This window comes from Paenactinomyces guangxiensis, assembly GCF_016055185.1.
In the GTDB taxonomy this organism is placed as follows: domain Bacteria; phylum Bacillota; class Bacilli; order Thermoactinomycetales; family Thermoactinomycetaceae; genus Paenactinomyces; species Paenactinomyces guangxiensis.
The window spans coordinates 1-115,343 of sequence record NZ_JAECVR010000004.1; the positions used below are offsets into that span (position 1 = coordinate 1).

Below are 115,343 nucleotides of genomic sequence, written 5' to 3' on the forward strand. Positions count from 1 at the left end.
GTCCACCCCCTATGAATGATGGATATTCACTTTTCAAAGAACGAGTTTTAACTGGAAATGGATTGTTTTTGAGGATTTAAACTTACTATACGAGGAGGGTATAAGATGTGGGGTTGAATGCTTTTTAAGAGACTGTTCAATCCGGGTTTTCTTTTTAATGAGGGATGATAAATGACGATCTTTCCATAACCGGATTGTTTTGCTAACTTTTTGCACTGCTCCAACCTGTCTTTATCTATAATGGTCATAGACGAGAGGCTGTTGGAAGGACGAAATTCCCCGATCACGTAGCCGATCTGTTCCAGATAGTTTCCCGCAAATTCGAGAAACAGCCCTTTATATATATCAGAAGATCTCTGCTCATATGAAGCATATTCACTTGACCACTGTCCCTCTTTGATAACCCAGGCCCGGCGTTTGAGCCAGGAAAACCACGATTGATTGGACCTTTCGGAAGTGAATGGGTCATTCCATTCAAACAGCAACTCACGATCCTGTAAGCCGTTAATAAGGGCAAACCAGGGCAAATTGCCGGCAGGTTTATGGAAATTTTTCCAGTCCCCTCGTTTAGTCTTAAACTCTTGAAAATAGCTCATCGGCTTTTCAATGCTTAAACGAATTTCCTCTTCCAATAAACGATCTTGAGGGAGCAACCACCGGCATAGTTCAACCAGTTTTTCCGGCTTGTATCTCATCCATATATCCCTCCCCGGACGTGTGATCTTTCCCAATTGCAGAAATCCGAACAAGTGTTCTATAATGATTATATGGGAACAATTGTTTTAAAGCAAGTTATTTTTTGTCCTTTGCAAACAAGAGAGATCATTTTCAACCAACAAGGAGAGTTTAAGATGATTCAGGTTCGCTTTTCCCATTTGGACTATAATGTGGCAGACTTGCAGAAAGCCATGCGATTTTACGATCCGCTGATGGCTTATCTTGGTTTTCAAAAAGAGACTTGCCAACCCACCTGGTGTTTATACGGAAATCAAAGGTTTAAACTTTGTCTGGTTGAGTGTGAGGATATCTATAAATGGGAGGGTTTTCACCGAAAGCGTCCCGGACTTAATCATCTGGCATTTCAAGTGGAGAAAAAGGAGGAAGTAAATCAAGTGCATTCCTTTTTATTACAAAAAAACATTCCGATTCTCTATGGGGGGCCGGGACAATTTCATAATGAAACAGAATATTATGCGGTCTTTTTTGAAGATCCTTTTCGGCTGAAGCTGGAAGTGGTATACAGCCCCGGATATTTATAATCTCTTTAAGTTTTTGATCGGGTTCACTAATAAATCTAAATATGATAAGTATAACAAGATGGGGTCATTGCAATCTTTCTTATTTATTTGGCATGTAGTTTTGCGGGGGACTGGTTGCAGGATCACACAATGGAGCGAAATGGTTGAAACCTGCTCATGATACATAACATCTGGCTATAAGAAGGTGAAGCAAATGGGTAAATGGGTTTATCATCAAGGGGTGCCTGCAGTCTCTACTTTCTCGATCGTCGCTCATGATGCGGTAACCGGTGAATTGGGTATAGCCGTGCAATCAAAATTTCTCGCGGTTGGATCAGCCGTCCCGTGGGCAGCGGCCGATGCCGGGGCGATTGCTACACAATCCTGGGCCAATACCGGCTACGGTCCCCGTGGCCTTGAAATGCTAAGGGATGGTAAAGATCCTGACGAGGTGCTGCAAACTCTGCTGAAGGATGACCCCGGACGTGAACTGCGCCAGGTCGGAATCGTCGATCACCAGGGGCGAAGTGCCACATTTACCGGTTCAGAGTGTTTACCATGGGCGGGGGGAATTGCCGGTCCCGGCTTTGCCTGTCAGGGAAATATTCTGGCCGGTGCAGAAGTGGTTCAGGAAATGGCGAGAGTTTTCCAGGAAACAAGCGGGAACTTGCCGGAACGGCTCGTTGCGTCACTGGCAGCAGGGCAGAAGGCAGGCGGTGACCGCCGGGGCATGCAATCGGCTGCACTTTATGTAGTAAAGCCGGATGGAGGCTATGGCGGGTTTAATGATCGTTATATTGATCTCCGGGTGGATGACCATTCTCAGCCCATCGAAGAGTTGGAACGATTATTAAAGTTGCACCGCCTCTATTTTGAACGGTCAACCCCGGAAGATCTGCTGCCTTTAGAGGATGATTTGCTTGCCGAAGTGAGAAGTTTGCTTCACCAGGCTGGTTATAAACCAGGTGACACTCCGGGATATGATAAGCAAACCAAAGAAGCCCTGAAAGAATATTTCCTAACAGAAAACTTCGATGAACGTTGGACAGAGGAGCCTGTGATTGACCGCCGGGTGCTGGAATATATGAGAAATCGATAACGACAAACGAAGAAAGCGGGTTCCTGCGGCTTATGCAGTAAGAACCCGCTTTTTCGAAACATAGGATAGTCATTCATTTCCGGAAGTCCGCTTAAAAATACCCTAGCCATTGAGCCCCGAGTACCACTGCGCCCAATATCCACACATAAACTGCAAACCCCTTGAGTGAACCTCTTTGCAAAATGGAGATCATCCATTTGACAGCAATGTATCCGAGTACTGCGGACAGGAGGGTTCCAAGCAACAATGCGCTGAGGGGAAGCATTTCCGCCCCCCCGTCTAGTAGCTTTTTTCCCTGATATACCACTGCTCCGGCAATGGATGGAATCGAAAGCAAAAAGGAAAAGTAGGCCGCAGCCGCTTTGTCGATTTTACGGAAGAGGGCAGCAGCAATCGTAAGACCGGAGCGGGAGAGTGCGGGCATGATGGCAGCCCCCTGGAAGACCCCGATGAGGAAGGCGTCACTGTAACGGATTTGATCAACCGTTTTATAACCCTGATGTTTTATGGTGTCTGATGCCCACAAAACCACACCCGTCACTAAAAATTCCCATCCGATGGTCACGCCTGTTTGCGAGATCTCTTCAAAGTAATCTTTAAAGGTTAAACCGATGATTACGGTTGGGATGGTACCAACAAGGACCAATAAGCTGATCCGGCTCCACGGCTTGCGGATCATATGCAGGATTTCCCGCCAGTAAACAGTTAAGACAGCCAATAATGTCCCGAAATGGAGCATCGTGTCCAGAAACAGACCGGCTTCATCCAGACCGAACAAATGGCGACCCAAATAAAGATGGCCTGTACTGCTAATCGGTAAAAATTCAGTTAAACCCTGAATGATACCAAGAATAGCCGCTTCAATCCAACTCATCAACATTCACCCTCTGCGTCATATTTACGTTGACGAGAGCAGTTTGCCGATCTCTCCGATGACATGAGTTAATGGGACTGTTTCATCGTAGATACCGTGGATCAACCTGTTTGTGTTGATGATGACACTGCTGGGAACAGAGTTAAGACCATAAGCATCGTAAGTTTCCCTGCCTTTGTCCCGTAAGACCGGAAACCGGTAACCCGTCTGCTTTATCATTTCAAACACCCGGTCCGGTTCTGCTTCTCTCCCTGTCACATTGACAGTGAGAAAAACGAGTCCCGGATGTTGCAGTGACCGGTAAAGCAAATCTTTCTTTGGCAACATCTCCCGGCAGGAAGGGCACCAGGTAACCCAAAATTCAAGCCAAATGATCTTGCCGCGGTAGTCGGCCAGGGAGTGAGTTTTTCCCTGCAAATCTGTTAAATGAAAGTCAGGAGCTTTCCATTCGGACACATGGCTGACCTCCTTTAAGAATGTTAAGTTAAGCGAATGAAGATAAGTCCGGCAAACAGCAAAATCAAGCAGATTGTTTGTACCAGAGAAAGCCGCTCCCGGAAAATGATAATCGATAACACCGCAACAACCAAACTATTGGTGGCGAAGATAGGAGCAACAATACTGGCCGGTCCGTCTTCAAGGGCAATGGCATAAATCTGCATCCCGGCAAAAGAGAATATTCCCGATCCCAGTCCCCAGGCAATCCCCGTTTTAATTTTCTCTGTTCGGCGCGATTCTTTTTTGCGGAAAATTTCTGCCGTAAACCAGACAAGCCCAAAGAGATAACTGATAAACAAAACAGTTGCATTAGGCAATTGCATTTCTTCAGTAACTTTTAATCCCCCGTTGCGGAAGAAAAAGAGAAAAGTAGCCGTAAGTACAAGCACATACCAGTGATATCCGCGAATGCGCAAACTTTCATTGGGATCGATGGGAAGCAGGGAAACGGCAATCACCAGGAGGATCACACCAATCGTTTCAAATAAGGATAAACGTTCACCATATAACCACATCGACAAACCGACAGTGAGCACAATATTGCTGTTGACCAATGGAGAGGTCAAACTGGCCGGCCCAATCTCCAACGCTTTCATAAATAAGAGATTTCCGGCTGCCGAGCCAAAGCCGATAATCAATCCGGCAAGAAGGATCGCCATGTTAAAACGGGCGACATCGGTCTGGTACATCCACCAGAGAAAGCCCAGAGTTCCGGAAAGGTAAAGGCCCCATAGCAGATGGTCAGTCGATCCCTTCCTGGCAGAGCTGGCTTTCATCATAAACCCTGCCAGGCCGAAGGTAAGGGAGCTGAGCAAAGCTAAGAAAAACCACATGTGTTATGTCGACCCTTTCTACGTTGTAAGGTACAGTGGTAACTTAGATATCATACCGCTAGCATCTGACCTCGTCCACAGGGATCATTTATATGTTTATGTGAAAAGAGACAAATTATTTGTTTTCAGCCAAGTCCTTTTCCTTCAGAAATTTGACACTGTCCCTGAAAACCGGTCATGCTAAAATAAGAAAAAAGAGGGATCTCCTGATGGGGGAAAGTACTTATGCAACAAAATACAGATTCCATCGAATCATTAAAAGAAGAAACCAGGCAGCTGGTGGGGCATCAATTGCCGAAAGAAACTTTTTATGACTTTACCCATCCCAATAACCGCATGCTGGTGGCTGTTACCAGTTTGCGCGCAGGATACGCGGATGTTGCTTATAAACTGTTTCAAACGATTGCGGAAGAAGGACCGAAAGAAAATGCCAATCACCATTTTGCCTACGTGCGAAGCCTGATTGAAATGGCCGAAATGGATGCACAGGCAGGGCGGTTTTCTCAGGCTGAGACATTGATGGAACAGGCGCTGGAGGCCTATCCTGAATCGATGGGGTATATGATGAGCCGTGTCCATTTGGAAGTTTATCTGGCTTATTACAAGTTTTACGCAGGTAAAAAAGAAGAGGCAATGAAGCAGATTGAGTCGATCTGCAAGCGGGAACAACAAAAATTTGAGGCATTGCCTGAACATGACGCCAAAAGCCTGATCGGGCCCGGTCTTTGTTATGCCATCCATCAATATGCTCTCTTTTACGCTGTTGATGGTGCATGGATACAAGCGGTGAACAAAATGAAAGAAATGCTTCCATATGCACCGGCCATTGACCCTGCGGCTGTTCAGGAAGCGGAACGTTTGCTTGCCGGGGAAAAAGCGGAGGAGGCATTTAACCGCTATACTGAAGCCATTTGCTACAATGACGCGTAATTAAATTAATCTTGCAGATGAGGGGGCGTTTCTGATGAACCCATCCGTACAAACGACAACCACCATGGCCCTGAAAGATTGGGCTGTTACCGTGGAAGCCCTGGGAGCGGGCAAACAGATCATCTTGATGCGAAAGGGCGGCATTCGTGAGGAAACCCGCCATTTTGAAGTGCAAAGCGACCAGTTTTTCCTGTATCCTGCTTATGAGCACCAGAAAGAGGAGCTGCTAAAGCCGGATCACCGGGGGGAGATTGCCAAAACGCTGGAAGACTGGTCCCCGGAGCAGACAACCGTTCCCATTAAATATTATGCCCGGTTATATGAAGATGTGGAAGTAATGGATGAGGAAGCTTTGCATCGCCTGTACCCACACCATATCTGGACCAATCACTTTGCCACCGAAAGGCTGAAATGGAAGAAAAAACTGCCGCTTCATTTGCTGATTGTTCGTGTCTACAAATTGAATCAGCCTGTGGAAGTGAAAATTCGTGATGAATATACAGGTTGCAAGTCGTGGTTGAGGCTGCCGGAGGATGTAACCCGTCTGCCAGCCCAACCGGTACTCAGTGAGGCAGAATTTACGGCTGAAGTGCAAAAGATAAAGGCCCTGGTAGGCTGAACTGAAGAGGATAAAAAGGAAGCGGACTTCGCTCTGGCAGCCCGCTTCCTTGTTTTAATTTGAGTTGCCGACTTGCTGTTCAATTTCCAGCATGATCTCATCCAAAGTCATCTCATCTTCTATGTACAGTTTCATCAGTTCCAGGAAGTAAGTGTTTTTCTCTTTTGGTACTTGAAGAGCTTCCATCAGGTCATTAAAAGGATCAAAATGACGTGAAATAAGGTGAATGCTTCTGGATTGGAACATGATTTCCAATTTCTGTGTTTTTTCATAAATGTCTTTTAGCATCTTAAGAATGATGAAAACCAGTTGTTTTTTTTGTTGATCCATTTATAATTCCCTTTCTATAAGCTGATAAGTCAATCTTTGTTTCATGGATATTATAGCAAAGTATTTATATTTTCTACATATATATTATATATAAATTTATTTTAAATAAAATTAAAATGAGCTCTGTTCAAGGAACGGTTTGCTGTGTGATTGGACCGGGAAAAAATAAATAATTATGTATAGGAATCAAATCGGTAAAAAGGAGCGGAGCCTGTGAAAGCAATTTTGGTTACTGAACCGGGGGGAGCAGAAAAGCTTTATATGGGCGAGTACCCCAAACCATCGTGTCAGCCCGGCGAGATATTGGTAAAAGTGAAAGCGACTGCTCTTAACCGGGCTGATATTTTACAGCGGGAAGGAAAGTATCCTCCGCCACCGGGTGCCAGTCCGGTGATGGGACTGGAGATTGCCGGGGTAGTTGAAGAAGTAGGAGAACAGTTTACAGGAGTTTGGCATCCGGGTGACCGGGTTTTTGGATTGTTGCCGGGAGGAGGGTATGCTGAGTATGCGGTGATACCGGGTGAAATGGCGATACCCGTCCCGGACTCCTTTACGTTTGCACAAGCGGCCGCCATTCCTGAGGTGTTTTTGACTGCTTATCAAGCATTATTCTGGGTAGGAAAGCTGCAAAAAGGAGAAACAGTCCTTATTCATGCGGGGGCAAGCGGTGTGGGTACAGCGGCGATTCAGCTGGCAAAAGCAGTGGGGGCCAACCCGATCGTTACCGTGGGATCTGATGAAAAAAGAGAGGCATGCCAAAAGTTAGGGGCCAGTTTTGCATTTAACTATAAAGAGGGGCCGTTTACGGAGAAAGTGAAAAACGCGACAAACGGAGCGGGGGTTGATCTTATTCTCGACTTTGTCGGGGCTCCTTACTGGGATTCAAACCTGGCACTTCTCAAAGTCGATGGACGCTTCGTTCTGATCAGTACCCTGGGAGGGAGCCGGGTTGAATCTGTTTCACTTGGTCAAATACTGGCCAAACGGCTGCAAATAACAGGAACTACTTTACGCTCCCGGCCGCTGGATTATAAAATCCGCTTGACGAAAGAGTTTTCTTCCTTTGCTCTTCCCCGTTTCAAAAACGGAGAACTGCACCCGGTAATCGATCAAATTTTTTCATGGACAGAAGTGCAAAAAGCGCATCGCTATATGGAGTGGAATCAAAACATCGGAAAAATTATTCTGACCATCGAGTAATGCCGGATATATAAAGTTATTTTTTTGATGTAGAATTTTTGTATGTTTCCCTTCAAACAGGACAAGATAACCTTGAAATTTTTTGTCATTGAAGGAGGATTACAAAAATGGATGGAACAATGATTCAACAAGCACTGCGGGAGTATCAGCGGGGAGTGGGACACCTGGCTGAACAGTTGCCCGATGTGGTTCGCGAATATAACCGGTTTACGGACGCCTGTTTTGCAGAAGGTGAACTGTCCAAAAAAATAAAGCATTTGATCGGCCTTTCCCTCGGAGTTTATACCAATGATGAATACTGTATCATTTTCCATACGAAAGGGGCGGTTGATCACGGGGCAAGTGACCGTGAAGTGCTAGAGGCAGCCGCGGTTTGCGGTGCGTTTGGCGGCGGTTCCGCCATGTCACAAGCGGTCACTCTTGTTCAGGAGGCGCTGACGGAGTTTCGGGGGCAAACGCATTGAATCCGGCAAATGCGTTCGATACATTAGAAACATAGCACAAAAACTCCAATGATGAGAGGTTGAGAGCGAATGGAAACAAAGGAAGCGTTAAGATCCCGCCGTTCTGTAAAAGTTTATGATCCAACCCGTGAAGTGACTGACAAACAGCTGGCCGAATTGTTTGAGTTGACCACGTTAGCGCCATCCGCGTGGAACTTCCAGCATTATCAATTCATTGCTGTCAGAAGTCCTGAACAGAAGAAAAAACTTCGTGAGGCAGCGCTGAATCAGGAAAAAGTTGAACAAGCTTCAGTCACCCTTGTTGTCTGCGGGGATCTCCATGCCTACAAACGGGCCGACAGGGTAGCTCAGGACTTTGCAGATAAAGGGTTCTACGGACCGAATGGCCAGGAAAAAGTAGAAAAACAAGCAAAAATGATGGCTGAAACTTATCAAAACAATCCGCAACTGGCCCGCGATGAAGCGATTCGAAGTGCCTCTCTGGCGGCGATGAGCTTAATGATCGCCGCCAGGGATATGGGATTAGCCACCTGCCCCATGATCGGCTTTGATGCCGATACCGTTCGCAAAGTTGTACAATTGCCTGAACACCTGTTCCCTGTAATGCTGGTTTCCCTTGGATATCAGGGGGCGGAACCGCTCCCCCGCAATGATCGGCTGCCGCTTTCCGAAGTGGTCCACATCGACAGCTTTGGTCAGCCGTTTCAATCCAATCCGTAGGCCTTACTACAATATAAAGAATAACCTTTTGCCCGGCACCTGATTTGCCGGCTTTTTCAATGATAAAATATAAACGTCTACTTGAAGGATATTAAGAATTATGATTAGAATAATTTAAGAGATATTTTCGATTTAGAAAAAATTTATAAGGGTGGATGATTGTTAGTGTCGCGAACAAAATATGTGCAAACGTGGGATCTGAATACCATTTATGAGGGTGGGAGCCATTCATCTGTACTGAAAGAAGAGTTAGAGAATGCGGAGGGACAAATGCCTCTGCTCAAAAAGAAAATCTCTGCTCTGGATCAGGAAATAAGACCTGGCTGGTTAGACCGCTGGCATGAGACGCTGGAAGAATTACAACATTTAAGTAACCGGTTACATGAAGCTGCATCTTTTATCAGCTGCTTATTTTCACAAGACATGAAAGATGAAAAAGCACAGGCGCTCCGGGCAAGAATATCCCAAATAGAGGCTTCCTATAATTCGGTGATGACTATTTTGGAGAGCAAAATCTCTCAAATACCGCCTGCATCCTGGGAGGCGTTGATAGAAGACCCACGGATCCAGTCCATATCCTTTACACTTCAGGAAAGACGCCAGCGGGCAATGGAAAAGCTGCCGCCGGAACAGGAAGAACTGGCAAACGACTTGAGTGTGGACGGATATGTTGCCTGGGGGCACATGTACAATAACATTGTAGGGCGGATGCAGATTCCATTTGAGGAAAAAGGAAAAGTAACCCATCTGTCAGTGGGGCAAGCGGCCAATAAAATCAATCATCCTGACCGGGCCGTTCGCCGGCAGGTGTTTGAAAAATGGGAAGAGGCATGGAAAAAAGAAGCAGATTTGATTGCAGCCACACTTAACCATCTGGCGGGTTATCGGCTCCAGCTCTATAAGCACCGCAACTGGGATAACCCTTTAAAAGAACCGCTTAACGATAACCGGATGAGTGAAGAGACACTTCAGGCGATGTGGCAAGCGATCGAAAAAGAAAAACACCGCCTGGTGCCATTCATTGAACGGAAAGCAAAACTGCTGAATGTGGATAAACTGAGCTACTATGATGTCCATGCCCCGTTACCGGGAAATAATCAAGCAGTTACATATGACGAAGCTGCCGACTTTATCGTTGAACAATTCGCCAAATTTAATCCGGATATGGCAGCATTTGCCCGCCAAGCCTTTGAAATGCGCTGGATTGAGGCTGAAGACCGCCCCAACAAACGACCCGGCGGTTTCTGCACCAGTTTCCCCGTGAGCCAGCAAACCCGTATTTTTATGACGTACAGCGGCACTGCCTCAAATGTATCCACGTTGGCACATGAACTGGGACACGCTTATCATCAGCATGTGATGAAAGATCTGCCCGCTTTTGCCCAAATGTATGCGATGAATGTAGCAGAAACGGCTTCCACTTTTGCCGAATTGATTGTGAGCGATGCAGCCATTAAGCAGACGGCTACAAAAGAAGAAAAAATCATCCTGCTTGAAGAAAAATTGCAAAGTGCAATCAGCTTCTTCATGGATATCCACTCCCGCTTCCTGTTTGAGACGCGTTTTTATGAAAAGCGGAAACAAGGCCCCCTCAGCGCCAATGAGTTGTGCCAATTGATGGTGGAAGCGCAAAAAGAAGGATATGCCGAGTCACTGGCCGAATACCATCCCCATTTCTGGGCATCCAAATTACACTTTTATAATACACAGGTGCCTTTCTATAACTTCTCCTATACGTTCGGTTTCCTCTTCAGCACCGGCATCTATGACCGGGCTCTGGCAGAAGGCCCGGCGTTTGCGAAAAAATATGTAGACCTGCTCCGCGATACAGCAAGTATGACCGTAGAAGACCTGGCCTTCCGTCACCTGGGTGTCGACTTGACAAAGCCGGACTTCTGGGAAAACGCAGTAAGGCTGGCCCTCTCAGATGTAGACGAGTTTTTGTCCCTGACAGAATAAAAGTGAATCGAAAATGTTGGCCCAAGAAATTTTCTTGGGCTTTTTTCATAAACGGATTGGCTCCGGATCGGATGAATACATAAACAGTCAGAATAATGGCTGAAAAAAGTGTCAACCTTCAGTTGAATTTCTTAGGAAACTGCAAGGTGACTCATATGAGAAAGTTTTCATCCATCTGTATGTTTAAATGAGATTAGGAGTTTATCTCTCTTATAAAACGGATAAAAAAAAATAGTAGGTCTAAATAAAAATACAATGGTTAAAAGGTATAAGTGGAAAAACAATATTGACATCCTACCTTGGCGGGGGGTAACATGATGGGGGAATCGAATAACCGCCTTAGACGCCATTCACTATTCGCTGAATCCAGATGGAGCGGGGGGAACGAATCTATTGGGGTGAATCCTGTATAAACGGGCAGGGTGATCTCTTCTATTGATCCAAATTCGTCAGTTAACCTCGTAAGCGTTCGTTTAGAAGAGTGGTGGTTATTGTAGTGGCATGGGCCAGCAGAGCAACCACTCTGGTGGTTTTTTTATGCCTAAAAAATGATATTATCAACCCTGTTCAGGGTAATTAGGGAGTTTTTGCAATGCTGAATCGAGATCAAGCCAGATATCTCTTTTCAAGAGAGATTGCCCCTTTTATTATTCCGAAGGAACAGGTGGTAGTCGCTGATCCCGAGTGGTCGTTGGAGCGTGCACTTATTGTTTTAACGCGAAAGGGAACCAATTCCGTTCCAGTGGTTAACCATGCAGGCCAGGTGGAAGGGCTCATCAGCAAAACAGGTATTCTCGATTTCATGTTGCAGTTCAGCAAAGGCAATGATATTGATTTAACAGGGCTTGGCAAACATAAAGTAAAGGAAGCGATGAATAAAAATCATTCCGGAATCCTGGCTAACTCCATTTTTTCATTTGCTTTTGAAGTGCTTGTAAATTGTTCCTACATTCCTATCATTAATTTAAAAGGGCAATTTGTGGGGATATTGACCCGCAAGGTGATGATGGAAAAAGTGATTGAGTACTTTAAGGAAGAGTATTTGCAAACCATGGAAAATCGGTCATAAAAACCGGAGAGTATCGTCCGGGTGGATGTAAAAAAAACAATGCCCCCATTGTTATTCAAATAAAATGAAGACAATGGGGGCTTCAGTTTTTCGGTGGATCATAAAAAAAATCAGTTCTCTTGAAAGAAGAAACACAATAGAAAAAGAATAAGGATTGAGTGTGGTTCAGAAAAGTAAGATTTCAGCGGGGGGACGAATACATAATGTCACAAATAAAAAGATAACCTTAAGAATCCCGGAAATTTGGGGCCTTTGTTATTCTTCATGCAGATCATTAAGCAGCTCCAGATTGGAACATTGTTGGAAGAACTCCACAAGTTCATCCCAATACAGGATATCACACTGTTTTCCGGCGGTCCGGGCAGCCAATTTCGCATATTGAAGCCAGCCGAATAATGTAAACGGCATGAGCGGAAGGTCGAAATCTTCATGGTAAGATACAGATATCATGGGCTTTAATTCCAGATATACGTTTTGGTAAATCGTGGTTTCCAACAGCTTGGGCAACATGGGAGCTGCTTTTATAAGCGGGCGTTGCCCCTTCCAGATCGTTAGGACTTTCTTTTTTAAGAAGCTGTTTACATACCGCTCCCGATCCTTTTCACCTAACTTTAGACCGAACTTGGAAAGTTCTTCGGAGATATATGGAGCTTCTGAATGAAAAGAAGAATATGAGTGCGAAGTGCTTCCGTGCATTTCCTTTGACTGCAAATGATCCATTAATCCGATTGGAGAACTCTGTGTTTTAGAAATAATAGTACGGGCCCCGGATAGTGAATAGATATTTTTTTTCATTAGTTACGCCTCCTACAAGATACGCCGTCTGCATCTCGACAAGGCTGCATGATCTGCTGGGGATAATTGCTGAAAAGGAATGTTTCGGTGTTTTTCTCTTTCGTCTCTGTGGTATGCAGATGCGAGGACTAAAACCCAGGTGAGCATTTTTTACATTTATATCTGAGAATTTTTTAAAACCTTTATATGAATATTCTGCCTTAAAAATCGAATTTAAGCAAGTGAATATTGGCATTTTCCCCCGTAAAATCCCGGTGAAAAATAAGGAAATTTTGTGAACAGACTGGCGAAAATAAACGAAAGAAATAAAGGGAACATATATTCTGTGGTTAATAATGAAAAAGTTGAAACTTGTAAATTTTTGTATGATAGCTTTAAAAAACAAGCTAAAAAGTGGGGATCTTACAGTTAAATAAATCAGGTGTCCGGTTTGCTCAAAAAGTTACCGATTTTTGTCATGAATGGTTTGGAAAAAAGGCGATTACTGAACGACCCATGGTTATTTCCCGGAAAATATTCGAATGAGATGAAAAATTGTCGAGCTGATCAGTAAAAAGCAGAACCCTCTCAGCAACCCGAACATTAATTTTTTGTTTGTGTGTCATTTCAATGTAATACTGTTCGTGCCCCGGCATTGTAACCTCTTTGGCCTTGATTTTTACTTACTCGCCTCTGTTTTGGAGAGCGGTTGAATACTGGCAGGAAAAATCGGTTTGCAAAGTGATTAATAAGACACAAAATTCAATATTAATGATAGTATCAAAAATGGGATTGTCCATTTTACCGGATTGTCCATTTTACCGGATTGTCACAATTACCGGCTTTCACATGAAAACATTTGGGGGGCGTGAGCGGTGAAAAAGCTCTTTATGATCGGTGTGGCCTGTTTACTCATCGCAGGATTAACCTCTGGCAGTTTTGCTGAAAATGTGAAGGAAACGGCTTATATCGATGTTGCAGCGGCGTCGCTGTGGACCGAGCCGGGTCTTGTCCGTCCGGTTGATGAACCTTCTGCGACCAATCCTGTGGGTTTGTGGAAATGGACCCGTTCAATGTCAGTCGATGAGAAGAGATGGCTGGTTGGCAAACTGGAAACACAGGCTTTGCTGGGCAACAAGGTAACGGTTACGGAACGCCGGGGGGATTGGGTGAAAGTGGTTGTTCACGGACAGGGAACGCCGCGCGATGAACGTGGCTATCCCGGGTGGATGCCAGCCGGACAGCTCACCTATAACAAACAATTTGCGGCAAAGGAGCATGACCCGTTTGTTCAGGTAACGAAGCCGACCGCTATGTTGTACAGTACCCCGGATCTGGCTGAAGAGATGATGGAAGTCAGTTATAATACGAGATTGCCGCTGCTGGGTGAAACAGATGATGCTTATCGTCTTTTTTTGCCTGACGGGTCCGGGGCATGGCTGAAGAAAAGGGACGGGGTAAAGGAGAGGTCACCGGGGGATATCCCGGTGCCGACAGGTGAGCAGCTCGTGGAGACGGCAAGACTTTTTCAAGGTTTGCCTTATTTATGGGCGGGTACAAGCGGATTTGGTTATGACTGTTCAGGTTTTACCTTTACCGTTTATCAATCGCACGGAATCTCGATCCCGAGGGATGCGGCACCCCAGTCACAAGCGGGAACACCGGTCGCCAAAGATCAATTGCCAGGGGATTTAGTTTTCTTTGCATCTAAAAATGGCAAGGGTCCCGTACACCATGTGGGAATCTATGCCGGAAGCGGGATGATGGTTCACTCTCCCAACTCGGGCAAGTCAGTTGAAATCATTCCTCTGGACTCGCCCGCTTATAAAAAGGAATACGCCGGAGCGCGCCGTTATCTGCCGCAAACAGGTCCATAAAAAGAGGTTAACGCGGCGGAGCGCCTGTCAACCGGTGATGCAAAAAAGCCTGATGTTCATCATGTGATTGCATCAGGTCTGTTTTTATTCTTTAACGACAGATCAGAAGACAAAATTGATCTACAGTCATTTTTAGCATTCCACCTTGTTTTTATTTCCTGCATTCTGATATTGTTACCGAAGGGGGAATACTTTGAACCTGTTGTGAACTGTATGGAGACTTTGAGGTGTAAAACGGGGATGAAAATACTTGAGATTTTTGGGAAATTATTGCTCCTTTTTCTTTTGATTCAATTGCTTGGATTGCCGGGTGTGTTATTTTTGGACTCTCCCAACACTCTGCTCTTTTTGCAAACCTTTGCCCTCATTGGTGCCTCCTTGCTTATGTTTGTTCTTTTTGAGCGAAAAAGAGGCTGGCATCTGGGGGTAAGACAGGAACAGGAAGGGCTCCGGTTTTTGCAAGGGACCGGTTTGGGAGTTGGCTGTATGCTTCTGGTCTTTCTTTTGATTTTTTTATTCGGTGGAGTACAAGTGGTTGGAGTCAATGGGTCTGGGGGGGCCTGGAAATCGGTTTTAACCTCATTGGCCTTATTTATCATGGTGGGAATTTCAGAGGAAATCCTGGCACGGGGGTATACACAGGGACTGGTCTCCTATCTTTTTTCACCAGCGGCAGCCTGGATCGTATCTTCCGCTTTCTTTGCCCTTTTACACGGGAGTAATCCCGGAGTCTGGGATGAACCCCTGCCCATGATCAATATTTTTCTTGCCGGGTTATTGCTTGCCGTATACCGGGATGTGTCAGGAGGGTTGTGGGGGCCGATTGGCTTTCATTTTACCTGGAACTTTTTTCAGGGGTCCGTATTTGGATTTGCGGTATCCGGGTTAGATATCACTTCTCTCATACAACTGAAAGCAACGGGAAATACAACGGTTTCCGGGGGTTCTTTTGGAGCCGAGGGAAGCATCTTTGCAACAATTGTTTTGCTGGCGGTAACTTTCTGGATTTGGCGATTCGGCCAAACGAAGCGGAAACAGATATAAGCATACACCCTGGCCAGATGTATGCTTACTTTAATCCTGTTTACTCTTATGGTTCCGTTTGGATAGAGGGGCGGGAGCGTGTTTATCGTTATAAACGTACCAGCCGTTTCCGATTTCCTTGTACTTGGAGCGATTTTTCTTGTGCATAGGGCAAAATTCACACCGCCCGCCCGGCCGGCGTTGATAGCATTCAATACAACGGATCGGTTTCATTTATCTGGCCTTTGCCAGCAGGTCACAAAAAGCTTTTGCATAGGCGGGGAGATCCGGAGGGCGGCGGCTGGAGACGAGATTGCCATCGACAACGACAGGTTCGTCCACCCAGATGGCTCCCGCGTTTTCCATGTCGTCGCGAATGCCGGGGGTAGAGGTGACCCGTTTGCCATGTAAAATCTTGGCCGAGATTAAGACCCAGCCCGCATGGCAGATCTGACCGATCACTTTTCCGGATGTATGGGCATGGCGAACGGCTTCCAGCACTTCCTGGCAGCGCCTTAATTTATCGGGTGCCCAGCCGCCGGGGATCAGTATTCCGTCATATTCCTCCGGTTTTATTTGTCTGAAGTCCAGATCCGTTTTTACAGGTACCCCGTATTTTCCTTTATATTCTCCGGTTTCAGGGCCGGCAAGATGCACTTCTGCTCCTTCCTCGTGCAAACGTAACACAGGGTACCATAATTCGAGATCTTCAAATTCGGCTTCTACAAAGCAAAGGACTTTTTTGCCAGCAAGTCGCATAAGTATTCCTCCTTGAATAACCGCCATGGACTGTAAAAGACTACTTTTTTTTGTCATTTTTTTGTGCTAATATTGTTAAATTGAGATAAGTATAATATTTGCAGTGCCTTGGGAATGGCTTTCTTCCGGCAATTTACGTGAAAGGAATAAGGTGAAGTCATGGAATTTACGGGGAGTGTAGGGAAATAATACAAACATCTGAACAAACGTCACTTGATATAGGTATAAGTGTAAAGTAAAATAGAATGAGAATCACATGATAATCAATCTAAATAAAAAATGGTCATGTGAGGCTCAGGAACATCCTATCACGTTCTGTTTTGCCTTGCAAATGCAAGGTTAACTTCTGCGTATTTCCGATGATGGCGATCCTCATCTTCGGTTTGGAGATAAATGACGCAAAATAAGATGGAGGAATGTAGACATGTCGACACAACCGAAATTATCGATAAAGGATTTGCATGTTTCGATCGATGAGAAAGAAATCCTCAAAGGGGTCAATCTGGAGGTAAACGGCGGGGAGATTCATGCGATCATGGGTCCGAACGGGACTGGTAAGAGTACTCTCGCTTCTGCCTTGATGGGACATCCGAGATATGATGTTACCGGCGGCCAGGTTACCCTGGACGGGGAAGATGTTTTAGAGATGGAAGTAGATGAAAGAGCGCGTGCCGGTCTGTTCCTGGCCATGCAATATCCGAGTGAAGTGAGCGGAGTGACTAACTCCGATTTCTTGCGCAGTGCGATTAATGCCAAACGCGGCGAAGGCAATGAAATCTCTCTGATGAAATTTATCCGTGAGATGGATAAAAAGATGGAACTGCTGGAGATGGACGAAAAATTTGCTACCCGTTATCTGAATGAAGGATTCTCCGGCGGGGAGAAGAAACGAAACGAAATATTGCAAATGATGATGCTCAAACCCCGCATCGCTATTTTGGATGAAGTTGACTCCGGTCTTGACATCGATGCGCTCAAAGTGGTGGCCAAAGGTGTCAACTCGATGCGCAGTCCGGAAATGGGCGTACTGATTATTACACACTACCAGCGCCTGTTAAACTACATTAAACCTGATTTTGTCCATGTCTTTATGCAAGGTCGAATTGTAAAATCGGGCGGTCCTGAGCTGGCAGAACGTTTGGAAGCGGAAGGTTACGATTGGGTAAAAGAAGAGTTGGGCATTGAAGACGAAACCGTAGGCCAAAAGGCTTAAGGGTGGTGTCCGATATGAGTGTAGAAACCCAATTGCTATTTGATCCGAGTATTGTGTCTCAACTCTCCCAAAAACAACAAGAACCGGGATGGATGCTTCAATCCCGTCTGGAAGCTTTACAAAATGCCGCCCAACTTCCTTTGCCAAATGTTCAAAAGACAAATATCAATCGCTGGAACTTTACTAACTTTAAACCATTGCTTGAAGAAGCTCCCGTGGAAAACCTCAACCAAATTCCCGAGGAAATTCGTGAATTTATCTTTACCGATCAGGGTGCCAATGTGCTGGTGCAAAAAAATTCCAGTATCATCTATCGCCAGGCAGCAGGCCAGCTGACCCGGGATGGGGTCATTTTCACTGATTTGGCGACCGCAGCCCGTGAACATGAGGAGTTATTCAAAAAATATTTTATGACAGCAGGGGTAAAAAAAGACGAGCATAAGTTGACAGCGCTCCATGCTGCCCTGTTCAGCGGCGGTCTGTTCCTCTATGTTCCCAGGAATGTCGAACTGGAACTTCCCCTGCAGAGCCTGTTCTGGGTATCAGGGGCAGAAGCAGGCATTTTGCCTCATGTCCTGATCGTAGCGGAAGAAAGCAGCCGGGTCGACTTTATTGCGAACTATGTATCTCTGCATCAGGACCAGGTGGCACTGAATAACAGTGTGATTGAAGTGTTTGTGGGTCCGAATGCCCATGTGCGCGTTGCAACCGTCAATAATTTGGGTGACTCTGCTGTTGATGTTACCTATCGCCGTTCCATCGTCGACAGGGATGGCCGTTTGGAGTGGATTGTTGCTGATTTGAGCGATGGGCGAATTATTTCGGACAACACCAATCATCTGCAAGGAATCGGCGGAAACGTCAATATAAAAACAGTTGCTGTCGGTGCAGGTGAAATGCGGTCCAATATCACCTCCTCCGTCTTACATGAGCAACCACATACCCTGAGTGATATTCAGGCTCGTTCGGTCATGAAAGATAAGGCATCAAGCATTTTGAACAGCATTACCAAAATCGAAAAAGGTGCAAGCAAATCTGATGGCCAACAATCCGGAAAAGTATTGATGCTTCATCCGGAAGCACGTGGGGATGCGAACCCCATTCTCTTAATCGATGAGAATGATGTGGTAGCCGGCCATGCAGCCAGTGTAGGAAGGATTGATCCTCTGCAACTGTACTATCTCATGTCACGCGGGATCACAAGGGCACAAGCGGAAAAATTAATCATCTTTGGTTTCCTGGATGCAGTGGTATCTGAGATCCCGTCTGAATCCCTGCAACAGAGCATCCACCGCTTGATTGAAAGGAAATTTCAATCATGAACCGTTACTGGAAGGACTTCCCGATTCTTGATCAGGAGGTAAATGGCCATCCCCTGGTCTATCTGGATAGTGCAGCCACTTCGCAAAAGCCGTTTCAAGTTATTGAAGCGGTGGAAGCATACTATAAAGGGTATAACTCCAATGTACATCGCGGTGTGCACACATTGGGAACCAAAGCCACCGATGCTTATGAGGGTTCAAGAGAAAAAGTGCGCCGTTTCATTCATGCCCATTCAGCTAAAGAGATTATTTTTACCCGTGGAACTACTACTTCGATCAATCTGGTGGCACAAAGTTACGCCTTACCGCGTCTTGGCAAGGGGGATGAGATTGTTCTTACTCCCGCCGAACATCATGCCAACTTAATTCCATGGCAACAAGTGGCAAAAGCAACGGGGGCCACTTTGAAATATTTACCGCTTCAAGAGGATGGCAGCCTTGACCTGGAACAAGTAAAAAAGATAATCACTCCACAGACTAAGCTTGTCGCCATTCAACATGTTTCCAATGTCCTTGGTACTGTGCATCCGATTAAAGAGATTGCTGAGATCGTTCACCGGCAGGGCGGTGTGATTGTTGTGGACGGAGCACAGAGCGCACCGCACCTCAAAGTGGACGTGCGTGATCTAAATGTTGATTTCTACGCTTTCTCAGGGCATAAAATGTGTGGCCCTACGGGGATCGGAGTGTTATACGGCAAGGAAGAGTTGCTGGAAGCGATGGAACCGGTCGAATTTGGCGGAGAGATGATTGACCATGTAGATCTGTATGAGGCTACCTGGAAGGAGTTGCCATGGAAGTTTGAGGGTGGAACTCCGATCATAGCCGGTGCCATTGGGCTTGGGGCGGCCATCGATTACCTGGAATCGGTCGGAATGGATTCCATTGAGGAGCATGATCGTAAACTGACACGCTATGCGTTTGAGAAATTGAGCAAAATCGAAGGGGTCACTATCTACGGGCCCAAAGAAAATCGTATCGGTGCTGTTACTTTTAATCTCAACGATGTCCATCCCCACGATGTAGCAACTGTGTTAGATGCGGAAGGAATTGCTGTTCGGGCCGGCCATCATTGCTGCCAACCGCTCATGAGATGGCTGAAGGTGACGGCAACCGCACGTGCAAGTTTCTATCTATACAATGATGAAGCAGACATTGACCGGCTGGTTAAAGGTTTACAAAAGACGAAGGAGTATTTCGGACATGTCTTTAGATGACTTATACCGGCGTGTCATTATGGATCACTATCAGCGGCCCCGGAACAAAGGGCGGCTTGAAGAAGGAGCCGTCACTGTGGATCTGAATAATCCGACCTGCGGTGACCGCATCTCCTTACAAATGCGCGTCGAAGATGATAAAATTGAAGAAGCTAAATTTTTGGGGGAAGGCTGTTCGATCAGTTTGGCCTCCGCTTCTATGATGACTGAAGCAGTGAAGGGATTAACTGTCGAGCAAGCGCTTGAACTTGTTGATCTTTTTTCGAGAATGATGCAGGGGGAAGAGATTGACCCGGACAAATTCCCGCTTGAAGATATTGAGGCGCTGACGGGTGTGGCCAAGTTTCCGGCACGGATCAAGTGTGCCACTCTTGCATGGAAAGCGCTGGAAAAAGGGGTTAAACAGCCTAAACATTAATCTGAGAAGGAGGAGTTACCGTGGCGAAACAAGTGCCCGAAATCTCCGATTACAAGTACGGATTTCATGATAAAGATGTTTCGGTTTTCCGCTCCAAACGCGGTTTGAGCCGGGAAGTGGTAGAGGAGATTTCCCGTATGAAAGGTGAGCCGGACTGGATGCTGGAATTCCGGTTAAAATCGCTTGAGCAATTCTATAAAATGCCAATGCCCAATTCCCTCAACAGCAAATGGTTCTCTATTTTGCCGGGGAAATTGGATGATCTCAACTTTGACGATATCACTTACTATGTAAAACCCTCCGAACGCCAGGGGAAAACATGGGAAGAAGTGCCGGAAGAGATTAAGCGAACCTTTGACAAACTGGGGATCCCGGAAGCTGAGCAAAAATTCCTGGCCGGGGTATCTGCCCAGTACGAATCAGAAGTGGTTTACCACAATATGCAAAAAGAACTGGAAGAGCAAGGCGTTATCTTCTGCGATACTGACACTGCCGTACGCGAGTACCCCGAACTGTTGAAGGAATACTTCGGCACCGTCGTACCACCTTCAGACAACAAATTTGCCGCTCTCAACAGTGCGGTATGGAGCGGCGGAAGCTTTATCTATGTCCCTAAAGGGGTAAAATGTGAGGTACCGCTGCAAGCTTACTTCCGCATCAACTCCGAAAACATGGGGCAATTTGAGCGCACCTTGATCATCGCTGATGAAGGAAGCTTCGTACACTATGTAGAAGGATGTACGGCTCCGATCTACAGCACCGATTCCCTGCATAGTGCAGTGGTGGAAATTATCGTCAAAGACAACGCCCGCTGCCGTTATACTACCATTCAGAACTGGGCACCCAATATCTACAACCTGGTAACCAAGCGTGCTGTTGCCGAATCGGGTGCACATATGGAATGGGTGGATGGCAACATCGGAAGTAAGTTGACGATGAAATATCCGGCTGTTGTGATGAAAGGGGAAGGCGCCAAAGCAGACGTTCTCTCGATCGCTGTCGCCGGTAAGGATCAACACCAGGATGCCGGTGCCAAAGTAACGGCTCTTGCGCCGAACTGTACTGCTACCATCATTTCAAAATCGATCAGCAAACAGGGCGGTAAGGTTACCTATCGCGGTTTGACCAGCTTTGGCCGCAACTCACAAGGATCAAAAGCCAATGTGAAGTGTGACACTTTGATCCTCGACGATCAGTCCACTTCCGATACCATCCCCTACAATGAAATTAAAAATGACAACATCATGCTGGAACATGAAGCGACGGTCTCCAAAGTCAGTGAAGACCAACTCTTCTACCTGATGAGCCGCGGCCTCACCGAAAATGAAGCTACACAGATGATTATCATGGGCTTCATCGAGCCGTTCACCAAAGAATTGCCAATGGAATATGCCGTAGAAATGAACCGCCTGATCAAGTTTGAAATGGAAGGTTCCATCGGTTAATTTGCTTTTATCATCAACCCTGTCGTGCCCTGACGTGACAGGGTTGATTTGTTGTTTACATACGCTCTAAAACAGGATGCCTGAGGGGGAATGGAGATTGAGATGGATCGGCAAGTACTTTTATTTTATTTTTTTGGCTCTTCTCGCTATCGCCTTTTTGCTTATCATCGGGCCACGCTTTATTTAAAATAGATTGGGAGGTAAAGGCAAATGGGACAAGAAAATGAAATCATTCTCCAATCAAATCGGATTATCTTGCGCAGGACCACTCTACAGGATTTGGACTTTGTACTGGAAACAGAGCACCATGAAGAAAACAGGCTTTTTATCACTCCCTGGACAGAGGATCAGCATCGGGAACTGCTCTCAGACAGGGATAAGAGACATCTGATCATCGAGACAGTAACAGACCGGAAAAAGGCGGGTTATGTGATGATCGGCGGAGTTACAGATGTGAATCGCAGTATAGAAATTATACGTATTGTCATAAGAGAAAAAGGAAAAGGGCTTGGAAAAGAAACACTCAGATTGATCAAGAGATGGGCTTTTGGAGAATTACAGGCACACCGCTTGTGGTTGGATGTGAAGGATTTTAATGATCGTGCGAGAAGCCTGTATAAAAAGGAGGGATTTGTAGAAGAAGGAAAGTTGAGGGATTGTCTGAAGGCAGGGGAAAACTTTCATTCTCTTATTATCATGTCCATATTAGCTCATGAATACAAAAAGTTGTGATAATGGTCACGGTTGATGAAACAGAACAATATGAATCGTTCAAGAAGGGGACCGTTTCCAACAAAGAAGCTCACTTTGTAACTTCCTGCTCCTTAAGCTTTGCCATAACCGAACAACTTCAAAAGGTCTCTGTGTTGGAAACGGTTCTATCTTATCACAGAAGTGTACAACCTCACAGTGTTTAGAGACAACAGCTTACAACGGGCCATATAATTTTAAGATCACCAACACGGCAATAGCTGCCAGAATTCCGTGATTATTTTTTTGCTCACCGTTGACACCACCCTTCCCCCCACAGTGACACACTTTCACAGGAAAAACTACTTTACCTCAGATCGATGAAAATGCCATAATCCGGCTGCTGTAAAGAAGAGAAAACCCACGACCACGACAAGATAGAAGTCCTGAAGCCCTTGAACAAAAGGCAGTATACTCCGGACTCATCGCATAAAAAGGCTGAGACCAGGGGTAATATTTCCCCCATTCAGTGTGGGAAATAATAACATTGGGTAATACAAAAGCAAAAATTCAGGGCAATAGGAAGACCAAAATGGCTCCACCGGGTGGATACCCACAGCAGCACTGCCACCAGGGTCAAAGATGACAACCAGCCTTTAAAAATCATCATCAAAAATGCAGCCCACGGAATGCTTCCTTCAACATCAAACATGTTACCGATCAATAAAAATAAGGCCAACACCAAAAAGTTAGTGATCCCAACCAACAGCCAGGCCCAGAGCATTTTGGAAAAATAGACACCAGATCGTGAAACCGGAAAAGACAACATCTGTTTCCATCCGCCTCCAAGATGTTCAAAATGGCAGAGCAGGGAAACATATACTCCAACTAACACAGGACAGAGCAACATCCCGTATAAAAATTCAACTTGAGTCCAAGCCCCCATCCAACCGGTTATTCCTTCTTCCCTGAAGACATCAAAGTGTTCAGTATAATTTCTGATACCAACAACAGAAAGAAAAAGGGGAATGCCCAGAGCAATCAACCAGACCACAGACCGGCGAAGCTTGACCCAATCTGCCTGGAAAATATCCTTAAACATCCTCTCTCCGCCCTATTCTGTTTCTTTCCGTGCAAAATGGACGGAACCGAGCAGGAAAAGGAGCAAACCCATCAACGCACTGATTCCGACCCAGTGCCATTCCAGATGAGGGGATTGAGAAATGCTCGCAAAGTCATTAATTATATTATCGCGTGCAAAATTAAGCTGGTAAGGAATTGCCCAGGGAGTATATTGTGGCCATCCAGGCACCTGAATGAAGTATAAACCTGCCAGTGCACCCGCACCGCCGGCAATGATAGAGACAGATTGATTTTTCACGACCATGGAGAGCCAGAGTTGAACACCCATTAAAGCAAAGGAACCGAGGTATGGGTAAGCCGTATAAGAGAACAGGCGCATCCAATTTAGTGAATCACTCGCTCCCAAAATGACCCCCGCCTGATAAAAGCCAGCCATAAGCACAATTCCGGATAACAGGGTACCTGTAACGAGCCACAAGCATTTTGACCAATAAAATTGCAACTTTGAAACAGGCATGGAAAAAATAAGCTTCCAGGTATTGGACTGGTGTTCCATATTGGCAAGAACCAGAGGCATAAAAGGTTACAATCAAATGGATGGCAATAAAGTTACAATAATAGGTAACCATCCACATGGACCCCCAGATGGAAGCCCCCTTCTCCAGAGACGGCAGACCCTGTATGTTTTCTAATTTCAAGAAAATGAGGAGAAGTTCAACCCCAATGATGATGAACGGAAAGAGGAAGACAAATCTCCAAAACCAGGCCCGGCTCTCTTTTCGCAACATATCAATAGAGCCTTGAAAGATCAGATTTCCATGATGAATAATCCCGACCTGTGTGGCTATTTGGTCCACTTCACTGAGCAGATGGCTGGAAACCAGCACACTCATTTCGTACTTTTCGGGCATCTCCCTGATCAGTTCTCGAATTTCTTGAATTCCGGCAGGGTCAAGCCCGTTGGTCGGCTCATCGAGAATTAAAAGTTGCGGTTGATTGAGCAAGGTGGTGGCAATCCCGAGACGTTGCTTCATGCCCAGAGAATAGTCTTTTACCTTTCTGTCTTTGGCCTGTTTCAACCGGACTATATCTAATACCTGATCTACTCTTTTTTTATCTGGAACCCGCAGCAAACGACGTGCCGCTTCCAAATTTTCAAAGCCTGTCAGATGACCGTAGTAAGAGGGAGTTTCAACAAGTGATCCCACTTTGCCCAATATGGACATCCGATGTTGTCTGAGATCTTTGCCGAACAGGCGAACTTCTCCTTGAGTGGGGCGAATCAGCCCTAATAACATACGAATCGTGGTTGTTTTTCCCGCCCCGTTCGGCCCCAAAAATCCGTAAATTTCCCCTTTTTCTACTTTCAGATTTAATTTGTTGACAGCGATATGGTTCTTATATTGCTTGGTCAGATTGACTGTTTCAACAATGGATGAGTCCATTTAACCACCCCGATACAAAATGATGTGTAAATCCATTCAACCATTCCTGACCGCTTTCGCTGCAGCCATTCATCGACGATGAACAGAGAAAGAGCGGTCACTGTACTTAAAAACAAAACATTCGTATACGTCCCTGGTCCATATAGTTGAAAGGCAAATACTGAACTCGCTCCAAAGCTGAGAAGATAGAGCAGACAGGTCACGATTAGACGCGGTTTGATCCGGAATCGCTTCACCGTAAATTCGACCAGTGAAGAGATAAACCCAACATAAATAATGGAAACGGGGAATAAGGCTAACAAGGGCAAGAGGACGGCAGACAAAGAGTCCATTTTTAAAGCGGATATCAAAAGTCCGGCAGCCAAGCCTGTTCCCAATGTTCCAACCAAAAGTGCGCCAATCAGCTTTCTGGGAAACATCAACTTCATTTCCCGATTGTAGTAAAAGGTTTTATGCAGCTCTTTTCCAATCTCATCCGGGCAGCCGAAATCCTCCATTGCACATTGCAAAGCTTTTGTTTGGGAGTATCCTTGTTCCATGTATTCATCCACCAGCATCTCCAGGTGTGTGCGCAATTCTTCTTCCAGTTCCTTTTTGTTTTCACCTGTATATTCTATCCGGCTCATAATTTTTTTCAGATAAGGGTGTAGATCGTTCACGCGTATCCCTCCTGAGCCACTTTCATAATCAGGGAGTGAATTTTTTGCCATTGCTCAAGCTTGTGGGTGTATGATTCTTTTCCTTGTTCTGTCAATGAGTAATATTTCCGGCGTTTTCCGTCATCGGCATCCTGCCAGTATGATTGAAGGAGTCCTTTGGCTTCCAGTCTTTTAAGTGCCGGATAAAGTGTACCTTCACTCATCTTATACTGGTTGTCACTTTCTTCTTTCAGGCTTTTGGCTATTTGATACCCGTACATATCCTGTTTATAAAGTAAAGCAAGGATCAGGATATCAATGCTTCCCTTCATCATTTCTTTATCCACTGGTAACACCTCGTTGGTCGAGTTTTATATCCTTTAACTATGTACATAGTAACACGATGTAAATGGTTTAGCAATTGCTTTTTTAAATGAGTGAATCGTTCTGAAAAAAGAAAGGGTATCAAAAAGCTGCGTCTGACAGCTTTTGATACCCCTGATTGATCATAGGAATTTGAATCATTTTGTGGATTTCTGCAGAGAAGAGCAGCAGAGCTAAGTTGTCATTGAAAGTGACCGGATATAGCGGGTCATTGTATCAATAGCTACCGGGATTGCCCCTTCATCCGGTTCAATCTGCGGATGATGAAGGCCAAACGGGGTATCGGCTCCTAACCAGAACATGAAGCCGGGAATTTCAGTTAAGAAATAGCCAAAATCTTCTCCCGTCATTGCTTCGCGGCACTCGACCAGCCGGTATTCGGTCCGGGTGTTTATCCATTCCATAAATTGGCGGGTCAGCTTTTCATCATTCTTTACCTGGCAGTAGTTGGCCCCCCAATCGATCGAAGCGCGACACTCAAAACCCAGTTCAATCCCCCTGACGATCGCCTCGATGCGCGATTTTACTTTTTGCATCGATTCCGCAGATAAAGTGCGGATGGTTCCCTCCAGACGACCGGTACCGGCAATGACATTTTGTTTGGTTCCGATCTCCATTTTACCGATGGTTAACACCACGGAATCGAGAGGATCAATGTTGCGCGAAACGATACTCTGCAATTGGATGGCAAGTTGGGAAGCGGCGATAACCATATCGTTCGCCCGGTGGGGCAGGGCCGCGTGTCCGGCCGTGCCGGTCAGGTCAATAAATAACTCAGATGTATTGGCAAATAAAATGCCGGGGCGGGTGGCAATTGTACCTACGGGGTATTCGGGGGCGATATGCAGAGCGAAGATAAGATCCGGCTTCCAGGCACGGAACTCCTCGCTTTGCAGCATGGGAAGTGCGCCGCCGGGTCCTTCTTCTGCAGGCTGAAAAATGAATACAAGGTCGTCATCGATGGGATGATTCACAAAGTGGGTTAATATACCAAGGGCAATTGCCATATGCATATCATGGCCACAGGCATGCATATACCCGTCATGACGGGAGCGAAAGTTATAGGTGGATTGTTCAGTGATGGGCAATCCGTCCATATCTGTTCGGTAACCGATACACCGCCGGGGGTTTTGACCGGGGATTTTGGCCAGGATGCCGGTCCGCCAGGTTTGGATCTGCAAGCGGCGGGAAGGGAGACGGGACAGATAGGAGAGAATGAACTGCTGTGTTTTAAACTCTGCAAATCCCGGTTCCGGAATTTGATGCAGCTGTCTGCGGATTTGGATATAGGGTTCAACCGTTGTGGCGGCCATGTTCAGATCACCTTTCAGACAAATTTTTCACGGATATAGGTTTCCAATGTTTGAATGAAGAACTGAATCTCCTCCGATGTCAGTGTGAGCGGCGGCAGCAGACGAATCACTGTTTTTGCTGTCACATTTACCAGGATGCCCTGTTTTAAGAACCCGTGTCGAAGATCTGCAATCTCTTCCGCGCTGCGGGTGGTGCGAATGCCGAGCATCATCCCTTTTCCGTCGATATGGCTGATCACTCCGGGATATTTTTCTTGTAACCGATACAGTTGATTCCACAGTTCATCTGCTGTTTGCCGCCCCTTTTCCAGCTGTCCTTCATTCAGTAATACGTCAAGAACGGCATTTCCCAGTGCTGCACTGAGCGGAGAGGGAGCAAAGGTGGTACCGTGGTCACCCGGCTGAAATACATCAGCAGCTTTTTCTCCGACGATTATTCCGCCCAACGGCAGGCCGCCGCCAACTCCTTTGGCAAATAAAATAACATCCGGCTGTAACGCGAAATGCTGATATGCGAATAGAGTTCCGGTACGTCCAATGCCTGTTTGGATTTCATCGATACAGAAAAGCATGTTTTCTTCGGCACAGGTGTCAGCAATCGCCTGCAAAAACTCCTTACTGAGGGAAACGACTCCACCGGAGCCCAAAATGGGTTCTACCAGTACAGCAGCGGGGTGATAAGCACGACAGATCTCTCTTAATTCATTTGCGTTGTTGATCTCCACTTCATAGACGGGAAAGGCTGGCTGGGGGAAATCCTGGTAGACACTCGGTTGGCGGGTTAAACGAAGGGCTCCCAGTGTGCGGCCGTGAAAGCTGTTTTTAACGACGACAATTCCGTCTTTGCCGTTCCTTTCTCTGGCCGCCCATTTGTGGATCAATTTGATAGCAGCTTCTGTCGCCTCCGCCCCCGAATTACAGAAATAGATTTTACCCCGCCCGAATGTATGTTGTATTAATCTCTCTGCCAAACGAATCGCCGGCGGGTTGAGAAAAAGATTGGAGATATGAAGAAATTTGTGTCCTTGCTCATTGAGTGCCTGCATGATGCGCGGGTGTGAGTGCCCCAGTATATTAACGGCTAAACCCGTGAATAGATCTAAATAACGGTTGCCTTCCGTATCAATGAGGTAGTTGCCTTCAGCATGAGCGATCGCAATGGGATATCTCTTCACGGTTGGCATGATGTATGTTTGGTCCAGTGCTTGCCAGTCAGTCATCCATGTTCTCTCCTTGAACAATACAAAATGAGGCCCCAAAAAGCCTTTTTCTGTGAAAGGGTGTGTCAGTGGGGGAGGGCAGAATTCTGTCTCGCTCCCGATCAGTGCCCTGCAAGGAAACAGAAATGACCGCTCCAAAAAATGCACAAGGGTTAGTATTAGGCAGGGAAGCAGATTCAAGGAAGAGTTGCCCCGCTTTTTTCTCTTGTTCCGTTTTTTCCGCTCGGTCAGTCGCCGTCAAAAGGTTGCTCCCCAGATTTCTGCTTCCCCGGCATAATGAAAACTTTCATACAAGGGTTGTGCTAATCCAGGCATGGGGTTTTCAAATCGAATCGGAGCCATTTTCCCCTTTTTTATGTTGTTCGAGCGGAAAATGGCCCCTTTTTTGTTTGTCATGAAGCTGTGAGGTTCTGAGAACCATTTGTGTGGTTTTCAGCAAAAATGCCTTATAGCGCAAGTCGTTTATAACTGGCGAAGTTCTTGTTTGATCTCTGTTTTGGAGCGGGTTTTCTCATCGATTTGTTTGATGATGCGGGCAGGTGTACCGGCGACGACCACGTTTTCCGGGACATCTTCCACAACGATGGCGCCGGCAGCGACGACGGAGCCTTTTCCTACCCGTACTCCTTCGAGAATGACGGCATTAGCGCCGATTACCACATTATCTTCAATGATCACCGGGGTGGCAGAAGGGGGTTCAATCACTCCGGCAATGACGGCACCTGCACCAATGTGGCAGTTTTTACCGATCGTGCCGCGGCCGCCAACCACCACATTCATGTCGATCATGGTTCCTTCTCCAATGACTGCTCCGATATTGATGCAAGCTCCCATCATAATAACGGCATTATTGCCGATCTCCACGTTTTCGCGGATGATGGCCCCCGGTTCAATACGGGCTTGGATATTTTTCATGTCTAACAGCGGAATTGCGGAGTTACGGCGGTCGTTTTCCACAACCAGATCTTCAATTTTGTCCTGATGTGCTTTTAACACCGGTTCAATGTCTTTCCAGTCACCGAAAAGTACACCGATATTCCCGTTAATAAATGTTTTTACGGCTGAACCGAACTCGATTTCCGTTAACTTTCCTTTTATATGTACTTTGACAGGGGTTTTCTTTTCGCTTTTTTGAATGAACTCTATCAATTGCTCGGCATCCATTAATTTCATCTTTCAGCATCCTCTCTAAACAGAAGGTCCTTCAGTTATGTAAAGGAATTCACACAAAGTATATCACATTAGAGTGGAGATGAACCACTCCCACTTCAAACAGCGAGGGTTGATGAAATAAGGGACAAAAAAACAGGGTCTTTTTTACAAGACCCTGCAAGCAATTGGATTACAGACCGCCAGGTTGACTGTTCCCCGGATTCCCCGCAATATTAATGGAAGGTTGAACTGCTGTGGAGGAGTAAGCCGCTACAGCAGCAATGATAGCAAGAGAAGCCAGAAGAATTTTGCAGGTTTTTTTAAACATAGTCTACCTCCAATCTATTATATTCTTTCTTTACATTATACATATTCCTCATACACTTCTGGAATTCCTCCTCATCTCTTCCATCCCAGCAGCGGGCCAGACTAAACCAGATTTTAATTTCTTTGTCTTTGTAATCATGTTTCCTGGCCAATTGCAATGCTTTTTCATAATAGGAGATCGCTTCCTCCATCTTATTCATAAGCTGGCACAGATCCCCCATGATCAGGAGGCTTGAGCTAAGCCTGGGAGAGTCATCGAATTTTTCTGCATATTTAATGGCTTTGAGAAGGGACTGATAAGCTTCGTCCATTTTGTTTTCTTTCATGTACAGAATACCCATGCGTGAATATACGGTTGTTAATCTGGAATCTTGAGGGAATTTTCCTTCCTGTTTAAGTGCCATTGAGAAGGAGGTTTCAGCAAGATTCCATTCTTTTTGTGATGTATAGATACTTCCCAACACAGTCCAAAGGTCACACAGTGAATCGTATTTTTCATTACGAATGGAAAGCTCGATCCCCTCCATCGCATATTCAATGGCTTCTTCTGTCAAACCGGACAGCCTGGAAAACTCGGCTCTCAGCCAGTAGAAGCTCAACACAGTTCCAATATCCTGCATATAAGGGATTGAATCCCAAATATCCTGCACCAAGCGCATTCCTTCAGCTACCCGCCCGAGGCGCTGGAGGTAGACCCCTTTGTTCTGATAAAGAAGGCCTTTGATATATTCATTTTCCCCATCTTCGACAAAGGCATTGATACCGGAATTGGTGTATTCGAGAGCCTGTTCCAAATCATTTTGAAAGTACCTCATTAATCCGAGAAGCAAATAGCTGGCTGCTTCCATGTTATTCTCTTTATAAGGGTTTTGTTGGGAGATGCGTAGTGAATTGTAAAGTGCCCGCTCAGCTTGCTTCCACTTTCTCTTTGACATGTAACACTTGCCTTTGTAGTAGTAAGCATGAGCGATAAAGGGATGATTGTCATCTAAATTTAACTCTTCCAATTTGTCGAGCGCTTCATCAATATGGCCGATCTTTTGCAAGGTGGTAACAGTCAAAAGTTTAAACTTTACTTTTTTTATTTCTTCTTGTTCTTGAACAAGCATTTCCGGCAATTTGTGCATTGGCAGGTCCAATTTTTCCAGGAGATATGAAATTTTCTCGGGACTGACATGAGCGACCCCCCGTTCAATATTGCTGACTGTTGCCGGTGAGATGTTTTCGTCCGCCAGATCTTCAAGTCGCAGCCCGCGTTCTTTCCGAACTTTTCGAATGACTTCGCCCATTTCATGCAAAGCCAGTGTTTTCATAACCTTCCACCTCTTTAAATATAGTTCTGAATAATATTATATTACACCTTCTTAAAAAAATTGGGAATGACTATTTTATAATTTTTTTAAAGCTAAAGGGTAATTTTGAGAGTAAATGCTGAAAGATGTGGATTATTAGTATAAACCAATGCCATTTATGATATTTTGTTTAAAAAAGGGTAATAAAAAATACTTGAGAAAGTATAAGTGCCTGACAGGAGGATCTATGCGACTCTTTTCCGTTATCAAAGAGCTCAAAACACGTATAACAGATGATGGTGTTTTTGACCTCGCCGCACAGCTGGCTTACTATTTTCTGTTATCGCTGTTCCCTTTTCTCATGCTGGCGGTTACATTGCTCGGGTTTTTGCCTGTTTCCAGCCAAAACATACTGGAAATGATTCGGCCCTATGCGCCGCCGACTACATATGAGTTGATTAAAACCAACTTATCGGTGATTATGGGTGAACAGAGAAACAGTGTACTGTCAATCAGTGCCGTTGTTACCGTTTATCTGGCTTCGGTTGGCTTTCAGTCGATTATTCGCATTTTGGATGATGCATATCTGGTAAAAGAGGACCGCCCTTTTTGGAAGGAGGTTGTCTTAGGGTTTTTCCTGATGTTTGGTCTGCTTTTCGGCCTGGTGATCTCTCTCGTCCTTCCAGTTTTCGGTAAGATCATCGGTATTCATTTCTTTCAGGTTTTCGGATTGACACACTGGTTTTATCAGATTTGGAACTGGGCCCGCTGGTTGTTAAGTACCCTGGTACTGTTCTCTGTTTTTCTCAGTTTGTACAAGTTTGCCCCGAATACTAAAGTAACTTTTAAACAAGCTCTGCCCGGTGCGCTATTCGCCACAGTCGGCTGGCAATTAAGTTCGCTCTGCTTTTCTTATTATGTATCGATAAATAATTATTCCCTCATTTATGGAAATCTCGGAGCGATCATCATTTTGGTCGGATGGTTCTACCTCACAGCGTTGATTTTGATTCTCGGCGGACTGATCAATGCAACCCTTTGTAAATATAAGGCCTATCAATGAGAAGATATGTTGTTTCATTAATCATTCATTTCAACAGAAACAGATGCAATCCCTCAAAAGTGAAGGATTGGACGGGGTTCGCCAACAATTATGCAACGGGTAATTCAGAGATATGGTAAGCTGATAGGGAATATCAGCTTACAAAGACAGGTGATGGTATGCCGCAAACAAGGATGTTTCGCATCGGTTACGGGATTATCGTTATATTGTTAATTATTTTGCTGGCTAATCAAGTAAGTTTTATTTTCAACCCCCTGGTTGTGTTTGTGCAAACATTGTTTTTTCCCTTTCTGGTGTCGGGAGTGCTTTTTTACCTGTTCCGGCCTGTTGTTAAAGCATTACAAAAGCTGGGGATTCCCAAAGTAATCGCTATATTGCTCATCTACCTGATATTTATCGGACTGTTTGTGTTGCTGGGCTTTTTAATTGGCCCCTTGTTAAAAGAACAATTTAATCGCCTGGTTGAAAATTTTCCGGATATGATTGAAAAGGCCCGGGCAAAGTTTGAAAACTTAAACCGGCAACCCTGGGTAGCTCAATATGTAAACTGGAACGAGATCGCCGCCTATGTGACCAACTATCTAGAAAGCAGCCTTTCGCAAATAGGAACCAATATCGTCAATTTTGTAGGGGTTATTACCAATATCATTGTTGTATTTGTGACCGTTCCTTTTATTTTGTATTACATGTTAAAGGAAGGGGAAAAGGCACCTGCTTATATGTTGCGCCTCTTACCCGAAAAGGAGCGGCAACAGGGTTTAAAGATTCTTTCTGATATGGATTTGGCACTCAGTTCTTATATCAAAGGCCAGGTATTGGTGGGGATCTTCGTCGGCTTGATCGTCTATATCGGCTACCTGATTATCGGTATTGACTATTCTCTTATTTTGGCCCTGTTAACGATGTTTACCAACGTAATTCCGTTCGTCGGACCTCTCATTGGTATAATTCCGGCCCTGGTGGTAGCTTTTATCGACTCGCCGATCATGGTGGTTTATGTACTAATTGTGGCCGTTGTGGCGCAACAATTAGAAGGGAACCTTGTCTCGCCTTACATCATGGGCAAAAATTTAAACATCCATCCACTCACCATTATCCTCTTGTTGCTGGTGGCCGGAAGCCTTGGCGGCTTTCTCGGGCTGTTGCTGGCTGTACCAACTTATGCAGTGCTCAAAGTAGTGGTCAGTCACACTTATCGCCTGATTAAGCTTCGAACCGAAAAAGACCATCAGGTTACGCTGGATTCTGAATAAATGAATGGGTTAAGAACAGGCCCGCCTTTTTCGTAGAAGCGGGCTTGTTCTCATTGTATGATCCCTGTGTTTTACTCAGCTCCGATTCCGGTGTTGGAACGAACGTACAGCTCGGTAAATTTTTGTTCCGCTTCAGGTTCACGGGAGAAGAAAGTTCCCAGAAAAGCACCTAAAAAACCGAGCGGAACAGAAACGATTGCAGGGTTCTTCAGCGGGAAAACGGCAGTTTCAGGTTCCATTATGTTGGGGCTGATCAATACAAATAAGATCGCGCTGATTAAACCTGTTAATATCCCTGTAACCGCTCCGGTACTATTAAAACGCTTCCAGAACAGGCTGAAAATAATAACCGGCAAGTTGGCACTGGCGGCAACTGCAAAGGCCAGCGAGACTAAAAAGGCAACGTTTTGATCTTTGCAGAGGAGAGCCAGAATAATAGAAACGATGCCCACGGCTACCGAAGCCCATTTGGCTACACGCATTTGTTCTTGGTCCGTCGCATTACCCCCGCGGATCACGTTGGAATAAAAATCGTGTGCGAACGCACCAGCCGCGGAAATGACGAGCCCGGCTACAACTGCCAAGATGGTGGCAAAAGCGACGGCAGAGATAAAGGCCAGGAAGAAGTTTCCGCCCAATGCTTCAGCCAGGAGGGGAGCCGCCATATTCCCGGCTTGATCTGCTGCTGTAATATTCTCTTTACCAACGAGCAGAGCAGAGCCAAAGCCCAAAAAGGTGGTCATGATATAGAATGAACCGATAATAAACATAGCCCATACAACTGAAGTGCGCGCTTCTTTTGCAGTGGGAACGGTGTAGAAACGGATTAAGATATGTGGAAGTCCGGCTGTTCCTGCGAGCAATGCAAGACCGAGCGAAATGTTTTCCAGCGGGTTCTTATAAAGAAGGCCCGGTTCGAGAAATTTTTGTCCTAACTTGGCTGACACCTGGTCAAACATTTGTACCATACTGAAGTCAAACTTAGCCAGTACCAGCAGGCTGAGTAAAATGGTACCTGCCATCAGCAACACAGCTTTGACGATTTGAACCCATGTGGTTGCCAGCATTCCGCCAAATACCACATATAATATCATCAATACACCAATAATGATGATTGATATTTCGTAGTTGAGGTCAAGCAATAACTTGATGATCCCGCCTGCACCCACCAGCTGGGCAATCATATAAAAGGTGGAGATTGCCAGCGTGCTCAGTGCTGCGGCAGAGCGCACGGGCTTTGCTTTCATCCGATAGGCCAACATATCAGCCATGGTATAACGGCCTGAATTGCGCAGGGGTTCGGCAACAATGATCAGTACAACGAGATAGGCGACCAGCCAGCCGACAGAATAGAGAAAACCGTCAAAGCCACCCAAGGCAATAAGGCCGGCAATGCCCAGAAAGGAAGCGGCACTCATGTAGTCGCCAGCGATGGCAATACCGTTTTGCCATCCGGTGATGCTCCGTCCCGCAGCATAGAAATCAGTTGTTGTTTGCGTCCGTTTGGCTGCCCAGTATGTAATGAACAGAGTAAGGGCAACGATGATGGTAAACAGGGTGAAAGCGGATGTATTCAAGAGGCTTCCCTCCTCTGTTGGTCAATTAATTTCTGTATGTCCCGGTCCAGTTTGTTGGCATGGCGAACATACAAAATCGCCAGAATCCAGGCCACAAAGAACTGGGATAGTGCGAACAGGTAAGCCCCGTTCATCGAGCCGAAAATCTTTGTGTTTAAGAAGTTAAAATAACCGGTGAAGACAGGCAAAGCAAAATAATAGAGGCAAAAAAAGATTGTTGCCAGGATGCTGAAACGTTTTTTCTTTTGCATCACCGTTCGGAACTCCGGCGAACTGGCAATCTTCTCCCAATCGGGATTGGGATGGTTGAGGGATTGAACTTTTTCCCTTGTTCCAGACACTGTGATACCTCCCCATACAGTAAGTTGAAAAATGAGAGAAAGCAGTGAAGGAAGATCAAAAGCGAATGAGATAAGATTATTGGGACTATTTGATTAATAATTTATATTTAAAAATATACCATAATTCATTCGTGAAAAGTTCGACTTTTTTCTTTTTATTTCTATTGAGAAAAAAAGTGAAAGAATGGGAGGGAAATTCCTGATTTTTGTGGAATCATTATACGTTGATACATAATGAAAAAATGTAAAATGAATGGAGAGGCGATAAAAATGAGCCAAAGTGATCCGTTTGAGCTAGATATTGATCTCGAAGATGGAGAGATTGAGGTAGAGATTGGCGGAGTGGAAATCGAATTGGATGAAGACGGGCTGGAGATTGATCTCGATTTTTAAGATTTGTAAACGGGATGTAGTTTACTGAAGGAAGATGACTGTAAAGCACCCCCTGCTTCTAAACAGAGATTAGGAAGCAGGGGGTGCTTTTTTTTGGGGCGAATTAAAAATCTTTACTGTCTGATTTCTTCTCTGTGACCGTCGTTTTCCGATTTTTGTCTCTCTCCTTTACCACTGACCAATCTAAGGGAGGTAAAGCGGCTCTTAATGAATCTTCACCGGGATTATTCACGGGTCCGGGAGGTAATCCAACCCGTTCCGGGGAATTGTATGCTTTTAATTTGTTGTACGGGTCTTTGAGAGGGATGTTTAATGCTGAGCGTTTGTTAAGCATGGTGTAGATATCATATGCGGAGACTGCTTTGGAAGCCTGTTTGCTCTGTTCGATCAACGAAGCAACTGTTACCCACTCATCAAGAGTCACATTTTCCTTTTGCAGCCTTTGCAGATAAATACTCTTATTCAGTACCTTTTGAAATCGCTTTAACATCGTATTGACGATCTCTTTCGGGCGAATTCCTTTTCTGAACTCATATTTGCCGGGAAGCAGATACCCTTCTAACCGATACTCTTTACGCGCTTGCGGGATATGATTCAAAAAGGCAAATGAATAGGTTTCGTTGTTCACCGCAGCCAAAAAATCTTCTTTATGTACACCATGAGAAGATAAAATATCGGCTATTTCAGTTACGGTTGCCCCCGCGGGAATCTCCACGGTAAAGGTGCCCCTGGATAGAATAACCATCACATCATCTATCTTCATGTGAGGGGAAACTTGATAAACGCCCGGCTGAATAGAATTGCTATAAAACACCCTGTTGACCCAGTAATAGATCGGGAAAAGGGAGTCATCTTTGATAATCTGCTTCTTTTTTAGTTCTGAACCGATCTGGCGAAGAGAAGCATTCTCAGAAATTTGAATTTCTACGATTCCCTTTCGCCCGGGTGAAGCCAGCCCCTCATCAAGGTAATAGTAAAAGTAAAGAGAGACCCCCGTAATCAAAGAGATGAGCGGGATCATTTTAATAGAGAATTTAACTAACCTCGTCAGGTGCAAATCAGTGAAAATCTGTTGAACAATTTGCAGGATTCCTATGCCGTTTTTTTTCGCATACCGCCGGTACCCTATGGCGAAAAACCAGATCATGTGAAGGGACAGAGCGGCCATAATCCACCACATCACAGTTCCGCCCATGCCTTTCAATAACCAGCCACCAAAGACAGGGCCGAGAAACAGGCCGATCTGTGAGAAGTTATAGGCTCCGTAATAGGTTCCCCGCAGCCGTTCATCAGCCAGATTATCGATAAATTGATTGGAAACCGGAAAGATAATCATTTCCCCAATGGTGAGAACAATAATCCCCAGAATATAAGAACTACTGTTTCCTCCGAGCGAGAAGGCCATATATCCCAGTGCAAATAAGAGACATCCAATGATCAGGCTGCTGAGAACATTTTTATGTTCCGCCCAGCTGGAAACAATCCCTTGCAAGAGAATAACCATTAGCGCGTTCAGTGCCAGAAGAAAAGGATAAAGAGTGGCCCCGTTTTCAAGGTCGTCCGACAGATGAAGCGGGAGACTTGCTTCAAGTTGGGCAAAGATGGCAAAGAACAAGGCTCCCCCCAACACACAATAGGTTAACGAAGTATCTTTCCGAAGGACATTCACACATTCAAGTACACTCACTTTGGCCTCAGGTTCAGCTGCTTTAATTTGATGACTGTAACGGGAGAACTGCCCGACTAAGACCAGTGAATAGATAAAAAAAGCAACTCCCGTAAAGAAAAAGGTTTTGATCCCCAGTAGCGGATACAGTACAGTTCCCAGCAGAGGTCCCAGAACAAGTCCGATATTGAGAGCAGTATAACGATACCCGAAAATCTTGAGGCGTTTGGATTCAGCAGTGAGGTCGGACATTAGCGCCTGGGATGTAGGGTCAAAAAAAGAGCGGCATAACCCGTGCACCAAATTTAACAAAATAAAATGGAGGTAGGTTTGGGCAAAAATAAAGCAAAAAAACGCACTTGTCCAGACAATCATAGAAAGTGTAATGATCACACGACGGCCAAACAAGTCGGACAGATACCCACCGACAAATCCGCCAAGAGCACCGCCTAACCCGCTCATACCAAGCACTAATCCGATTTCTACGGTATTGAGTTCAGTATGGTCGGATAAGTAAATGGCCAAAAACGGTAAGCTCATAAAAGCCGCCGTGCGAGTAAAAGCTGTTCCAAAGAGCAGCGACCATACCAACGGGTGGTAATGCTGTTGGCGATAGCGCTCCTTTCGGGACAAATAAGACACTGTTTGAATCTCGATAAACAGTCCCTCCTAAAGTGCATAAATTGCGTGGAACCAGGTGTCAATCAGACTGTCACCCATTTACAGGCACCTGGCGCATCTCCGGTGTGAAACCTTCCACAAAACAGTTTTAAAGGCAAAAGATGGGAATAAAAAGCAACCTAAGCTTCAAACACTATTTTAGGTTCAGCGATGTAAAAGGAACAGATTGAGCCGGATTGAATCGTGTTTTGTGAGCCGGTTTACGGAGCTTCCGGATCTGACAACAAGACACAAGTGGTTTTGCTTTTTCCACGCCGCGGTTCCTGATTGGCGCTTTTCTTGCCGCGAATAGCCCTTCATCAGGAGAGAAGCAATTTATTTTCCAGGGCTTATAAATCCCACCTCACGTAGTATTTAATATTACAGATTTAATAATATTTCTCCTGCTATAAATTCTCAATATTATATTTTTAATCTTTTTTGACACTTATTTTTTGCCAACAGAATGGGATTCGTATATTTCAGTTAAATTTATTATTATCATTTAAAAATAGAAAAGAAAGCCATTGAATATTTATATTTGCTATTTTTTTAGTTTAATATTCTTTTTTTGAATAAAACAATATTGACAAGATGACGGGGCTGTCAACGGAAATTTGATCTGAAATAAATCGGGGGATATTCTGGCAAGGGGTTATTTGAGTTATGTAGCCTTTATAAGTAAGAAACCGGCTTTTTTGGGGAGCTAGAAAACACAAATGTTCAAAAAAATGTATTGTTATATAACAGATACTGTGATAACATAGTATCTGTAAACAGATAACTGTTATATAATAAATTAGCCGCTCTGGTAAGGGGGATTGCGTATCGGGGAAATGTCCGGAATATTTGCATTTTTACAAGACCTGAACAGCTGATGGGACGGAATTTACTCTGTGATGTTTTGTGGTTTTTCGCAGCTTATCAACAACTTGAAAGGAAGGGTTCACATGGTTAACCATAGAGAAGCCCAGGAACTGAAACAAGAATGGGAAACCCATCCGCGTTGGAAAGGGATTGAGCGTCCGTATCAGGCGGAGGAAGTATTAAAGCTAAGGGGTTCCCTTCGAATTGAATATACTCTTGCCCGTCAGGGGGCGGAGAGGTTGTGGAGACTTCTGCATACAGATCCGTTTGTCCGCGCTTTGGGGGCTTTAACCGGAAACCAGGCCGTCCAGCAAGTAAAAGCGGGTTTAAAAGCCATTTATCTCAGCGGTTGGCAGGTAGCGGCCGACGCCAATCTGGCGGGGCAGATGTATCCTGACCAGAGTCTCTACCCCAGCAATAGTGTCCCCCATGTAGTCGGGCGGATCAACCAGGCTTTGCAACGGGCTGATCAAATTGACCATGCGGAAGGGAAACGGGAACACCATTGGTTTGCACCGATTGTTGCTGATGCGGAAGCCGGTTTTGGCGGTCCCCTTAACGTATTTGAACTGATGAAAGCAATGATTGAAGCTGGCGCAGCGGGTGTCCACTTTGAAGATCAACTGGCTTCAGAGAAAAAATGCGGACATCTGGGCGGGAAAGTGTTAATCCCCACTTCCCACGCTGTCCGCAACCTTATTTCGGCCCGCCTTGCAGCAGATGTAATGGGAGTTCCCACCATCTTGATCGCCCGGACCGATGCCAATGCGGCTGAATTGATCACGAGTGATGTTGACCCGCGTGACCATGACTTCCTGACGGGTGAGCGTACCTCTGAAGGATTCTACCGTATAAAGAACGGTTTACAAACGGCGATTGCCAGAGGGCTTGCCTATGCCCCTTACGCCGATCTTATCTGGTGTGAAACATCGGAGCCCAATCTGGAAGAAGCGCACCAATTTGCAGAAGCCATTCACGCGAAATACCCCGGCAAGCTTCTCGCTTACAACTGCTCACCATCCTTCAATTGGAAAAAGAAGCTGGATGACGACACGATTGCTAAATTCCAGGAGGAATTGGGCCGGATGGGTTATAAATTCCAGTTTGTAACCCTCGCCGGGTTCCATTCTCTTAACCACAGCATGTTTAAGCTGGCAAAAGGATACAAAGAACGGGGAATGCAGGCCTACTCAGAACTGCAACAAGCCGAATTTGCCGAGGAGATACACGGTTATACCGCGACGAGGCATCAACGTGAAGTGGGAACAGGTTACTTTGACGCGGTATCGATGGTAATTTCCGGGGGAACTTCTTCTACTACCGCTCTCGCCGGGTCTACAGAAGAAGAGCAGTTTACAGTTTAAGCTGGCTAAGCACTGTTTTGAATCGGGGATGAAAGACAGCGTTGCTCGGCATCCTCTTTCGGGGGATGGTAAGAGTAACCAATTCGGCGGATAATTGAACGTATGAGCGGTGCTCGTCCCATTGGTAGTGGGTTTGTTCCTGTACGTCATGGTATGAGATTCCAGTGGCGAATTAATCTCTCTCACCGGGTAAAACAATGAGAGTGAGTGAATACGGACTAGTACGCCGGTAACAGGCGTTCCGCCCATGTGGGTACATGAACATGAGTTGTAGAACTGCATGGGAAGGGCTGATGAGACAGCCCCGAACTTGGGAGTTGAGGGCGTTAATTACCCGGGAATCCCACGGCGACCATCGGGAGTGCCTGTGGTGCTTCAGCCGTGTGTAATCTCAAAATCTTACCCTTAACAAGACAAACGCCGGACAGAACCGCCCGGGCGTTTGTCTTGTTAAGAAAAAAATTTGCTATATCACTCCAGTAATCCTAATTCCACATAGTCCTGAAACTGAATTTGTCCTGTAAGAGGCAAGTGGCGGTCTGTTTGAAACTTTTTTACTGCCTCTTCTAATTGACCACCAAAGATTCCGTCCATAAACCCCTGATAATAACCCGCGGCGAGAAGGCGATTCTGAACCAACATCACCAGGGTCCCTCTGTCTCCGCGAACCAGTTTCTTTAAATGCCACTCGTCCCGGCCTAATATAGGTCCCACTACCTGGACTCTTGTTCCAACAGGAATCATCCGGTACAGCTGTTTAATATCCGTATTGAGTAAACGAATACAACCATGGCTGGCATCACGGCCGATGGAACCCGGACGGTTTGTGCCATGGATGCCGTATCGACCCCAGGGAATATTTAAACCCAGCCAACAGGGTCCAAATCCTCCGCCCCAGTTTTTAGATTTATCAATGACTTTCCATTTACCAATCGGGGTCGGTGTTTCTTCTTTTCCCACTCCCACTAAAAATTCTTTCTTTACCCTGTTCCCTTCCATCACATAAAGCCGGCGTTTCCACAAATCGATTAAAATCCAGAGATCCTGGTTGTCACTGCGGGAAAAGGAAAACGAGGGAATAAGATGAGTAAAAATAAAGATCACACATAACAAAGTTCTGACCACAAGAAATCACCTTGCATCCATTTGCGTATTTCCTGTACTTATTGTGCTGTATTGTCTGTGAATCATTCATGGGTTATAAGAAAACTGCCGCCTGATCAGGGAGTCAGTCGTTGATCGACCGGAACACTGGGGTTCTCTTACAGGAAGCTGATTTAACTCCCGTTTTCCTGCCGGATAGAATCGTAAATGGACTTCAGCAATTTTTGTTTTGTATCCCAGAGTTGATCAGACAGGTCAACCGGATACTCTTCCGGATTGAGGATCCGCAGGTATTCTTCCCAGAACAAAGAAAGCTGTGACTGGTGGTGGCTGCGGATCTCTGTAAGAGAAGGCAGCTCGTATACCCTCTTCCCGGCGGAAAAAATGGGCCTGAGAAGGGAGACAGCTGTGAAATTTTTCACTTTTTTGCGGCGGAACGTATGCTGCGGGTGGAACAAGGTTAACGGCTTGCTTTCATCGATCTTTTCATCGACGGAGGTAATAAGGTCAGCACTTGCTTTGCCGGTTTTCAGATCAATAATGCGGTAGACCGACTTGCGTCCGGGTGTTGTAACTTTGGACGGGTTGGAAGATATTTTTAATGTCGGCTCCCAGTGCCCGTTTTCCCAGCGGGCAACCATTTTATAAACCGCCCCTAAAGCGGGTTGGTCGAAAGCGGTGATTAACTTGGTGCCAACTCCCCAGGAGTCGATTTTGGCCCCCTGTGATTTCAGGTTGAGAATGGTGGTTTCGTCCAAATCATTTGAAGCGACGATGCGGGTTTCTGTAAGTCCTGCTTCGTCCAGCATCTTGCGGGCTCTTTTGGAAAGGTAAGCGAGATCACCGCTGTCAAGCCGTATTCCGGCCAGAGTTTTTCCTTGCTTCTTTAATTCCAGCCCTACTTTGATCGCATGGGGAAGTCCGCTCCTCAAAGTGTCATAAGTATCTACCAGCAGAACGGTCTGATTGGGAAATGCGGACGCGTAAGCTCGAAAAGCGTCCAGTTCGCTGGGGAAATCCTGTACCCAGGAGTGAGCGTGTGTTCCCAGGATCGGGATGCCAAACTGTTGACCGGCCAGTGTATTGGAAGTGGCGTCAAAGCCGCCGATATAGGCAGCGCGGGCGCCCCAGACAGCTGCATCCACTTCCTGGGCGCGCCGGGTCCCAAATTCCATCAAAACATCTTTGCCTGTGATGTGGCGTATACGGGCCGCTTTGGTGGCAATCAGTGTCTGATAACCGATAAAGTTGAGCAGAGCCGTTTCGACGAGCTGCAGTTCCATAATCGGCCCTTCCAGGCGCAGAATCGGTTCTTCAGGAAATACAATCGTCCCCTCGGGCACTGCATAAACATCTCCGTTAAAGCGGAAGGACCGGAGCATGTCAAAAAAAGCCGGGTCTAACCCCTCCCCCAGAGACTGCAGATAGGCGATATCCTCCTCTGTAAAACGAAGTTCTTCCAGATAGCGAATAACCCGTTCCAAACCGGCGAAAACAGCGTAACCGTTGCCGAAAGGCAGGGAACGGAAATAGAGGTCAAATGCCCGCCGCTTTAAATGTGAGCCGTTTTTCCAGTGTGCATACATCATCGTGATCTGGTATTTATCTGTATGTAAAGCGGAAACTGTTGGTTTTTTCATAACTAATTACCCCTGTCTTAGATGTTGGATCCGGTAATCCTGTACATGATGGGAATCACTTTGTTTTTTTGGATATAGTAGGCAGACAACTGGTGTGCTGAGCCTTTAAAAGACAAGATCCAGCAACTTTTATCTGAAAAGGGCCAACTTGTGAGGTCGCGTGTGGATGGATAAGCATTGGTGAGGGGATGGGAGTGAACGATCCCGAGCCAAAGAAGTTGTTTATCACGCATCTTTTTTATTGTTTCCAGGTAAGCCCGCGGCTCAAACTCGTAAGCACAGGGCCAGTTGTTCTGGCAGGGAACGGGAAAAAAATGAGTGATTTCCGTGGTTTGTCCCGCTAGTATGCCATATCCTTCCTGCGGCAGCCGTTCGTAGCAATAGGTTTTGATTTGAACAATCACCGATGCGCGAATAGATAAATAGGACGGCTTCACAAATAGCCCTCCTCACCCTTTGGACTTTTGTCCTGCTTTTTCACTTGTCACTATTTTATCTTGACCGCAGCAAAAAAGTCTATATATGATGCATTTTAGTTTTTTGCGTGCAGAAATCTGCCGCAATTATTATAAAAGGGCAGGCAAGCATGTGGGAACGGATATGGTACAATAAAAGAAATCTTTCATCATCAGATAGAAAGGCGGATGAGGATGAACCCGATCCAGGTGGGAGTATGCGGCTGGGGAGATCATGATTTATATCCGCCGGGTATATCATCAAGGGACAAGCTCTCTGTTTATGCGAGTCATTTTCCGGTTGTTGAGGTGGACAGTACCTATCACGCGATTGCTCCGGTTGAACGGATGGAGAAATGGGTGCAGGATACTCCTGAGGCCTTTCGTTTTGTGGTGAAGGCTTATCGGGAATTGACGGGGCACGGACGAATGGAGAGGGCACCGGTCAGAACGTGGACCCAACTGGTGGATGAGATGAAAAGATCGGTCCGGCCGATGGTTGAGGCGGGGAAGTTGTCCATGATGCTTTTTCAGTTTCCCCCCTGGTATGATTGCACACAAAAACATGTAAAAATTATCCGTCGTTTGAAAGAAGCATTTCACGAACTGCCGATGGCGATTGAGTTTCGCAATCAGAGTTGGTTTCGCCCGGAATATCATGATCGTACACTCAAATTCCTGGAACAAGAGCAATTGATTCATGTGATTTGTGATGAACCCCAGGCCGGGGAAGGATCAGTTCCAATTGTTCTGGCAGCGACACATCCCGAAAATGCCCTGATTCGGTTTCACGGGCGCAATGTACAGGGATGGAACAATACCGGTCAGCCAAACTGGAGGGATGTCCGTTACGCTTATCGTTATACAGAGGAAGAATTGGATGAATGGGTAAAATATGTTCAACAACTCAAGCAGCAAGTGAACCAGTTGACCCTCCTGTTTAATAACAATTCGCAAGGAGATGCTGTAGACAGCGCAAAGATGATGATTCAAAAGTTAAACCTGACTTTTAAAGGATTGGCTCCCCGACAGTTGGAGTTTTTTTAAACCGGGATTGGAATCGCGGAATAAACGATGGTTACGGGGGATGATGCTGTTGATGTTTCTCCGGAACGCTTTTATGTGGCAGCCGTTCTTACCGCTTGGATCAGCTCAATCTCATTAGGTCAGGGGGGTAGTCGTGAGCGCGGTTAAACGATTTCATCTTTTACATACCAATGATTTACACAGCCGTCTGGAGCAGACACCCAAAATACATACTCTTGCTTCGCACTTACGGCAGGAGTGGGAGCGGCGTAGTGAAGCAGGGTTTTTCCTGGATATCGGGGATCACATGGATCGGGTGCGTTTGGAGACCGAGGGAACAGACGGAAAAGTAAATCGGGCCATATTGGAAGCTTCAGGTTATGATCTGATTACCCTGGGAAATAATGAATTGCTTACTTTTTCGCAAAAACATCTGGAAGACAACTACCTGGGCGCTCCCTTTTCCGTGGTCAGCAGCAATGTTGTTGATGCTGCTTCAGGGGTCAGGCCTTCCTGGATCAAGCCCCGGCAGATTTTAACACGCCACGGAGTCCGGTTTGCTTTTCTCGGCGTTACCATTCCCTACGAAATGGTTTATGAGTTAATGGGCTGGAAAGTACAAGATCCTTTTCAGGTCCTGGCCCGTGAGGTAGCACAATTAAGAGATAAAGCAGATGTGATTGTCATTCTTTCACATCTCGGTTATCCTAACGATTGTCAGCTGGCTGAACTGGTTCCGGGGATCGACTTGATCATCGGAGGGCATACCCACCATTTGCTGGAGACCCCCGAACGGATTGGCTCCACCTGGATTGCGGGGGCGGGGAAGTTTGGCAGTCATTTGGGCCGGATCACGATCGAGGTGGAAGAGGGGACCAGACAAATCGCCCGGCTGGAGGGATGTTGTTACTCAGTAGATGAGACAGAGGGCAAGAATGAAATTCAACAGATCATTGACAGCTACCGTTTGATGGCGGAAAAAAACCTGTCCCGCTCCATTATCCGGCTGGAAAGGCCGCTGCCTGTCGATTGGAAACGGGAATCGCCATTTGGCAATTTGCTGGCAGACAGTTTGCGGGATTGGGTGGGGACAGAAATTGCGCTTGTTAACAGTGGACAATTGCTGAACGGGCTTCCGGCCGGGACGGTCTCCCGCAAGCAACTTCATCAGGTATGCCCCCATCCGATCAACCCGGTATTGCTTCAGATCAAAGGGAGAGAAATTCGGCGCTCTCTGGAAGAATCCCTGTTAGAGAAGTATGTCGAGTTGCAAATTCGCGGATTTGGATTTCGTGGCAAGATTCTTGGATCGCTGTGTGTTTCCGGGTTAAATATTTCCGCCGACCTGAATGCCGAACCCTATCAAAAAATTCGTTCCATCCGTGTAGGACATTCTTTGCTTTATGATGAAAAAGAATATCATATTGCCACAATTGATATGTTTACCTTTGGCTCCGGCTATTTGGAATTGAAACGGGGTAAATTGCTCAAATACTTTTTGCCGGAATTTTTGCGGGACGTACTGGCATACCGGCTGCAAAAGCCGGAAGCGGTCAGGGAATGCGAAGTTCGCCGCTGGCAGGTTCGATAAAGAATTATTTCCGTTTATTTAATCCGGGGATAACATGTTGATAACGTTCCATCAAATATAAAAATGGAATCCCAAGTAAGTAGCAGACCGCCAGCTCTCCCACACCGACCCAGAGCATCGCCAGAGGAACCGTGAGGCCGGGAAGGTTGGCGATGGCACCCAGAACAGTCCCTACAATCACTGCATTGACAATGACAGGAGGTAACGGGGCTAACCAGCGATTTGGCATTTTAGATGTGAGCCAGGCGGCAATGAGTGAAGCAAGTCCCCCGAAAATGACATCGTATATCCCGAGCGGGCTGCCGATGTTGGAGATGATCGCACCAATAAACAGCCCCGGGACTGCCAGAGGTGTAATATATGGAAGGACAGTCAACATTTCTGAGATGCGGAATTGGATATAATTATAGGATAATGGGGCAAAGACGTAAGTCAAACTTGCATAAAGAGCAGCAATAAAGGCAATCGTAGTCAATTTGCGCACAGACAAGGGTAACTCCTCCTGAATGTAAAGTTTGATCGATGAATGTTTCTACATATGAGTGAAATGTGTCCCAACTTATACATAGATAACAGGCTGAACACATTTACACAGAAAACCGTTATGACTGGACGAATCATGGGGAGACAGAATTTTGCCCTCCCCCTTGACACACATCATTTAATTTGCCTTTTCCGTCCTGATTCTATCTCGAAAAAAATAAGGCTCTAAGCTACAATAGCTGTTAAGGGAGGATACCACGATGAGTTTTGTGGATGAAGTATATTCTTTGTATCGTGACCAGTTGAATGACGATGAAGAAGATGCAGTTGCCATCGTATTAAGTATTTTGGAAGAGCAATCGCGGGATGATGTGATGCAGCTGATCAATGAGATGAATGATGACGAAATTATTCAGATGATGGGTGTGTATCTGGTGGAAATGTTAAAGATGAAGATGATTCAAGACGGAAAACTGACCCAGTGGAAACCGATGATCGTCCCTCCGAAATTTCACTAAAGCCATCAATTCCCTCTCACGCTTCCTGTTCCTTTTACATATGTTGTTAATGTATGGTTACCGGCATGGGAGGGGACGCAAAATGATTCAATTAAAACCGATTGATATTGGAGGGCGGCAAGTGCTGGGCGTTGAAGTCCAACTGCCCAAAACCACATTGTTGGTCATTACGACCGACCAGGGGTATATTATGTGTGGTGCTTTAGATGTGGCCCTGCTCAATGAACGCCTTTCAGACCGAAATATTATTGCCGCCAGGGCTCTGGGTGTTCGCACCCTGGAACAGCTTTTGGATGCTCCACTTGAATCAGTGACACACACAGCTGAATCCAGGGGAATTCAAGCCGGAATGACCGGCAGGGAAGCTTTGCTTAAAATGATGTAATCAAAATCAGCCTTCGGTGAACAATTCCGGAGGCTGTTTCATTTGACATTTATGAATCAAAGTGTCCCCACACAGGCAAGAAACTCCTGCCTTACAAAGGGAGAAGTTTGATCTGTAATTGTCCCAGCAGATGTTTAAGATCAGAGGGCAGAGGAGATGAGAAGGAGAGATTTTTCTCTGTGAGTGGGTGTGTCAATGACAGCTCTGATGAGTGAAGAGCTTGCCTCTGAATGAAACTCACATCTCCCCCGTATAATGAATCCCCGAGCAGGGGAGCGCCCAGATGAGAGAAATGAACGCGAATCTGGTGCGTTCGCCCAGTCTCCAACTCAGCTTGTACCAGCGATCCATGTTTATTTTGCCGAACAACACGATAATGGGTGATGGCCGGCTCTCCCCGGGAAGTGACCCGGCGGCGCAAGGGGTGGCGGGGATCTCTCCCGATCGGTTGGGTGATGGTTCCCTTTGTTTCACGGAGGGGAGTACCCAGAACGGCTAAATATCGCCGTTTCACTTGCCTTTGTCTCAGCTGGCGGTCCAACAGCTGATGCATGTAAGCGTTTTTGGCAATCAGGATCAGGCCGGATGTCCCGCGGTCCAGCCGGTGAACCGGACGCACCACACCGGTAAATCCCCGTTGCTCCCATTGGTACAAAATCCCGTGCACAAGAGTAGAGCGGTCGTTGCCCCGAACGGGATGGACCGCCACTCCAGCAGGTTTATCCACAATCATCATATCCTGATCTTCATAGAGGGTTTGAAAATGGACAGGCTTCGGTTCCAGATCTGCCTTTTCGCGGGGACGTACGGCCACTTGCAGCCGATCCCCGGTTCTAACCGTTTGTTTTAGCCAGGGAGTCCGTCCGTTGAGGCGGATCCCCTTCATACGGGTCAACCGGTTTAACATACGGTTGGAAATCATTAACGGCCCTTTAAGAATGGACTCAACCGTCGCCTGATTCCATTTTTCGCTGACGTGAAAAGTAAGCCATTTGCTGTAATGTGATTGTTTGTTCATCCCATTCTCTCCAGGTTCATGCATCTTCAATTTTCCATGGCTGCCAGTTGCATTTTTAAGTTTAACCTTTTTTCATACTGATTCGCAAAACCGGCATTCCCTGTGATATAAAAGTGTCACATGGTATGGTGAATCGAAAATCGGCGCATCGGGAAAGCAACTTTCAATTGCAGGTGATAAAAAATCCTGATTTTAGAGGAGTGGTTTTATGATCAGTTGGATTCCGGCTCCTTTGCAGTTCATGATTTTAGAAAGACCGGTGTTAAATGAAAATATCCGGATCGAAGAGAATTCTTTTATCCCTGCACTGCTATTTTTCGGAATCATGTTTTTTCTGGGTCTCTTTATACAGGACCGTTTTCTCGCAAAAAAAGAGGAATAGCCCGAGATAAGGCCATCTGTCTTTTTTGCCGTTTCCCCACCCGCTAATCATAAAACAGGCAATACATAATAATCATCTTGAGCCGATAAGCCGAACCCGCATTTTTCATATAAGCGCAAGGCGTGGCGGTTTGTGGCGGACACTTCCAGAGTAAAAGTGCCGGCCTGGCTTTTAAACTGATTAATGATTTGCAGAAGAATAGACTTTCCTATTCCTTGTCCCTGGTGGGACGGATCAACGCAAAAACCGTACAGGTGGATATTTCTCTCTTCCCGGCAGAGGCTTATTTTTCCGATTAATGTTCCTTCTTTCACAAGTTGCAGGTGCAGATAATTAGGCTGGGCAAAGTCACGGGTTAGATTGCGATGTGAATGTTCATCATTCAAATTGAAACATTTTTTATCCAAACTCAACCCAGGCCCCAAAGTCTTCGTGGCTTGCTTCAACAGATCCCAATTGATCTTGATATTCAGCTGTTCGTATTGATTGCAAATTTGGTGGAGCTGCGCAATATCTTCAAGTTGTTGTTTGCTTAAAACCGTTTGGCTGATTATTTTTTGCCCCATGATGTTCACCTTCTGCGAAAAGTCCTTTGCTTTGATGTCTGTGATAAAGATATGATTTATGTATATCATAAGAAAGCACGGGATTTCCATAGTTTTGTCAAATGGGGAAACCTGAAATTTCACAGTAATCGAAGATACATCAAAACAGAGAAAAAAATGAGAGAAGCAGATTTACTGGTAACAAGGAGCATATCATCTGCTTTTCCGTCATTGCAAAAAGAAAATAAAAAGCACTTTCCCATTTGGGAAAGCGCATTGCAATTTTGATTCAAATTAAACGTGGTTCAGCCGAACTACGTTAGCGGATTGAGGACCACGATCGCCTTCGACGATGTCGAACTCAACAGGCTCGCCTTCTTCAAGAGTTTTGAATCCGTCGGCTTGGATGGCGGAATAGTGTACGAATACATCGCCACCGTCTTCGCGCTCGATGAAGCCATAGCCTTTTTCAGCATTGAACCATTTTACTTTACCCTTCATTCTTGGGCCTCCTTCTTTCCATTAAAAAGCGGGCCAATCGCAAGCACTTGAACCTATTGTTAAAACAAGAGGCCACAAGATTAAAACTTGACTTTCAAAGCCACTTTTTAACGTAGTACACATATCATAACATGGCATGGGAAAAATTTCAACCGTTAAATAAGACTAATGGATGATTAAAATAAATGTTGATAGGGAGATAGGTCTATATTTTTCTTTTGTAATGTTTTAATTAACCATTTGTGGTCCCGCTTCGGAGTAGCTAAAATATACCCTTTGATGATAAATTCTTCAGTCATGCGGTCCGCTTTGGCTTTTAAAGCTAACTCCCCGATTTTTCCGGCTATTTTCTGTTTTGCTACATCGCGAAATAATTGCGGGACAGGTGCGACAAGATCGTTTAACAATGATTTTTGTTCACTGGTCCATAAATGATATGTCTGTTTTATATAGTAATCCTGCCAATCCAGGTCTGACTTTCCATCAGCTTTGGGAAGTGATTTTAGAAATTTGCGGAACATAAAGTATCCGCCAATCGCCATCAAGCTTATGAGCATGATCCAAAAAAACAAATAGAACCACTGTAACCAGGCCGGCACGGTTCACACCTCTTTCATGCTTCTTTCAACTAATCATTATATAAGAGCGGAAAAGGGGGAAGCAAGGCCGGGCAGGCGGTGGCTGTTTACAATCCATCGAACTTTTGCAGCTCCCCCGCAGCGATTTTTTCAATGAAATTGCACAAATGTCGGGCTCGGGAGGGAACTTTTTTATCTCAGAGGAGACGGAAGGATTTCTGAGTCTGCCAATTGGGTTACCGAATTTTTCACGTGCCGGAAGTGGCGGTTCGTTATGGATATTAAAATCAATATCTATGAAAGGTAATTATGTATTACCAACAAATAAAGTTTACGAATGTTGAATAAATATGTATTATAGTTATATTTCCTTCTTTTTTTCTTAAAAATAAGCTGGTAGATGAGTGAGAGAGATGGAATTTAGTACAGGGAAAGCGGCGGGGGATGAGAAAGGGACGGTGATCTCTGTTTCACTCCTGACCGCCGTTTGCTTGCTCGGCGACTCTATGCTGTATGTGACATTACCTATTTTTTTTAAGCAAGCAGGGCTTTCTTCGTTATGGGAAGTCGGTTTGCTGCTTTCAGTCAACCGTTTGGTCCGCTTGCCGCTTAATCCGGTGATCGGCTGGATCTATCACAAAATGAGTTGGAAAACCGGAATGTGGGTGGCACTGTTTTTAAGTATCATCTCTACCGTGGGATACGGATGTTTCCAGGGACTGGCGGCCTGGTTGATTTTACGGGTGATTTGGGGCTGTGCCTGGTCTTTGTTGCGAATTGGCGGAATGATTGCCGTTGTAAGTGTGGCAAATGAGAATAATCACGGAGAGGGAATGGGCTGGTATAACGGGCTTTATCGGTTGGGAAGTTTAGGTGGAATGCTGGTAGGAACAATTCTTGCCGTAAAAATAGGCTTCTCTATGACTGCGATTCTTTTGGGGGTTATGCCTGTTTTATTTATCCCTTTTGTCATAAAGATGCGGGGAGTCAGCCCGGAGCGTACAGAGCAGACACAAAAGCAAGCGAAAATTTCTTTTCATGTCAACAGGATGGAGATGCTTGTATTTGTGACCGGCTTTATGGTTTCTTTTTATATTCAAGGGGTGATCACTTCTACTTTCAGCTCTTTGATTACCTCTCGTTTCCCCGGACAGGTTGATATAGCAAGTTTTCTTATTCCGTCCACTGTTCTCGCAGGTTTTATTCTCGGTATACGTTGGGTCTGGGAGCCGTTTTTGGCTGTTTCGATTGGCAGATGGTCTGACCGCCATGGAAGAGTGCCCATCTTTATCTTTTCTTTGCTGTTGTTTGGAGCCGGGATGGGCTTGGTCCCCGCGGGCCTAAACGCCGGGGCCTGGGCGGCTCTGATTCTGGTTTTGTTAATCCTGTCAACAGTTCTGACAACATTGGCCGACTCTTTATTAAGTGTTGTGGCGAAACAGAGATCCATTTCTCAGACAACCACTCTTTATGCGTTGGCCGCTGACTTGGGCGCCGCACTCGGCCCTCAATGGGGACTCGGCCTGCTTGGTGTCGATGGCGGGATTTGGATCGTTTATCTCAGCGGAACGGTTGCCTGTTTTATTTTTGCGTTTCTCTGGCTGAAGAGATGGAGAGCGGTTGGCGGTGAGTCATAACTATTCGCCTGCGGAGGCTTTTTCATGCAGGCTTGTTTTAAAAAGGGCGGATTCCGTTTGGGTAAACAGATGCTGATTGATGCAGCTGCCAAGAAAAGATTTAAAATGTCTGTTTCGCTTTATTGAATCCAAATAACAACACCCTCACCTGTTCAAGATGAGGGTGTTTACTTTATATGTAATATTTCATACAAACAGGCTGACCGTAAAGTAGATCAACCCCCAGAGCGGAATACTGAATAAGGCGGCGTTAAATAATCCGATCGGTGCGTTGTTCATCGTTGATAACCTCCATCATAATCCGTGTTTTATGTCAAAGTGATTAAATTTCGAGTAAAATATGTCTGTGAACAATTGGTTTTATTTTTTATCCGATGAAGAGGCGTACAGCATAGTAGATTAAACCCCAGAGCGGGATGCTGAGAAGAGCAGCGTTAAAGATTCCGATTGATGTGTTATTCATCATGCACACCTCCGAATGTCCTCTTGTTGATCCCATTATAATAGCTGCCGATTCCGCTTGTCTGCGCTTTTGCCCATTTGTAATCTGAATGTAATCTTGTAGTTACGTTAGGGTTATAGAGAAACAGAACGATGACAAATTTTACGCTTTCATATTTATAAAAAGAACAGAGAATCTTTGTTTTTCGGAGTTTGATTGAAATACAGGGTTTTGTTTCAGCAATGAAATGTTACAATCGGTAACAGAGCAGGAAAAAGTTTGCCCGGAATTTTTTGCGAACGGAGGAATCTCAGATTGATTACAGTACAAGGAGTTGGTTTGCGTTATGGAGGGCGCAAACTGTTTGAAGATGTAAATATAAAATTTACCCGCGGTAATTGTTATGGAGTGATTGGGGCAAATGGTGCGGGGAAGTCTACCTTTCTTAAAATCTTATCCGGGGAAGTAGAACCCAACACGGGCGAAGTGATCCTCACACCGGGGGAGCGGCTGGCGGTGCTGAAACAGGATCACTTTCAATACGAAGAAGAAGTGGTGCGAGACACAGTCATCATGGGCTATTCCCGCCTCTATGCCATCATGCGGGAAAAAGAGGCGCTCTATGCAAAGCCGGACTTTTCAGATGAAGATGGCATGAAGGCGGCGGAATTAGAAGCGGAGTTTGCCGAATTAAACGGCTGGGAGGCAGAATCGGAGGCAGCGATCCTGCTGTCCGGCCTCGGGATTCCGGAAGAGTTGCACGATAAGAAAATGAAAGATCTGTCCGGGTCAGAGAAAGTAAAAGTATTGTTGGCGCAAGCATTGTTTGGAAAGCCGGATGTCCTGTTGCTGGATGAGCCGACCAACCATCTGGACATTCAAGCGATTCGCTGGTTGGAAAACTTTTTACTGGACTTTGAAAGTACGGTGATCGTTGTCTCCCACGACCGCCACTTTTTAAACCAGGTTTGTACACATATTGTGGACATTGATTTTGGTGAAATTAAGTTATATGTAGGGAACTACGATTTCTGGTATGAATCCAGCCAGCTCGCGTTACAATTGGCGAAAGAAAAGAATAAGAAGATTGAAGAGAAACGGAAAGAGTTGGAATCCTTTATCGCGCGTTTCAGCTCCAATGCCTCTAAAGCCCGCCAGGCCACTTCCCGAAAAAAGCAGTTGGAGAAGTTGACTTTGGAAGATATTAAACCATCTTCCAGGCGCTATCCGTTTATTCACTTTGAGCCGGACCGGGAAGCGGGGAATGATCTGCTGCGCGTTGAGGGTCTTACAAAGACGATTGATGGCGAAAAAGTGTTGGACAATGTGAGCTTCATTGTGAACAAAGGGGATAAAATTGCCTTTGTCGGCAGTAACGAACTGGCCAATACCACATTGTTTCAGATCCTGATGGGAGAGATCGAGCCGGATGAGGGCACATTTACGTGGGGGATCACTACTTCTCAAGCTTATTTTCCGAAAGACAACACTGGCTACTTCGAGGGAAATGAGTCAAACTTAGTCGACTGGCTGCGTCCGTACTCCAGGGATCAGACAGAGACTTACTTGCGCGGCTTTTTGGGCCGGATGTTGTTCTCAGGTGAAGAAGTGATGAAAAAGCCTGCTGTGTTGTCCGGAGGCGAAAAAGTGCGTTGTATGCTGGCGCGGATGATGCTGAGCGGCGCCAATGTATTGCTTTTGGATGAACCGACCAACCACCTTGATCTGGAGTCTATTACCGCACTCAATAAAGGGTTGATTAAATTTAAAGGCACCATCCTGTTTACCGCGCATGACCATGAGTTTGTACAAACCATTTCTAACCGGATCATTGAAATCCTGCCTGACGGTTTATTCGATAAGTATATCACCTATGATGAGTACCTGGAGCTACAGGACAAACAAACGCAAAAATAAACAAGCGCTTGGAAAGATCCGCAAGTTCTGCTGATGGCTTGCGGCTTTTTTGCGGGGATTGAAATGGTGAGAGATATCATTGACGGTACTTTTTTCCCTGGTTTATACTACCTGTCGTGCCTGCTGGCAGAGGAAAAACGGAGAGGAGAGACTGTGTTGGAACGAAAAGCTTCAGAAAAGAAGCCTTTGTCCCCCGCCTGGGATCCCTGGGATGCCTGGTATACCCGGAGTGAGAAGGGCTTCTACGAGCTGACCAGTGTGGAGTTTACTGTCACCAACCTTTGCAACCTGCGCTGTGAACACTGCGCGGTGGGGGAAACGTTGGTGGAAAAAGAAGGAACTCCTTTGCCGGCCGATCAGCTTATTCGCTGTCTGGATGAAGTAGATACTTTGCAGACTCTGAGCATTACGGGCGGAGAACCGATCCTGAGCACCCGTGTTGTTAATGAGACGATTCGCCCTCTCTTGCGTTATGCCAAATCGAGGGGAATATATACACAGATCAATTCCAATCTTACCCTTCCGCTATCCCGCTATGAGGATTGGATTGAAGACCTGGATGTTCTGCATATCTCCTATAACTACCGGGATGTACATGATTTTTACCGCATCGCTTTTCAAAAGTACGGGAAAGAGGTGAGCCTGTCTGCGGCAGAAAAGCTGTTTGAACAGATGAAAGAAAATGCACGCGCCTTATCTGATGCAGGAGTATTCATCTCTGCAGAATCGCTGCTCAGTCCTTTCACGGCGCGGTACATTACGGGAATGCACCGGGATATTGCAGAGATGGGCTGTCGCCGCCATGAAGTGCACCCACTCTATCCCAGCGACTTTGCCAGGGAAATGAAATTGCTTACCCTGGACGAATACCGGGAAACGATTTTGCGGCTGGTGGAGGGAAGAGAGCCTGATGTATGGATTTTGTTAGGGACCTTGCCATTTTTCCCTTGCAGTGACCGGCAATCGGATCTCGACCTCTGGCTTCGCCTGCATCGTGAAAAGAATCTCACCGTGCGCCAGGACCCTGATGGGCGAAACCGCCTCAACATCAACGCCTTTACCGGTGATGTCATTGTTACGGATTTTGGTGATGTACCACCGCTGGGAAATATCCGCCGGCATCGTTTAACAGATATTTTTGCCCGCTGGCTTGAACTGCCGGTAGCCAAACAACACCATTGTTTCTGTTCAGAAGCGCATTGTGCCGGGCCAAACATCCTGGTTTCCAATGCCTATTACAGAGATTGGGACTTTACAAAGCGGAAGGCGAAAGTGGAAGTGGTTCAGGTAAACGAAGGTTGAAATAATCCCCGCGTGGAGTGGGGATTTTCTTCCATTTGGAAGCAAGGTTTCTGCCTCCCGGCTACCTGATCAAAAACAGGAGGTTTTTTCACCCTAAAGTGAATGGTTAAAGGCGAATATATATATGTAATAAAATATAGACAATCATTCCTGTCTGCCTTTCAATCGTGTTAGTATGAAAAGGTAGCCCAATTTTTGAAACTTTGTAGAAATATTTTTCGTCTTAAAAAAGTGAAGAGGTGAAACAAGGTGAGATGGAAACAGCTCTGCCGCTGGGTTTGTCTGGTTTGTTTAGTAGCGGTTCCCTTATCCTTCTTCCCGGTCAACCTGACCGAGTCGGCACCGCAAAAAGCCAGGTTGGAAGTGGAGCCGGGCTGGAAAGGGGAATACAAGGGGGATTTTGTGCCTGTCAAGGTACGAATCACCGGAACATCGAATGTAAAGGGAGAACTGTCTGTTACAGTTCCTGATTCCAATAGCAACAATCAAAAAATGACGGCATTCCCGTCGGAAAAAATTGAAGTCGCCTCAGGAGCAACCAAAGAGATCACATTGATTGTTCCAAAAAAAATGGCGAGACCTGATGCCAGTGTCGTCCTTCTGATTAACGGAGAAGTGACCGCTGCCCGGAAAATCGGGGGGAGGCAGCTGGGCACCAACGATTTGGCCGTTGGTGTGCTGAGTGATGATCATAGCGTTGCTCCATTTGCTCAAGGTGTTGCGGCAGATGACAAGAACTTGTCTGTACATACATACCCGCTTACCGTGAAGGATATTCCCGTACAGGCACAGGGATTGTCCGGATTGGATGTTCTGGTTATCAACCGGTTGGCATCGGAGTCGCTGACCCCGGCACAATTGAACGCGATTCACCTGTGGGTGACCAATGGGGGGAGGCTGCTAATCGGGGGAGGGAATCAGGCAACCGTCACTGCAAAAGGGCTGGAAGGTCTGTTACCTGTTCAATTGACAGGGAAAACAGGTACCGCCGGCGATCTGAAAAGCCTCTCTACATGGGGGCCGCCGCCATCGGGTACCATTGAGATCAGTCAGAGCGTGCTGAAAGAAGGAAGCCGGGCGCTGGCAACCAGTGGGGAGCAGGTATTATTGGCTTCGCGAAATGTCGGGAAGGGGAAAGTATTTTATGCCGGCTATGATTTGGCTGTTGCGCCGATGGACGGTTGGGCCGGGAACAAGAAGTTATGGAGCCAGCAACTGCTTTTTCTGAAGGAAACGGATCAGAGGCAGATGATGCAATATAATGGAATAGGTGCTTTTCGGGATCCATGGGGATTGCAAAATGCCTTAAAGAAAATGCCGCATATCACTCTTCCCAAAATGAGTATTCTCATTGTTGTGTTCGGTTTGTACGTGATTATTGCGGGACCTGTAACCTACTGGGTATTTGCCCGGCGGAAAAAGCATGAATGGAATTGGGTGGCTGTTCCCCTGGTCGGAATTCTGGTCGCCGCCGGACTTTATGCCTATGGAAACAATCTGCGGGGCAATGCTGTACTGGTGCACAACATTGGAATCGTCAATGCAGATTCATCGGGCTTCGCGTCTGTTCATGGTGCTTCTGCGATTGTTTCGCAAGATGCGGATGATTATAAAATAAAATTCCCTGACGGATTTGCCTGGCCTATAGAGCACGAGCATATTTCCCCTCAATCAGCCGGGTCAAAAAAATGGATCAGTTTACAGAATGGTGCCAGCATCCTTTATGATAACGTTCCTCAATGGAGCATACGAGAGTCGTATGTTGAGTTGACCAAACAGGTGGGAGGCAACTTGACCGGCAGCTTTTCTTACCAAAACGGCCGGGTGGTTGGAAAGGTGAACAACGGAACCCGCCTGAAGTTAAAAAATGTGGAAGTTCTTTTGGGAAACAGTCATGTGACGATCGGGGACTTAAAACCTGGCGAAAGTAAGGATTTTACCGGGCAAATGTCAACCTCAGGCGGGCGGTTGCAGGTGAATCCGTTAAGATTCAGAGGGCGGGAAGCAGAAATTTATTACCTTGCCTCGCAAAAATTGCCGCCGATTCGTAAATACGATGTGATCGGTTGGACAGAAGATCCTCTGATCAAAACAGAAGTAACTGATCACAAAATCAAAAGCGCCAATCTTTATCTGGTTAACGGTACCATAAGCAAAAACACGGATGCACAGGGAAATTTAACCCTGCTGTTTGGAGAGATCGAACCTGAGATAATCAACTCTACGTACCCCGCTTATCAGGATTTTCTTTCCGATCGCAAACCAGTGGTGATGGATAACAATGGAACGATTACTTTTGAATTCCCTCTACAGCAAAAGTTTGACCGGATTAACCGCCTTGATATCAGGACCGACAAAGTAAAGACTGAAATTTATAACTGGCAAAACCAGCGGTGGGAACTGCTGGCTGCAATGAATAAAAAAGCATACTCTTCCTATTTCTCAAAAGATCAACGGGTGCGCATTCGAGTTCATATAAATGCCCACCAGATGATTCAACAGCCGCAGATTGAGATAGAAGGGAGAGTGAAACAATGATCCGAACAGAAAATCTGTGTAAGCACTATGGGAAATTTCCTGCCTTAAAAAATCTGAATCTGCACATCGAAAAAGGAACCGTCTTTGGCTTTATCGGCCCGAATGGTGCAGGTAAGTCAACAACGATGCTAATCCTGGCTACTTTGTTAAAGCCAACCTCCGGCCGGGCCTGGGTGGGAGGTCTGGATGTCATGAACCAGGGGGAAGAGGTACGACGCATCATCGGCTATATGCCGGATTTCTTCGGTGTGTACGATAACCTTACCGCTCTGGAGTATTTAGAGTTTTACGCCGCTTGCTACGGTATAGATAAGCAGATTCGCCGCAAAATTGCTTTGGAATTGTTAGAGCTTGTCAATTTGCAGGATAAACGGGACGCTTTTGTGGACGGATTGTCGCGGGGAATGAAACAGAGGCTTGGGCTGGCGCGTGCCCTGGTCCATGACCCGGAGTTGCTCATCCTGGATGAACCGGCATCAGGATTGGATCCGCGTGCCAGAATCGAGTTTCGCGAAGTTTTGAAAGAGCTGCGGGAGATGGGCAAAACAGTGATGATCAGTTCACATATTTTACCTGAACTGGCCAGTCTGTGTGATTCAATCGGAGTGATGGAACAGGGAGAACTGGTTGCCAATGGTTCGGTCGCGGATATTACGGCACAAATCCAACAGGGACGGACCCTGGAAGTCCGGGTGCTGCACGGGGCGGATACGGTGAAACAGTACCTGGAGAAAACAGCATATGTGCTTTCCGCTCACATTGAGGAGAACAAAATTATTGTGAAGGTGAATGGGGATGAAAGTGTACAAGCGGAGTTGCTCCAGGAATTGGTCGCCCAAAAAATTCCGGTAGTCAGTTTCAGCGAAATATCAGTGAATATTGAAGATGTATTTTTACAAATAACCGGAGGAAACAGGGAGGTGATGGAGCATGAAACAGTTGTGGCAACGATGGACCAATCCGGTACTGGCTAAAGAGTTTCAGTGGCGGATGAGGTCGAAAAAAACGCCTTGGCTTATATCATTATATCTCCTGATTATGGGAGGGATTATCCTCACACTTCTATTTTTATTTAAGAAAGGGCAGAACTGGTTTGACCCGGAAGAAAGCATGTTCCTTTTTACAGGGCTGTCCATGGTGCAACTGTTAATGCTCTCTTTTGTCGTACCCGGAATCACAGCCGGGGTAATCAGCGGGGAGAGGGAGCGGCAAACCATGCCCATTCTGCTGACGACCACTTTGTCCTCGACTAAAATTGTACTAAGCAAATGGCTGGCATCACTCAGCTTTATGATCCTGCTTTTGGTTGCCTCTTTTCCTCTGTATATCATCGTTTTCCTGTTCGGGGGCATTTCGCCGGAGCAGGTGGTGAAAATGTTTGTCCATTTCTTTGTCACCATGATCTTTTTGGGGAGCCTCGGTATCTTTTTCTCTTCCCTCATCAAACGGACCGGGGTTGCCACGGTACTGGCCTATATGACGGTAGCGCTGATCGGGATTGGTCTGCTGGTTGTTTTATATCTGGTAACCATTTTGTACGCTGCCATGAATCCGGCACCATCATTCGCACAAAATCCTCCTTTGATTGCTGAAATTGTGGCCGCTCTCCATCCGGGCATCACTCTCCTTTATGCTCAGTATTCGCAATTTGACTTTTCAGGGTTAAAACTGAGTTTGAACCTTTATGATGTTTACATCACTTTTTATTCAATCTTGTCTGTCCTGCTGTTGATCGGCAGCATCTATCTGCTTTCACCCGTACGGTTCCGGATTTGGAAATGGGCCAGGAAAACCGGTAGCACCGAAAACATGCATGACCGGGATGCGACAGCCAGCGAATGAAAGTTTGAATCTTGCCAGGGAAGCAGAGTTCTGGGGAGCGGCCATCTCTACTTTCTTGCAGGGCGCCGATCAAGAGCGAGACAGAATCCTGCCTTCCCTCTTAGATATACACACTTTCACAGAAAAATGAAGATTTAATGAGGCAGGGCTTTGGTGACCATGGAGGTGATTTGGATGAAACGGGAAATCCTGCCCGCCTGGTTGTCTTCTCTTTCCGCCGGGCGAAACCGCATTTGGAAACAGCGCGTTTTAATCTGGGGAAAAAGGGGGCTGTGGCTTGGCCTGGGATTGGCATGTGCCATTCTTCTGCTGGCCCGTGCCGTTCCCCTGGCCCATCCGAATGAGGCGGCCGGATGGGTCCTGCTGGGGGGATGTTTAACCGGGCTTATCATCGGAGTATGGCGGAAACCGACCTGGCATGAAACTGTCCATGTGATTGACCACCGCCTGAAATTATATGACCGTTTACTCACTGTCTGGCAGCTGAGAGAGCAAACAGGTCCGCTGGTTTCTCTGCAGCGAAAAGATGCCCTCTACCACCTTAAGCAAAAGCTTCCGCAAATAGATCAGTGCCTTCCGCTTGCCTGGGGAAGCAAAAAAGAAGGATTAGCTATTCTCGCTTGTGTTGCACTCGCCGTTCTGCTCCTTTTCCTTCCCAATCCGCTGACGGAAATGGCGCGACAGCAAGAAAAAGTTGTACAGGCCATTGAAAACCAGCAAGAAAAAATAGAGAAGCAAAAAGAGCAGGTGGAGAAAGAAGCGAAGATCAGCCCGGAAGTAAAACAAGCTTTGCAAAAAGAGCTTTCCCAACTGGCAGAACAGTTAAAGAAAAGTGAGACTTTAGAACAAGCGGCAGCAGAAATGGCCAAAAGTGAAGAAAGATTAAATGAGTTAAAAAAGAAAGCGGACCAGGCCAAAGCCCCGGCGGATAAACAGCTGAGTGAATGGATGCAGCAGGAGAAGCTGGCTTCCCTTGGCAAAGCGATGAGCGAAGGCGGAAATCAGCCAAAAGCGCAAACCAGAGAGGAAATAAAACAAACTTTACAGAGTTTAACCCCGGAGGAGAAAGAGAAACTCGCCCGGCAACTGAATCAACTTGCGGAGCAGTGGTCACAGTCTGCTTCTGCCTCGGCCCGCGATGCAGCCAAACAGTTACAACAGGCAGCAGCAGAAATTGCATCCAACTCTGCTACAGCGGCCGGAACACTGAGCCAGGCAATGTCTGCAGCAGGCACAGCCATGAACCAGCAGCAGGCGGACCAACAAATGGTAAGCCGGAGCCAACAAGTGGTACAGGCCGGAAAAACAACTGTCGCAGCAGCTTCCGGGCTAACCGGAACGGGGAGCAACAGTAACGGCAATGCAACGTCTGCAAATGGTTCAGCTTCTAGCAACGGTTCATCAGGAAACCAGACAGGCGGCTCATCCCTCTCTGGATCAGGTACCGGCAGCCAGCCGGGAACAGGCTCAGGAAACGGCCAGGGAAATGGAAGCGGATCCGGGGCGGGCTCAGGGAGCGGTCAAGGAAATGGGATCGGCACAGGGGCCGGCAGCCGCAATGTACTGGTTCCCTGGTCCAGGATCAACGGCGGCGGACCCGGGGAAACTGTGGGTGGCCCCCAGGGAGAAGGAACGGAACATCAAAGCCATACACAAACTACCTTGCCTGGTATAAGCCGGCCCTATGACCAAGTGTTTACCCAGTATGAAACTGATGTTCGCCAGGCATTGGAGCGGGGTGATCTATCCCCTGAACTGCAACAGATCATCCGGGAGTATTTTTCATCGATTGAACCATAGAAAATCCTCATGACTTGCCGACATCACTCGGGGATAAAAGTTTGTTTTGACCCGCTCCGAAATCATATTTTACGGCATAGAAGTTCTTGGAATTTCCGATTCTTGGGATTTCTTGTCCCTGTGGAACTCTGTGCCGTAGCGGGGGCTAAAGTCATTCGCCGCAAATATGATTTCTCCGTTTGATTACTTAGTCGATACTTTCACAGAAAAAAAGAGGAGGAACTTCATTTGTCAGCGGAAGCCAAGTGGAAAGAGAGATGGGACAAGCAACTGGACGTGATTGAACAAGTAAAGGCTTCGATTGGACAGGTTATCATCGGGCAGGAAAATGTGATTGAACAGGTGCTGATCGCCATATTGGCAGGAGGCCATGCACTTTTGGAGGGGGTGCCGGGTCTGGGTAAAACGCTGCTGGTTCGCACGATTTCCCAGTCCCTCGACCTTTCTTTTTCCCGCATTCAGTTTACACCTGACTTGATGCCTGCAGATATTGTGGGAACGCAGATAATTACCACTGATGAATCAGGAAAAACCACCTTCCGCTTCCAGCCCGGACCGGTATTTGGCCATCTTGTTCTTGCTGATGAGATTAACCGGGCCACTCCAAAGACACAGAGCGCTTTGCTGGAGGCGATGCAGGAACACACGGTCACCGTGGCCGGAGAGTCACGGCGGTTACCGGAGCCTTTTTTTGTGCTGGCCACACAAAATCCGTTGGAGATGGAAGGGACTTATGTTTTGCCTGAAGCACAGCTAGATCGCTTCTTACTTAAAATTGTGGTGGACTTTCCGACAGAAGCTGAATTGAAACAAATTGTGATCCAAACCTCGTCGAACCGGAAAGTGGAAATCGGCAAAGTGGCCGATGGGGCAACATTACAGGAAATGCAAGCTACCGTGCGGGATTTGCTCGTTCCTGATGAAGTTGTGGAAGCAGGAGTTCATCTGCTCATGATGACTCATCCGTCCCATGCCGGTGCACCGCCGTCGATCCGCCAATATGTGCGTGCCGGAGCGGGCCCGCGCGGTGTACAAGCCCTGGTACAGGCCGCAAAAGCAAGAGCATTTCTGCACCGTCGTTTCAATGCATCCCGTGAGGATTTAGAAGCGGTTGCACCAGCCGTTTTTCGCCACCGAATCCTTCGTAACTTTGAAGCGGAGGCGGTAGGGATCACCACTGACCAGCTGGTGAGTGATCTCCTTACAGAAATGAAAAAAGGAAGTTCCTTGTGAGTAACCGGGTGAACCAGGCGGAAATAGCCGCGCCTGCTTTATTTGATCCCGTCTTTTTGGCGAGATTGGAACGATTGAGACTGGTCAGCCGCCAATTGGTGCGCGGGATGCAGACAGGGCAGAGACGTTCGCAGATGCTTGGAAGTTCACTTGAATTTGCCGACTATCGTTCATATTATCCCGGCGATGATATCCGGCAGATTGATTGGTCCGCTTATGCCCGGCTGGGAAAATGGTTTCTCAAAACCTTTCTCGACGAAAGGGAGACAGAAGTCCATCTCTATCTTGATACCAGCTTGTCAATGAACTGGAACTCTCCGGCTAAAGGGAGAATGGCGATTCAACTTGCTGCGGCCCTCAGCTATCTGGCTTTGCACCATGGCGACCGGGTCAGCCTCTTTTCCTTCGGGCACAAAGTGGGACAGAAACTTCTTGACCAACAAGGGAGAGCGGGAGTTCTGCGGACGTTTCAATTTCTGGATTCCCTTGTGTATGAGGGGGAAGGGGATATCAATCAAGCATTGTCCGACCCCGGAGCCATTCCGCGTCGTTCGGGAATGGCTATTGTATTTTCAGATGGATTTTCCCCCTCAGGTTATCAGAAGGGGCTGTCATATTTACAGGGAGCCGGGCAACAGGTGAGCTTTATTCATCTTACGGCCGAGGAGGAGCGGAACCCTGATTTTACCGGAGACCTGCGGATGCTGGACTGTGAGACAGGGAAGGAGAAGCAGGTGGCCCTCTCCCCGGTGGTGCTCCGTACATATCGGGAAACGTTCCGGCAGTTCAGCAGAAATATGGAAGAGTGGTGTTTTCGGAGAGGAATCACCTATGTACCTGTGGCTGCAGAAGAGTCATTGGAGACGATTTTGTTTTCGCTGTTGCGGAGGGCCGGCCTGGTGAGAACGTAGCCGCAGTGAGGAGGTGGAGAGATGCACTGGATCCAACCCGCTTATTTATGGCTGGCAGCCGCTTTGTTGCCTGCTATTTTGCTTTTATATCTGTTAAAACGAAAATATCAGGACCAAACCATTTCCAGCACGTTACTCTGGGAACATGTGCTGGAACGAATGGAAGCCAACCGTCCCTGGGAGAAGTTATGGCGGCACCTGCTTCTGTGGTTGCAACTCCTGGCTGCGATCCTGTTTGTGCTGGGCTTAAGCCGTCCTGCGATCGCGACAGAGGGTCTGAAAGCGGACCACACCATCTTTTTGATCGATGTATCAGGCAGTATGCAAGCGGTGGAAGGGGAGATGACCCGCCTGGAAAAAGCCAAACAGAAGGCGCACCAGATGATTGACCGGATGAATCGGGACCAGACAGTCACACTGGTGGAAGTGGGCAGAACGCCGCGGGTGGTGCTGTCACAGAGCAATGATTTTGCTGCGCTTCATCAGGCTGTAGACCAGCTTGAGGGACAAGTGGGGTCAAGTGATATTCAATCGGCACTGACACTGGCTCATGCTCTCATATCAAAACAACCGTCTTCTGAAATCATTTTGCTCGGAGACGGGGCTAACCAGTCCGGCGATCTCAATCTGTTCCCTCATCGTTTTTTACAGATGGGTACGGCGGCGGAAAATGTGTCCATCGGGTCCTTGTCCACATCCGGAAAAGGTACCGGTTCAGGATTGTTTGCCCGTCTGGACCATTTTGGAAACAGGGATGCTCAAGTGACCGTAACAGTATCAAACGATACGGGTCAAATCCTGGATACTCGTACCGTCCGGCTGAAGAAAAATGAAAGCACGTCGATAAGCTGGGACAAGCTGCCACTGGCGGGATTTTATCATGTCAAAATTGCCTCATCCGGAGATCATCTGCCCCTTGACAATGAGCAGTGGGCAATTCCGCAGCAAACGGATAAAACCAGGATACTGTTAACAGGAAAGGAAAACCTCTTTTTAAGCAAAGCTTTGCAGTTGGTAAAAACAGCGGAGATTGTTCAGGCAGATCGTACCCGGGCAACAGGCGGCGGATTCCCGGTCATCGTGATAAATGAAGGCAAAGGCGGTTTACCTGAAAAGGGTCATTTGCTGTTGTTTAATCCTGATTCTTCAGTCCCGGACATTCCTGTGACCGGAACAACTGCGGTCACAGGAAATGTGACCAAAGACGAGAGGCATCCCATCATGAATCAGGTTCCGCTGCAGCAGATTCATATTGCCGATGTAAAAAAAGTTAAAGTACCTGCCTGGGCTGACGTAATTTTGCATGCTGGAGATACTCCGCTTATTTTAGCAGGGGAACACCAGGGAAGACGTGTCGTCGTTTTTACTTTTGATCTGCAGAAGTCCGATCTTCCACTCCAGCCCGGATTTCCTGTTTTAATGGTGCAGGCGTTCAACTGGCTCGCGCCCGCTCCCGGAATCAGCGGTACACAGGCGGAAGCCGGAGAGTCTGTCAAACTAAGTCTTCCACCTGCGATCCAACAGGTACAGATTCAAACTCCTGATGCCGATAAAGAGACCAAACCACTCCGGGGAGGAGTACTCACCTATACCGTGCCTGAGCGGTCCGGATTGTATCGTGTCACTGATGATCAGAAAAACAAACTGATTCATTATCTTACTGTCCCTTTCCCCAATGAGGAGTCGAAAATCGGTCCGCAAAAGGTTCCGACTGTCTCCTTGCGGGAGGAAAATACCCCGGCCGCCGGAGAACAGGAATTATGGTGGTGGGTAGCCCTTTTCTCGATGGCTGCAGTCGGATTGGAATGGGTGGTGTTCAGCCGTGGCTATTAATTGGGCATATCCCTGGTTGCTCCTTCTTTTTCTTCCTGTCGCCTGGGGGTTATGGACCTGGTGGAGACAGGAAAAACGGTTTGAAAGAACAAAAAAGAAGCTCATTCTGATCATGCGTATGCTTGTTTTTTCGCTTCTGGTACTTGCTCTGGCAAGAACTCAGTTTCTGTCGCCTGTCAATCATCAATCAGTTGTGTTTGTTGTTGACAGGTCCGCATCGATCCAAAATCCAGATGAAGTGTTACATTTGCTGCAACAGGCTGTTGCGGAAAAGAAGCCGGATGATCAGGTAGCTGTGGTCTCAACCGGGGCGGCTTCGGTGGTAGAGCGATCCTTGACGGAAACAGATGAGGTTCCGACCTTATCTGCCGTTATCAATAAAAACGCGACCGACCTCGCAAGCGGGCTGCGTTTGGCAGGGGGAATGCTGCCGGCAGACGCTGAAGGCAGGGTTGTCTTAATTACCGACGGAAATGAAACGAAAGGATCGGCCGAAGCAGAGGCAAGAATGCTGCGTGAACGCGGGGTCCGTGTCGATGTGATTCCTCTCCGGCAAAAAGAAGGACCGGAAGTGCTCGTATCTGATCTGCAAGTGCCCGAGCGGTTATATGCCAATGAAAAAGCCACTCTGAAAGTGAAAGTAACCTCAACGGCTGATACCAGGGCCAACCTTCGCCTGTTTGTGGGAAATCGGATGCTGGAAACGCAAAATGTACTGGTGAATAAGGGGGAAAATCAATACTCCTTTTCCGTTCCGGGTCAAGGGAGCGGTTTTTTGCGCTACCGCGTGGAAATTCAGGCAAACCGCGACACGCTGCCCAACAACAATCAGGCGTATGGATTTAGTCAGGTGACAGGAAAGCCGATCGTGCTGGTGGTAGAAGGAAACAAAGGGGAAGCCGCCAATCTCATTTCAGCTCTTCGCGCGACCGGCGTACAAGTGGAACAGACAAATCCGGCGGGATTGCCGGGAAACCTGGAGAATTACCAGCGTTATTCTTCAATCGTGCTGGTCAATACTCCGGCTTACTCGATCCCGGAGTATAAGATGGAACAAATGCGTACCGCTGTGAAAGATCTGGGGATAGGGCTGATTATGTCGGGAGGGGAGGAAGGATTTGCTCTGGGAGGATGGTTCCGGACCCCCATTGAAGAAGCATTGCCCGTACATATGGATCTGCGCGACAAAAAAAGGGTCCCTTCCCTGGGGTTGATGCTGGTGATCGATAAATCGGGCAGTATGTCGGGTGAGAAGATCGACCTGGCAAAAGAAGCCGCCATCCGGGCGACAGAACTGCTCACGCCCCAGGATCAGCTGGGAGTACTTGCTTTTGATGACGGGAACGACTGGGTGGTGCAGCCGCAGCTGGTAAAGAATCACAGTGAGATACAAGGCAGGATTGGCACCATTCCGGCTGATGGAGGAACCAATATTTACCCGGCCCTGGAAGCGGCATACCAAAAAGTGCGTCAGCTTAAAGTAAAACGTAAGCATATGATTCTGTTGACAGACGGACAATCTCCTGGAGGGAATTACCAGGCCCTGGCCGAGAGGTTAAAAAAAGAGAAAATCACCCTGTCTACAGTGGCGGTAGGGGCGGATGCGGATCAAGCGTTGTTGCAATCGTTGGCTGATGGAGCGAAAGGAAGATATTATCTGGCAACAGATGCCGGTTCGATCCCCACCATTTTCAGTAAAGAAGCGTCGATGGCGATTCGCAGCTATATCATCGATCAACCGTTTATCCCCAAGTGGACGGGAGGAAGCGACTGGTTTGCAGCATTCAAAGGAGTTCCCCCTTTGCGGGGATATGTGGCAACAACGCCCAAGCAAACAGCGGAAACAGTACTTGCCAGCCACTATCCGGACCCGGTTTTAGCCAGATGGCAATATGGCTTGGGAAGAACTGTTGCCTGGACCAGTGATTTAAATGGGAAATGGTCAAAAGCCTGGGTTGGATGGCAAAAATTCTCTCCATTTTGGAACCATGTGGTCAGTTGGACATTCCCCCAATATGATACCAGCGGTTTATATATTGATTGCCAGATTGAAGGCAGTACAGTACGGCTGGAGGCCAAAGGCCCGCCGGAAAGATTTGCTTCTGCGGACCAAGTGCGGTTTACAGTGATTGACGACAAATTGAACAAAAAACAGGTCGTGGCCAAAGCTGTTGCCCCCGGCCATTTTGCAGGTTCTTTTCAGGCAGACCAACCGGGAACCTATCTTTTGCAGGCTTCGGCAAAAGGAAAGGCTGGGGAACAACCAGTCGGCACCTATGGCATCTCCGTTCCCTATTCACCGGAATACAACCTGATGGCCGGAGGCGAAGAGCGGGTCCGGAAAATTGCCGCACAGGGCGGGGGGAGTATCATCACGGATCTGTCCCAAAGTTTTGCCGATAATCTGGAAGATAAATGGGCGGGACAAGATATTTCCCTGTTTTTACTCCTACTGGCCGCCCTGTTATGGCCGGTTGACATCGCTGTTCGGAGAATCTCCGTTTCCGGAGAAGACTGGCGGCGCATAAAGAACCGTTTAACCCGTCCGGCGCAGGTATCTTCGACGCCCTATACGCAGCAATTAGGAAAGATCCAACAAAAATCGAGGAAAGCAGTCAAACGAAGGATCAAAGATGAGCGGACCGGACCAGAGATTTCCGAAGCCATCAAGCAAACAAAAACAAAGCAAAATGTTGTTTCTATACCTGATACAAAGGGGAAAAAGAATGTAGATACTGCGAAAACGGAACCATCTACCGATTCGTCGTCCCGAGACAGCGGAACGAAATCCCGATCAGATGAAACACATCTTTCCCGCCTTCTTGCGGCAAAAAGAAAGAGAGAAAAAAAACTGTGATCCGGACCGGGTTTGTTCGTACATTTGCATGGTAGAAGTCTGTCTGCACGGGTTTCTTCCCGTGCAGTGAGACTTTTCGATCAGAAAGGAAATTTGTTGGAAAAAAGGGGTGGAGGGATGATTGTTCGCCGAAGAGGAAACCGCTTTATTCTGATCAAGCAGCATGATCATGCACTTATCTCAGGGGAATTTGCGGCCCGCCTGAACCAGAAGATTGAGCCAAGGGCCAAAACGTTATATGCGATTTCGCATCATGATGTGGGTTGGATTGAACTGGATCAAACTATCCTCTGGAATGAACAGACAAATGAACCCTACTCATTTAACGATTACCCGTTGCTGCCCAAACTGGAGGCTTATACCCAGGGGATTTCCCGGGTGGAAGCCCATGATCCGTATGCGGGTTTTCTCTGCAGCAAACACTTTGCCTCTTTCTTCACCAATGTTTCTGATCCCGCTGCCCGTCGCTTCCATGAGCAGGAGCTGGCCAGACAGGATCAATTAAAAAAGCATTTTTCTGAAGCGGAAGAGCAAAATTCCGCCGATAATTTTCGCTTGCTCCAGTTTTGTGATGACCTTTCACTCTCCCTCTGTTTAAACGAGCCGCAGCAAAATACGCATCCCTGGTATGCGGATGGAATTGATTATCATGGGCGGAAAGTGAAGTGGGTATGGGAAGATGAGCAGAGCTTGCGGTTGGTTCCGAACCTGTTCTCCACATCTTTCACATTTGAAATCCCGTACCAGGTTGCAGACAGTTCCCGACGTCTGGTCAGCCGCAATGTTTTCCGCTGCCGGGTACTCGCCTAAAACAAATGATACATGACTAGCCAAGGGGGATTTTGCTATGATTCGCGGTGTGATTTTTGACTTTGACGGAACCATTATTGATACAGAAACAGCTGCCTATGAAACGTTTTGTGAGATCTTTCAAGAGTACCGGATCGAACTGCCTGTAGCAAAATGGAGAACACGGGTTGGCACGGCACATCCGGGATTTAACCCCTACGACTATCTGGAACAGTGTATCGGGAAACCAGTGGACAGGGAAGCGCTGATGAAACGAAAAGCAGCAAGACATCAGGAAAAAACGGAGCAAATGGAGGTGCTCCCGGGTGTGGAAAAATTGTTGGCGGCGGCGAAACATGCCGGTTTAAAACTGGGGGTTGCGTCAAATTCGCCGAAGAGTTGGGTGGAATCACATCTTGACCGTATCCGGCTGCTTTCCTATTTTGATTGTATTTGTACCGGAGATCAGGTGGAGGAGGTAAAACCGGACCCCGCATTATACTATTTGGCCCTCGAAAAGCTGGGAATCTCTTCGGGTGAAGCCATCGCTGTCGAAGATTCCCCTTCCGGAGCATTGGCGGCCAAGCGTGCGGGCCTTTTTTGTGTACTGGTTCCCAATCCGATGACAGCTGAAGCTGAATTTGCGGAGGATATTGATTTGCGCCTGGAATCATTGGCCGATTTTGATTTGGAAAAGATGATGCAGCAGTGGAAGCATAAGTTGAAATGAAAAAGAAACAGACAAAAGGAGCCGTCGAAGGTGAAAATAACAGGATTTAACCATCTGACAATCCGGGTGAGTGATTTGCAGCAAAGCCTGGCATTTTACTGTGATCTACTGGGGATGAGACTGGTTCATCAGGGCCGGACAGATGCCTATCTTGAAGGGGGAAATGCCTGGGTGTGCCTGCTGGAAAAAAGCGGGCATACTCAACCGGAAGAACTGTGGCTGGGAATTGATCATGTTGCTTTCAGTATCGATGAACAGGACTTTGCTGAAGCCGTACAGGTTCTTCAAGAACATCGCGTTCCGATCATCAGGGGACCATTTGAAAGAGGAGGAGGACTTTCTGTCCAATTTCCTGATCCTGACGGAACTGTGTTGGAACTATTTACGGGAAGCCTGGAAAAGAGGATGAAAAACTGGAAATGATCACGTTTTTGGCGTGCAGGGAGGAGAAATATGCGGATTGCAATAACAGGTGCAACAGGTTTGGTGGGAACAGAGTTGACAGAAAAGCTGTCTGAAAAAGGATATGAGATGACACGGGTCGTCCGCAGTCTAAGACCTGATGATGATCCTGAGAAAGTTGTCAGATGGAACCCCGAACTCAATCAGATTGAGTCCGGTAAGCTGGAGGGACTTGAGGTGGTGATCCATCTGGCCGGTGAAAATGTCTCAAGCGGGCGTTGGACAAAAGCGAAAAAGAAACGCATTCTCGGCAGCCGGGTTAAGGGGACATCCCTGCTGAGCCAGACATTGGCGGGCCTTAAACAGCCTCCTAAACTCCTCCTTTCTGCTTCAGGAATTGCTTACGGCCATCAGCCGCCCGATGTGAAAGTGGATGAAAATAGTCCCCGCGGACAGGATTTTTTATCACGAGTCATTCTGGAGTGGGAAAAAGCAACTGCACCGGCTCAAAAGGCAGGGATTCGTGTCATCCATATGCGTTTTGGCATGGTGTTAAGCCGCAAAGGGGGGGCATTGGCCAAGATGTTGCCCGCTTTTCGCATGGGTGTCGGGGGAAAGATTGGTGATGGAAAACAGATGGTAAGCTGGGTGGCCCTTGAAGAAGTTCCGCTGATTGTTGAGCATTTGATCAAAGAGGATTCAATTTCGGGACCAGTGAATATGGTGGGACCACAACCTGTTTCCAATGAGGAGTTTACCAGACAGCTGGGTGACGCATTAGGGAGGCCGGCTATTTTTCCCTTACCTGCATTTGCGATGAGAATGATATTTGGAGAAATGGCCGATGCTCTCCTATTGGGCGGGTGCCATATCATTCCCCGCAAATTGCAAGAAAGCGGATATGTATTTACCTATCCGGATTTAAAAGAGACTCTCCGGCATATTCTGAAAAAATAACTGTTTCAAGTCCACGCCAAATGCAGAAAGCAGAGGGGAAATGTGATGAAATCCTTCGGTTTTTCAATTTATCCCGGTTTAGATGAATCCTGGCGCGAAAAAGAGCATTGGATGAAAGCGGCGGTGCAAAAAGGGGCCAGGCGTGTATTCACTTCTTTACATATTCCCGAGAGTGATTTTGCTTTGGTAAGGGAGGAGTTTAAGGCATTATGCAGCCGGGCCGATGCATATTCGCTGGAACTGGTTGCGGATATTGGCCCTGTCACCCTGCGCGCACTTGGTTTGGATGTCCATTCCGTCGGGCGTTTAAAGGACTGGGGATGTTCAGGGGTGCGTGTGGATTACGGTTATTCAGAAGAAGAAATTTGTCAAATTTCGCGAAACGGAAAGCTGAAGCTGGTTCTTAACGCCAGCACGATCAGCCGTGAAGAATGTAAAGCTCTTCGGGAAAAAGGGTTAGTTATTGAAAACACGGAGGCCTGGCATAATTTCTATCCCCGTCCGGAAACCGGGCTTTCAGCAGAGTTTGTGCGCCGGCAAAATCGTGATTTAAAGGAAATGGGCATTTCACGGATCGGGGCTTTTATCCCCGGAGCAAAAGGAAGGAGGGCTCCTCTGTATGAAGGATTGCCTACTCTGGAGGAGCACCGGGGATGTGAAGGACGGCAGGCTGCCGCAGAACTCTTTTACCGGGATGAAGTGGACGAGGTATTGATTGGGGACCCTGATGACGATATGGCCCTTATTGATACACTGTCTGTGCTGGTGCGAGATGTAATCCCTCTTCGGGTGAAGGAATTGGAGAGGTCATATGATTGGAGCGATTGGTGGGGACTGGAACATAAAAACCGCCCCGATCCCAGTCCCTGTGTCATTCGGTCCGGCCTGATGCGGGGGAAGCGGGTGCCGGCCGGAGTCGCTCTTCCGCGCCGGAAGGGAGCGGTAACTGTAGATAATGAGAAATACGGACGTTATATGGGAGAGCTTCATATTTGCAAAACAGATCTTCCGGCGGATGAAAAAACTCAAGTGATCGGACAGGTCATTCCCGAAGATTTGCCGCTGCTTTCCTTGCTGGGACCCGGACAAAGGTTTTGTTTTGAGGTGGTGAGAGATAAGTGATCATAAATCTGACCGGTGATAAATGAACTCTGATGATAGGCAGCAAATGGGCAACACAGTGTTGTCTTGGCGGAAATGAAACAATGATATTATAAAAGAAAAATTTGCTGATAAGCAGGTGAATATTATTATATTTATATAACTTTTTTAATTTTAATAAATAGTATTTCTCCTGCGAATTGAAGCGAAATGTGAAAGGCACCCTTATTCACAGTTTATAGTAAAATTTTATAATATCACTATTCCGATAGAGGCTAAATTCCAGGGGCAGAGGCATTTCCACAGCATGTTTGTTCATGTATATAAAAGAATGACGGGCCCCAATCCCTGCCAAAAGAAAAAGCTTTTTGAGTAAATGAAAGGGGTGATAAAAAAATAAATCTACAAAAAATATTAAATTGTGTTGAAAAGAGGCGCGGTTTGTGTAATATTATAGGAGAGAAACGCACATAGCGACAAATAGTTGCAGAAACCAACAAATGTAACGGAGTAACCGTTTTTTATAAATGTGTCTATGTTTGCTGTAACAGATGGGAGTAAGGGATCATTTTATAGACGATAAGGCTTTATCCTCTGAAAAAGGGGTTTTGGTAAGCCGGAAGGGGGAAGGATCGTGAAGGATCCCAGACAGATTTTAGATGCATTTCGCACAGATGTCCGCTCGAGAAATGTATATTCCGATCTGCTCAGGCAGTTTGACCTGGAACAGCCTAAAAAGAGGAGAAATCGCAAAAAGTTCCAACCGCTGAAAAATCATAACCTTACCAACTCAACCGCTATTTTATCGCTTTGCATGATTACAGGGCTGAGTGCAGGCATGGGTACAGCGTTTGCAGAAGATGAGATTGCTCCTGAAAAACCGCCTCTTGATCAACCGCCCAGTGAAGTAAAGGTGGATGTCAAAGCGCCGGAGCTGAAGGAAAGGACAGTTGAACGCAATCCATCCGGGCCTCCGCCGGAGCTGCAGGCCGAAAAGCCGGCGAAAACGGTGCCGCCAAAGGACGATGAGCCCCGGGAGAAAGTGAACAGGGAAGCCGGACCAGAAGCGAAGCAGCAGGAGTCACCGAAATCTGAAAGAAAAGAAGCCACCCAACGGGAAACAGAAAAGAAACAGCAGCCATCGAAAGAAAATATTGCCCGGGAACCTCAAGCAAGTCACCCGCGTTCCAAGCTGGAGAAACCGCTGGAGAAGGCTGAACCTCCTGTGAAAGAGCCACTGACGGAAGTTCAGAAAAATCTGCACAAACCACAAGAAAAGCTGCAGGCGGGTGCTCATATATCAGAACCTTCAAAAAATGTTGGCGAAGATAAAGCTGTCAATACTTCCCGTTCAGGTTCCGCTCCCCCTGTGGTGGCCAGCTCGGGCAGCAAAACTCAAGCCGCTGGCAATGAAAGTGGGAATCGGCCGAGGACGGAACCGGGTGGAAAACTGCCGGAAACAGCAGGGAATGATTTAGACGGAGTCCTGGCGGGAAGTGCCGCTGCCCTGCTTGGAACTTTATATGCAGTAAGACGTAGCAGGGTGGAGAAGCCTTGAAGTGGGACCGGTTGATTGCCTACGGGCTTGTCACGTTTGGTGTGGCTTATGCAGGATATTCCGGCGTTAACTATTATCAAAAATTACAAGTTGTCCGGGAAGTCCGTCCTGATCATCAGGCATCAGCTGCTTCAAACGACAAAGCTGTTTCCAAGACAGTCCAAACGGATGATCAGCCATGGGTGATCGTGCCGAAGGGAGAGCGCCCCAAAACAGGGGAGCATTTTGCCGACCTGGTGATTCCCAGATTGAACGCGAAAATCCCTATTATAGAAGGAACACATGAAGATGAACTCGCACGGGGGATCGGACATTATGCAGGGAGCGTTCTTCCGGGGGAACCGGATAACGCCGTGTTGTCCGGACACCGCGATACGGTGTTTCGCCGGATGGGAGAGTTGAAAAAAGGGGATGAACTTCGTGTAACATCCGAGCAGGGTACTTTTGTCTATGTCATCACCAGAATGTGGATAACCAAACCGGATGACCGGACAGTTATCGTTCCGCATGACAAACCTGTTCTTACTCTAACCACCTGCTATCCATTCTCATATATTGGGCCGGCACCAGAAAGATATATCATTCATTCCGAACTTAAAGAAAAAATCAATGAAACATCACGGACAGCGCAGGGGGAATGAGCATGGAACGGTCAACGATCAGCCGTAAAATCGCACGAATCGGATTTTGGGGGCTGATTATTTATACAGCTCTGAGCACAACTGTTGTCTGGGCAATCCAACTGGGGTTTATTCCTGTTCCTCCGCGATCAGTGGTGGTAGCCGGGCAATCTGAAAAACAAGCTGCTGCCCCTGCTTTAAGTGAAACTGCTTTTGCTGAGCAGTTTGTACGGGAGTATCTGTTTTGGACGCAGGGAAAAGAAGAGTCCCGTGCGGAACGCTTGAAGCCGTTTTGGAAACCGCGAATGGATGTGCAAGGGGGAATTGATTTTGAAAAATCCAAGTGGAATTCCTATACGAGAAATGTGAATGTGTGGGAGGTCAAAGGGCGTAAGGATCAATCCGGAATCAAGGATGTTACGGTGTTTGCCGAAACCATTTTGACAAAAGCGGACGATCCGAAAGAGCAGAAGCGCGTGGATCGTTATCTGGTTGTACCGATTAAGAAAGCCGGAGCTACCTATGTAGTTGTGGATTTCCCTTATTTTGTCGCTCCACCCGTTGCCACTCTCCCTAAGGAACCGGAGGATCAGAAAGAGGAAAAAGGGACCAATGTCGACGAGCAAGTGCACGGACAAGTGGAGCAGTTTATGAAGTCTTTCTGGAAAGTGTATACCACGGGTACACCGCAGGAAATCGCCTACTTTCAAAAAGATAATCAGCCAACGCCTGGTCTGACAGGAATCATGAGCTTTCAAGAGATGAAAAATCTGTCCGTTTACCAGGAGGGTAAGGAAGTGCGGGCAGAATGTGATGTTTTGCTGGAAGATTTGGCTTCCGGAGCACAGGTCATAAACCACTATCGCTTTTACCTCGTTCAAGACGGGGAAAGGTGGTATGTAGTGAGAATGGAACAAGGAGAGGAATAATAGGATGAATAACTATCTGTTGTGGATATTGGCCGACGGTCCGGGGAAAAAGCTGCAAGAAACGTTAGGCGGGGAAATTGGCTCTCTTTTCTTTCTTGTCGTGATTTTTGTCAGCCTTACACTATTCTGGAAGAGAGCGTTCACCGCATTTATCGGCTTTGCCCTCTTTGCGATGCTTGTAAGTGTGTTTATCTTTCAGCCACAACTGATTCAATCGCTTGGTTCCGACGGATTTAAATGGCTGTTTGAGGCATATATAAAATGAAGCAGATCCGGGTCTATAACCAAGTATTCCGTATAGAAAAGACAGTTTATTCCGTTCAGGGAATTAACCTTCCCCTGCCGGTCTCGTATCGACAGATGGCCTTTTTTGTCGGAACCTTACTGGTAATGGTGTTTCTCAATAAATTTCCGCCAATCAGCTGGATCGATTACTTTCTGATCAAGTTTGTGGCGATTCCCGTGATCGTGGCCTGGTTTTTTACGCGAAAAACGCTGGATGGAAAAGCACCTCACCGTTTTATTTTAAGATATCTGGAACATCTGTTTAAAGCTCATCATTTTGCGAGATATCAGGAACTGGAGAAACCACGGGACAATTGTTACAAATACACAGGCGAAGTCACATACCGACTGACTTCCGGGGGTGATTCTAAGTGACACAGATTTTATTCCCTGTAAAATACTTTGAAAAAAATTTAGTCTTCAGCACAGACGGGTCGGTGTTTGCCTTTTATGAACTTCAGCCATTCAACTATGACTATCGGTCTGTCGATGACCAGCTGAGCCTCCATGGTAATCTGGAGGCTTTTTATTGGAATATTAATGCGGATACCCATGCTCTGGTTGTCCCGGAGTTTCAAAGCCTGGAGGAACATCAACAGGCAATGAACGAGAGGTTAAGCGGGCCGCTCACCGAAGCTGGCCGTGAATATATTCAGGCCAGTATTGATCATTTAAAAGGAAAAGAGATTCACCAGCACCGCTTTTTTATGGGTGTCAAGCTCAAACAAACGGCTGTGAAAGGATTATCTTTTTTCCGGGAGATTGGATACCTCTTTAAGGACTTTAAACGCTACTTGCTCAATCAATCGGGGACGGATGCCCCGGAAATATTTGAAGAGGAAATCCACGCCTGTCAGGTTCAGGAAGAACTGATCTATTCTCGTGTCAACGGGTATTTGAGAGCTCGCCGGGTTGACGCTTCTGACCTGGAATGGCTGATCCGGCGTGGTTTTTATCGTGGCATTGGCGAGACACCGCGCCGCAAGAATTGGACTCCGAAAACAATTCCTGTCAAAGTGAAGGGCAAAAAGGCCAAACGCCCGACCAGAGATATTTTAACCCTTAGCGAAGGGCGTTTTGACGATTCCCACGGCCGGCGGCTGACGGTAGAACAGCATGCCAATGGAAAGATGAAAAAAGGGTATATGGCATTTCTTACTATTTCCCATATTCCGGACAAAGCCCCTTTTCCCGGTATGGAATGGCTTTATTGCTTACAACAATTATCTTTTCCGGTAGAAGCATCGGTAAGAACGGAAACGATTGAGTACGGGAAAGCATTGGCCCAGGTTTTAAATAAAAAGAAAGAGCTAAAAGCAGAGGATGAGCATGCCCTGGAAAGCGGGGAAGAAACTTCTTACCACATTCTGAACAGCCGGCAGGAAGCAAATGAATTGGAAAGCAATCTGCGTACAGATAAGTTTCCGCTTCTTCATACCTCGATTGTCTTATGTGTGTCTGCCTCTAACGAAGAGGAGTTAAATCTGCGGATACAGCTGGTGAAAGATTTGTACAGCGATTTGATGATCCAGGTGGAAGTTCCGTATGGGGACCAGTGGAGAGGGTTTAATGAGTTTATTCCCGGCGCCAAACGTTATATTACCGACTATCTCCATTATATGGAGCCTGCTGCTGTGGCCGCCAGTATGATTGGAGCGACCCGTCAGTTAGGGGACGGACAGGGACATCTCATCGGAGTATCGCAAAACTTGCCTGTCTTTTTTCAACATGACCGGGGACCCAAGGATAAAAAGCTGAGTACCACCGCATCAGCAGCATTTATCGGTTCACTGGGAGCAGGGAAATCACTCGGTGCCAACTTACTCGCCTATCTGGCACTATTAAACGGTTCCAAGGTTCTCATCTTTGACCCTAAAGATGAGCGTGGCCACTGGCCGAAACTATTGCCCGAGCTTCAGGATATCACCCGGATTGTCACGTTGCGCGCCAGTTTGGAAGACCGGGGAAAGCTGGATCCTCTCATGGGGGCCGCCACTTCTTCGGACAAGTTGGCAGCTGCGGAGACGTCAAAGCGAATTTTGCAATTTTTAACACGTGCTGCTGATGGCACCTACGAGGCGATTGTGATTGGCAAAGCGGTTGATCATGTGGTTAAACAGGATCAGCCTTCGATGATGAAGGTGATTGACTGCTTGAGGGAAAGTTTAAAATCTGCCCCGGAAAAAAGGCAGGACAGCCTGGAAGAAATTGTTGATGTGCTCAGCTACCTTGCCACGTCGGGGCAGGGGCAGTTGTTGTTCGGGGATGGAACCCAGAAAGCAATTGATCTTTCCAAACCATTAACCATTTTGCAGGTCGAAGATTTAAAATTGCCGGAAGAGAGCCAGACTGACTTCGGGCGAATGGCGATTGCCCTGCTCATGGCGATTTCTGATTTCTCGCGCCGCTTCTCCAACCAATCATCCAATGATTTTAAACTGGTTTTGTTTGATGAATCCTGGCGCCTTGCCAAAGTGCGTGAAGGCCGGGCGATCCTGGAAGAACTCGTCCGCACCGGGCGCAGTAAAAATGCCGCCATTTACCTTATCAGCCAAAACGCGAAAGATATGCTCGGAGAAGAGATCCGTTCCAACCTGGGATGCCGGTTTGTTTTCCGTTGCCGCGACCAGAAAGAAGCTGAGGCTGCGTGTAGCATTTTGGGCATTGAACCAAATGACACCAATATTGAAACGATTCGCAATCTGCCTACGGGTACTTGTCTCATGTCCGATTTAGAAAAAAGAGTCAATGAAATGGAGATACGCGTCTTAGAAGAACGTCTCTTCCGAGCCTTTGATACCCGTCCGGGTTCACATGTTGAAGCCGATCAGGAAGAGGCTGTGCGGCATATCAAAGACCCTGAGGACAAGACCGTTCTGCCGCATCTGTAGGCAGAGGAGGTTTTTTCCTTTTATACAGAAAGAAAGATTGTCTGGGGAGAAGGGGATTAGTCGACGATGAAGATACGAAAAATCATGTTGGTTTGTTTGCTCACCCTGTTTCTGAGTATAGGGTTCGCCGGGAGCAACAGTGTGGTTTTTGCTGAGGAAGCGAATAACGATCCGGGTCATAGTCAAATTTATGATATTCTTACACAGTTTCCCGAAGAGAAAATAAAAGAAGCGAAAGCAAAAGGATATGATGTTCGTTTTGGCAAATATGACCCCAGTCGTTATTCACTTGAACTATATTTGGAAGATAAATATTTTTGGGAAATAGATGAATTAGTCGGTCACAACTTCCTCCACGGAGTAAATAATCTTATTTGGCAATCGTTGCTGGTCTGGGACTTTACAGTCATTATGATTGTTGAAAACGCATTTTCTCTTGATGTCGTTGACAAGTTTGCAGATGCAGTGGAAAAAGCGGTGCAACAAATGTCGGGTTTTACCGGATCAGGGTATGGAAACTCAGGGATTATAGGGAACTTTCTAACGTTTATGATCATCGTTGCGGGTGCGTGGATCGCTTATAAGGGGATCATTCAGAAAAAAACAACAGATGCTTTAAACGGCATGCTCATCAGTGTTCTTACACTTATTTTGGGACTGGCTTTTTTTGCTAATGCCGGCGGGGTCATGCGCTATTTAAATGAAATCAGCAGTGGGTTGAGCCAGGAAGTGATGGGAGTAGGAATTGTTTTTCAACAAGAACTGAATCAGAAAGACACTGACAGCTACCCTTCAGAAATATCTTCCATGGTTGTGGCTGATAATCTCTACAACATGTTTATCTATGAGCCTTATTTGATGCTACAGTACGGAAAAACATCCAATGATCCTGAGCTTACCCCGAACAGAATCAATAAAATTTTAGGGAATAAAGTGGACAGCTCAGCCAGAAAACAGGCCGTGGCTGAAGAACAGTCCGGAAATGAAAGGCTGGGAATTGAGCCAAATCCCATGGTAACGACAAAGGCAACTTTTGAAAGATTAACTCTGTTGCTACTGTTGTGTGGTTCACATCTGTTTCTCGGGGTGTTGTTTTTAATTATTGCCGGTGCGATGCTCGTTTATCAATTCCTGTTTGTACTTATTGCGTTATTTGCACCTTTTGCATTTTTGTTGTCATTAAATCCCGCCTGGTCATCCATTGCGACAACCTGGTTCAGAAAGTTTGTCGGCTATCAACTGATTAAGCTGATTATCGGGATTTTCTTTAGTATGTTATTGACACTTTCCCAATTTTTATATGACATGAGTCCGCCTGAATCAGTTGGTTATGTGTGGACGATCGCGATGCAGTTAATTCTGGTAGCCGGAGTAGTGTGGAAAAGAAATGAACTGCTGGAAATTTTGCAAGCCCCGGTAGCTAAAGACGGCAAGTTTGCCGGGAAGATTAATATTGAATTACCTCTCAGCTATGTTACGAAATATACTGAAACCCTGACATCCAAGGTGCAGAAGTTACGTAATAAGTGAGAATCAGAGATTTAAGCTTTGACCTGATCAGCAAACAGGAGGAAGGAGATTTGTTTAACAGAGACTTACCAAGCGGGCGCCGTAAACTGTTTATCTTTATATTAGTGTTGTTTTCGATTGTGGGTTTTAGTACAAAATATTTGCTGATTAAGCTAGGGTGGGTAGGTGGACAGACAGAGACGCCTAAGGCTCCCTCTCCGGGATCAGCAACGATTTCTGCTGATCCGAACCAGACTGATCAGCCAGACGGTTTCACCAGTGAAGAAATTGAGAAAGCCGGGCAAACCGCGGAAGCTTTTATCCGTGTCTATACGAACGAGAATCAGGCAGATCAGGGGCAGAGGTTACAATCTCTAAAGACATTTACCACTTCAGCTTTATATGAAATGCTTAAAAAGGAAATAGAATTGTCTCGGCCCACAGGGGAAACGGCCTCTGCCAGTTTGAAGAAAGTGGACGAAGTAAGCTGTGATACCAATGTCTCCTCTGTCCAATGTTCTCTTAAAACAACTTTAGAACAGAAGAAGGGGCAAGATAACCCAACTCTGATTGAAAGAGTTTATCAGCTAACCCTGGTACAGGCCGATCATAAATGGCTGGTGGAAGAGGTGGTGTTGCGTGGAAGTTTTGACTAAAACGTCTGTACTCACTAAAAATAAACAAACAGCAATCCCTTTTCGGGCAAACAAACCGGCAAATAAACAATCTAAACACAGGAACCTCATATTGGCTGTGATATTAGCGGGAATGCTGATTAGTATTTCTTTTATTTTTCTGTTTGCTTTACTGTTTTTTAATGTGTTTTCCCAAGATCCTTCCAGGAATATGGAAGAAGGGCAATGGGAGGTATCTGCCGGTTTTCCGCTGGAAGCAAAAAAGTATCTCTCCATTTATCAGGAGGCAGGGGAAAAATATGGTGTTCCCTGGCCGGTTTTAGCGGCGGTCCATAAGGTTGAGACCGACTTTGGAAGAAACCTGAGTGTCAGCTCTGTCGGTGCGACGGGACATACCCAAGTGCGCCCGTAAGGGCAATGAAGAAATCACCCCTGGCAAAGGTGCAGGTTTAAGATCGCAAATTACAACCTGTCGTCACCCAACTTATCCGGGAGGGAAACCAAACGGGGAGTGTAGCATGTTGGGAAAGTCACAAGTTGCCGAGTTACCACGGCACGACTGAGTGGCGAGACGAAAGGCTGTAGACGAGGATGAAGGCTAAACTGCTTGAACGACAGTCTGAGGGGGATAAGGTCCGCCTGCAGCGAAAGGTAACTAGAAACGCTGTACAGCCGAGATGACACAGTTAATTGTGTACTGATGTCATAAAAGCAGTAACAGATAATTGGCTTCTGTTACTGATGCGATCCTTGGCTGCCCAACCTAGTCAAAGGTAAAGGACGAACGTCGCATCCGACACTACAGCGAGCTATGTTCTTCATTGTCTAAACGGGGATCACCTAAGGCGGAACGCCGAGAGGCTAAGGCTAAAGAGCCTGAATATCCGCTATGGTGACGGAGTTCCCATAGTAGTCTGAGGTAGGGAAAGCCTACTACGTGGCGAAGGGGAACAGCTTATCAAGTCTAACACCAAATTGGGAAGGAGCGTGAGGCTCTATGAGAAGCCCGAAAGTAGTGCTAGACAATCTAGCCGCAAATTCCAAGCGTAAAGGGTACAAATACCATCGACTGTACCGCAATCTGTACAATCCTGAATTCTACTTTGAAGCGTACAAGAATTTGTACGCTAAAGAAGGAAACATGACGGAAGGTACAGATGGAGAGACAATCGACGGAATGAGCGTAGAACGAATTGAAAAGATCATCGAAAAGATGAGAGACCAGAGTTACCAACCCAAGCCGGTAAGAAGAGTATACATCCCAAAGAAAGATAGTAAGAAAAGACCTTTAGGCATTCCATCCGTAGATGACAAACTCGTCCAAGAAGCAGTCAGGTGCATACTGGAAAGCATATATGAAGGAAAGTTTTCTAACTACTCCCACGGCTTTAGACCTAACCGCAGTTGTCACACAGCCCTGTACCAGATGACCCGATGTTTCTCAGGAGCAAAGTGGTTCATAGAAGGAGATATTAAAGGCTTCTTCGACCACATTGACCATCATATATTGGTTGACATTCTTAGGAAGACCATCGATGATGAAAAATTTATTAACCTCATCTGGAAATTCCTAAGAGCGGGGTACCTTGAAGATTGGAAGTTTAATAAAACGTACAGCGGTACCCCGCAGGGTGGGATCGTCAGCCCAATTCTAGCCAACATCTACCTGAATGAACTAGACCAGTATATAGAAGAGTATAAACAAAGATTCAATAAAGGCGACCGATGGAGTAGAAGGAACAAAGAATACAGGAGTAAAGCGCACCTACTGTACAAAACAAGAAAGTCATATAAGGAAAAATGGCATGAATTATCAGATGAAGAAAGAAAAGAAGCCAACAAAGAAGTAAAACGACTTAAACAAGAACTTATGGAAATTCCTTACTATGACCCGATGGACGAGAGTTTTAGAAGACTACACTACATCAGATATGCAGACGACTTTATTATCGGGATTATTGGGAGCAAAGAAGACTGCCGAACCATCAAACAAGATATCACAGATTTTTTGAAGGAAAATCTAAAGCTGGAATTATCTCAAGATAAAACACTTATCACGCACTCATCTAAAAAGGCAAGATTCCTCGGATACGATGTATCCGTACCAAGACAACCCAAAGTCATGTACAACAAGGATGGAAATGCACAAAGGTATGGGATGATCTGCACACTATACCTGCCACAAGAGGTTTGGATAAAGAAACTGGTCGAATATCAGGCTATACAAACTAACCCAAAAACAAAACAATGGAAATCAACACACAGATCTCCGTTAATTCAAAACGATGATCTTGAAATTCTGGAAACATATAACTCCGAGATAAGAGGATTGTACAACTATTACAAGCTAGCAATAAACGTATCCAAGTCAATGAGCAAGTTTAAACACTATATGGAATACAGCATGTACAAAACCTTTGCAAACAAGTATAAAACGAGTGTCAATAAAATAATTCGCAGATATCAAATAAATGGACATTTCGGAGTTAAGTATCAAACTAAAGAAGGACATAAGGTTCGATTCTTCTTCGATCAACCTTTAAAAAGAGAAAAGAATTCCCAAATGAAGGTAAATCCACAAGTGGATTGCGAACCTAATGCGCTCACAATAAGAGGTACCCGAACGAGTCTAATGGAAAGACTTTTAGCTAAGAAATGCGAATGGTGCGGAAAGAGAGAATGTCCCTTTAGAAATGCACCATGTCAGGAAGCTAAAAGACCTGCAAGGTAAGAAACAGTGGGAAAAAGCTATGATTGCAAGGAAAAGAAAGACAATGGCACTTTGCAAATCATGCCACAATGACTTACACGCAGGCAGGCTGGATTGATAAGCGGAGAGCCGTATACGTCGAGAGGTGTACGTACGGTTCGGAGAGGAGTTCTTGGAGACCTGCCATAGAAATATGGTAAGGCGCCGGGTTCTTACTCTACTTTATGGACAAGAGCTGGGTGGGATGGAATTATCCCGGAGGGACGCGCCTGGGTGATCTTCCGGATAATATAGATATTACTGATCCCGAGTTGATTAAAAAATATGGCGGCTATGGCCTGGATGCCAATGGTGACGGAAAAGCGGATCCTAATGATCCCATAGATGCCATTCATGCGACGGCCAAATACCTGGCAGCCAACCATAAGCCCGGAGAAGATTGGTATTCGCGCGGAGGAGCCATCTGGCAGTACAACCATGATTATGAAAATTATGTGTTAAAAGTAAAACAATATGCAGAATCATTTGCCAGACCTGTTATCACCGTTTCCGGATCCGCAACTGCGACGGGACAATTCCTGTGGCCGGTCTCCGGCGGGAGGATCTCTTCATCTTACGGGCTTCGGTTTCACCCAATTGAAAAGGAATACCAGGAACATGACGGGATTGACATTGCCAAAGAACGGGGGGCGCCAATCCTTGCCAGTGACGGTGGAGTAGTGACGGAGTCCAGGCGCTCAAGCGGGTATGGATGGAAAATTGTCATTGACCACGGAAACGGGTATCAAACGCTTTATGCTCATATGGAAGAGAAAGATGTCAAAGTACGGGCAGGTCAGCAAGTGAAAAAAGGACAAGTGATTGCTCTTGTGGGGAGTAATGGCTGGAGTACAGGCCCCCACCTCCACTTTGAAGTCCATCAAAACGGAAGGCTTATTAACCCGTTAACTGTTCTCAAAGAACCATAATTTTCTGGTTTGTTTAATAAAAATGTTTTCTTTCTTTCAGTAAAAGGTAGAACAAAGGTGAAGATAGAATTTTAGTTTAACCCGGTTCGTCAAAATAATGAAACGAATATTTTATATAGAGGGAAAACTTGGGGAAAACCTCTTTGGAAAGGTGGGATTTGTTTGTTTCCTTGGAACAATGTTCCCAAAGGCAGTGACCAATCACTCAAGATGGTTGCCAAGGTTTTCTTTTACACGATCCTGTTTGTCGCTTCAGTTGTAGGGGTCCTTGCACTTTGGGTTTATTTGGAAAAAAAGTTTGATTCCGCTCAAGCTTCAAAAGAAGCATCCAAAGCGGTAGATAATACATTATCTTCAATTGGTGATATTTTCACCTTATGGTTGCCGATTGCGCTCATTTTTATTGTGGTCGGTGTGCTCCTCTTTTACGCGGGACTCTGGCATTTTAGAACCCGATTCCGCAAGAGGGCTGCAGCAGGAGTAAAATATTTGCGTATTTTGCCATCAAACGATATCCGATTAGAAATAGATAAAGTGAATGTACTCACCCGAACCTTTGGGGGAATGCACAGGCCATTGCAAAAGTGGTGGAAAATGGGGACCCCCTGGTTTCGCCTGCGGTTTGCCATTCCGGCCGACAGCCAGGAAATCGGGATCTATATGGCTTATCCGGAAGATAAGGAAAGCAGCGTAAAAGATACCATTCGCAGTGCCTATCCAACAGCGGAAATCCATGACCTGACACCGGACAAGTTCCCTGAGCCGGAAAAAGAAGGGTCCGGCGGGCATTTTATTATGCAGTTGGGGCGTCGAAAAGGCCTTCCGCTTGCGTCTTTGGAGCAGAGCAAGCAAAGCCAGTTAGCTAGCATTTTAAATTGTTTGCGGCCGGGTACTTACCTGGATCTTCAATTTGCTCCGGTCAGCCGTAAAAAGTTGCAGGAAAGATCGGAAGATGTTTTAGCAAGATTAAAACGCAAAAAGATGAAGGATATGGACCCGGAAGAAAAAGCGAGAAGAGTAAGCCTCACACAACGGCTTACCGGCCGGGAACTGACTTTCCATGTCCGTCTGTCGCTCTGGTCCAATCACCCGAATGCTGTTTCAGTGGTTCGTTCAACGGCGGAATCGATTGAAACTGCGATGAAATACGATGGCGCACTTTATTTCTGGAAGCATGACTGGTGGAATCCGCTTGTTGACAGAAACCCGGTGCCTTTTCCATTTCCTCTGTCAATCATGACCTGGACAAGTGATGAAATTGCTAACTTGTTTCACATTCCTCCCGGAGACCACTGGATTTATAAGGAACCGGATAAAGACGAAGGCGATTCGCGCGGATACATTGTCCATCTGCAAGCAAACCAGCGCTCTTTGGCTGCCGATGAGTTAAACCAGGGTGTAGTTGTCGGCAAACTTAAACACCCTCTGGAAAATAGGGAAGTTCGTGTTGATTATAAACAGATGGGAAAACATTTTATTCTCACCGGAGCAAGCGGAATGGGTAAATCAAGCTTATCTGTGGAGATGATACAATCTCTCCTGGATGAGTGGTTTGAGAATCCGGACGAGCATCCCGGTTTTACGATCATTGACCCGGCCAGAGAGATTATTCCGATCATCGAAAACCGATTGCGCATCGCTGAAAAGTTTGGTGTAAACATACCGAGGGAGAAAGTACATCATTTTAATCTTTCTGATGACAGCAGTCATGTACCCGGCTTAAATTTGCTTCATAAAATAGAGGGCTTTTCTACCAACAGAATTGCCCAGAACGCGGCGATGGTACTGGTTACTCTGGCTGATCCGAACGAATCTCTGTTACGCTCCAAACGTCTGATGGGAATGGCCATTCAAAGTTTGCTGGAGGATAACCAGCCTCATACAATACTGGGAATTGAGGATCTTTTCCGCAATCAAACTTTCCGTGAAAAAGTGATTAAAAATGTACAGGACCCCTATGTTAAACGGTTCTGGGCCAATATTGACGAGAAAGAGATGAAGAAAGACCTGGAGTATGTATTACACCGTATCGACCGCCTGCTGCAAAATCCGACCATGCGCCGTTTGTTCTGCCAAAAGTCTATGACCTTAAATATCCGTAAATATATGGATGAAGGCCACCTTGTGCTGATTGATACATTTGGTCTTAAAGATTATGAGCTCAGGGTGACAGTCGGCCATCTGATTAATCAGTATCACCAGACGGCGAAACAGCGCCCTGCCGGTGCCAAATTCCACCTGATGATGGTCGATGAAGCACAAATGGTACAAATACCGCTGTTAACTGAAATATTGTCTGAAGACCGCAAATATGCTTTCGGGCTGGGGTTGATCACCAGGGAAATTAACCAGTTCAAAAATGAAGATCTCTTGCAGGCGATCCGCTCTAATATTGGCATGATTCTCAGCTGTGGACAGACAGAAGGCTCCAGCAAAGTGGAAGATTTGACGCGTAAAAGTTTAAATGCAAGCTTTTTGGAACGTTTGCCGGAACGAAATGCGGCTGTCTATATTCGTTACAAGCGAAAGTTGCGGAGCAATATCACAACTTGTGTGGTGGAAAATGATCCCCCGTTTGTGTATAATCCCGATGGAAAAATAGCTGATCACCGTAACAATGAAAAAGAAGATGCGATGATTTGGGGATTGGAATGGGGATTGGAGATTATGAGTAATTCCCCTGAAGCCCGTCCGGTTCAAGAGGTAGACAGGGAAATTGCCGAGTATATGAATCAGACGCTTTCCAGTATGCAGAAATCGCAAGCATAATGTATGAATCATCGGAGTTTTTTAGAATGAATGAGTATTTACCTGACCGATCCTGATATGTTGGGGTCGGTTCACTTATATCATGATATAGAATGAGGAGAGTGTCCTGATTGCTAAAGTTTTTTAATGCTATTTTTAAGGCGATTTTAGCTATCTTTCCAGTTATTGAAGTTATATTTTTATCACTGTATATTGGTTCATATTTTGGCCCGGCCGCTACGATTGTAATCTTTATTGTATTGTTAATATCATCATATTTTTGGGGCTTTATCGTCAAGCCTTTAGCCTGGGGGGTATTAGGCTTTGTGCTGATCAACAATAACTCAAGTTTAATAAACGCAATGATTATAGGAGGCATGTTCGCCACGGTAAGGTTTCTTGTCGCATTTGGCTTGAAAAAAATCAGATAACATGATCCTTTCATTCTAAAGAAAATTCATCCAGGCGGAGGTGTTGTGCCTGGGTTTTTTCTTTTGCAATTTCTCTAAGATTAGTAATAGATATAATAGAGGAGAGCATTAGTGAAAAAATATGATTGCACGCAGTCCCGTCCTCGTCAATACTTTTGTGAATGGCGAGCAGGTGCGGGTTTCACCTGAATTTCTTATACAGTGGCGGGAAACGCCTGGGATGATTGTGTTAAGGATGCTTGAGGAGAAGTATAGCGCCGGGTGGCTTTCATCAGGATTCCAGGGTTTCTAATGTTTATGTTTACAGGATGTGGGGATGAAAAATGTCATATACCATCTATATGATTGAAGACGAACAAAAAATTGCAGAATCGGTTGGTTCCTTTTTGCGTCAGTATGGGTATCAGGTTGATTTAGTCAAAGATTTTACGAAGGTTGAGGAGGAATTTGTCCAGCTTCAACCACATCTGGTGATTTTAGATGTAAATCTGCCCTATGTGGACGGGTTTTATCTGTGTCGTCGCTTTCGCCGGATCTCCTCTGTGCCAATTCTTTTTTTATCTGCGCGCGGAACGGAAATAGAGCAAGTGTTGGGGATGGAAAGCGGCGGCGATGATTATATGACCAAGCCTTTTCATCTGGAAGTATTACTGGCGAAAGTGAAGGCTCTCTTAAGAAGGGCTTACGGGAAGTATGCGCAGGAGGAGCTGTCACCCGAAAGAGTGGTGCAAACAGGTGAGCTCAAATTATATATCGATAAGATGGAATTGGTATACAAAGATGAAATACAGCCATTAACCAAAAACGAGTGGAAATTGCTTCATCTGTTGATGCAAAGAGCGGGTGATGTGGTGACACGGGAAGAGTGTCTGGAGGTTTTGTGGGATGACAGTCATTTTGTTGATGATAATACCCTGACTGTGAACGTCACCCGTGTGAGAAAAAAATTGGGCCACTGGGGGCTTAGCTCGATGATTGAGACAAAGCGGGGAGTGGGTTATATCCTCAATCCGGTTGAAGGGGAGAAGAAATCAATTTGAAACAGGCAGTACGTATTTTTCTGCGGGAGCGAATGGGATGGATTACGCTGGTTTATGTCAACCTTGGACTTGTTTTTCTATTGATTGCACTTGTTTTATCTTTTGAGAAAACGCAGATGGAGATCATCAAGCAAGAGATTGGTTATGGTCTGCTTTTCTCCACTGTTCTTTTGTTGCTATTTCTCGTCATACAGTTTTGGCGTCGGTTTCCATATTACCGTGTTCTGCAAAAAGGTGCCTATCATGTTGAAACGGTGGATGACTTTGCGGAATGGGGAGAAACGGGAAGCGATGAGCGGAAATTAGTTACTGACGTCGTCCAAAACCTGTACCGGTTGGCCGTCGCCGAACGGCAACAGTTTCAGGAGGCCCGGAAACAGCACCTGGAGTTTATCAATCTCTGGGTTCATCAGATGAAAACCCCTGTAGCCACTCTCTCGCTATTTACGCAACAGACCAAAGGAATGACAAATGAAGAAAGAGAGCGGTTGAAGGGGATGGAAGAGGAAATAGAAAAATTAAATGAGGGACTGGATATGGTGTTATCGATGGCAAGATTAACGGATTTTGCTATTGATTATCAAATTCGTCCGGTCTCTTTAATGGAGAGTGTCCGTGATGTGATTCAAACAAAAAAGAAGCAATTTATCCGTAACGGCATCTTTCCCAGGCTGGAAGCAGAGGAAAAAGATTGGACCGTGTTGACTGATCCGAAGTGGAACCGGTTTGTCATCGATCAGATTGTCCAAAATGCACTGAAATATGCTTCACAGGTGAACCAGCGCAGTTATGTGCATATAGGGCTGCAATACGATGAAAAAATGATTACACTGTCGATCCGTGACGAAGGGCCTGGAATTCCTGCTCATGACCTTTCCCGCATCTTCCATCCTTTTTTTACAGGGGAAAATGGCAGAAAGTATGCACAGGCAACGGGTATGGGGCTGTATCTGGTTAAAAAAGTTCTTGATCAATTAAACCATGAGATCAAAGTGGAATCTAAGCAAGGGCAAGGAACCACCGTCTGTATTAAATACAAAAAACCCTCATGATTCAGGGGAGACCGCGATTTCAATCAGCGGTCTCTTTTTATTTTCATCAAACAGAAAACCTTACAAAACTGTAAGACAGCAGCAAAGAAATGAAAGGTAAATCAATGGTTGGCGATGGCGGAAAAAGATAATCTGAAACCAGCACATGATTCTTTCACATTTAACGTAAAAAAGACAGAAAGGGAGCAGGGTTTATGAAACAAAATATCGGATTATCGTCCGTCATTGCGTTTGTGGCACTTGTTTACTTGCTGACTTTCATGATGAACCTTTCAGGGAATCAGCTGTTAGTGGTCCTGAGCCAGATTACGCCGTTAATCGCAACATGTTGCATTTGGGCGGTGTCCCCAAACAGCAAACAAACTTTTAAGCAACTCGGTCTGGGGAAAACAGGCAAATTACGATGGTACGGGTTGGCATTGCTGGCGGGGGTGCCGGTGATGTTAAGTTTTATAGGGGCATGGATGACAGGATATGTGGAATTGCCGCCGGCCGGAAATTTTCCAAACGGGATTGAAGATCAGGAGGGGCGTTTCCTTTTCATGTTCAAACAGTTCTTTCGTGTCACATTTTTGTCCGCTCCCATGATTTTTGCCCTGGGGGAAGAAATTGGATGGAGAGGCTTCCTGCAATCTCGTTTGATGGAAGCCGCGGGTCCCAAAAAAGCATTTGTATATACAGGGTCTGGGCCGTATTTCATTACCCCTTCTACATGAATGGTTACAATGAAGCAGGGAATGTCTGGATCAATATAGGTTTATTCACAGTGACCCTTGTTCCGCTTTCCATTGTGATGGGATGGATTCGCATGAAAAGCCAAAGTTTATGGCCTGTAGTTATCTTCCACGGGATGGTGAATCACCAAAGGGTGTTTTGGGAGCAAGTTTTTTATGTCAAAACAGATGGCTGGGGATATATTGCCGGAGAAACAGGAGTGATTTCTCTTGTGATTTGGTCAATTCTTGCTATGATCATCAGGCGTGTATCGGTCGCTGACCTGTTTCGGGATGCGGTCAAGGAGGAAAAGCAACCCACATTCTCTATTTGGCTTGTCATATTATCCGTCATTTGTATCGGAACCGCGTATGATCTGGCATGGAACGTGAAAGTGTCCGGCCTTATGTCCAAAATGCTGCCCATTCTTATCCTCACTTTAGTCGGAACCTATCTTGGATTTACCCAGCTGAGTGTAGCCGCCATCAGCTGCTGTGAAAAACTGCCGTCTTTTTATTATCGCGGCAAAAATCTGTTTTTACTTTCGCAGCTCCGTTTTCGCTTGAAGGATCATGCACGCATTTTGTTCATGGTTTCCATTCTCAGCAGTATTGTGATGACCTCTGTTGCGGTCAGCTGCACTTATTATGTGGAGGCTGAACGTGCCGCAGAGGAACAGGCCCCTTTTCATTTGAACTGGCAAGAGCCGCTAAAAGCTTTTTCATCCAAAGAGATCGAGCAAATGATGCAAACGTATCATTTATCTGTCAAAAACGAAGTTCATTTGCCACTTATTAAAGCGGAGTGGGACTCGTGGGTAAACAAAGGGATGTCAACCATACACCTGGTTTCCGGTTCTGATTTTAACAAGCTTTTACAAAATTCAACCAACTTACCCCCACTTCAACTGCACAAGGGGGAAGTTGTTCTGGCCAATAGCGGCGGAGGCTGGAAGGAAGGTGTTAAAAAGGGACCCGGACAAACAGTTACAGTTCAGGTTGGAAAACAAAGCTTTAAAGCGGAGTTGTCACAAACCGTACAGGGAATTTTATTTAATGAGTCTGATACCACGCGTCATCTGTTGGTTGTGGAAGATTCCATATTTAAGGAGCTGGCGGCGGTTTCCCCAAAATCAGAGCAGGTAACCGTTCATGGTTACCGGTTTACGGACTGGAAACAAAGCGGGCCGATGTTGAATGAATTGAAAGAACAGCTGAAACAACGGGATGAAAATGACAAACTGGTCAACGGGACCTTTCTTGTCTGCCAATTTTTAAAAAGCTTATTTGCCCCGTTGATGTTTGTCAGCATGTTTGTGGGGATTCTTTTCTTTCTCTCCTCCGGCAGTATTCTCTATTTTAAATTGTTTACTGATCTTCCCCATGATCGTCGTCAGATGACGGTGCTGAGTGAATTGGGAATACAGGAAAAGGAAGCTGTCAGTATCCTGAAATGGCAAATTTGTCTGTTGTTTTTTATCCCCTTTGGAGTGGGGATCATCCACTCAGCGGTTGCTTTAAAAATGTTTAGTTTTCTATTTAAAACACCGGTCTGGGGAATATTTGCAGTGATTGCCACTATTTATCTCGCGGTATTTGGGTTGTATTATGTCTGGACAAGCAAAGGCTATACCAAGTCCGTATTAACACGCACAGGGGCAACCAAGTAGGGAAGCAGGCCCATCTCCAAATGGGGTATGGGCTTATCTCATTGATTAGCCAATCGTTGAAGTTATTTTCATTTACACGAAATCTATTTTTCAATAACATTGGAGTAGGAATATGACAATAGAATGAGGGCCGGGATGATGCGCTTCAAGTGGTCATTGGAAGTACGCATGGTTTGCTTGATCAGTTTATTGCTTATGATTGTGGTGTTCCTTTTGGGCGGAGTGTTTTACCTGTTTATGGTTGATTTGATTGAAAACCAGATCGGGAAGAGAGCACTCAACGTAGCCCAGACCATTGCGGAAATGCCGGAGGTGAAACGGGGTTTTTCAAAGAAAGAGCCCTGGAGAACCATTCAGCCCCTGGTTGAAAAGGTGCGGAAACAGACAGGAGCCGAGTATATTGTTGTAGGAAATAAGCAGGGAATCAGATATTCCCATCCCCTTCCCGAACGGATCGGTAAACATATGGTGGGTGGGGATAATGGCCGGGCACTGATCCGTGGAGAATCATATATCTCTAAAGCGGTCGGCAGCCTGGGCCCGTCTTTAAGGGGAAAGGTTCCTGTCACCGATGAAGAGGGAAATGTGATAGGAATTGTATCCGTCGGCTTTTTGTTAAGCGATATTGACCAGATGGTGCAAAGTTATTTTACACGTATTTCTATTTCGTCACTTGTAGTGCTCCTGATTGGGATGACAGGGGCTACCTGGTTGGCAAAGCGGGTGAAAGGATCTATTTTCGGCCTGGAACCTGAAGAGATCTCTGCACTCTACCAGGAGAGAGACGCGGTGATTGAATCGGTACGTGAGGGGATCATTCTGATTAATGCCCGGGGCCTGGTATCTTTAATCAATCAATCAGCGGTTGAGATTTTACAGTTGCCACAACAAAAGAAGATCACGGGGCAACCGATTCAATCCCTTTTTCCCCATACACGAATGTTGGAAGTTTTAGATAACGGAGAGGCAGAATTGGATCGGGATGTAAATCTGAACGGACAAGAGATTGTTGTTAACCGGTTGCCAATCCGCCATCATAATCGGGTTATCGGAGTGGTTGCCAGCTTTCGCCGCAAATCGGAAATGGACCAGTTAAATCAGGAACTTTCCCAGGTAAAACGGTACGTAGAGGCATTAAGAGCACAAACTCATGAATTTAAAAACACGCTGTACACGATTTCGGGATTGATTCAGTTGGAATCCTATCAGGAGGCGATTGAATTGATCAACCGGGAAAGTGAAACCCATCAGGATCATGTGGCGTGGGTGATGAAAAAATTTGCCGACCCCTGGCTGGGAGCTATTTTGGTTGGCTTTTATAACCGGGCACGCGAGTTGAGAATTGATTTTAGAATTGAACAGGAAAGCAGCCTGCAAAAAATCCCCTCCAGCATCAGCCGCTCATCTCTGGTGTCTATATTGGGCAATTTGATTACCAATGCGTTTGAGGCTGTGCAGGACAGCCCCCGGCGCAAAGTGAAGCTTTTCATTACGGATATTGGAGAAAGCTTATGGTTTGAAGTAGAGGACTCGGGGCCGGGAGTAGCGGAAGAGATCATTCCGGCTATCTTTGAACGGGGCTTTTCCACAAAAAAAGGAAGGGCCGGTGAGGCGCGCGGGTTTGGACTGGCTAAAGTGCAGGAACTCACTGCCGAATTAGGAGGCAGTATCACAATTGAAAAAGGGGAGTGGGGTGGGGCTGTCTTTGCTGTTTCTTTGCCAAAGCAAAGGGGGGAACCAGTCGATGCGGGAATTAACACCTATTGAAGTTTTGATTGTTGAAGATGACCTGCGGGTGGCTGAGATCAACCGCCGCTTTTTAGAGAAAGCGGATGGATTTCAACTTGTGGGAATTGCTGCAACTGGTGAAGAAGCAAAAGATTGGCTTGAAGTGCTGCAACCACAGCTGGTATTGCTGGATGTTTATTTACCGGACATGAAAGGCATTGAACTGGTCTGGCATATTCGGCAACATTACAAGCATGTGGATATTATCATGGTGACCGCAGCGGGAGAAATAGAGATTGTCCAGGAAGCATTGAGAGGCGGTGTTTTTGATTACCTGGTAAAGCCTATTTTGTTTGACCGCTTTACAAGAAGTCTCAAGAATTACCGCAATCACTTGCAAACATTAACCAATCACCGCCATTTGGATCAGCATCAGGTTGATCTTCTGCTCAGATATACAGGCCAAGCGCCTGTTCCTTCTCTGTCTGTGGTCCTCCCCAAAGGAATTGATCCGATGACCCTTGAAAAAGTGGTGCAAATTGTTCGTGACCACTCAGGAGGGGGACTTACGGCTGAACAAGTGGGGGCCCGGATGGGGGCAAGCAGGACCACAGCCCGACGATATTTGGAATATCTAGTTTCCATCAACCGCTTAAAAGCAGATCTCAGTTACGGAACAGTAGGACGGCCGGAAAGAAAATATTTTGCTGTCTAGTTTGTGAATAAATGATGAACAAAATGAACAAAAAGGTGTTTATATATTTTATTCTTTTTAAATGGTAAAACTATTATTTTTATCCTGCTCCCTTTACATTTAAGACAGACATCCAATCTGTCTTTTTTCAATTTTGAAAGCGTTATCAGCAGGAGGGACTTATGTGAAAAAATTATTTGCGATCTTCTTGTCAGGAATATTGACCATTAGTGTTGTTGCCTGTAGTCAAAAGCCAAACTTTGCCGGGAGTGGTACAGGAGGATACCCTGATAAACCGGTAACCATTGTGGCACCAACGGGAGCGGGGGGAGGGTGGGACCAAACAGCCCGTTCCATCGCCAAAGTGCTGCAAGAAACAAAGTTGGTCAACCAGCCGATCACAGTTGAAAACAAGCCGGGGGGCGGAGGAGCGGTTTTTCTGGCTGAATACGCCACTCAGGAAAAAAAGAACCCCTATAAACTCTTTGTCAATTCCCCGCCCATTTTGATTAATCACTTAAAAAAAGAGGGGAACAGCCCGTTTGGCTTTAAGGATACCACTCCGTTAGCTCAGTTAACGATCGATTACGGAGCATATGTGGTAAAAGCGGATTCGCCGATTAAAGATTTGCCTTCCTTTTTGAACGAGTTAAAAGTATCTCCAACGAAATATACATTGGCCGGCGGGTCTGCTCCCGGATCGATGGACCACCTGGTAGCCATTTTACCGGCATTTAAATCAGATATCAGCCCGGCATCGCTTAAATATATTTCCTATGACGGGGGTGGAGAAGCGATTGCCGCATTGCTGGGCGGAAATGCCGATCTGATTGCCACAGATGCTTCGGCGGTTGGAGAATATCTAAAATCCGGCAAAGTGAGAGTGCTGGCGGTAACTTCTCCGGAACGTTTGGAGGGGGAGTTAAAAGATGTTCCCACACTAAAAGAACTGGGAATTCAGGATGCCGAGTTTACCATTTGGCGGGGAGTATTTGGACCGAAAGAGATGCCCGCTGAAGCGAAGAAGTTTTGGGACGAGAAATTAAAAGCATTATCTGAAAATGAAGCATGGAAAAAAGAATTGCAAGGAAAAGGCTGGGTGAGTGAATATAAAAATTCGGCAGATTTTGCAGCCTTTCTTGAGGAACAAGAAAGGCAGATTTCCGGGATGTTAAAAGCACTGGGAATGAGTAATTGAGACTCCACACGGCTAACGCACCACAGGCACTCCCGGTGGTCGCCGTTGGATTCTTGGGTAGTTAATGTCCTCCATTCACTGCTTTGGACAACTCCCAAGTTCAGGGCGTTCTACAACTCATGTTGCATGTACCCACATGGGCGTAACGCCTGTTACCAGCGTTCTGGTCCATTTTCACTCACTCCTCATACCATGACATACCACTACCAGTGGGATGAGCACCGCTCATACGTTCGATTATCACCAAATTGGTTTTTTTACCATCCCACACAAGGGGATACCGAGCAACGCCGCCTTTCATCCCACAATTGAAACCGAGGGATGAAAGGCGGCAAAATTCTGTAAGGAGGGTGAAACGATGAACCGGACATTTGACCGAACAGCCAGCATTTTATTTATGATGGCAGGAGTTTTCTTTATCGTGGAAAGCAGGAAATTGTCTGCTACTGCTTATGGCAGCAACATAGGCCCGGATTTATTTCCGTTTAGCCTGGGAATCATTCTTGTCTTACTCAGTATTCGCCTGATGATAGAAACATTCCGCTATCCGGCCGGGGAAAAGCAGCCAAAGCCAAATGGGCTGGCTGTGAAACGCTTTGCCATTATTTTCGCCTCGGCGATTGGCTATGCCTTTTTGCTTGAGCCGATCGGGTATGTTCTGGCAACGTTTCTATTTCTGGTCATCGCTTTTCAAGCGATGGAGAAAGGCAGTTGGGTTTCGGCACTGGCAGTGAGCGGGTTTTTTTCAGTAGGTGTCTATTATATTTATGTAGAGCTGTTAAAAGGAACGTTACCTGGTTTCCCGTTTTGACGGGCCGAAGAGGAGGTGAATGAAATATGAGTACATGGGAGTTCTTATATAATGGTTTTTTAGTTGCTTTACAACCGGAAAATATTCTTTATGCGTTTGTCGGGGTATTAATCGGGACAGCAGTCGGAGTACTGCCGGGCATTGGGCCGATCAGCGGGGTTGCACTTCTGATCCCTGTTACTTCAACACTGACATCCGGAGCATCTCCGGAAGAAGCTGCGGCAAGTGCCATTATTTTATTGGCAGGAGTCTACTATGGAGCTATGTACGGCGGTTCAACAACTTCGATCCTGTTAAACACACCGGGGGAATCTTCTTCGGTGGTGACTACGCTGGACGGATACCAGATGGCGAAGCAAGGGCGCGCAGGGGCGGCACTTTCCATCGCGGCAATCGGTTCCTTTTTTGCCGGAGTGGTAGCCCTTGTGGGGCTGGTATTTTTGGCGGAACCACTGTCTAACCTGGCGATTCGGTTTGGGCCGGCTGAATATTTTTCCCTAATGGTATTGGGGTTGTGTGCCGTCAGCGGGCTGGCGGGAAAGTCGATGACCAAAGCATTGATCATGACTGTGTTTGGTTTGCTTTTGGCCACGATCGGGATTGAGAATGTTTCAGGCGTAGCCCGGTTTACCTATGAGATTCCCGAATTGTATCAGGGATTAGAATTTTTGACCATTGCGGTTGGGCTGTTTGCCCTGGGAGAAGTGTTTAAAGCCATTCTGGAAAAGGAGAAATATGAAGGAACTGTTGCCAGAGTCGGCCGTATTTATCCGGGAAAGCAAGATTTAAAAGACAGTGCCGCACCGATTGTTCGCGGTTCAATCCTCGGCTTTTTCATCGGCGTTTTACCCGGTGCAGGAGCTACGCTGGCCTCATTTTTTTCCTATCTGATGGAAAAAAAGATCAGCCGCAAACCGGAAAAATTTGGAAAAGGAGCGATTGAGGGGGTAGCCGCACCGGAATCGGCAAACAACGCCGCTTCAGGGGGAGCGATGATTCCACTGTTAACCCTGGGGATCCCGGGTTCGGGAACAACCGCGATCTTAATGGGAGCGCTGATTATGTACAATGTCCAGCCAGGTCCTTTGCTGTTTGACGAACATCCGCAGGTGGCCTGGGGATTGATTGCCAGTATGTTTATCGGAAACCTGATGTTGCTTGTGTTAAATATGCCTTTAGTCAAAGTGTTTGCCAAAATTATTCAAACCCCTCCTAAATATCTGATTCCGATCATCATTGCGATCTCCTTTTTTGGAGTGTATGCGGTTCAAGTAAATACATTTGATCTATTCCTGTTGCTTGTCTGCGGAGTTTGCGGCTATTTCCTTGCCAAAAATGATTATCCACTGGCTCCTTTAGTTCTCGGACTTGTGCTGGGACCCATGATTGAAAATAACTTGCGCCGGGCCCTTACGGCAACAGACGGAGATTGGAGTATATTTGTTACCCATCCCATCTCGCTCGCCTTTTTGATTATCGCTGTGTTGTGGTTGCTGGTACCTATGCTTCTAAAATTAAGGGGAAATAAAGTTGTTGTAAATGAAGAAGGATAAGCACTTGCACAGAAAACAACCGTTTTAAGAAAAGTGTCCATAATCAGAGACTGATGCAGAACAGTTACTAAATATGACTATTTGGCAGTTTATAGAATCAAAACGACTCATATGCAAAAATAAAGAAGCACTTCCTGATCATGCAAAGCAGGAAGTGCTTCTTCTTTGTCAGAAGTTGCACCACTCTTTTGACGTTGACCGCAAATGTGGTCAACATAGCTTGAATAGTAACACCAAAGAAACCCTAGTATCAATCCTTAGAACCTTTTAAGTTCTGATTTGTATGACCAATACGCTTCCCTTCATTGTTTACAGATCTTTTCTTGATGTTTTGGTCTTTAACATTGTATTATTCACCCAATTGTGTAACAAAAAAAGTGCCCGAAGGCACTTTTACAAAAGATGTTATGCTATGCATCAGTCTCTTTAGCCGGACAGAGTTTTTTATAACTTATTTTAAATGAGTGAATGAAGTAGTAACACAAATCTATAAATCATTTAAAAGCCAGCCGTTATCATCACTCATTTGAAAAGTTAATAGTCCTTTAATGTTCCGTATCGTCATCGTCACCCATTTGACTCATGATATTGGTTGAAATGTTTTGATAATAAAACTTAGTCGATTCCATAAATCTCATCCTCACTTTGCACATTTAAGTTGCGTTGTAGATCTACAAGTTTGTTCATAAGTATGTTACGGTCATTTTCTTTATTCATCTTACCAAAACAGTATGCCAATTGCAACAAGGCAGTATGTTGACGCTCTTTGTATCCGTTTTTTTCGGTAAGAAATTCAGCTTCTTGATAAAAGGGCGCTGCCTTTTCGTATTGATGCTGACTAGAATAAATGTTGCCGCATACAATTAGAGCTTTTGTTAAGCGGTAGACATCAGTAGTGTTTCGACCTATTTCAATGGCTTCCTTTATTTGATTTTCAGCCTCAGACCAATTCTTTTGATGTAAATGGATTATGGATAAAAAAGTGATCGCTTCTAGTTTCCTGCGTGGAAATTTCCCTTCGGGGTCATAATCCAGCACTGATTGGAAACGTTGTTTTGCCTTTTCGTATCTTTTTTGTAAGAAGAAAACACTTCCAAGAACAGTGATTAAGCCGAGCTGACGATTTTCAGACCTGTTTCTGCGAGCAATATCTATCCCCTCTTTACAAACGTCAATCGCTTCCTCATATTTCTTCATTTTCCGTAAAAAAACAGCTCGAGACTTATAAAGGTTTAGCCTGACATGAACGCTATCAATTTGTGGAATTAATCCCCAAGTCTCCTCTAAGATTGGTGCGACTTCAAAATACTGTGACGATCTGATTAAGTAAAGAATCTTATTTGTCATTAACGAATGCTTGATGTCTTTTCTCTCTTTGTTTTCATCGTATACGCTCAATCCTTTTTCAACATCTTCTTCAGCTTTGGTTAGGTTATTTTGAGCATAGCTACAAATGCTTAATTCGTTGTGACAAGCGGAAACAATGTTGTCTTTGGGGTTCAGTTTATATCTATTACAAAGACGTATAGCTAATTTGTAATATTTTTCTGCTTTCTTAAAATCCTTTTTTGCATAGTAATACCGACCTTGAAGATAATTAAGAAAGGGAGCGAGTGGATGAAAACTCTCAATGGTTATATTTTTTAGGAGAGGGTAAGCTATGGTTGATTTGTTATTGTCGATCATTGATTCAATTTGTTGCAGTTGAAATGTAAGATTGTCAATATCCTCTTCCACCTGTCTGACGAGTTTTGTTAATTTTCTTTCATCATCAAGTCCCAATTTTTTGAGATAACGAAAGACTTTCTGTTCGTCAACATTTTCTGCTCCCCGTTCAATGTTCGAGATCGTACCATAACCCATATCCTCCTCGGATACATCATTTTGTCGAAAGTTAAGTTCCTTTCTTACTTTTCTCATGAGGTATCGAACTATGTTTGGGTCTAGTCCATAAAACATAAATATCCCTCCATAGCATTTACCACTATTATACAAAGAAAATGCAATAAGAATAGCCAAATGATTGAATTAAATAAAATTTCCTTAAACTGATTCTTAAAAGATAAGAAAACGGTTATTAATTCAGTTGTAAGGAATTAGAAAGGAACTGTTTTAAATAGATTAAATTAAATAATTTTTGTATTGAAAAAATTCGGTAAACTATAATATAATTTGATTGTACCAAGCTTGATATATGCTTGTTCAAAGGTTGACTGTTTTTGATGTTAATTTTTTTAAAGGGAGGTTTGAAATTTGATAACAGTTCAAATTGAAGGTCAGCCGAATCAGGTTAAACCATTTCTAGATGACCTGCAACGACATCCAACGATTGAATTGTTGCACCATGAAGTCAAGAACAAAGGAATGACGGGGCAAGTAGATGTACAGGTGACATGTTACGTCAAACATTTGCCGAAGCATCGGCTGAAAGTAGTTCAGCTAGTCACAGAAGAGGGCGCAGAAATCCACATTCCATTCTTGGATCTGGTCAACGTGGAGATTGAGGAGGGGAAAAAAGTATTTGCTGGTAGGGTTTTTGATGTATTCGCATAAAAAAAGAGCCACCTAATGAATGGCTCAAAAAAATCAAATCGGTGATTCTATTATAACACTCAAAAAGTAAATCAGAAAAGGCTTGTTCCTTCATAATTGGATTGGAGTGGAGTATCCAAGAGGGAGGAAATGAGTTTGAAGCAACGTGAGTTAACAACCATAAAGAAAGAAGATATGGTAGGAAAAGTCGTATATGTTTTAGCAAAACTCGGCTATTCTCGACCTGAGATATCAAAAGTAACCAAAGAACTTCGCAATGTATTAAATCTAAAGTGTACGGGCCGCATTTTCGATGAGAACTTAATCACTGGAAGAGTAGATAGAAAAAATTTACTGCCAACGATCTCTGACCATGGAAATGACAAAATCGACGGCTAATTTGGTGGCTTGAAATAGGACTGGATGCATACACTCTTCATTTTCATTTTTTACAACTAGATTGCGAATGAGTCCACAATCATTGGATCTAGGAGTGAGAAAAAATGCTAAGGCTGCGAGTCGAAGGACCGGCAAATCAGGTAAATGCCTTTATGAGGGATTTTGCTAACCATCCTCAATTCGATGTGAAGGCTTCATCAAGCCCTAATCAAAACGATTATTTCGAGAGTGATGTGATCAGCTCGTTTTGTCACTTTGTATACCATCCTTTAAACGAGATCAACCAGCCGATTTCTGTAACGTTTGTAACACCCGACGGTAGGGATCTCAATTTTGCACTATTACGAGGAAAGGTCATACGAATGGGCGATGTGGTTTTTATTATGGGAAAAGCGAATGCGGGGCTTTTAAAAAGCAACAGATTTGGCAAGAGGTAAATGACTACCCGGATAAAGTGTACGGATTTATGCAGGAGGAGAACATGGATGTAGAGATTTGTCATGTTTTGCTTACTATTAGAAGGGCGTGTTTTCAGCAGATTGTATCAGGAATTAAGAAATATGAGTTTCGTCGTAGGTATGTCAATCAACCATCTATCGCATTTATTTACGTCCCAACTCCTGTACAAGCGATCAGAAGCGTTATCCAATTTGGACAGCCCATTGTTGATTCTGTAAAGGGGATTGCAGATATTGCAGAAGCCAGTCAAAAAGGAGCAGGAGAACAAGTAGAAAAATACTTTGCTGGACTTGATAGGGGATATGCAATCCCAGTCATGCACGTTAAGGAATTAAAACCAATCACTATCTACGAAATTAAAAGAAGGTTCCCAGTATTCACACCACCTCAATCCTACCTCAAACTTGAAAATAAACCGGATATTCTTCGTTACTTAGTAATGAAAGCTACATACATCCATCAAGTAGAATTTTTAATCCCAAACGAAGTTTTTAAGAATGAAGAGAGTGAAATAATAGCCAGGGAAAAGAGCTTCTAAAAGAATATGGTTAAGTTTTATCCTTTGATAAAGGTTTTTTCAGAATAAAATGGAAGATTATAAACTGTTTCAGGTATCCGTTTTCTAAAAACCTAATTAGGAGGCCATTATGAGATGAACAGGCTTGATGAGGCTTTTCAATCTGTAGAACGTGACTCGTTTGTACTGAGAGAAGATGGAAGTGCTGTAATGCAAAGCACAGCCAGTCAAACGATCAAAGAAGCTCTGGAACTGTTAAACATACAAGAGGGTAATCGAGTATTGGAAATTGGTACAGGTTCAGGATTTAGTGGGGCACTTCTCTCGTATTTAGTGGGGTCAAATGGGCTTGTCGTATCACTTGATATTGAGCCAGAAATGACTAATCGTGCAAGGAAATTATTTAAGCAAAAAAGTATCACCAATGTTCGTTTTGGAACAAGAGATGGCAGACTAGGTGACGAAAAAAACGCCCCATATGATCGAATTGTTACTTGGGCAACTGCTGACCATCTGCCTTTATCTTGGCTTAATCAGCTTCAAGACCAAGGAATTTTAGTCGCTCCTTTTCTTTGTGGAGGGGTTGCAAACAGTATGTATGTTTGCCAAATGAAAAAAGAAGGCGATAAGTTAATCGGACAAAAAGTTATTTCAGGTGGGTATATTCTGATGAACGAAACACCTGAATATGAGTCATATGGTCATGAACTAGCGGCAGATGTGAAAGATATGGATGGTTCCGAAGCACGTGCTTGGGCAAGTTCACAATGGTTGCGAAGCGAACCTGTAGAAAAACGGGAAAAGTTTTTAAAATCATTGGCAAGCCAACCCCCTGAGAAATCCAATTTCGAGTTAGATGAAAAACTGAATGATTTTAAAGCCTATCTGGTTTCTCAACAAAAAGAAGGTCTAACAACTGCCTTCCTTGTTAAAGAGCGTTCTTTGCTAGGATACAGTGATCAGAATGAGTTTGCTTTACTATCGAACTCTAAACCTCTAATGATCGCAAACGGAGAACGTGCCAAATCAATTCTTCAAACATGGTATGAAGAATGGTTAGAGTTAGGACAAGTTGGAGTTGAATCAATGATTCCTTTCATGCAACAAAGTGATGATACATGGGTCGTGCGCTTAACTTTGCGAAGTAATGATCTCAGGTAAACCTCAAATGAAGGGAGGTGGTTAAAATTCATTTAGTCAAAGAAGAAAACAAAAAGACCTATGAAAAACCCACCATCTTAAAAGCAGGGTCATTTGTTGAAGAGACATTGGGAAACCGTGAAACCAACATCGCAGACCTTAAAGAATATTACAACTAATCATTGGAGTGATTGAAAGGAGGTGACATAATGGAGAACAACGAAAAAACTTACGAGAAACCTACTATCCACAAGGCTGGTTCGGTTGTAGAGAAAACATTGGGAGACGAAGAAAGAGATACGGCAGATTTGAAAGAATACTACTATTGATGTTGTAGAAGGGGTGCTTGCTTTATGTAATTCTTTAGCACCCCTTTTATTTTAGGAGAGAGGATTAATGAGGTTTATTTATGGTTGTTTCCCGAGACAGCTAAACAATTTTTCGATTCCAGTTCCACTTGATACTAGTCAAGTATGGGAAAATACTCCTCTATATTATTCGAACCATTGGACAAAGGAAGAATTACAGGTATTTGAATCTCCACAACTCCAAGCATTTATTGTGGGAACAAATATAACCACAAAGGAAGAACAAGAATCCATCTTTATGGAATATCAAGAAACAGGAAATATTGCCGTTTTTAATAGATGGAAAGGTAATGATCAAATATTTCTGTATCATAATAATTCTCTGCTATTGATTCCTGACTTGTTGGGATTATACCCAATATATTTTATACACTTACCAGAATATACAGTTTTTTCTTCTCGCCAAACCATTCTTTCTTGTCTTTTTAATAAACAAGTTGACATGAATCAATTACTGATTTCGTTGCTCTGTTCTTCGATAACTGAATTTAAACTTCGTAAATCTATTTTTCAAAACATCCAATCCATTCCACCTTGTCAAGCTTTGTTACTTACTAAATCAAAAAATGAGTACAAAATGGTTTGGCGTGATGATTCAACTATGCCTTTAGTTGAAGGTGCTGCAAATTTTCGAAATGCTTTATTAGATACAGTGCAGCGAAGAGTTGAAAAGAAGAGCCATGTGAGCCTAGATATTAGTGGAGGATTAGATTCTACGCCATTAGCTATTTTAGCATCTAAAAACCCTCATTTAATGCGATCTGGCATAACTTATCAAAGTGAATCTGAACATGAATGGGAAGATGGAGCTATTGCGAAAGAAATATGTGAGACTTATGGTATTGATTCCACTTTTGTCTCAACAGATGAAGCTCCTAGCCCATACGAAAAATTAGCTCAAGCTCCATTAACGGATGAGCCTATTCCGTTTCTCCATATGTACGCAAAAATACTTTATGGGTTAAAAATTATGAAATCAAAAGGTTCCGAACTGCACTTAACGGGTGATTCAGGTGACAACGTTCTCAATGCGAATGGCCATTATATAGTGGATTTGTTGAATTTGAAATCACTCAATCAATTTACTCAACACCTTTATGCACGATCACGCTTGAGAAACCATTCTCCTTTTAAAATGTTAAAAGAGGCAGTTACATTGCGTTTTCAAGATTATCCTCATTGGGTTAAAAAACAAGCAAAAAGTATTCTGCGTCCAATTTCAACACATCCGATTATTAGTGGATGGTCAGGAAATATAGGGCGTTTTTCGTGGATTTCGCAAGAACAAAAGGCTACTATTGCAAAACAGTTGGAGGAATGGGCGCAAAAAGCAATACCCTATTCAAAGGTGAGAAGCATTCATTCGGATTTGGTTCATTTGCATTGGAATGCACGTCTTGCAAGATCATTGAGCCAGCTAGGGGATTCTATTAATTTGCGAGTTCAGTTTCCGTATTTAGATACACTAATTGTAAGGACATGTTTGCACATTCGAGCAGAGGAACGAGCGAACCCCTATGAGTTTAAACCACTTATGAAACGGGCGTTTCAGAAAGAATTGCCCCAAAGTTTGCTCCAACGAAATACAAAAGGGGATTATACATTTGATTTATACAAGGGAGTTCAAAAGCAATTTAGTCAGCTAAAAGAATTACTGTTAGATATGGAGTTAGTTCAATTCGGGATTATTGAAAAGGATACTTGGATGGATATTTGTAAAAGATTTGAAATGGGGGTTTCTATTCCCCTTTGGGAATTCAATTTAACCCTCGCTTATGAGTGTTGGCTTCGTAGTATCAAAAAGAGTGATTTATTGTGGGAGGAGGTCATTTTCGATGAAAATTGCATCCCATGTAAACTTTACAGAAATTGATAATCAGCTAGTTATTATGGACACAAAAAAAAATGAATATTACGTTATCAATGAGACAGGAAAGATCATTTTACTTGCACTTAATGAAGGGAAAACAATTGATGAAGGATTAAAAAGGCTAAAAAATGAATTCAATCAGGCAGAGAATATAGAAAAAGATGTAAAAAACTTTATAGATGAATTGATAAAAGAAAAGCTCTTGGAGGAATCCTAATGGGCAAAAATATGATGTTCAATGAACCAACAAGTACAATCAGTTTAAACAAGCCCATAAAAACATTATTTTGTCTATTAATTTCATGGACAATAGTTCGATGCTTATCAATGGAAAATATACAGATACTTTTAAAGTATATGAAAAAACAAAAATATCTATCTCCCATGACTTTTGATGAAGCAATGATCGTGTATCAAAGTATACATCAAATGAAGCGTTGGGCTTGGGTACGTCTTGCTTGCTTGGAAACATCTCTTGCATTACTCATGTACGCTTATTTTGAGGGGAAATCTGTAGACTTCTGTGTTGGAGTGAAATTATACCCATTTGAATCCCATGCGTGGGTAGAGGTTAATGGTTTACCTGTTCAAGAAGATGAGTCTACTGAAAAGTATAAAAAAATAATGATGATATAAGAGAAAAAGATTATTGTGAGCCACTATATTTTCATTTCTTCAAGGGAGATTACGAAATCAAAGACAGAACCATAAGAAATTATTGCATCTATTTGATCAATGTTTTAATATCTGAAGCATTTACGGGCAAGTCCGAATGGTTTAAGTTAGCCCCCGTCTTGGGGGTTTTATTTTTATGGATCGCAAGATTTTTATATGAGATAAGGGGCGATTTTTAATGGATTTTAAAGGGGTTTAGAATCGTGTATTTATAGTTGGTTTTTAAAGGGATTAACGATATGAAATAATTGAGCAAATGCTGCATGATCGCAGGGCAGTTTGGGAAACATAGGAAATCATAGTGGCAGAGTTATCACTTTATTGGAGGGGCATCATGGCTAAAATCATTTCGGTTGGCACGGCAGTACCACCATATGAGATTGAGCAAGAGGAAGTGCGCAACTTTGCCAAAGAGTTATTTGAAGAGTCATATGAAAATATTGATCGCATGTTAACCATTTTTGAGAATACGTCCATTCAAAAGAGAAGATTTAGCAGACCCCGGGAATGGTTTGAAACGGAACGGTCTTTTTCGGAGCGGAATCAGGCTTATATCGAAACGGCTTGCCAACTGGGGGAAGAAGCTATTTTAACCTGTTTAAACGGTACCGGTTTAAAACCGCATGATATTGACCACATCTTTTTCATATCCACTACGGGGATGGCCACTCCCAGTATTGACGCCTACCTGATCAATCGTCTCGAAATGGATATTCACATAAAAAGAACACCGATCTGGGGGCTGGGCTGTGCCGGCGGAGTAGCCGGACTGGCGAGAGCTTATGAGTATGCACGGGCTTTTCCTGAGAGCCGTGTTTTGCTGTTGGCTCTGGAGTGTTGCGGGCTTACGTTCAGGCGGAATGACATGTCAAAAAGCAACCTGGTTGCCACCTCCTTATTTGGGGACGGCGCGGCAGCCGTATTAGTTGCCGGAGAAGAAGCACACATTCCTCATCCTGTTGAAGGGCCGGAGATTGTGGATACGATGAGTACCGTGTGGCCCCACTCCCTGGATGTGATGGGGTGGGAGATCAACGATGACGGACTAAAGGTTATTTTTTCCAAAAATATTCCCGCCATCGTGCGCAATCAGATCAAGCCGGTAGTTGATCAATTTTTGGAGCGGCGGCAATTGGACCTCAGCCGGGTGGAGCACTATATTACCCATCCCGGAGGCATCAAAGTGGTCCAGGCTTATCAGGAAACGCTTGGAGTGCCTGTGGACAAGTTTAAACATGCCTACTCAGTCCTTAAAAGCTTTGGCAATATGTCATCTGCCACGGTGCTGTTCGTGCTGGAAAGAGAATTGTTGGAAAGCCATACATATGGAAGTTACGGGTTGATGGCCGCTCTTGGCCCCGGATTTAGTTCGGAGATGCTCTTGCTGCGCTGGGGATCAGAGGCTTCCGGGAGATTGCCTTCCCGGCGGCAGCATCTTAAAAAGCAAATAAAATGGTTGCAAGGCGGGACTCATGTATGACGGGATGGATGGTTGCATTGTGGCTGGGCGTCATTGCACAACGGCTTTTTGAACTGCAACTGGCCGACAAAAATGCGCGCTGGATGAAAAAACAGGGCGGTTATGAAGCGGGGCGGGAACATTACCTTTTGATCGTCGTTTTACATGTGCTGTTTTTTGCGGGGATTTGGCTGGAAAAATGGGGATTGAATGCCGCTTATCCGGGCTGGTGGCCCATACCGCTTCTCTTATTCCTTCTGGCACAAAGCCTTCGGATCTGGTGTATTCGCTCCCTGGGGCGATATTGGAACACCCGGATTTGGATTGTACCCGGACATTCGTTACAAGTGCGCGGACCGTATAAGTACTTGCGCCATCCGAACTATGGAGTCGTCATGTTGGAAATGCTCCTGTTTCCATTGATTTTTGGAGCCTATTATACAGCGGTTATCGGATCGATTTTAAATGCGCTGTTATTGTTGTTTGTCCGCATCCCCGCCGAGGAACGGGCGTTGATGGAAGCGATGAATTATAATGAAGAAATGGGGGAGAAGAGAAGGTTTTTCCCCTCATTAGAACGGCTTTGAAGAGAAGTCTCCCTTTTGTTCACAAAATAATTCCGGAATCCTGCTTAGAATCCCGGGTTTATGCATCGTGAAAACAATGGATCAGTCTTAGCCGGCTTTTACTTCTGTTTCTTTTTGCTCATCCCAGCACTCTATGTTTTTTAACCCCGGGATACTGTTTGCATAGAAGACAGGATCTTTGCCTTCGCTCCGTTGATGGTTGTAATCCTTAAGAGCGGCAAAAGCAATTTTTCCGAGCAAAGCGATGGCAATAAGGTTGATGATGGCCATAAGTCCCATAAATAGATCAGCCATATTCCAGACCATTTGCACCTGGGTCACAGACCCCCAGATGACCATAGCCAGCACGGCAATCCGGTAGATGAAAAGCCATGCTTTGCTGGTTTTAATAAATTCAATGTTGGTTTCTCCGTAATAATAGTTACCAACCAGTGACGTAAAGGCGAACAGCAGGATGGCAATGGTCAGGAAATGCTCAGCCCAAACTCCTACTTCCATGTTGAGTGCCTGTTGGGCGATCTCAATGCCTTCTAATCCTTCTACTGAATATGCTCCGGAAATCAGAACAATAAAAGCAGTGGAGGAGCAGATGATAAGGGTATCTACAAACACACCCAGAGATTGGATCAGCCCCTGTTTCACCGGGTGGCTGACCGATGCGGTTGCAGATGCGTTTGGTGCGCTGCCCATACCCGCTTCATTGGAGAAAAGACCGCGCTTGATTCCTTGCATCATCGCCGCGCCGATTCCTCCGCCGACGACTTGTTGCAGGCCAAATGCACCACTGAAAATGTTTTTAATTAAGGTGGGAAGTGCGGGGATATTTGTAACTAGCACATAAAATGCCAGAAGAATATAGGCAGTTGCCATAATCGGGACAATAATTTCCGTAACTTTGGCTACCCGTTTGACTCCGCCAAAGATAACCATCCCCAGAGCAACGGTGAGGATCACTCCCAGAGTCATCCGGTCCAGGCCATATGTGGATTTAAAGGCGACCGTAATGGTATTTGCCTGTACGGAGTTAAATACCAAACCAAAACAAAGTGTGATAAGAATAGCAAATAAAACACCCATCCAGCGTTGGCCCAGCGCTTTTTCCATATAGTAGGCAGGGCCGCCTCTAAATGTGCTTCCATCTTTAATCTTATAGATCTGAGCCAGGGTTGCTTCAACAAAAGCAGAGGCGCTGCCAATCAAAGCGATCAGCCACATCCAGAAAACAGCACCGGGTCCTCCGAGCGCAATCGCAATGGCCACACCGGTAATGTTTCCCGTACCTACACGGGCCGCGGTACTGATACAAAAGGCCTGGAAAGAAGAAATCCCTTTGGATCGGGATGTTCCTTCGCCCAATAAGCGGAACATCTCTCCCAGACTTCTAAATTGCACAAATTTCGACCGGAATGTAAAATAAACTCCAACGCAAATCAGCATAGCGATAAGTATGTATGTCCACAAAATATCGTTGATTTCCGTCACGTATTTTCCTAAGATTTCTACCACTTGATCACTCCTGTTCACGATATAGTCACATTTTATATTTATAACATATAGATATATTTTCGTCACTATATGAAATTTACCAATATCACAGACTTGTAAATGAATCTCTATATTTTATGGGTGATTAAAAGATTTGATCATGTGGAAGGAAGTTTGATTCAGGGGTACAACCATTGTGAAAAATGAGGTATAACAACAATGAAGGGGAATATGCTCTCCCTATGTGTTGCTTTTAAGATTCTTTGATATAGAGTAAGTACCAGAATTGACCAAGTGGAAGGATATTCACCCATTCAATTAAATCTCGTTATAAAAATAAATGGGCATTATTAAAAAGGTCATACAGCTGCCAAATATATATGCTGACATGTCAACGTCGGGTTTGGTGTTTCTTCCTTACAATCGGGTGGGGTGGTGAGCCTGTGAATAATGTGATTGTGATTTTTCTGGCATCTGTCCTAGTTGCCTTTGCGTACAATATGTTTTTGTTGCCGCATAATATATTAAGCAGCGGGGTTTCGGGGATTGCCATGATGATTGGTCTTAAAACTCCCCTGAATACTGGGGTGGTCAATCTTGTATTAAATTTGCCCCTTTTTATTATCGGGTTTATGAAGTTAGGGAAAAGGTTTATGATTAATACCCTCTTTTCGGTGGCTGTTACTTCGGTCGCTTTGATCCTGATTCCGATCAGCCCGATCTCCAAGGACCCCATTCTGTCATCTGTATTTGGGGGTGTTCTGGCCGGAATTGCCGGGGGCCTGATTTTTCGCTTCTCCGCTTCGGCTGGCGGATTTGATATTATCGGATTGTTATTGACTCGAAAAAAAGAGTTTCCGCTGGGAAATTTGCTATTTATGATGAATTCGGCGGTTATTTTTGTTTCCGGTTTTCTTTTTAGCTGGGATGCGGCCCTTTATACGATGCTGTCCATGTTTGCTACCGGAAAAGTAATTGATACCATACATACAAGACATTTGAAGGTTACACTGATGATTGTGACCAGCCAGGGCGATGAAATTAAAAATGCTTTATTCTCCAAACTAGTTCGGGGGATTACAGTTGTTGACGGGGAAGGAGCCTACACAAAAGAAAAACGAAAAGTTCTTTTTACCACCATCTCCCGCTATGAGCTGGCGGAAGTAAAGAGGTTGATTAAAGAGGCAGATCCCAAAGCCTTTGTGAATATCACGGAAACGATTGAAGTGCTGGGATATTTCCGGCGTGAATAAAAACCCTCCGTCTTTCAAAAAGCAGAAAACCGTTCAGGTTGGGATTTATTCAGTGTTTTTTTCATTTTCATCATCCTTTGGTTCCCATTGTGAAAATTCCCTCTTTTTGGCCCGCTGGTAAATATCGTGAGGGTTACGGTGTTTTGTGGCCATCCGGAATCCGACGGCCAAGAAGTAAACCGTGTTTTCCCCGGGGACGTAGCGATAAAGAAGCCGCATGTTGGGACGCTTTTTTTTATGGGGTCGCGGGGCGGAGAAAAATTTTTTTTTGCGGTAGGCCTGTAAGGGCGGGTGTTTAAGCGCAGCTGCTTTGTAAGGGTTACGGAGTACCTGTTCAATTGCCTGATCAATCTGAATGAGGCATTCATTAAATTTCCTTTTCCCTAACTTTTGCGCTAAAAAATCGAGGTCGTCGGTAAACATCGGGTGATAAACCTCTTGAATCATAAAGGGCTCCCTTTTTCCTTCAATGATTGTTTGAAAAAATCAAGCCTGGACAGATGGGGAGGCTTTTCAATCCATTCACTGCCGGAAATCCGTACCCGTTCTTTCAACTCTTCAGCCAGATTCATGTCCTCACAGAGATTTTCCAATTCCTCCAAACGGTCAACCATTTGCTCATAGGTTTTAATGTCGAGAATGACGGCGCGAAGCTCATTATTGTGGACAAGCCCCAGTTTGTGAACAGCGCTTAACAACTCATCAAATAACTTTTTTTTGCTAATCTCTTTCAGCTCGCTGGAAGAGATTAATTCTTCCCGGAAAAATGCTTTTGACATAGCCGGAAATCATCTCCTGTCTGATGGAGTTTCACCTACTATTATCATAAGCGTTTTGGTAAAGATTAGGAAGGATTTCAGGCAGTTTTTTTACCCGGAATTTTGCGGCTAAATAAACAGGCGCACAGCAATGCATGATCCCATTGCTGTGCGCCGAAGATTTCACAGGAGAAGAATGGATCACAGGCGTCTTTGTGCATACTTTGCCAGCACAGGATGGTTCTCTTTTAGCTCCCTGTACAGCTGTTCAAATGTTTCCCGTATATCCCACTGTGCCTCCGGGGAAGTACGCAGGTTGATCAGATGGTACAATTCCCACAGGCTTGCTGTAGCTGTTACCTGGCGGTGGTGGGCATTGGTGATACAGTAGGGAGCGAGAAGCGGGTTCCATGCTTCCATTTCCTGGTAAATTTGTTCTGCCTCAGACATAAAGGTTTGGAACAGTTCTGTCAAACCGGCTTCCTTTACATGAGGCGGGATGGTGTACCCCAGCCGGGTGGTCGGCTGTCCATAGCTGAAATGAGTGCGCCGGTTGTGTCGCAGCAGTTGATGCCAGTTGGCCTCCGAGATTTTCATCTCCATCTGGTAGGTAAGGTGTTGCAATTCGTCTGTTGGGTTATCAAAGAAGCGCAACCGGGAAAGAGCCAGATCCGCGATCTGTTCATGTTCCGCCAAAGATAGATGGCGGGAGGCTTCCTCTGCTTTTTCATAGGAGAGGGAGCACTGGCTGAGCAGTAACCGGGCTGTCAACATTTCCAGTGCTTCCCGATAGCCCGGCATACGTGTAAAGCGGGCACGGGGACCTGTTACCGGATAGGGAGTTGCCTGAACCGAATCCCATCTCAACTGTAAATGCTCCCTCGTTTGAATAAGATAGTCATTTGGTTTTACATATTTGAGTAACGTGGGGATCACCCGGCTGATTTCCCGTTCCATCTCTCGTGCGAGCCGGTGGCATTCTTCATAGCGGCTGGAAAGAAGTTGTACCAGAGTATCGCGTAAGGCCCGTCCATTTCCGGTCATCCCCAGATTGGTCAGCGTACTTAGAGTGAGTACATAACGAGCGTCTTCAAAAGCAATTTTCTCCACCCGCAATTGGAAGGCACGGTCAGATTCATGTTCTGTTTGGGACAGGGATTTTAACAGAAATTTTTTTAATCCCGACATCAGTTGTTCGTAGACATCATACGCTTTTTCATGAAGAGTGAGGTATTTGGCTTTCATCTCCGGTTGTCGGTCCAGCCCGGCGGGTATGTAAAATTCCCCTCGTCTGGGTCTCTGGTAGCGCTGGCTGTACTCAGTAAAACTGTTAAATGAATTGGCCAGCTCCAATTCAGCCGAGGCCAGCCGGCTGATTTTTTCAATCCCGATATGAGCGACGGCATGTTCGGCTACGCTGCTGTGGCCGTAACCGACGACCCACTTTTCGTGAAAGCGGGAAGCTTTCTCTGAATAAGCGGTAGCCATCCCTCCACTCTGCTCATTCACTGCCAGTTCATCATCTGCGAGCAGTTTGGCCAGGTTTTCGCGAAACCCGGCCGGACTGCGGCTGACATATGCAAAAATGACGGCGATCACTTCTTCCGGCAGATTGTAGATGGTATATACATTTTGGTCGAGATTTGACACATACCGGGTCAAATCCACGTTTGGTTCCGTTCTCAACATCAATCCCCCCATTCATTCTATTGTAACAGATTCCCTTTTTGCTTTTATATCCACTTTGGCAGCATTTTCGGCAAATGGACAAACCTGTCGGCATACATTTGGGACGAGGAGGGAAAGCCCCATGCCATTTCGCCGAAAACGGATTGTTCGCAGGTCCCGCTCTTTTCGAGTCCCCAAAAGAGGCAGTCTCTTTTTTTTAGCGCTGGTGATCTTCATGGGATTTATGATTCAAATCCTGTGGATGATTGAAAGCAACCTTCATCCCATATTACTGGTGATCGCCAAGTCAAAGGTGAAAAACATTGCCCAGGAAGCGGTGACCAAAGGGATTCATGATCTGGAACGCTCTCTGGGAGATGAATTGAAGCAGACGATGACGGTCCAGAAAGACCCTGAGGGGCGGATTACATTTGTACAAATTGATTCAAAGGTTCAGGCACAAATTTATAGACATATTTCCAGCCGCCTGACACAAGAGTTTAAACATCTGGAGGACCACCCGGTTGAGGTGCCGCTGGGACAAATACTGGAGAGCAATATATTTGCGCACTCCGGGCCTGATATCCCGATTCAATTGTGGCCAAAAGGAGCTGCCAAAGTTTCTATTATCCCCAAAATGGAGTCACATGGGATTAATACGGTAATGGTAGCTTTAACAGTCCGGATTCACAACGAAATGGGCCTGGTTGTTCCTTTTACTGAGAAAACTTTTTCGATTGATTATGAATATCCGGTTGCCTATGCCGTAGTGGTGGGTGAAGTGCCGGAATACTACTTTTATAATGATCAGGGTGATATTAAAAAAGGGCAGGTCCAAACTTTGATGCCCCCGCCTCCTGTACCGGCCTCGCCGCCAACGAAGAAATAAAGCTGATGAATGCATGCATTTTCCAAGATGGTTGAAAGGACTTTTATAAAATAAATAGAATATAGTAGAATGGAATTATTGTTCCTTATTATAAAATAATTAAATTATGTTAACTCTTACCTATTTCAACCCACCGAAGCACGAGGTGATCTGTTTGACACAACCTGTGTTGGAAATTTCGCAACTAAAGCTGCATTTTTTTACGGACAAAGGGGTTGTAAAGGCGGTAGACGGGGTAGATCTCACAGTTAAGGAAGGAGAGATCGTCGGACTTGTAGGAGAGTCCGGCTGTGGCAAAAGTGTCACTTCTCTTTCTGTTATGGGGTTGGTCCCACAACCACCGGGAAAAATTGTAGCCGGCTCGATCCGTTTTCAAGGAAAAGATCTTACCCATTGGAAAGCCCGTCAAATGCGA

110 protein-coding genes, 2 pseudogenes and 1 riboswitch (1 of these 113 running past the window's edge) are annotated in these 115,343 nt (G+C 45.6%); of the genes and pseudogenes, 79 read left to right on the plus strand and 33 right to left on the minus strand.

Features of this window, described 5'->3' with window-relative positions; translation table 11 throughout:
• Positions 1–47: 47 nt before the first annotated feature.
• Positions 48–695, minus strand: coding sequence for a DUF6630 family protein (locus I8U27_RS05470; protein ID WP_181750823.1), 648 nt, complete (start codon positions 693–695; stop codon positions 48–50).
• Between the two features lie 156 nt (positions 696–851).
• Here I8U27_RS05470 and I8U27_RS05475 point away from each other — a divergent pair, with 156 nt between their 5' ends.
• Entirely contained in the window at positions 852–1,259 is a 408-nt protein-coding gene (locus tag I8U27_RS05475; RefSeq protein ID WP_181750824.1) for a VOC family protein, read from the plus strand.
• A gap of 193 nt (positions 1,260–1,452) precedes the next feature.
• Positions 1,453–2,337: a DUF1028 domain-containing protein gene (locus I8U27_RS05480; protein WP_181750825.1), complete on the plus strand. Its 885-nt coding sequence runs from the start codon at positions 1,453–1,455 to the stop codon at positions 2,335–2,337.
• Positions 2,338–2,428: 91 nt separating this feature from the next.
• Here the strand turns inward: I8U27_RS05480 and I8U27_RS05485 are convergent, their stop codons facing one another.
• Genes I8U27_RS05485 through I8U27_RS05495 form a run of 3 tightly spaced genes read right to left on the minus strand, consistent with a single transcriptional unit; the run spans position 2,429 to position 4,542 of the window.
• Complete coding sequence (locus I8U27_RS05485; protein ID WP_181750826.1) at positions 2,429–3,211, minus strand: undecaprenyl-diphosphate phosphatase; 783 nt, start codon at positions 3,209–3,211, stop codon at positions 2,429–2,431.
• A 24-nt stretch (positions 3,212–3,235) separates the two neighbouring features.
• Positions 3,236–3,667 carry a TlpA family protein disulfide reductase gene (locus I8U27_RS05490; RefSeq protein ID WP_181750827.1) on the minus strand — a complete coding sequence of 144 codons (432 nt, stop codon included), beginning with the start codon at positions 3,665–3,667 and terminating at the stop codon, positions 3,236–3,238.
• 23 nt (positions 3,668–3,690) lie between these two features.
• Positions 3,691–4,542, minus strand: coding sequence for an EamA family transporter (locus tag I8U27_RS05495; RefSeq protein ID WP_181750828.1), 852 nt, complete (start codon positions 4,540–4,542; stop codon positions 3,691–3,693).
• Positions 4,543–4,767: 225 nt separating this feature from the next.
• Here I8U27_RS05495 and I8U27_RS05500 point away from each other — a divergent pair, with 225 nt between their 5' ends.
• Together I8U27_RS05500 and I8U27_RS05505 are read left to right on the plus strand one after the other, a co-directional pair.
• Positions 4,768–5,472: a tetratricopeptide repeat protein gene (locus tag I8U27_RS05500; protein ID WP_181750829.1), complete on the plus strand. Its 705-nt coding sequence runs from the start codon at positions 4,768–4,770 to the stop codon at positions 5,470–5,472.
• A 34-nt stretch (positions 5,473–5,506) separates the two neighbouring features.
• On the plus strand, positions 5,507–6,091 hold the full coding sequence (locus I8U27_RS05505; protein WP_181750830.1) for a DUF1802 family protein: 585 nt from the start codon (positions 5,507–5,509) through the stop codon (positions 6,089–6,091).
• A 54-nt stretch (positions 6,092–6,145) separates the two neighbouring features.
• Here the strand turns inward: I8U27_RS05505 and I8U27_RS05510 are convergent, their stop codons facing one another.
• Positions 6,146–6,421 (minus strand): hypothetical protein, encoded by a 276-nt coding sequence (locus I8U27_RS05510; protein WP_181750831.1) that lies wholly within the window; start codon positions 6,419–6,421, stop codon positions 6,146–6,148.
• A gap of 213 nt (positions 6,422–6,634) precedes the next feature.
• On the opposite strand from I8U27_RS05510, the gene I8U27_RS05515 reads away from it, so the two are divergent.
• From I8U27_RS05515 to I8U27_RS05535, 5 genes are all read left to right on the plus strand, one after another.
• Positions 6,635–7,621 carry an NAD(P)H-quinone oxidoreductase gene (locus I8U27_RS05515; protein ID WP_181750832.1) on the plus strand — a complete coding sequence of 329 codons (987 nt, stop codon included), beginning with the start codon at positions 6,635–6,637 and terminating at the stop codon, positions 7,619–7,621.
• Positions 7,622–7,728: 107 nt separating this feature from the next.
• Positions 7,729–8,085: a carboxymuconolactone decarboxylase family protein gene (locus I8U27_RS05520; protein WP_181750833.1), complete on the plus strand. Its 357-nt coding sequence runs from the start codon at positions 7,729–7,731 to the stop codon at positions 8,083–8,085.
• A 69-nt stretch (positions 8,086–8,154) separates the two neighbouring features.
• Complete coding sequence (locus I8U27_RS05525) at positions 8,155–8,805, plus strand: nitroreductase family protein (protein ID WP_181750834.1); 651 nt, start codon at positions 8,155–8,157, stop codon at positions 8,803–8,805.
• A 165-nt stretch (positions 8,806–8,970) separates the two neighbouring features.
• Positions 8,971–10,764: a M3 family oligoendopeptidase gene (locus I8U27_RS05530; RefSeq protein WP_181750835.1), complete on the plus strand. Its 1,794-nt coding sequence runs from the start codon at positions 8,971–8,973 to the stop codon at positions 10,762–10,764.
• A gap of 348 nt (positions 10,765–11,112) precedes the next feature.
• Positions 11,113–11,248, plus strand: a riboswitch (cyclic di-AMP (ydaO/yuaA leader).
• 108 nt (positions 11,249–11,356) lie between these two features.
• Positions 11,357–11,833, plus strand: coding sequence for a CBS domain-containing protein (locus tag I8U27_RS05535; RefSeq protein WP_181750836.1), 477 nt, complete (start codon positions 11,357–11,359; stop codon positions 11,831–11,833).
• A gap of 255 nt (positions 11,834–12,088) precedes the next feature.
• On the opposite strand, the gene I8U27_RS05540 is transcribed toward I8U27_RS05535, so the two are convergent.
• Positions 12,089–12,628, minus strand: a complete 540-nt coding sequence (locus tag I8U27_RS05540; protein ID WP_181750837.1) for a hypothetical protein — start codon at positions 12,626–12,628, stop codon at positions 12,089–12,091.
• Positions 12,629–13,497: 869 nt separating this feature from the next.
• Between I8U27_RS05540 and I8U27_RS05545 the strand changes: the two genes are divergently transcribed.
• Together I8U27_RS05545 and I8U27_RS05550 are read left to right on the plus strand one after the other, a co-directional pair.
• Complete coding sequence (locus tag I8U27_RS05545) at positions 13,498–14,484, plus strand: C40 family peptidase (RefSeq protein WP_181751029.1); 987 nt, start codon at positions 13,498–13,500, stop codon at positions 14,482–14,484.
• Between the two features lie 240 nt (positions 14,485–14,724).
• A complete protein-coding gene (locus tag I8U27_RS05550) occupies positions 14,725–15,528 on the plus strand; it encodes a CPBP family intramembrane glutamic endopeptidase (protein ID WP_181750838.1) in 804 nt (267 codons plus the stop codon).
• Between the two features lie 213 nt (positions 15,529–15,741).
• Here the strand turns inward: I8U27_RS05550 and I8U27_RS05555 are convergent, their stop codons facing one another.
• Positions 15,742–16,266 carry a type 1 glutamine amidotransferase domain-containing protein gene (locus I8U27_RS05555; protein WP_181750839.1) on the minus strand — a complete coding sequence of 175 codons (525 nt, stop codon included), beginning with the start codon at positions 16,264–16,266 and terminating at the stop codon, positions 15,742–15,744.
• A gap of 424 nt (positions 16,267–16,690) precedes the next feature.
• Here I8U27_RS05555 and sufC point away from each other — a divergent pair, with 424 nt between their 5' ends.
• The 6 genes from sufC (at position 16,691) to I8U27_RS05585 (ending at position 22,613) form a co-directional block, all read left to right on the plus strand.
• The gene (sufC, locus tag I8U27_RS05560) at positions 16,691–17,479 is read left to right on the plus strand and encodes a Fe-S cluster assembly ATPase SufC (RefSeq protein ID WP_181750840.1); all 789 of its coding nucleotides are present in this window, start codon (positions 16,691–16,693) and stop codon (positions 17,477–17,479) included.
• A gap of 14 nt (positions 17,480–17,493) precedes the next feature.
• Positions 17,494–18,801, plus strand: coding sequence for a Fe-S cluster assembly protein SufD (gene sufD / locus I8U27_RS05565; protein ID WP_181750841.1), 1,308 nt, complete (start codon positions 17,494–17,496; stop codon positions 18,799–18,801).
• Positions 18,798–20,018, plus strand: a complete 1,221-nt coding sequence (locus I8U27_RS05570; RefSeq protein ID WP_181750842.1) for a cysteine desulfurase — start codon at positions 18,798–18,800, stop codon at positions 20,016–20,018. The genes sufD and I8U27_RS05570 overlap by 4 nt, the downstream gene beginning before the upstream one ends.
• Positions 20,005–20,436: a Fe-S cluster assembly sulfur transfer protein SufU gene (sufU, locus tag I8U27_RS05575; protein ID WP_220185875.1), complete on the plus strand. Its 432-nt coding sequence runs from the start codon at positions 20,005–20,007 to the stop codon at positions 20,434–20,436. Before I8U27_RS05570 ends, sufU begins: the two co-directional genes overlap by 14 nt.
• Before the next feature lie 20 nt (positions 20,437–20,456).
• A complete protein-coding gene (sufB, locus tag I8U27_RS05580; RefSeq protein ID WP_181750843.1) occupies positions 20,457–21,881 on the plus strand; it encodes a Fe-S cluster assembly protein SufB in 1,425 nt (474 codons plus the stop codon).
• A gap of 210 nt (positions 21,882–22,091) precedes the next feature.
• Positions 22,092–22,613, plus strand: coding sequence for a GNAT family N-acetyltransferase (locus tag I8U27_RS05585; RefSeq protein WP_181750844.1), 522 nt, complete (start codon positions 22,092–22,094; stop codon positions 22,611–22,613).
• Between the two features lie 484 nt (positions 22,614–23,097).
• Here I8U27_RS05585 and I8U27_RS05590 read toward each other — a convergent pair whose 3' ends face one another.
• The 10 genes and pseudogenes from I8U27_RS05590 to I8U27_RS05635 all read right to left on the minus strand — a co-directional run bounded on the left by I8U27_RS05590 (position 23,098) and on the right by I8U27_RS05635 (position 31,446).
• The gene (locus tag I8U27_RS05590) at positions 23,098–23,673 is read right to left on the minus strand and encodes an ABC transporter permease (protein WP_181750845.1); all 576 of its coding nucleotides are present in this window, start codon (positions 23,671–23,673) and stop codon (positions 23,098–23,100) included.
• Positions 23,674–23,685: 12 nt separating this feature from the next.
• Positions 23,686–24,159, minus strand: a pseudogene (locus tag I8U27_RS05595) (hypothetical protein); the annotation flags it as partial.
• Positions 24,047–25,099 (minus strand): ABC transporter ATP-binding protein, encoded by a 1,053-nt coding sequence (locus tag I8U27_RS20525; RefSeq protein WP_232345266.1) that lies wholly within the window; start codon positions 25,097–25,099, stop codon positions 24,047–24,049. The pseudogene I8U27_RS05595 and the gene I8U27_RS20525, both read right to left, overlap by 113 nt.
• A complete protein-coding gene (locus I8U27_RS05605) occupies positions 25,066–25,758 on the minus strand; it encodes a permease prefix domain 1-containing protein (RefSeq protein WP_181750847.1) in 693 nt (230 codons plus the stop codon). The genes I8U27_RS20525 and I8U27_RS05605 overlap by 34 nt, the downstream gene beginning before the upstream one ends.
• Entirely contained in the window at positions 25,755–26,084 is a 330-nt protein-coding gene (locus I8U27_RS05610) for a PadR family transcriptional regulator (RefSeq protein ID WP_181750848.1), read from the minus strand. Before I8U27_RS05610 ends, I8U27_RS05605 begins: the two co-directional genes overlap by 4 nt.
• A 210-nt stretch (positions 26,085–26,294) precedes the next feature.
• Positions 26,295–27,434 (minus strand): N-acetyldiaminopimelate deacetylase, encoded by a 1,140-nt coding sequence (locus I8U27_RS05615; protein ID WP_181750849.1) that lies wholly within the window; start codon positions 27,432–27,434, stop codon positions 26,295–26,297.
• A gap of 14 nt (positions 27,435–27,448) precedes the next feature.
• The gene (locus I8U27_RS05620; RefSeq protein WP_181750850.1) at positions 27,449–28,654 is read right to left on the minus strand and encodes an aspartate aminotransferase family protein; all 1,206 of its coding nucleotides are present in this window, start codon (positions 28,652–28,654) and stop codon (positions 27,449–27,451) included.
• 462 nt (positions 28,655–29,116) lie between these two features.
• Positions 29,117–29,827 (minus strand): 2,3,4,5-tetrahydropyridine-2,6-dicarboxylate N-acetyltransferase, encoded by a 711-nt coding sequence (gene dapD, locus I8U27_RS05625; protein ID WP_181750851.1) that lies wholly within the window; start codon positions 29,825–29,827, stop codon positions 29,117–29,119.
• A 169-nt stretch (positions 29,828–29,996) separates the two neighbouring features.
• On the minus strand, positions 29,997–30,134 hold the full coding sequence (locus I8U27_RS05630) for a hypothetical protein (protein ID WP_181750852.1): 138 nt from the start codon (positions 30,132–30,134) through the stop codon (positions 29,997–29,999).
• On the minus strand, positions 30,127–31,446 hold the full coding sequence (locus I8U27_RS05635) for a helix-turn-helix domain-containing protein (protein WP_181750853.1): 1,320 nt from the start codon (positions 31,444–31,446) through the stop codon (positions 30,127–30,129). The genes I8U27_RS05630 and I8U27_RS05635 overlap by 8 nt, the downstream gene beginning before the upstream one ends.
• 226 nt (positions 31,447–31,672) lie before the next feature.
• On the opposite strand from I8U27_RS05635, the gene I8U27_RS05640 reads away from it, so the two are divergent.
• Together I8U27_RS05640 and I8U27_RS05645 are read left to right on the plus strand one after the other, a co-directional pair.
• On the plus strand, positions 31,673–32,488 hold the full coding sequence (locus I8U27_RS05640) for a YihY/virulence factor BrkB family protein (RefSeq protein WP_181750854.1): 816 nt from the start codon (positions 31,673–31,675) through the stop codon (positions 32,486–32,488).
• Positions 32,489–32,646: 158 nt separating this feature from the next.
• The gene (locus I8U27_RS05645) at positions 32,647–33,741 is read left to right on the plus strand and encodes an AI-2E family transporter (protein WP_181750855.1); all 1,095 of its coding nucleotides are present in this window, start codon (positions 32,647–32,649) and stop codon (positions 33,739–33,741) included.
• 71 nt (positions 33,742–33,812) lie between these two features.
• Here the strand turns inward: I8U27_RS05645 and I8U27_RS05650 are convergent, their stop codons facing one another.
• A complete protein-coding gene (locus I8U27_RS05650; protein WP_181750856.1) occupies positions 33,813–35,318 on the minus strand; it encodes a solute symporter family protein in 1,506 nt (501 codons plus the stop codon).
• Entirely contained in the window at positions 35,315–35,659 is a 345-nt protein-coding gene (locus I8U27_RS05655; RefSeq protein WP_309506098.1) for a DUF485 domain-containing protein, read from the minus strand. The genes I8U27_RS05650 and I8U27_RS05655 overlap by 4 nt, the downstream gene beginning before the upstream one ends.
• Before the next feature lie 270 nt (positions 35,660–35,929).
• Between I8U27_RS05655 and I8U27_RS20925 the strand changes: the two genes are divergently transcribed.
• Positions 35,930–36,052, plus strand: coding sequence for a hypothetical protein (locus I8U27_RS20925; protein WP_258567734.1), 123 nt, complete (start codon positions 35,930–35,932; stop codon positions 36,050–36,052).
• Positions 36,053–36,155: 103 nt separating this feature from the next.
• On the opposite strand, the gene I8U27_RS05660 is transcribed toward I8U27_RS20925, so the two are convergent.
• Positions 36,156–38,351: an endolytic transglycosylase MltG gene (locus tag I8U27_RS05660; RefSeq protein WP_181750857.1), complete on the minus strand. Its 2,196-nt coding sequence runs from the start codon at positions 38,349–38,351 to the stop codon at positions 36,156–36,158.
• Positions 38,352–39,328: 977 nt separating this feature from the next.
• Between I8U27_RS05660 and aceA the strand changes: the two genes are divergently transcribed.
• Positions 39,329–40,609 (plus strand): isocitrate lyase, encoded by a 1,281-nt coding sequence (gene aceA / locus I8U27_RS05665; RefSeq protein ID WP_181750858.1) that lies wholly within the window; start codon positions 39,329–39,331, stop codon positions 40,607–40,609.
• A 471-nt stretch (positions 40,610–41,080) separates the two neighbouring features.
• Here aceA and I8U27_RS05670 read toward each other — a convergent pair whose 3' ends face one another.
• From I8U27_RS05670 to I8U27_RS05680, 3 genes are all read right to left on the minus strand, one after another.
• Complete coding sequence (locus I8U27_RS05670; RefSeq protein WP_181750859.1) at positions 41,081–41,734, minus strand: L,D-transpeptidase family protein; 654 nt, start codon at positions 41,732–41,734, stop codon at positions 41,081–41,083.
• Positions 41,735–41,886: 152 nt separating this feature from the next.
• Positions 41,887–43,353, minus strand: coding sequence for a nicotinate phosphoribosyltransferase (locus I8U27_RS05675; protein ID WP_181750860.1), 1,467 nt, complete (start codon positions 43,351–43,353; stop codon positions 41,887–41,889).
• 17 nt (positions 43,354–43,370) lie between these two features.
• Positions 43,371–43,790, minus strand: coding sequence for a M67 family metallopeptidase (locus tag I8U27_RS05680; RefSeq protein WP_181750861.1), 420 nt, complete (start codon positions 43,788–43,790; stop codon positions 43,371–43,373).
• 213 nt (positions 43,791–44,003) lie between these two features.
• Between I8U27_RS05680 and I8U27_RS05685 the strand changes: the two genes are divergently transcribed.
• Together I8U27_RS05685 and I8U27_RS21115 are read left to right on the plus strand one after the other, a co-directional pair.
• Positions 44,004–44,855 (plus strand): DUF72 domain-containing protein, encoded by an 852-nt coding sequence (locus I8U27_RS05685; RefSeq protein WP_181750862.1) that lies wholly within the window; start codon positions 44,004–44,006, stop codon positions 44,853–44,855.
• Positions 44,856–44,988: 133 nt separating this feature from the next.
• Entirely contained in the window at positions 44,989–46,425 is a 1,437-nt protein-coding gene (locus I8U27_RS21115; protein WP_181750863.1) for a bifunctional metallophosphatase/5'-nucleotidase, read from the plus strand.
• 4 nt (positions 46,426–46,429) lie between these two features.
• Here I8U27_RS21115 and I8U27_RS05695 read toward each other — a convergent pair whose 3' ends face one another.
• Entirely contained in the window at positions 46,430–46,909 is a 480-nt protein-coding gene (locus tag I8U27_RS05695) for a QueT transporter family protein (protein ID WP_309506101.1), read from the minus strand.
• Between the two features lie 259 nt (positions 46,910–47,168).
• Between I8U27_RS05695 and I8U27_RS05700 the strand changes: the two genes are divergently transcribed.
• The gene (locus I8U27_RS05700) at positions 47,169–47,426 is read left to right on the plus strand and encodes a DUF6154 family protein (protein WP_181750865.1); all 258 of its coding nucleotides are present in this window, start codon (positions 47,169–47,171) and stop codon (positions 47,424–47,426) included.
• Between the two features lie 82 nt (positions 47,427–47,508).
• Entirely contained in the window at positions 47,509–47,811 is a 303-nt protein-coding gene (locus tag I8U27_RS05705) for a YunC family protein (RefSeq protein WP_181750866.1), read from the plus strand.
• Positions 47,812–47,902: 91 nt separating this feature from the next.
• Here the strand turns inward: I8U27_RS05705 and I8U27_RS05710 are convergent, their stop codons facing one another.
• Positions 47,903–48,829, minus strand: coding sequence for an RluA family pseudouridine synthase (locus I8U27_RS05710; protein ID WP_181750867.1), 927 nt, complete (start codon positions 48,827–48,829; stop codon positions 47,903–47,905).
• Between the two features lie 208 nt (positions 48,830–49,037).
• Between I8U27_RS05710 and I8U27_RS05715 the strand changes: the two genes are divergently transcribed.
• On the plus strand, positions 49,038–49,211 hold the full coding sequence (locus I8U27_RS05715; RefSeq protein WP_181750868.1) for a hypothetical protein: 174 nt from the start codon (positions 49,038–49,040) through the stop codon (positions 49,209–49,211).
• A 47-nt stretch (positions 49,212–49,258) separates the two neighbouring features.
• Here the strand turns inward: I8U27_RS05715 and I8U27_RS05720 are convergent, their stop codons facing one another.
• The 3 genes from I8U27_RS05720 to I8U27_RS05730 form a co-directional block, all read right to left on the minus strand.
• Entirely contained in the window at positions 49,259–49,777 is a 519-nt protein-coding gene (locus I8U27_RS05720) for a GNAT family N-acetyltransferase (protein ID WP_181750869.1), read from the minus strand.
• Between the two features lie 273 nt (positions 49,778–50,050).
• Positions 50,051–50,257: a cold shock domain-containing protein gene (locus tag I8U27_RS05725; protein ID WP_181750870.1), complete on the minus strand. Its 207-nt coding sequence runs from the start codon at positions 50,255–50,257 to the stop codon at positions 50,051–50,053.
• Positions 50,258–50,433: 176 nt separating this feature from the next.
• Positions 50,434–50,856: a DUF2621 family protein gene (locus I8U27_RS05730; RefSeq protein ID WP_181750871.1), complete on the minus strand. Its 423-nt coding sequence runs from the start codon at positions 50,854–50,856 to the stop codon at positions 50,434–50,436.
• 392 nt (positions 50,857–51,248) lie between these two features.
• On the opposite strand from I8U27_RS05730, the gene I8U27_RS05735 reads away from it, so the two are divergent.
• From I8U27_RS05735 to I8U27_RS05920, 38 genes and pseudogenes are all read left to right on the plus strand, one after another.
• Entirely contained in the window at positions 51,249–52,472 is a 1,224-nt protein-coding gene (locus I8U27_RS05735; protein ID WP_181750872.1) for an MFS transporter, read from the plus strand.
• Positions 52,473–53,229: 757 nt separating this feature from the next.
• Complete coding sequence (locus I8U27_RS05740) at positions 53,230–54,831, plus strand: ABC-F family ATP-binding cassette domain-containing protein (protein ID WP_181750873.1); 1,602 nt, start codon at positions 53,230–53,232, stop codon at positions 54,829–54,831.
• Between the two features lie 156 nt (positions 54,832–54,987).
• The gene (gene yfkAB / locus I8U27_RS05745) at positions 54,988–56,133 is read left to right on the plus strand and encodes a radical SAM/CxCxxxxC motif protein YfkAB (RefSeq protein ID WP_232345279.1); all 1,146 of its coding nucleotides are present in this window, start codon (positions 54,988–54,990) and stop codon (positions 56,131–56,133) included.
• A 249-nt stretch (positions 56,134–56,382) separates the two neighbouring features.
• Positions 56,383–58,671 carry a DUF7408 domain-containing protein gene (locus I8U27_RS05750; RefSeq protein WP_181750875.1) on the plus strand — a complete coding sequence of 763 codons (2,289 nt, stop codon included), beginning with the start codon at positions 56,383–56,385 and terminating at the stop codon, positions 58,669–58,671.
• Positions 58,668–59,645, plus strand: coding sequence for an ABC transporter ATP-binding protein (locus I8U27_RS05755; RefSeq protein WP_181750876.1), 978 nt, complete (start codon positions 58,668–58,670; stop codon positions 59,643–59,645). Before I8U27_RS05750 ends, I8U27_RS05755 begins: the two co-directional genes overlap by 4 nt.
• Entirely contained in the window at positions 59,602–60,513 is a 912-nt protein-coding gene (locus I8U27_RS05760; RefSeq protein WP_181750877.1) for an ABC transporter permease, read from the plus strand. The genes I8U27_RS05755 and I8U27_RS05760 overlap by 44 nt, the downstream gene beginning before the upstream one ends.
• Before the next feature lie 174 nt (positions 60,514–60,687).
• The gene (locus tag I8U27_RS05765; protein ID WP_181750878.1) at positions 60,688–62,313 is read left to right on the plus strand and encodes a hypothetical protein; all 1,626 of its coding nucleotides are present in this window, start codon (positions 60,688–60,690) and stop codon (positions 62,311–62,313) included.
• 228 nt (positions 62,314–62,541) lie between these two features.
• Positions 62,542–63,546: an AAA family ATPase gene (locus I8U27_RS05770; RefSeq protein ID WP_232345267.1), complete on the plus strand. Its 1,005-nt coding sequence runs from the start codon at positions 62,542–62,544 to the stop codon at positions 63,544–63,546.
• On the plus strand, positions 63,543–64,457 hold the full coding sequence (locus tag I8U27_RS05775) for a DUF58 domain-containing protein (RefSeq protein WP_181750879.1): 915 nt from the start codon (positions 63,543–63,545) through the stop codon (positions 64,455–64,457). Before I8U27_RS05770 ends, I8U27_RS05775 begins: the two co-directional genes overlap by 4 nt.
• 21 nt (positions 64,458–64,478) lie before the next feature.
• Complete coding sequence (locus I8U27_RS05780; RefSeq protein WP_181750880.1) at positions 64,479–66,290, plus strand: VWA domain-containing protein; 1,812 nt, start codon at positions 64,479–64,481, stop codon at positions 66,288–66,290.
• On the plus strand, positions 66,280–69,147 hold the full coding sequence (locus I8U27_RS05785) for a VWA domain-containing protein (protein WP_181750881.1): 2,868 nt from the start codon (positions 66,280–66,282) through the stop codon (positions 69,145–69,147). Before I8U27_RS05780 ends, I8U27_RS05785 begins: the two co-directional genes overlap by 11 nt.
• Positions 69,148–69,264: 117 nt before the next feature.
• Complete coding sequence (locus I8U27_RS05790; protein WP_181750882.1) at positions 69,265–69,957, plus strand: DUF3891 family protein; 693 nt, start codon at positions 69,265–69,267, stop codon at positions 69,955–69,957.
• A gap of 37 nt (positions 69,958–69,994) precedes the next feature.
• Positions 69,995–70,666, plus strand: a complete 672-nt coding sequence (locus I8U27_RS05795) for an HAD family hydrolase (RefSeq protein WP_181750883.1) — start codon at positions 69,995–69,997, stop codon at positions 70,664–70,666.
• Positions 70,667–70,696: 30 nt separating this feature from the next.
• A complete protein-coding gene (locus I8U27_RS05800) occupies positions 70,697–71,089 on the plus strand; it encodes a VOC family protein (RefSeq protein WP_181750884.1) in 393 nt (130 codons plus the stop codon).
• Between the two features lie 30 nt (positions 71,090–71,119).
• A complete protein-coding gene (locus tag I8U27_RS05805) occupies positions 71,120–72,025 on the plus strand; it encodes a TIGR01777 family oxidoreductase (RefSeq protein ID WP_181750885.1) in 906 nt (301 codons plus the stop codon).
• Positions 72,026–72,070: 45 nt separating this feature from the next.
• Positions 72,071–73,147 (plus strand): MupG family TIM beta-alpha barrel fold protein, encoded by a 1,077-nt coding sequence (locus I8U27_RS05810; protein WP_181750886.1) that lies wholly within the window; start codon positions 72,071–72,073, stop codon positions 73,145–73,147.
• A 613-nt stretch (positions 73,148–73,760) separates the two neighbouring features.
• A complete protein-coding gene (locus tag I8U27_RS05815) occupies positions 73,761–74,684 on the plus strand; it encodes a hypothetical protein (protein ID WP_181750887.1) in 924 nt (307 codons plus the stop codon).
• A complete protein-coding gene (locus tag I8U27_RS05820) occupies positions 74,681–75,325 on the plus strand; it encodes a class D sortase (protein WP_220185876.1) in 645 nt (214 codons plus the stop codon). Before I8U27_RS05815 ends, I8U27_RS05820 begins: the two co-directional genes overlap by 4 nt.
• Before the next feature lie 2 nt (positions 75,326–75,327).
• Positions 75,328–76,233: a conjugal transfer protein gene (locus I8U27_RS05825; protein ID WP_181750888.1), complete on the plus strand. Its 906-nt coding sequence runs from the start codon at positions 75,328–75,330 to the stop codon at positions 76,231–76,233.
• A 4-nt stretch (positions 76,234–76,237) separates the two neighbouring features.
• Positions 76,238–76,498, plus strand: a complete 261-nt coding sequence (locus tag I8U27_RS05830; protein WP_181750889.1) for a hypothetical protein — start codon at positions 76,238–76,240, stop codon at positions 76,496–76,498.
• Positions 76,495–76,893, plus strand: a complete 399-nt coding sequence (locus I8U27_RS05835; RefSeq protein ID WP_181750890.1) for a TcpE family conjugal transfer membrane protein — start codon at positions 76,495–76,497, stop codon at positions 76,891–76,893. Before I8U27_RS05830 ends, I8U27_RS05835 begins: the two co-directional genes overlap by 4 nt.
• Positions 76,890–79,409 (plus strand): ATP-binding protein, encoded by a 2,520-nt coding sequence (locus tag I8U27_RS21120; protein ID WP_181750891.1) that lies wholly within the window; start codon positions 76,890–76,892, stop codon positions 79,407–79,409. The genes I8U27_RS05835 and I8U27_RS21120 overlap by 4 nt, the downstream gene beginning before the upstream one ends.
• A gap of 66 nt (positions 79,410–79,475) precedes the next feature.
• Positions 79,476–80,939 carry a CD3337/EF1877 family mobilome membrane protein gene (locus I8U27_RS05845; protein WP_181750892.1) on the plus strand — a complete coding sequence of 488 codons (1,464 nt, stop codon included), beginning with the start codon at positions 79,476–79,478 and terminating at the stop codon, positions 80,937–80,939.
• On the plus strand, positions 80,936–81,574 hold the full coding sequence (locus I8U27_RS05850; RefSeq protein WP_181750893.1) for a hypothetical protein: 639 nt from the start codon (positions 80,936–80,938) through the stop codon (positions 81,572–81,574). Before I8U27_RS05845 ends, I8U27_RS05850 begins: the two co-directional genes overlap by 4 nt.
• A complete protein-coding gene (locus I8U27_RS05855) occupies positions 81,558–81,965 on the plus strand; it encodes a lysozyme family protein (protein WP_181750894.1) in 408 nt (135 codons plus the stop codon). Before I8U27_RS05850 ends, I8U27_RS05855 begins: the two co-directional genes overlap by 17 nt.
• A gap of 585 nt (positions 81,966–82,550) precedes the next feature.
• Positions 82,551–84,381 (plus strand): annotated as a pseudogene (locus tag I8U27_RS05860) (reverse transcriptase domain-containing protein).
• Between the two features lie 106 nt (positions 84,382–84,487).
• On the plus strand, positions 84,488–85,231 hold the full coding sequence (locus tag I8U27_RS05865) for a M23 family metallopeptidase (protein ID WP_181750895.1): 744 nt from the start codon (positions 84,488–84,490) through the stop codon (positions 85,229–85,231).
• 162 nt (positions 85,232–85,393) lie between these two features.
• A complete protein-coding gene (locus tag I8U27_RS05870; protein ID WP_181750896.1) occupies positions 85,394–88,000 on the plus strand; it encodes an ATP-binding protein in 2,607 nt (868 codons plus the stop codon).
• Between the two features lie 110 nt (positions 88,001–88,110).
• Positions 88,111–88,410: a hypothetical protein gene (locus I8U27_RS05875; protein ID WP_181750897.1), complete on the plus strand. Its 300-nt coding sequence runs from the start codon at positions 88,111–88,113 to the stop codon at positions 88,408–88,410.
• A 323-nt stretch (positions 88,411–88,733) separates the two neighbouring features.
• Entirely contained in the window at positions 88,734–89,450 is a 717-nt protein-coding gene (locus I8U27_RS05880; protein WP_181750898.1) for a response regulator transcription factor, read from the plus strand.
• Positions 89,447–90,502 carry a sensor histidine kinase gene (locus I8U27_RS05885; RefSeq protein ID WP_181750899.1) on the plus strand — a complete coding sequence of 352 codons (1,056 nt, stop codon included), beginning with the start codon at positions 89,447–89,449 and terminating at the stop codon, positions 90,500–90,502. The genes I8U27_RS05880 and I8U27_RS05885 overlap by 4 nt, the downstream gene beginning before the upstream one ends.
• Before the next feature lie 194 nt (positions 90,503–90,696).
• Positions 90,697–91,218 (plus strand): CPBP family intramembrane metalloprotease, encoded by a 522-nt coding sequence (locus I8U27_RS05890; protein WP_181750900.1) that lies wholly within the window; start codon positions 90,697–90,699, stop codon positions 91,216–91,218.
• Entirely contained in the window at positions 91,116–92,885 is a 1,770-nt protein-coding gene (locus I8U27_RS05895; RefSeq protein ID WP_181750901.1) for a CPBP family intramembrane glutamic endopeptidase, read from the plus strand. Before I8U27_RS05890 ends, I8U27_RS05895 begins: the two co-directional genes overlap by 103 nt.
• 135 nt (positions 92,886–93,020) lie before the next feature.
• Complete coding sequence (locus I8U27_RS05900; protein ID WP_374057904.1) at positions 93,021–94,652, plus strand: ATP-binding protein; 1,632 nt, start codon at positions 93,021–93,023, stop codon at positions 94,650–94,652.
• Positions 94,630–95,328 carry a response regulator gene (locus I8U27_RS05905; protein ID WP_181750903.1) on the plus strand — a complete coding sequence of 233 codons (699 nt, stop codon included), beginning with the start codon at positions 94,630–94,632 and terminating at the stop codon, positions 95,326–95,328. The genes I8U27_RS05900 and I8U27_RS05905 overlap by 23 nt, the downstream gene beginning before the upstream one ends.
• A 205-nt stretch (positions 95,329–95,533) precedes the next feature.
• Entirely contained in the window at positions 95,534–96,505 is a 972-nt protein-coding gene (locus tag I8U27_RS05910; RefSeq protein WP_309506102.1) for a tripartite tricarboxylate transporter substrate binding protein, read from the plus strand.
• Positions 96,506–96,863: 358 nt separating this feature from the next.
• Positions 96,864–97,316, plus strand: a complete 453-nt coding sequence (locus I8U27_RS05915) for a tripartite tricarboxylate transporter TctB family protein (protein ID WP_181750905.1) — start codon at positions 96,864–96,866, stop codon at positions 97,314–97,316.
• A gap of 26 nt (positions 97,317–97,342) precedes the next feature.
• Positions 97,343–98,869 carry a tripartite tricarboxylate transporter permease gene (locus I8U27_RS05920; protein WP_181750906.1) on the plus strand — a complete coding sequence of 509 codons (1,527 nt, stop codon included), beginning with the start codon at positions 97,343–97,345 and terminating at the stop codon, positions 98,867–98,869.
• A gap of 615 nt (positions 98,870–99,484) precedes the next feature.
• Here I8U27_RS05920 and I8U27_RS05925 read toward each other — a convergent pair.
• Positions 99,485–100,828, minus strand: coding sequence for a helix-turn-helix domain-containing protein (locus I8U27_RS05925; RefSeq protein ID WP_232345269.1), 1,344 nt, complete (start codon positions 100,826–100,828; stop codon positions 99,485–99,487).
• Positions 100,829–101,122: 294 nt separating this feature from the next.
• On the opposite strand from I8U27_RS05925, the gene I8U27_RS05930 reads away from it, so the two are divergent.
• The 12 genes from I8U27_RS05930 (at position 101,123) to I8U27_RS05985 (ending at position 108,875) form a co-directional block, all read left to right on the plus strand.
• Complete coding sequence (locus I8U27_RS05930) at positions 101,123–101,422, plus strand: hypothetical protein (protein ID WP_181750908.1); 300 nt, start codon at positions 101,123–101,125, stop codon at positions 101,420–101,422.
• Between the two features lie 135 nt (positions 101,423–101,557).
• Complete coding sequence (locus I8U27_RS05935) at positions 101,558–101,800, plus strand: hypothetical protein (RefSeq protein WP_181750909.1); 243 nt, start codon at positions 101,558–101,560, stop codon at positions 101,798–101,800.
• Positions 101,801–101,904: 104 nt separating this feature from the next.
• The gene (locus tag I8U27_RS05940) at positions 101,905–102,237 is read left to right on the plus strand and encodes a hypothetical protein (RefSeq protein ID WP_181750910.1); all 333 of its coding nucleotides are present in this window, start codon (positions 101,905–101,907) and stop codon (positions 102,235–102,237) included.
• Between the two features lie 44 nt (positions 102,238–102,281).
• On the plus strand, positions 102,282–102,797 hold the full coding sequence (locus tag I8U27_RS05945; protein ID WP_181750911.1) for a hypothetical protein: 516 nt from the start codon (positions 102,282–102,284) through the stop codon (positions 102,795–102,797).
• Positions 102,798–102,911: 114 nt separating this feature from the next.
• On the plus strand, positions 102,912–103,937 hold the full coding sequence (locus I8U27_RS05950; protein WP_181750912.1) for a protein-L-isoaspartate O-methyltransferase family protein: 1,026 nt from the start codon (positions 102,912–102,914) through the stop codon (positions 103,935–103,937).
• 17 nt (positions 103,938–103,954) lie between these two features.
• Positions 103,955–104,095 carry a keywimysin-related RiPP gene (locus I8U27_RS20535; protein WP_181750913.1) on the plus strand — a complete coding sequence of 47 codons (141 nt, stop codon included), beginning with the start codon at positions 103,955–103,957 and terminating at the stop codon, positions 104,093–104,095.
• A gap of 30 nt (positions 104,096–104,125) precedes the next feature.
• A complete protein-coding gene (locus tag I8U27_RS05960) occupies positions 104,126–104,245 on the plus strand; it encodes a lasso RiPP family leader peptide-containing protein (RefSeq protein ID WP_181750914.1) in 120 nt (39 codons plus the stop codon).
• A gap of 67 nt (positions 104,246–104,312) precedes the next feature.
• Positions 104,313–106,157 carry an asparagine synthase gene (locus I8U27_RS05965; RefSeq protein WP_181750915.1) on the plus strand — a complete coding sequence of 615 codons (1,845 nt, stop codon included), beginning with the start codon at positions 104,313–104,315 and terminating at the stop codon, positions 106,155–106,157.
• Entirely contained in the window at positions 106,120–106,371 is a 252-nt protein-coding gene (locus I8U27_RS05970) for a PqqD family protein (RefSeq protein ID WP_181750916.1), read from the plus strand. Before I8U27_RS05965 ends, I8U27_RS05970 begins: the two co-directional genes overlap by 38 nt.
• The gene (locus I8U27_RS05975) at positions 106,371–106,790 is read left to right on the plus strand and encodes a lasso peptide biosynthesis B2 protein (RefSeq protein ID WP_181750917.1); all 420 of its coding nucleotides are present in this window, start codon (positions 106,371–106,373) and stop codon (positions 106,788–106,790) included. The genes I8U27_RS05970 and I8U27_RS05975 overlap by 1 nt, the downstream gene beginning before the upstream one ends.
• A gap of 373 nt (positions 106,791–107,163) precedes the next feature.
• Entirely contained in the window at positions 107,164–108,309 is a 1,146-nt protein-coding gene (locus tag I8U27_RS05980; RefSeq protein WP_181750918.1) for a type III polyketide synthase, read from the plus strand.
• Positions 108,306–108,875, plus strand: coding sequence for an isoprenylcysteine carboxyl methyltransferase family protein (locus I8U27_RS05985; protein WP_181750919.1), 570 nt, complete (start codon positions 108,306–108,308; stop codon positions 108,873–108,875). The genes I8U27_RS05980 and I8U27_RS05985 overlap by 4 nt, the downstream gene beginning before the upstream one ends.
• Positions 108,876–108,962: 87 nt before the next feature.
• On the opposite strand, the gene I8U27_RS05990 is transcribed toward I8U27_RS05985, so the two are convergent.
• Positions 108,963–110,381 carry an alanine/glycine:cation symporter family protein gene (locus I8U27_RS05990; protein WP_181750920.1) on the minus strand — a complete coding sequence of 473 codons (1,419 nt, stop codon included), beginning with the start codon at positions 110,379–110,381 and terminating at the stop codon, positions 108,963–108,965.
• A 422-nt stretch (positions 110,382–110,803) separates the two neighbouring features.
• Between I8U27_RS05990 and I8U27_RS05995 the strand changes: the two genes are divergently transcribed.
• Entirely contained in the window at positions 110,804–111,613 is an 810-nt protein-coding gene (locus tag I8U27_RS05995; RefSeq protein WP_309506099.1) for a YitT family protein, read from the plus strand.
• A 45-nt stretch (positions 111,614–111,658) separates the two neighbouring features.
• Here I8U27_RS05995 and I8U27_RS06000 read toward each other — a convergent pair whose 3' ends face one another.
• The 3 genes from I8U27_RS06000 to I8U27_RS06010 form a co-directional block, all read right to left on the minus strand.
• Positions 111,659–112,060: a hypothetical protein gene (locus tag I8U27_RS06000; RefSeq protein WP_181750922.1), complete on the minus strand. Its 402-nt coding sequence runs from the start codon at positions 112,058–112,060 to the stop codon at positions 111,659–111,661.
• Positions 112,057–112,392: a hypothetical protein gene (locus tag I8U27_RS06005; protein WP_181750923.1), complete on the minus strand. Its 336-nt coding sequence runs from the start codon at positions 112,390–112,392 to the stop codon at positions 112,057–112,059. Before I8U27_RS06005 ends, I8U27_RS06000 begins: the two co-directional genes overlap by 4 nt.
• Positions 112,393–112,572: 180 nt before the next feature.
• Positions 112,573–114,057, minus strand: coding sequence for an FAD-dependent thymidylate synthase (locus tag I8U27_RS06010; RefSeq protein ID WP_181750924.1), 1,485 nt, complete (start codon positions 114,055–114,057; stop codon positions 112,573–112,575).
• A gap of 124 nt (positions 114,058–114,181) precedes the next feature.
• Here I8U27_RS06010 and yunB point away from each other — a divergent pair, with 124 nt between their 5' ends.
• Both yunB and I8U27_RS06020 read left to right on the plus strand, forming a co-directional pair.
• On the plus strand, positions 114,182–114,928 hold the full coding sequence (gene yunB, locus I8U27_RS06015) for a sporulation protein YunB (RefSeq protein WP_181750925.1): 747 nt from the start codon (positions 114,182–114,184) through the stop codon (positions 114,926–114,928).
• Between the two features lie 154 nt (positions 114,929–115,082).
• Positions 115,083–115,343: the 5' end (the start) of an ABC transporter ATP-binding protein gene (locus I8U27_RS06020; protein WP_269751004.1), read on the plus strand. 726 nt of this gene lie beyond the right edge of the window; the window shows 261 of its 987 coding nt (coding positions 1–261); its start codon is at positions 115,083–115,085; its stop codon lies off the right edge, out of view.

Bases quoted from the DNA above. Each gene is read 5' to 3' on its own strand.
- I8U27_RS05470 (WP_181750823.1), bottom strand. From the start codon at position 695: ATGAGATACAAGCCGGAAAAACTGGTTGAACTATGCCGGTGGTTGCTC.
- I8U27_RS05475 (WP_181750824.1), top strand. From the start codon at position 852: ATGATTCAGGTTCGCTTTTCCCATTTGGACTATAATGTGGCAGACTTG.
- I8U27_RS05480 (WP_181750825.1), top strand. From the start codon at position 1,453: ATGGGTAAATGGGTTTATCATCAAGGGGTGCCTGCAGTCTCTACTTTC.
- I8U27_RS05485 (WP_181750826.1), bottom strand. From the start codon at position 3,211: ATGAGTTGGATTGAAGCGGCTATTCTTGGTATCATTCAGGGTTTAACT.
- I8U27_RS05495 (WP_181750828.1), bottom strand. From the start codon at position 4,542: ATGTGGTTTTTCTTAGCTTTGCTCAGCTCCCTTACCTTCGGCCTGGCA.
- I8U27_RS05500 (WP_181750829.1), top strand. From the start codon at position 4,768: ATGCAACAAAATACAGATTCCATCGAATCATTAAAAGAAGAAACCAGG.
- I8U27_RS05505 (WP_181750830.1), top strand. From the start codon at position 5,507: ATGAACCCATCCGTACAAACGACAACCACCATGGCCCTGAAAGATTGG.
- I8U27_RS05510 (WP_181750831.1), bottom strand. From the start codon at position 6,421: ATGGATCAACAAAAAAAACAACTGGTTTTCATCATTCTTAAGATGCTA.
- I8U27_RS05520 (WP_181750833.1), top strand. From the start codon at position 7,729: ATGGATGGAACAATGATTCAACAAGCACTGCGGGAGTATCAGCGGGGA.
- I8U27_RS05525 (WP_181750834.1), top strand. From the start codon at position 8,155: ATGGAAACAAAGGAAGCGTTAAGATCCCGCCGTTCTGTAAAAGTTTAT.
- I8U27_RS05535 (WP_181750836.1), top strand. From the start codon at position 11,357: ATGCTGAATCGAGATCAAGCCAGATATCTCTTTTCAAGAGAGATTGCC.
- I8U27_RS05540 (WP_181750837.1), bottom strand. From the start codon at position 12,628: ATGAAAAAAAATATCTATTCACTATCCGGGGCCCGTACTATTATTTCT.
- I8U27_RS05545 (WP_181751029.1), top strand. From the start codon at position 13,498: ATGATCGGTGTGGCCTGTTTACTCATCGCAGGATTAACCTCTGGCAGT.
- I8U27_RS05550 (WP_181750838.1), top strand. From the start codon at position 14,725: ATGAAAATACTTGAGATTTTTGGGAAATTATTGCTCCTTTTTCTTTTG.
- I8U27_RS05555 (WP_181750839.1), bottom strand. From the start codon at position 16,266: ATGCGACTTGCTGGCAAAAAAGTCCTTTGCTTTGTAGAAGCCGAATTT.
- sufC (WP_181750840.1), top strand. From the start codon at position 16,691: ATGTCGACACAACCGAAATTATCGATAAAGGATTTGCATGTTTCGATC.
- sufD (WP_181750841.1), top strand. From the start codon at position 17,494: ATGAGTGTAGAAACCCAATTGCTATTTGATCCGAGTATTGTGTCTCAA.
- I8U27_RS05570 (WP_181750842.1), top strand. From the start codon at position 18,798: ATGAACCGTTACTGGAAGGACTTCCCGATTCTTGATCAGGAGGTAAAT.
- sufU (WP_220185875.1), top strand. From the start codon at position 20,005: ATGTCTTTAGATGACTTATACCGGCGTGTCATTATGGATCACTATCAG.
- I8U27_RS05585 (WP_181750844.1), top strand. From the start codon at position 22,092: ATGGGACAAGAAAATGAAATCATTCTCCAATCAAATCGGATTATCTTG.
- I8U27_RS05590 (WP_181750845.1), bottom strand. From the start codon at position 23,673: ATGTTTAAGGATATTTTCCAGGCAGATTGGGTCAAGCTTCGCCGGTCT.
- I8U27_RS20525 (WP_232345266.1), bottom strand. From the start codon at position 25,099: ATGGACTCATCCATTGTTGAAACAGTCAATCTGACCAAGCAATATAAG.
- I8U27_RS05615 (WP_181750849.1), bottom strand. From the start codon at position 27,434: ATGGCCGCCACAACGGTTGAACCCTATATCCAAATCCGCAGACAGCTG.
- I8U27_RS05620 (WP_181750850.1), bottom strand. From the start codon at position 28,654: ATGACTGACTGGCAAGCACTGGACCAAACATACATCATGCCAACCGTG.
- dapD (WP_181750851.1), bottom strand. From the start codon at position 29,827: ATGAAATTAATGGATGCCGAGCAATTGATAGAGTTCATTCAAAAAAGC.
- I8U27_RS05630 (WP_181750852.1), bottom strand. From the start codon at position 30,134: ATGTTTAAAAAAACCTGCAAAATTCTTCTGGCTTCTCTTGCTATCATT.
- I8U27_RS05635 (WP_181750853.1), bottom strand. From the start codon at position 31,446: ATGAAAACACTGGCTTTGCATGAAATGGGCGAAGTCATTCGAAAAGTT.
- I8U27_RS05640 (WP_181750854.1), top strand. From the start codon at position 31,673: ATGCGACTCTTTTCCGTTATCAAAGAGCTCAAAACACGTATAACAGAT.
- I8U27_RS05645 (WP_181750855.1), top strand. From the start codon at position 32,647: ATGCCGCAAACAAGGATGTTTCGCATCGGTTACGGGATTATCGTTATA.
- I8U27_RS20925 (WP_258567734.1), top strand. From the start codon at position 35,930: ATGAGCCAAAGTGATCCGTTTGAGCTAGATATTGATCTCGAAGATGGA.
- aceA (WP_181750858.1), top strand. From the start codon at position 39,329: ATGGTTAACCATAGAGAAGCCCAGGAACTGAAACAAGAATGGGAAACC.
- I8U27_RS05675 (WP_181750860.1), bottom strand. From the start codon at position 43,353: ATGAAAAAACCAACAGTTTCCGCTTTACATACAGATAAATACCAGATC.
- I8U27_RS05685 (WP_181750862.1), top strand. From the start codon at position 44,004: ATGAACCCGATCCAGGTGGGAGTATGCGGCTGGGGAGATCATGATTTA.
- I8U27_RS05700 (WP_181750865.1), top strand. From the start codon at position 47,169: ATGAGTTTTGTGGATGAAGTATATTCTTTGTATCGTGACCAGTTGAAT.
- I8U27_RS05705 (WP_181750866.1), top strand. From the start codon at position 47,509: ATGATTCAATTAAAACCGATTGATATTGGAGGGCGGCAAGTGCTGGGC.
- I8U27_RS05710 (WP_181750867.1), bottom strand. From the start codon at position 48,829: ATGAACAAACAATCACATTACAGCAAATGGCTTACTTTTCACGTCAGC.
- I8U27_RS05715 (WP_181750868.1), top strand. From the start codon at position 49,038: ATGATCAGTTGGATTCCGGCTCCTTTGCAGTTCATGATTTTAGAAAGA.
- I8U27_RS05720 (WP_181750869.1), bottom strand. From the start codon at position 49,777: ATGGGGCAAAAAATAATCAGCCAAACGGTTTTAAGCAAACAACAACTT.
- I8U27_RS05725 (WP_181750870.1), bottom strand. From the start codon at position 50,257: ATGAAGGGTAAAGTAAAATGGTTCAATGCTGAAAAAGGCTATGGCTTC.
- I8U27_RS05735 (WP_181750872.1), top strand. From the start codon at position 51,249: ATGGAATTTAGTACAGGGAAAGCGGCGGGGGATGAGAAAGGGACGGTG.
- I8U27_RS05755 (WP_181750876.1), top strand. From the start codon at position 58,668: ATGATCCGAACAGAAAATCTGTGTAAGCACTATGGGAAATTTCCTGCC.
- I8U27_RS05760 (WP_181750877.1), top strand. From the start codon at position 59,602: ATGAAACAGTTGTGGCAACGATGGACCAATCCGGTACTGGCTAAAGAG.
- I8U27_RS05765 (WP_181750878.1), top strand. From the start codon at position 60,688: ATGAAACGGGAAATCCTGCCCGCCTGGTTGTCTTCTCTTTCCGCCGGG.
- I8U27_RS05780 (WP_181750880.1), top strand. From the start codon at position 64,479: ATGCACTGGATCCAACCCGCTTATTTATGGCTGGCAGCCGCTTTGTTG.
- I8U27_RS05790 (WP_181750882.1), top strand. From the start codon at position 69,265: ATGATTGTTCGCCGAAGAGGAAACCGCTTTATTCTGATCAAGCAGCAT.
- I8U27_RS05795 (WP_181750883.1), top strand. From the start codon at position 69,995: ATGATTCGCGGTGTGATTTTTGACTTTGACGGAACCATTATTGATACA.
- I8U27_RS05805 (WP_181750885.1), top strand. From the start codon at position 71,120: ATGCGGATTGCAATAACAGGTGCAACAGGTTTGGTGGGAACAGAGTTG.
- I8U27_RS05810 (WP_181750886.1), top strand. From the start codon at position 72,071: ATGAAATCCTTCGGTTTTTCAATTTATCCCGGTTTAGATGAATCCTGG.
- I8U27_RS05825 (WP_181750888.1), top strand. From the start codon at position 75,328: ATGGAACGGTCAACGATCAGCCGTAAAATCGCACGAATCGGATTTTGG.
- I8U27_RS05830 (WP_181750889.1), top strand. From the start codon at position 76,238: ATGAATAACTATCTGTTGTGGATATTGGCCGACGGTCCGGGGAAAAAG.
- I8U27_RS05835 (WP_181750890.1), top strand. From the start codon at position 76,495: ATGAAGCAGATCCGGGTCTATAACCAAGTATTCCGTATAGAAAAGACA.
- I8U27_RS05845 (WP_181750892.1), top strand. From the start codon at position 79,476: ATGAAGATACGAAAAATCATGTTGGTTTGTTTGCTCACCCTGTTTCTG.
- I8U27_RS05865 (WP_181750895.1), top strand. From the start codon at position 84,488: ATGGACAAGAGCTGGGTGGGATGGAATTATCCCGGAGGGACGCGCCTG.
- I8U27_RS05880 (WP_181750898.1), top strand. From the start codon at position 88,734: ATGTCATATACCATCTATATGATTGAAGACGAACAAAAAATTGCAGAA.
- I8U27_RS05890 (WP_181750900.1), top strand. From the start codon at position 90,697: ATGAAACAAAATATCGGATTATCGTCCGTCATTGCGTTTGTGGCACTT.
- I8U27_RS05895 (WP_181750901.1), top strand. From the start codon at position 91,116: ATGGAGAGGCTTCCTGCAATCTCGTTTGATGGAAGCCGCGGGTCCCAA.
- I8U27_RS05900 (WP_374057904.1), top strand. From the start codon at position 93,021: ATGATGCGCTTCAAGTGGTCATTGGAAGTACGCATGGTTTGCTTGATC.
- I8U27_RS05905 (WP_181750903.1), top strand. From the start codon at position 94,630: ATGCGGGAATTAACACCTATTGAAGTTTTGATTGTTGAAGATGACCTG.
- I8U27_RS05915 (WP_181750905.1), top strand. From the start codon at position 96,864: ATGAACCGGACATTTGACCGAACAGCCAGCATTTTATTTATGATGGCA.
- I8U27_RS05920 (WP_181750906.1), top strand. From the start codon at position 97,343: ATGAGTACATGGGAGTTCTTATATAATGGTTTTTTAGTTGCTTTACAA.
- I8U27_RS05925 (WP_232345269.1), bottom strand. From the start codon at position 100,828: ATGTTTTATGGACTAGACCCAAACATAGTTCGATACCTCATGAGAAAA.
- I8U27_RS05940 (WP_181750910.1), top strand. From the start codon at position 101,905: ATGCTAAGGCTGCGAGTCGAAGGACCGGCAAATCAGGTAAATGCCTTT.
- I8U27_RS05945 (WP_181750911.1), top strand. From the start codon at position 102,282: ATGGATGTAGAGATTTGTCATGTTTTGCTTACTATTAGAAGGGCGTGT.
- I8U27_RS05950 (WP_181750912.1), top strand. From the start codon at position 102,912: ATGAACAGGCTTGATGAGGCTTTTCAATCTGTAGAACGTGACTCGTTT.
- I8U27_RS05960 (WP_181750914.1), top strand. From the start codon at position 104,126: ATGGAGAACAACGAAAAAACTTACGAGAAACCTACTATCCACAAGGCT.
- I8U27_RS05965 (WP_181750915.1), top strand. From the start codon at position 104,313: ATGAGGTTTATTTATGGTTGTTTCCCGAGACAGCTAAACAATTTTTCG.
- I8U27_RS05970 (WP_181750916.1), top strand. From the start codon at position 106,120: ATGAAAATTGCATCCCATGTAAACTTTACAGAAATTGATAATCAGCTA.
- I8U27_RS05975 (WP_181750917.1), top strand. From the start codon at position 106,371: ATGGGCAAAAATATGATGTTCAATGAACCAACAAGTACAATCAGTTTA.
- I8U27_RS05980 (WP_181750918.1), top strand. From the start codon at position 107,164: ATGGCTAAAATCATTTCGGTTGGCACGGCAGTACCACCATATGAGATT.
- I8U27_RS05985 (WP_181750919.1), top strand. From the start codon at position 108,306: ATGACGGGATGGATGGTTGCATTGTGGCTGGGCGTCATTGCACAACGG.
- I8U27_RS06000 (WP_181750922.1), bottom strand. From the start codon at position 112,060: ATGATTCAAGAGGTTTATCACCCGATGTTTACCGACGACCTCGATTTT.
- I8U27_RS06005 (WP_181750923.1), bottom strand. From the start codon at position 112,392: ATGTCAAAAGCATTTTTCCGGGAAGAATTAATCTCTTCCAGCGAGCTG.
- yunB (WP_181750925.1), top strand. From the start codon at position 114,182: ATGCCATTTCGCCGAAAACGGATTGTTCGCAGGTCCCGCTCTTTTCGA.